This is a genomic window from Pandoraea cepalis, assembly GCF_902459665.1.
GTDB classification, from domain to species: Bacteria; Pseudomonadota; Gammaproteobacteria; order Burkholderiales; family Burkholderiaceae; genus Pandoraea; species Pandoraea cepalis.
The window spans coordinates 56883-151552 of the sequence record NZ_CABPSL010000014.1; the positions used below are offsets into that span (position 1 = coordinate 56883).

A 94670-nucleotide genomic window follows, 5' to 3' on the forward strand; every position below is an offset into this window, starting at 1 on the left:
GGCGGGTCTTGATACGGCGCGATCGTCAGTGTCACAGTTAGCCATGGACAGGAAGAGGTAACGCAAGCCCAGAACGATGACGCCATCGTTCGCCGCAAGTCAATTTTTGCTCGCATCACGTTCGCTTCAGACGAACGGATGCCGCCAACGTTCAGGAGACAACCGTATGAACGCAACCTCCGTCAACGCTGGGGCCCGGCTCGACCGGCTTCCCCTGGCGAGGTTTCACTGGAAGATTCTCGGACTCATCAGTGGTGGCGCGCTACTCGACGCCTTCGATGTCTACCTCGCCGCGGGCGTGCTCGCGGCACTGGTCAAGAGCGGCTTCTCGACGCTGCAGCTCAACGCGGCCTTCATCTCGGCCACCTTCTTCGGCATGCTGATCGGCTCTGCGCTGGCCGGCTACGTCGGCGATCGCTTCGGTCGACGCTATTCCTACCAGATCAACCTCGCCGTATTCGGCATCGCGTCGCTGTTCGCATGCTTCGCGCCGAACATGGCCACGCTGATCGTGCTGCGATTCGTCATGGGCCTGGGCCTCGGTGCGGAGCTTGTCGTGGCCGCCGGCACGCTGTGCGAGTTCGTGCCGCCGGCCTACCGAGGACGCTGGATCTCATTGATGGGGCTCATCATCAACTCGGGTCTGCTGATCGCCACGAGTGTCGGGTACATCGTGATCCCGAACCTCGGCTGGCGCTGGATGTTCGCCATCGCAGGCGCGGGGGCGCTCGCCATCTGGATCATGCGCAAGCGCATGCCGGAATCGCCGCGCTGGCTCGAATCGGTGGGGCGCACCCAGGAAGCGGAAGCCACGCTCGCCGAGATCGAGGGCCAGGTGAAGCGTCAGTTCGGCGCGCTGCCGCCGGTGCCGCCCGCGCAGCCGGTGATGGCGCGCAACGTGCCCCTGTCGGTGCTGTTCACGAAGCCCGTGATCGGCCGCACGCTCACCGCCGCGCTCACTTGTGTCGCGATCAATGTGGCCGTGTATGGCTTCGTGGCCTGGCTGCCGACCTTCTTCGTCAAGCAGGGTCTGACGGTGGTGCAGTCGCTCGGATTCACCACGCTGATGGCCTTTGGCGCCCCGGGCGGTGCGTTGGTCGGTTACCTGCTGGGCGATCGCCTTGGACGTCAGCGCGGCCTCGTGCTGTTCTCGGCGGCCACGATCGTGCTCGGCTTCCTGTATCCGCAAATGCGTGATGCGGTGTCGATCTCGGTGGTCGGTTTCTGCCTGGTCACGTCGATCTATACGGTCGTCACGCTCGGTCTGTATGGCTATATCCCCGAGTTGTTCCCGACGGCGTTCCGGTTGCGTGGCACAGGCTTTGCCGGTGTGTGTGGCCGTGCGGCGTCGATGAGCACGCCGTATCTGGCTGTCGCGCTGTTCCAGCACTTCGGCATCTCCGGTGTACTGGCGATGGTGAGCGGTGTGCTGGGGCTGCTGATCGTCGCGCTGCTGGTGCTGCGCGTGGAGACCAATCAACAGTCGCTCGAAGATATCAGCGTGCCCAACGACGTCGGTCTCGGTGGCACCGCGACAACCCGCGCCATGCACGTAGAGCACTAGCCCCAACACCTTGCATCCGTTCAGGAAGGAGACAGCATGACTTCAGAAGTGAACCACACGCCCCAGGGGATCTCGGCGACGCTGGCCTCGTTCGCTCTGGGCCTTTCGCTCGACGCCGTGCCGACAGTTGTGCGCGAACGCGCCAAGCACTTGCTGCTCGATGCGATCGGCCTGGCCTATGCGTCGCAGCCGGCCGACTTCACCCGGGTCGCGCTCGAAGGTCTTTCGGCCCTGAGCGCCGGAGACAAACCGGGCGCGACGGTGATCGGCCGTGGCCATCGCCTCAACACACGCGACGCGATGGTCATGAACGGCGTGCTCGTGCACGGCCTCGACTTCGACGACACGCATTCGCGCGGCGTGATCCATGCCACCGCGAGCGTGTTGCCGTGCGTGTTCGGCGTGTCGGAACTGCGCGGTGTCGATGGCGCCCAGACGCTGGCGGCTTACATCGCCGGCATGGAAGCGGCCACGCGCATCGGCTCGGTGGCGAAGGGCGGCTTCCACCAGGTGGGGTTCCATCCGACCGGTGTCGTGGGGATCTTCGGTTGCACGCTGGCGGCCGCACGCCTGTTGGGCCTGACCGCACAGCAGACTGCGATGGCGCAGGGCATTGCGCTGTCGATGGCCAGCGGCAGCCTCGAATTCCTGCAAGACGGCGCCTGGACCAAACGCTTGCATCCGGGCTGGGCCGCCCAGTCGGCGTTCACCGCGGCGACCATGGCGGCGCATGGCTACATCGGGGCATCCGCACCGTATGAAGGGCGTTTCGGCCTGTTTTCGAGCTACCTCGGCGAACAGCGCGGCAATGCCGATCTGGCGCTCGCGACGGAAGGCCTGGGCGAGCAATGGCAGATCGAGGAAGTGGCGATCAAGCCGGTGCCGGCCTGTCATTTCACGCATGCGTTCGCCGATGCCGGCACGGCGTTGCACAAGGTCTGGCAGCAACGAGGCGCGAAGATCAGTGAACTGGGCGATCAGGTCGAGCGCATTCGCGTGAAGGTTCCCGAGGCGGTCGTCAAAACAGTGTGCGAGCCGGTGGCCAACAAGCGCCGTCCGGCGAACAGCTACGACGCGCAGTTCAGCGTACCTTATGTGGTATCGAGTGCCTTGATCAAAGGCCACTTCACGCTCGACGAGCTCGAACCGGCGGCGCTGCGCAATGACGCGGTACTCGCGCTGGCGGCGAAGGTCGAGTACGAGATCGACCCGGCCAGCACTTTCCCGCGCCACTATACGGGGGAAGTCGTGTTGGAACTGCGCGACGGCAGCACGCTCGCGCATCGCGAGGCGATCAATCGCGGCAGCGCGGATCGTCCGCTCAGCAATGCGGAAATCGTAGAGAAGTACGTCGCCAATGCAGCGCGTGTACTGCCGCAGGCACGCGTTGACAAGGTACGCGAGACCGTGCTCGCTCTAGACCGCCTGCCGGCGGGCGCCCTGCAAGCCGTGCTCGGCGAGGCGGTCTAGGCCGCGAGTGAATGTCTGGAGATAGTGAGATGACGCAAGTGGAAAACAACACCGCAGGGCAAGGCGAGGACGATACCCTGATCCTCGACATGTTGGATCGCTTCCTCAAGGTAGAGGTCAAGCCCTACGTGCATGCCCTGGAGAAAGCCGACGAGTATCCGGCCGAGATCGTCGAGCAGATGAAGGAGATGGGGCTGTTCGGTTGCCTGATCGCGCCCGAGTATGGCGGGTTGGGGCTCTCGACCCGCACCTATGCGCGCATGATCGAGCGCATGTCGGCGGTGTGGATGTCGCTCAGCGGCATCGTCAATTCGCATCTGATCATGGCGATGACGGTGCAGCGCAACGGCACACCGGACCAGAAGGCCGCGTTCCTGCCGCGCTTCGCGACCGGCGAGTTGCGCGGCGGTATCGGCCTGACCGAGCCGGATTGTGGCACCGATCTGCAGGCGATCCGCACGACCGCCACGCGCGACGGCGATCATTACGTGGTCAATGGCGCGAAGACCTGGATTACCAACAGTTTGTACGGCAATTGCCTGGTGCTGCTGGTCAAGACCGATACGACGGCACAGCCGCGACATCGCGGCATGAGCCTGCTCATTGCGGAGAAGGGACCCGGCTTCGAAGTGAGCCGCAAGCTGGAAAAGCTCGGTTACAAGGGCATCGATACTTGCGAACTCAATTTCGACAACTACCGCGTGCCGGTCGATCGCCTGATCGGCGGCGAGGAAGGGCGTGGCCTGAAGCAGATCCTGAGCGGGCTGGAACTGGGGCGCATCAACGTCGCGGCGCGCGGTCTCGGCATCGCGGTGGCGGCGCTCGACGCGTCGGTCGCGTACAGTCAGCAACGCAAGACCTTCGGCAAGCCGATCTGCGAGCATCAGGCGATCCAGCTCAAGCTCGGCGAGATGGCGACACGCGTGCATGCCTCGCGGTTGCTCGTCGATGCGGCGGCGCAGGCGTATGACCGCGGCGAACGGTGCGACATGGAAGCGGGCATGGCGAAGTACTTCGCCACCGAGGCCGGCGTCGAGAACAGCACCGAGGCGATGCGCATCCACGGCGCCTATGGCTATTCGAAGGAATTCGACATCGAGCGTCTGTATCGCGATGCGCCGCTGCTCGTGATCGGCGAGGGGACCAACGAGCTGCAACGCATCATCATCGCGAAGCAACTGATCGAGAGGAATCCGGTATGAGCCTGCCACTGTCCGGACTGCGGGTGATCGCAGTCGAGCAATACGGTGCCGGTCCGTTCGCCACGCAGCATCTGGCCGATCTCGGCGCCGACATCATCAAGATCGAGAACGCGAAGGACGGCGGCGACGTCGGCCGCGCGGTCGGCCCGCACTTCTTCGGCGAGGGCGACAGCCACTTCTACGAAGCGTTCAATCGCAACAAGCGCAGCATGGCGCTCGACCTCAAGAGCGCGGAAGGCCGGGAGATCCTGCTCAAGCTGGTCGAGTCCGCGGACGCCGTGTTCGACAATCTGCGCGGCGACCTCCCCGTCAAGCTCGGCCTCGACTATGCGTCGCTGGCGCGCGCGAACCCCGCGCTGGTATGCGTGCACTTGTCGGCTTACGGCCGCACCGGTTCGCGCAAGGCGTGGCCCGGCTACGACTACCTGATGCAGGCCGAAGCCGGCTATCTGTCGCTCACCGGCGAGCCGGACGGTCCGCCCGCGCGCTTCGGCCTGTCGATCATCGACTTGATGACCGGCACGACCGCCTCGATGGCGTTGCTCGCCGGGGTGCTCGAAGCACGCAAGACGGGCACGGGGCGCGACCTCGATGTCAGTCTGTTCGACGTGGCGCTGCATAACCTGGCCTATGTGGCGACGTGGTACCTGAACGGCGGACACATGACGCGGCGCGAACCGCGTTCGAGCCATCCGTCGCTCACGCCCAGCGAGTTGTACCGTACGCGCGACGGTTGGATTTTCCTGATGTGCAACAAGGAGAAGTTCTGGGGCGTGCTGGCGCAGGAGATCGGCAAGCCGGAATGGATCACCGACCCCGAGCTTTGCAACTATGCGGCGCGCCTGAAGCATCGCAACCGCGTGCGCCGCGAACTCGACGACGTGTTGATGACCGAGGACACGGCGACGTGGATGCAGCGCTTCGCGGGCAAGGTGCCGGCGGCGCCGGTGCACGATGTTGCGCAGGCGCTCGACAATCCGTTCGTGGCCGAGCAGGCGCGCGTGATGGACTTCGAGCACCCGGAACATGGCCCGATCAAGGGCGTGGCGTCGCCGGTGCGCATCGACACGCCGCTGCCGACACGCGCGGCGCCGCGAATGGGCGAGCATACGGACGAGGTACTGCGCGAAGCCGGGTTCGGCGACGACGCGATTGCTTGGCTGCGCGAACAAGCTGTGGTGCAATGACACCATTACTCCTCACCGGCAACGCCGACCACGCGCATGACCCCATTGCTTAACCAGCAGCCACGCTATCTTCAGCTCGCGCAGACGCTGATCCACGAGATCCGCGATGGTCGATACGCGGTCGGTGACTTCCTGCCGACCGAATTCGATCTGTGCGAGCAGTTCGGTGCCAGCCGCTTCACGGTGCGCGAGGCGGTCAAGCGCCTGGTGCAGATGGGGCTGGTGGATCGCCAGCCCGGTGTCGGCACGCGCGTGTTGGCGCGCGAGGCGGTCAGCGGCTACCAGCAGGTGATGCGCCAACTGGGCGACTTGCAGCAATACACGGCCGACACCGAGCTGGAGATCCTCGCGCGCGATCTGGTCGAAGTCGACGAGACACTGGCGCCGGTGCTGCGCGCCGGTAATGGTGAATCGTGGCTGCATTTATCGGCGCTGCGGCGCAGTGGCGGCGAGCCGGACCCCATTTGTGTCAGCGACATCTATATCCATCCGGCGTTTCGTGCGCTGGAGGGGATCGCGGACAGTTCGCACGTGCCGATCTACACGCTGATCGAAGAGCAGTTCGGCGAAAAGATCGCGGCGGTGCAGCAGGAGATTCGGGCCACGCTTATCACGCCGGCGCAGGCGCGCTGGCTCAACGTGAAGCCGAAGTCGGCGGCCTTGTGGATTTGCCGGCGGTATCTGAATCGCCGCGAGGAAATCGTCGAGGCGGCGATCAGCATTCACCCGGCCGACCGCTTCAGTTATTCGGAAACATTTCAACGCGACTGGCGCGCCGCCTCCTGACACCCCGTCAATGCGTCGGGAAGGGCGCCCGCGCAAAGGGGCACCCATGAACGCTGTATCCACGTATCTGTTCGTTCCCGGCGACCGTCCGGATCGCTTCGACAAGGCGCTCGCCACCGACGCGGCGCGCGTGATCCTCGATCTCGAGGACGCCGTTTCTCCCGACCACAAACAGACGGCGCGCGACGCGCTGTTTCAATGGCTGGCGCAACACGGTGAAGACGCGCGCGTATTGGTGCGCATCAATGGCGTGCATACGCCCTGGCACGCCGACGATCTGCGATTGGCCGAAATGCCGGGCGTCGCGGGGATCATGTTGCCAAAGACGGAGCGGGCCGACGAGATGCAGTCGTTGCGCGCCCGCTTGCGCGAGGCGCAGACGCTTTACGCGCTGATCGAGACGGTCGACGCGGTGGTACGTTTGCGCGAAATTGCGGGGGCGCCGGGGGTGACGCGACTGGCATTCGGTACGGTCGACTTCTGTGCGGACGCCGGCATCGGCGACGACGGTGCCGCGCTCGATGCGATTCGCACGCAGTTCGTGATCGAGTCACGCTATGCGCGGTTGCCGGCGCCCATCGATGGGGTGAGCGTCGCCATCGGCGACGACGACGCGTTGCGTGCCGATGTGCGCCATTCACGCGCGTTTGGATTCGGGGCAAAGCTTTGTATCCACCCAAAGCAAGTCGGGATCGTGCGCGCCGGTTTCCTGCCGACGCAACAGGAAGCCGAGTGGGCGACGCGGGTGCTCGATGCGGTCGCCGCAGGAGGCGCAGGCGCGATCGCCGTGGACGGCAAGCTCGTTGACCGGCCGGTAGTGGAACGTGCCAAGGCGATCGTGGCGCAACTGGTTTAGGGGCCGCGCCAAAGGCGCCCGTTGGCCCCAGGTTCAATGGCTCTCCGAAAACATCGTCATCCGCTTCAGAATCCACGTCAGCAACGTTTCCGCCGCCGGGGAAAGCGGACGACGAGACTTCACCAGCACCCGCGCCTTCGCTGCTTCGAAGAGGGGATGTGCAATGGGCAGTGCCACGAGTTCGCCGGCATCGATTTCGCGGTACACCGAGAAGGCGCCGATCAGCGTCGCGCCTTCTCCGCGAGTCACGAAGTGGCGTAATACCTGAAGCGAGTTTGTGGTCAGCGTTCGGCGGATGTCGACGTTTTCCGTGTAAGCCAGCATCTCGACAACCTGTCCAAGCCCGAATGCGGGCGGCATCAACGCCAACGGATATTGCAGCATTTCCTCGACGGTGACGGTACCGCCTCGCAGTGCGAGCGGATGCCGGGTATTGACGAGCAGCACGATCGGCTGCGACGACGTTGCGCGGAATTCAATCTCCGGGTGGGCGGGCGGGTTATAGGCCAGACCGATGTGCGCGCGGCTCTGCGCCACCTCCTCCAGCACGTTGTTGACCGGCAGGACATCGACGATCACGTCGAGTCCGGGGAACTGCATGCAGAAGTCGTTGAGCACCTCTTCCATCAGGCCGTCGATGTAACCCTCGCTGATCGCGAGCCGGACATTGCCCCGCTTCAAACCGCGCAGCGCTTCAAGCCGATCTTCGAACTGCTCCTGTTGCGACTGACATCCCCGCCAATATTCGAGGAGGTGCATGGCCGCTTCGGTCGGCCGGACACCCCGCGCACGCCGCTCGAAAAGCGGTGCGCCAATCTCGTCCTCGAGCAGCCGGATTTGCCGAGTGATCACCGACGCCGCCGTATTGAGGCTGTCGGCTGCCGCGCGGATCGAGCCGTGCGTAAGCACTTCGTGAAAATACCGCAAACGCCGTTGATTCAGTTCACGCACCGTGTCCGTCCTCGGTTAAGTGTTGCCAAATGAGCAACGATAACCGACTTAGGTTGCTCTTGCTCTTCGGTTTTTGGCTGTTAATGATGAATTCATCCTAAGCACACCGGAGAACGCTCTTGTCCGCTATTCCTTCCACGCCTCTCACTGAACGGCACGCGGCGCTTTATCGCAAGCTGAACTGGCGGCTGCTTCCGTTTCTGCTGCTTTGCTACACGTTCGCGTACCTCGACCGGGTAAATATTGGTTTCGCGAAGCTTCAGATGCAAAGCGATCTTGGCTTCTCCGATGCCGTGTACGGTCTCGGCGCGGGTATTTTCTTCCTCGGCTATGTGTTGTTCGAAGTCCCCAGCAATCTCCTCTTGCCGAAGGTGGGCGCGCGCAAGACCATCAGCCGGATCATGGTGTTGTGGGGGGTGACTTCGGCGTCGATGGTGTTCGTGCGTTCGGAGCCGATGTTCTACACGATGCGGTTTCTGCTCGGCGTCTTCGAGGCGGGATTCGCACCCGGCATGATTTTCTACTTGACCTATTGGTACGGTCGCGCGCGCATGGCGCAGGTCATGGCGATTGTCATGCTGGCAGGTCCGATCGGTGGCATGTTTGGCGGCCCCCTGTCGACGTGGATCATGACGGCGTTCTCCGGCGCGCACGGCCTTGACGGCTGGCAGTGGATGTTCTTGATCGAGGGATTGCCGTGCGTGGTGTTCGGCGTGCTCGCGCTGTTTGTGCTCGACGACCGGCCAGCCGACGCACGTTGGCTGAGCGCCGACGAGAAGCGCCTGCTCGCCTCGGAACTCGATGCCCGGGGTGGCTCACATCATTCGTTCGCGCAGGTCGCCAAGGATCCGCGGGTCTATTGGCTCGCGTTGCCATACTTCTGCTTTATCTGCGGAATCTACGCGGTGAGCTTCTGGCTGCCGTCGATCATCAAGGCGGCCGGCGTGCGAGACACCCTGCAGATCGGCTTTTACTCGGCGATACCTTACGTCGCGGCGGCCGTCGCGATGCTGCTCGTCGGCCGCAGTTCCGACCGGCGCGGCGAGCGTCGCTATCACAGCGCAGTGCCCGCACTCATCGGTTCGGTGACGCTGGCGCTCGCCACGCTCTTCAGCAGCGATCTCGCGCTCTCGCTGACCTGCATGACGATTGCGACCGCCATGATGTGGGTCGCCTATACCGTGTTCTGGGCGATGCCGTCCGAATACCTCAAGGGCGACGCCGCATCGGGCGGCATTGCGCTCATCAACACCATCGGGCTGATGGGCGGTTTCCTGAGCCCGACGATCATCGGCTGGGCGCAGGGTGCGACCGGCAGTCTGCACGCCGGGCTGTACGTGATGGTCGCGCTGCTGGCCATCGGCGCCATCGTATTGATCGCGATGCGTCCGGCACGCACCGCTTGACGTCTGTGATGCCTGTGACGCCCGATCCCGCCCCCACAATCTCACCAGAGGTCTGATTTTGTCCCGTACCCCTCCGACCATTTTGATCGCCGGTTTCCAACACGAAACCAATACCTTTGCGCCGTCGAAAGCCGCTTACGAGAACTTCGAGCGTGGCGAAGGCTTTCCATCGATGTCGCGCGGCAGCGACGTACTCGCGCTGCGCGACGTCAACATTCCCGCCGGCGGCTTCATTCGAGCGGCGGAGGCTGCCGGATACGCGCTCTCGCCGGTCATCTGGGCAGGCGCGAGTCCGTCGGCGCACGTGACGCGCGACGCATTCGAGCGAATCGCGGGCGAGATCGTGGAGGCGGCGCGCACGCAGCGGTTCGATGCGGTGTATCTCGATCTGCATGGGGCGATGGTTGCCGAACATGTCGACGATGGGGAAGGCGAGCTGCTGGCGCGCGTACGCGAGGTCGTCGGCCCGAGCGTGCCCATCGTCGCGTCGCTCGACCTGCACGCGAACGTCACCGAACGAATGTTGCGCAGCGCGAATGCGCTCGTCGCGTATCGCACGTATCCGCACGTGGATATGGCCGAGACGGGGGCGCGTGCCGCCGATCTGCTTGCACGGTTGATATCGGGGGAAGGGCTGCATCGCGCGTCGCGGCGATTGCCCTTTCTCATTCCGATCAATGGCATGTGTACGCTGCTCGAACCATCGCGCGGGATGTACCAGCGCGTCGGCGAGGCGGAAGTGGGCGATGTCGTATCGGCATCGTTCGCACCCGGGTTTCCGGCAGCGGATTTTCCTGAATGCGGTCCGGTGATCTGGGCGTACGGACACGCGGCCGACGCCACGAATGCTGCCGTCGACGCGCTTTACCGGCGCATGATCGACGAGGAGTCTGCGTGGCGCGTCACGTTCCTGTCCCCCGATGCCGCGGTGCAAGAAGCGATGCGATTATCCGAAGGGGCGAGTCGTCCGGTCGTCATTGCCGATACGCAGGACAATCCAGGGGCGGGTGGCGATGCCAACACGATGGAGATGCTGCGAGCGCTTGTTCGTCATGGGGCTAAACGTGCTGCGATCGGCCTGATATACGATCCGGAGGCTGCGGCGTTAGCGCATCGCGCGGGCATAGGCGCGCAGATCGAGACGTCGTTGGGCGGGCAGTCGGGCGTGCCTGGCGATCAACCGTTCGTCGGCAAGTTCGAAGTCACGTTCCTCTCCGAGGGTCGGTGCCGCTATGACGGCCCCATGATGAACGGCATGCAAGCCGAACTTGGCCCGGTCGCGTGCTTGCGCATCGACGACGTGTTGATTGCGATCAGTTCCAGCAAGGCGCAGATGCTGGACCGCAATCTGTATCGCGTGGCGGGAATCCAGCCAGAGGAGATGCGCATTCTCGTGAACAAGAGCTCGGTGCATTTTCGCGCGGACTTCGAGCCAATCGCCGAGGCGGTGTTGGTGGCGAAGGCGCCGGGCCCCATGACCGCCGATCCCGCCGATCTGCCCTGGACGCGTCTCGCGCCCGGCATGCGCACCCGGCCCGGCGGTGAGCCTTTTGGCGGGTAGCGTCGGTGCTACACATCAAATTCCAGGACGGCTGGGCGGAAGGCACCATGCACGACACCGTCGTTAGGCTGGCCTGACGGAGAAATAGGCGAGAGGCATAGGGAAGGGCGATAGTCGCCCGTCCCGGACCACCGCTCGCTCTATGGCATCCGCGGCGACGCTTGCGGCGCCCGGTGCACCCGCCTTGGGTCTTCCGTGGCGTCGCCGCGTCGGATCATCTCGTCAATCTCAGCCCGCAATTGCTTGACGAGGACATCCACCGCCGCAAAGCATTTCCCGACGGAGGGCGCCACTTGTCGGTGCGCGACGATTCTGCGCCTGTCGCGATAGCGTATCCACGCGATGTACCCGTGATGCTCAAGCTCGAGCGCAGCCTCGATGTGGACGGACCGATAGGTTTCGATGGTTCTCAGGTTCATGCCCCCTCCTGGTAAATGCCGGGAAGATCTACGCGGCTTCGAGCTGGTGAATTTGCGTTCCCGCGTGAAGTCCCGCAATCAAGTCGCTCTCCGTAATCATTCCGATGACACGATTGCCGTCATCAACCACTGGAATATGGTGGTGCCCAGTCGTGGAGAACGTGGGCAGTAGGTCGAGAATGGAATCTGAGCCCTTTGTGGTACACACCTTGGTTGTCATCACCGAGCCGACCGATCGGGGGTTGTCCTTCCCGGGGAGAAGCCAACCGAGCGCGTTGCCAATGCTTTGCGGTCCGGCCGCACGTCCAAGCTCGCGATGGATGTCATACCGCGTCACGATGCCGACGATCCGATGATCGGTGTCGCGCACCGGAAGCGCCTTGATGGCGCGACGCTCCAGCAACTTGAGCGCCACCGAACAATCCGTCTCCTTGAGCACTGTCAATGGCGACTTCGTCATGATGTCCTGGCACGTCAGGCCGTGAAATGTTCGGCGGCAGGCGGCGAGTTGGGTTTCTCGCAGGAGCGCCTCCAGGTCGTCGATGTCCACGTCGATGAATTCATTTCGACGCGCCAGCACGGCTTCCAGGTCTTTACGCGTGAATCCGCCGCCGGCTTCCATCGAAGCATCCGCCGATTCCGTCGCCTTGACCTTCACCACGCGATGTGGATAGCGGTGCCCCGTGAGCGAGTGATAAATGATGGCGAGCGACACCAGCACCGTCGACTGCAGGGCAACGGGGGCAATGGCGAAGGCATAGCCCATTCCATGGATGCCGGCCCCGCCGAACACGGCGGTCAGTGCCACGGCACCGGCGGGCGGATGCACGCAACGCGCTGCAAACATCGCCAGAATGGCCACGGAAACGGCGATCGCGCCGGCAATCGGCACATTCGTAATGACGATGCCGCATGTGACGCCGACAACGGCGGCGATGACGTTGCCGCCAATCACCGACCACGGTTGAGCGAGCGGGCTGGCGGGTACGGCAAAGAGAAGCACCGAGGAAGCCCCCATCGGGGCGATCAGCAGCGGAAAGCGACTGGAGAATCCGGGGAATAGATGGATGGTCAGCCCGGCAATCGTCAGCGCTGCTGCTGCGCCCAGGCCAGAGCGCAGGCGTTCCCGTGCACTGAGGCCCGTGGCGTTCGGCAGAAACGCGCCTAACCATGCTTGCATCTGCTTTTGAGTCAACATACCCTTTCGAATTGTTATGGTGTGAAGGAAAAAGCGCCTCGCCGCACGAGTGACTTTGATCGGCTGGCCGTCCATGATTCTGCATCTGCGCGTCAATAGAGTCCAAGACGTGGTTGCAATGGTCCCGATAAGTTCAAGTTATGGAGAACCGCACCGTGGTCCCGCGTCAAATACGGTATTTGCTCGCTGTTGCAGAGCACAAGAACTTCACGCGCGCTGCGGACGCGTTGGGCGTTTCCCAGCCCGGGTTGTCGCAGCAAATCAAGCAGCTCGAGGACTACCTCGGCACGACGTTGTTTGACAGAACCGGACGGTCGATCCGACTCACCGATGCTGGCGAGACATACGTTGCGCATGCGCGCAAGGCGCTGTTCGAGCTTGAAGCCGGATGGCGGGCATTGCAGGAGGTTGAGGATCTGTCGCGTGGGGTACTTCGCGTGGCGTGTACGCCTTCATTTACCGAATCGCTGATGCCGAAATGGGTGCACTCGTTTCACGAGCACTATCCGAACGTCCACGTGTATATGTCGGAGATGTCGCTCGACGCCATCGAAGGCGCGTTGTGCGCGGACGAAAGCGACATCGGCGTTGGATTCACCGATGTTCGAACCGAAGGCATCCAGGTGACGCCCCTGTTCGAGGAGCGGGCAACGCTTGTCGTCAGCTCGACGCATCCACTGCGCTGCGCAGGGGTTGCCATCACATCGGCGCAATTGGCGAGCCTGCCGCTTGTGATGCTCGTCGAAGGTTTCGCCGCTAGAACGTATGCGGATGCGTATTTCCGAGCGCACAAAATCGCGCCCAACATCGCCATCGAGGCCAACTCCATCAGTGCGGTACTGAGAATTGTCCAGCTTGGGGGGATGGCCACCGTATTGCCCCAGGTCAGCGGGGATGTGCCGACAGGACTCTCGCATCTCGATCTGCCGGAGCCCATCACGAGCCGTACCGTGGCCATTCTGGAGCGGCAGCGGGTCCACCGAACCGCCGCCGCAAAGGCCTTTGCGAACATCGTGATGTCGTCGACGCGTCAGCTTGGGCTTGCGTCGTCCTTCATCGACGACGACCTTCGTCGGCCCGACGGGACTGTCGTCAGAACACCCCGGGAATGACGCGGTAACGCACATTCGCCTGATAGGCCCGATATTCCGGGTCGTGGGACAAGAGCCGTTCTTCCCGAAGCAGACGACCAATCTGAAGGGCGTACAAGCCGGCATAGACGAGCAGGTTGCGCCAACCGAAGTTCGTCGACAGAAAGCCTATGTCCGTGATGAAGTAGCCGAGATAGATCGGATGCCGGACAAGACGATAGGCGCCGCGGGTCACGATGCCCCGGTTTGCTGGCAAGATGCCGAACGACCGGCGCAACGACGCCTTGGCGAACAGTTGCCACAGAATGCCGGCACAACACAGGGTTGCGCCCACCGGCTCCGGAATAAGCCGGATGCCCGGCGCCAGCTCGATAGCCAGGAAGTAGAACGTGCCGCCGACCGACAGCGCAATGCTCACCGGTCGCCAGTCGCGCTTCTCGGGAATGCGGGAAAACAGCGACAGACCGACGGTCAACGACGACGCAAGCGCAAGCAGCAGCACCGTCAGACGGGCGGGGTCCAGGCGCCATTGCAGGATGGCCGAATACGCAAAGATGCTTAGCAGCAGCGCGGAGCCCACGCGCACCGATATCTCCACCGCCATTTCACGCCACTGAGGTCGAGACTGCATGCCCGGTTCGTCATGGGACAACGCACCGTCCAGGGGCAGATCCACGTAGTTTTTGCTTTCCATGATCCAGGTCCTTGATGCTGGTCACGTCGGCACCTCGCGTGCCGGTCGTTTTTGCTCTGTCCCCCGCGCCGCAAACAACGCCGGGTGTTGCCGTCAAGCGATGCCGGTGTAGCTCCGGCGCAGGCGTCATCGTGGCAATGCCATGCCGGCGCTAATTGATCGAACCGGAAAGCGAAGGCAGCAACACCCGGTAGATCTGAAGGAACGCCGGGCCAAGCAGCACCAGCAGCAATGTCGGGAAGATGAAGAAGATCAGCGGGAACAGTAGTTTCAGCGCGATTTTCGCCGCGCGCTCCTCGGCCCGTAGCCGCCGCTTCATTCGCAAGGTCTCCGACAACACCCGCAACGACGCCCCGATGCTGGTCCCGAAGCGCTCGGCCTGAATCAGCATCGACACGAACGTATCGATATCCTCGACGCCCGTTCGCAGGCTCAGATTGCGCAAGGCACGCTCCTTTGAATAGCCCGACCGGAGTTCGAGCAACATCAAGTCGAATTCGCGCGCGAGCACCGCGCTGCGAACGTGGATTTCCTTCGCGACACGGGCCAGCGCCGCATCCAGGCTCAATCCCGCTTCGACACACACGGTCAACAGATCGAGTGCGTCCGGAAAATCCTCGAAAATCACACGTTGGCGCCAGGCGATTCGGCGCGTCAGAATGCCGTTCGGCAAATAGTAGCCGATCGCACCGAGCAACAACAGAACGCTTAGGAGCAGCGTGCGGTTGATCGTCGTGTAGTGCGTGCTCGCAATGTAGTAGCCGATCAACGGCAGCACCAGCGCCAGCAATGTCTTGGCCGCAAAGTAGAGCGCGGGCGCCGACGCATCGCGCCAGCCGGCGTTCATGAACTGCACCCGCAGGACGGAACTCTCCCACCCCTCTTTGGGCAACGAGAGTTTCGAGATCGGTTGCGACCATTCGGCGAGGCGCTCAATCCATTCGCGTGTGCCGGTTGGCTCGCCGGGCGCGTCCGCTGGCGTGCCGGCGCCGAGGGCCCCCACGCGAGCACGCGTTTTCGTTTTCTGGGGCCAGAACCAGATCGCTGCGACCAGCGCAATGCTGAACGAGATCACGAAGACGCCGACCAGCAGGACCATTTGGCCTTGATTGAGTTGTGGCATGACAGTTCCCCCGCCGTCGCCGTTCACACGCGGATGCGAATAATCATGCGCATCCACACCATTCCCAACGCCATCAGCACCAGCGCCACCACGGCCAGCTTGATGCCGGCGGGGTCGTGCCAGAGAATTTCAAGAAACGCCGGGTTGACCACCATGATGATGCCGGCGGCGCCGAACGGCAGCACCTCCAGAATATTGGCGGACAGACGTCCTTCGGCCGACAGCACCTTGACCTTTTCATACAGCTTGAGCCGCTCTCGCGTGAGCTCGGCGATGTTGCCCATGATCTCGGCGAGATTGCCGCCGCTCTCGCGCTGAATCATCACCGCAATGATGAAGTAGCGCAGATCGGCGACAGGCACGCGAGTCGCGAGGTTCAGCAGGGCGTCGTTGAGGCTGACGCCGTAGTTGATTTCGTCGAACATGATGTGGAACTCGCCGCCGATAGGGGCCGCCATCTCATCGCCGACCATCTCGATCGCCCCCGTGAACGCATGTCCCGCGCGCAATGCGCGGGCGATCATATCGGCAGCTTCCGGCAACTGGCGTTCGAGTTGCGCAAGTCGACGTCTGCGACGACGCATCACATACAGGACCGGCAAGCATGCCGCCAGCGGCCCCGCGATGAGCGCCAGGCGCCACGGCAGCGGCAATATCAGCACCAGGATCACTGCCCCGGCGCCCAGTAGCAGCATGAACGTCAGCAGGCGGCTCACCGACCACGAAAGCCCCGACTGTAGGATGAACAGATCGAGACTGTGGACCCGCGGCATGCGCATCAGAAGCTGTTCCAGTCTCGGCGAATCGCTCAGCATCCGCGTCTTCAGGATCGACGTGTGCTCCCGGTCGACATGGCCACCGGCCGAGAGCGAGCGAATGCGCGACTCGATCCGTTTGGCGGCCGCGCTGTGCTGGTTGCTCCACCACTGATAGACGGCTTCGATGGCCAGTACCACGGCCGCGAAGAGCAGAATCGCGAAAATGTAGAAGTACGGACTCATCGTTTCCTCCCACTGCGGGACGCCTGTCGGGCGCGGGTATCGTCACACTTCCAACCGGCGCGACGGATCGTAGATGGCATCCGGCAAAGCGACGCCGAATGCCTGAAGGCGCTCGGAGAACTTCGGACGTACACCGCTGGCGACGAAATGACCTTTCACCTCACCATTGCCACCGACCCCCGTCCGCTTGAACGTGAAAATCTCCTGCATGGAGATGATGTCGCCCTCCATCCCCGTGATTTCCTGCAGGCTGACCAGCCGACGACGTCCATCTGTGAGGCGTGCCGTCTGCACGATCACAGTGATGGCCGAAGCGATCTGCTGACGCATCGCCTTGGGCGGTAGTTGCAGGCCCGACATGCTGATCATGTTTTCCATTCGGGTCAGGGCATCGCGCGGGGTATTCGCGTGGATCGTGGCGAGCGACCCCTCGTGACCGGTATTCATGGCATTGAGCATGTCGAGCGCTTCCGCTCCGCGCACTTCGCCAAGGATGATGCGATCAGGGCGCATCCGCAACGCGTTGCGGACCAGCGTGCGCTGCGTGATTTCGCCCTTGCCCTCGATGTTCGGCGGACGCGTTTCGAGCCGCAGCACATGCAACTGGTGCAACTGCAGTTCGGCGGCATCTTCGATGGTCACGATGCGTTCGTTGTCCGGGATGAAGCTCGAGAGGATATTGAGCAACGTTGTCTTGCCGCTGCCCGTGCCGCCTGAGATCAGCATGTTGACCTTGGCGTGCGTCAGCGCGGACAGTACTTCGGCCATCGGCTCCGTGAGTGTGCCGAGACGGACGAGGTCGGTCATCTGCAACGCGGTGGTGCCGAAGCGGCGAATCGACAACAGCGGACCGTCAATCGCCGACGGGGGAATGATGGCGTTGATACGCGAGCCATCCGGCAGGCGGGCGTCGACCATCGGACTCGATTCGTCAATGCGGCGCCCCACGCGCGAAACGATCTTCTCGATGATCTTCATCAGGTGCGCGTCGTCGTAGAACGTCACGGCCGTCGATTCGAGCTTGCCGAAGCGCTCGACATACGTGCGTTTGTGCGTGTTGACGAGAATGTCGGAGATGGTCGGATCGCGCAACAGGGCTTCGAGCGGCCCCAGGCCGAACATCTCGTCGTAGATGTCGCCGGCGAGCTGCCGGCGTTCCGCGTCATTGACGAGCACGTTCTGCTCGCTCACCACACGATCGATCAACTGCACGAGTTCGTGTTTGACTTGCGTGTCCGACAGGCGTGCGAGCTTTTCCAGCTCGACGCGTGCCAGCACCATCTCGTGCATCTTGCGCTTGAGCTCACCGTAATGCGGCCCGATGCCGGAGGCGACCTGGAGCGGTGCAGCCATACGCTCCGACGACGTGGCCGGACTCAGCAAAGACGGGGCGTCGAGGATTGGCGACATGATGATCTCCCAGAGGCAAAGTTGCGACGATCAAACGAGGGTGGGCCGCCCGGCCGACGCCTTGCGGAAGAGCTTGCCGATGAACGAACCGCCATTCGCCGGCGCGATGCCTGCGCTCGCGTGGGCGCCCGCCATGGTCGATGCCAGACCGCCCAGTGCCCGGGTCAGGGCACTGCGCTTGAACAACTTGAGCACCGGCACGCCCTGACTGGTGGCGGCGGCAGCGACGGCGCCATCGTCGGGCAACACCACCAGTGCCGGCTTGCCGATGACCTTCGCCACCTCCTTGGCCGCGACGGCATCGTGCCGTCCGGCCCGATTGAGCACGTAGTGGACCGTGTCCATGGCGACGCCCTGACGGCGCAGCAAGTCGAACAGCCGACGACTCGCCCGCAGGAATGGCATGTTCGCCCGCAGGACCACGTAGATGTGATCGCTACGTTGCAATGCATAGAGGGTGAGTGGGTTGAGGATCTGGCCGATGTCGAACACCACAAGGTCGTAACGGCTTGCGGCTGCGGCGAGAATGCGCTTCAGGCAAGCTTCCGTCACACCGAGCGCGGCGACCGGATCGCCCGCGCCGGCCAGGACATCGAAGCCGTCATCGACGTGCGTCACGCACCCTTCGAGGAACGAGGCGTCGATGCGATCGGCTTGCGCGCAAACGTCCGGCAGGGTTGTCGGCGGCGTCTTGTCGCTTATCAGGAACGCCGCGTCGCCGAACTCCTGGGCGAGATCAATCAGCAGCACGCGGCTGCCGGTCTGCACCGAAAACTGATAGGACGCATTGCTCGCCACGAAGCTGGTGCCGGCTCCGCCCTTGCACGACATGAACGAGACGGCGCGCATCGGGTGCGGCGCATCGTGCCCGTGCTGCATCGACGCCCGGGCGAGGGCGTCGGTCAGCGCGTGTTGATCGACCGGCCAGGGCAGCACGTCGCGGGCGCCGGCGCGCATCGCCGAAATCAGCAAGGCGGGTGACGACTCGGCCGACACGAGGATGCAGATCAGTTTCGGCAACTGCTGGCAGAGCATCTGAATGTCGTGCAGTTCACCCTGTTGCATGCCTGGCAAATCGATCACCGCGACATCATGCTCGCCCAGCCGTGCAGCCGACGTGAGCAACTGGGCCGGTGTGGCGAGCAGCGTCGAGCAATCGTACTCGGGGCGGTCGCGCGCGAGGCGGGCGATCAACGCCAAACGGTCCGATGCTTGCGAAACGAGCAATACTTTCAGCATGATGGCCTCGTCTGTCTTTTTGCGATGTTCAACTGCACACGTTCCCACCGGACGCGCTGGTCAGGCTTTCGCGTGGCAACGTCGTAGTGAATGGGGGCAACGTGACCGAAATCGGGACAAAGGGAATAAAGGTGTTGACGGTTAGCCCTGTGTAGCTGACCGTGACGAGCGAGCAACTGCTCGTGTCGCAACCCGACGGCGTGTACGCCACCTGGATATTGGCCGTGGCGAGTTGTGGCATGAGACTGATCATCTTGCTCTGCACCGCGCTCGCGCCCACATCGCAGACGACCGCTACGCGTGCCCCCAATCGCGCCGCTTCCGCAGCGGTATTCCAATAGAAGAGAATGCGCGCGAACTCCATCAAGCCGATCAGCAAGGTAATGAACAAGGCCGACACAATGGCGAATTCGACGGCGGCCGCACCGCGCTGGGGGTCGCGCCGACAGGATAGGCGAGGGGGCTTCATAGCACTTGCCTCATGACGGTCTTGATATCGCCGAACGTCAGACCGGAGAAGTTCAGGATCGCCTGGATCGGCGAGTACTGATATCCCGAAATTTTGACCGACACCAGATTGATGGTGCCGACCGACGTGCCCGCGTTGCTGTTGTTGGTGGCGTCATACACCATGTAATTGGCGTAGGTCAGGTCCTGGCAGCTTGGCGCGGTGGTGCTGCTGCGATCGCAGACGACGACGTTCGATGTCGTCAGATTGCCGATCAGCGGCGTTCCGGTGCAGCCGGTATTGCCATACACGGCCAGGCATTTGGCCCCTGCGAGGGGGTAGTTCGGGTCTATCGGTGAGAATTCGGACAGATAGCGCGTGGCGTTGCGAACCGATTTCGTCAAGGTGTCGTACTGGTAGATGGCGTGTCCCATCTCGACCATCCCGCCGAATAGCCCGAGCAGCACGGGCAGCACGAGACCGAACTCAACCGCGACCACACCGCGCTGATTTCCGTGACGATGACGCAGGGGTGTCATGGTCGCCTCCTATTGCACGAGAACCGGCACCAGCGGCCCGACCGCGCCGACCGCCCCAGGCGTGCCTTGCGTCGCGCACGGGCTGCCGACATCGCCCGCTTTGCCGCGGTACTCGAGATGGACCGAGTCGATGTTGCCGCCCTGTTGCATCGGATCGAGCATCAGCACGCAGGCCCAGCCTGTGAGCGTGAATATGGCACCGCCGCTGCCGGTCCCAGGGTTCGAGCAGTCGACCATCGGCGCTATCGGCAACCGCCGATCCGCGCCCGCCTGATAGACCGACTTCGCCGCGGCGGTTCCTTTGGTCTTCAGCCCGGTGGCCGTATCGCCCTGATACGCCGCGTTGTTTTTGCGCTGTGTCACGAAATCGCTGTAGGCGTTCGCCTGCGCGCTCCACGTCTTGGCGTCATAGGCGAAGCCTGTGAAGTCCGTGGTGGACGTGCCATCGTTGGGCGGTGTCCCGCCCTGGTAGATGCCGAAGCGCGTGTTGTAGGCGGTATCGAGCGACGCCTTGTTGCCCGCGGTGCCGACCGTGGTGCCCACCACGGGCAGGTTGCATTGCCCCGACCCCGTGAGTTCGCCCGAGAGCGACGGCGTGCCGCTGTTACCGCTGCCGGTCAGGTTCGCCCAGCCGAAATCGCCGCCCGCATAAGTCCCGGTGGAGCTGTCGCCCTTGCCCACCAGCCATTGGCCGATGCTGTAGCTGATTGCCGGCGAGAATTTCGACGGATCGCAAACGAAGACGGGGATCGCACATGTCGTCTGCGCCGAGGTCGTGGTGGCCACGGCGCGTGCCGACACAGAACCGGGGCCGATGCTGACACCCGGCAGCACGTTGAGCACCTCGATGAGCCAGTTGGCGATGCCGCTCATCGAGGTGGTGCATTGCACGTACTTGATACTGGCCAACGATCCGGTCACGCTGCCCTTGTCGACATAGGCGCCGGTCGCCGTCGTGCTGTACGTCACGCTGCTATCTACCGTCATGGTCACGGGGGTCGACTGGAACAGGGCGGTATTGATATGCCCGGCGGCGATGCCGGCGGCTTCGGACACTGACAGCGGGGTTGCGCCGGTCAGGTCTCGCGCGGCCGACAGCGCGCACGCATCGGCGCTGTTTTGCAGTTCGCTGCGTGTGACATAGAGCTTGCCGAGATCAAGCGCGAGACCGGCGAAACCGATCAGGACCGCCAGCATCAGCCCCACGACAATCGCGATGGCGCCGCCTTCGCGTCGCGGCATCCGACCTCGGGCACGGCGTCGAGTAGGGAGGTTTCGCATGATGAGCAGGCCTCGCTTGAGCGTCAGGGTGATGGAGTGGTGCGCGACGGTCGCGCCTGTCGCGCCCGCCGCACACGCAGCGTTATGAGTGCGTGAGGAACGTGTTACGGACGCGCTACTGACCGGTATCCCCGGACGGCGCCGACATGGGCGAGCCGCCGCTGCTTACTCCGATGACGAACGGGCTGGCCGTTGGCGTTGGCGAGCGCAGCGACTTGTCGTAGTTCTTCATCGCGGCCACGGCGGCACGACCGTCTGTGCCGCGCGCGTCGTCATCCGTCGGCGGCCCGGGATGAATGATCTGGGCGTGCATGACATTTCTCACCGACTCGCCCATATGCGCATCCCAGATCGGCGATGAACTCATGCAGCCGGCAAGCGTGAGGCAAACCGCAGTGCTCGCGCCAATGGCGGCGCAGCGCAACATCATCGTGGTGACTGTTTTCATGATGGTTCCCCAGGATCACGGGTCTCAATGGGTATAAAGCTGGCGCATCGGATCGATCGACGCGGTGTGTTGGGGCGTGCCGACCTCGGGCGCGACGCTCACGTCACCGCGCACGGCGTTCGGCGCCGGCTTGGCCGGGACACTCGATAACGAAGCATCGCGCGCCGCGTTCACCGACGGACTGGCGCCATCGGCGGGCCGGGTGACGGGCGTCGGTTGCAAGCTCGACGGCGGCACGCCTGGTTGCGGCGGCGGTGCGGCGGGCGTGTCTTGTGCCGGGGATTGCGCCGGGGCAGGGGCCTGGACGGGCGCCACTTTGCGACGTCCTTCCATATTGCCGGTGGCGTAGACGTCGATGGCGCTGGGCGTGGTAAAGCTGTCCGTCGGCAATGGCGGGGTTGACGCCGTGCGCAGAGGCTTCACGAGATGCGGCGTGATGATGAACACCAGTTCGGTCAGGTCGTTCTGGAACGACGTGCTGCGCATCAGCGCGCCGAGCACGGGGACTTCGCCGAGACCCGGGAACGCTTTGAGCGCACCGCTCACGTTGTTCTGCAGCAGGCCGCCGATGGCGAACGTCTCGCCGTCGCGCATCTGCACGGTCGTGGATGCGCGGCGTGTCGTGATCAGCGGCAGGATGTTCACGCCGCTGACATTGGTGGACGTGAGCGTCACGCCCGTCGGCGACAGCTCGGAGACTTCCGGTGCCACCTTCAGGTTGATGCGGTCGCCGTCAAGCACGGTCGGCAGGAACCGCAGGGCCACACCGAACTCTTCTTGCTGAAGCGTGATCGTGGTGGTGCCGTTGGAGCTGCTCTGCGGCACCGGGATGAAAATTTTCCCACCGGACAGGAAGCTGGCTTCTTGTCCAGACAGGGTCACCAGATTCGGTTCCGCGAGAATCTTCACGAGGTTGTCGGTCTTCTGGGCATCCAGTTGCATATTGAGCGGCAGCCGGTTCGATTTTGACGCCGACAGGAGGGTCCCCGCGCCCGACAGCAGGCTGCTCACGATCCCGCCGGTCCAACTCCCGAAGCCGCCCTGCAGGTTCAGTGCCGACCCCATCTGGTTGATGAGGGTTTTGGAGACCTCCGCGACCTTCACCTCGAGCATGACCTGTTGCGGCGCGTCGACCGACAGCATGTTCAGCACGTTGCCTTCGGTTTTGCCGCGCTTGGCGTACGCCTTCGCGATCTCGACCACCTGCTGGGCGGACGCGGCGCTCGAGACGCGTCCCGCCAACACCAGGTCACCCCCCGCGCTCGTCACACGGACGTTTCGTTCGTCGGGCATCAACTGTGCGATCGACGATTGCAAGCCGCCGGCATCGCTGTTGACGGCGACATTGATCACATCGCAGCCGCCGCTGCGTCCCTGCACGATCATGTTGGTCGTGCCGACCGCGAGACCGAGCAGGTACATGGTCTTGGGCGCCACCATCGCGGCCTGTACCACCGTCGGATCGCCGAGCGTGCGGTTGCGCACCGGCTCGTCGAGCTGAAGTATCGTCGACTTCCCGATCGGTACGGTGACGTCGCGTGTGCTCCGCAGATTTCCCGTGCAGTTGGGGCCGCGCACGTTCACGGCCGGTTGCACCGGCGCCGTCGGCGCCATGCTGATCGTCATCTGCACCGGCCCGCCGGCGGCGACCGGTTTGCCGGGCGAGGATGTCCCGTTGGCAATCACACCGTACTCCGCAGCAGTCTGCGCCCCGGCGTGCGACATCGCGGCGAGCGCGCAACAAGCGACCGCGGCGATGGCCATGCGGCGAGCCTGACAGGTTTTGCGAATGTTTTTCATGATGTTCCCCGGGGTAGCGCGCCTTGGCGCGCAGTTCGGCATTGCCGTGTGACTCGTGACAGCGTTGACAGGCCTGTTGTAATTAGAAGCACTCCACGCCGCCGTGCGCGCCCGACAGCACACCCACGCAGTCGCCCGCGCGGGCCGGCGCGGGCCGCGAAGGCTTGCGTATCACCGCGGCACGCACGGGCTCACGGGCAGCGACTGGCGGTGCCGCCACCGGTTCGTTCAGCAGCGTCATCTTGGTCGCGCCTGTGGTCGCCAATGCCGCGCCGTCGACCTGGTTGCGCAGTACCAGCGACAACGTGCCGACACTGCGCGCGAGGTCGAGCTTTTCGGCCTGCTCGGGCGTGACTTCGAGCGTTACGGCGTTGACGACCTTCGGCGCGGTATCGTCGCGGCTGACTTGCTGTGCCACGGCGAGCACCAGGATCTTCTCCAGCACGATCTTGGAAATGCTCTGATCGGTCGGCCCTTTGCGCTCGGTCTCGCTGGTGTTGACGATGACGTCGACGTAGTTGCCGGGCAACGCGAAGCCGGCCACGCCGACCACGTCGTTGACTCTCACCGTGATGGCTCGCTTGCCCTCGCCGATGACCGCCGACAGACCGCCCTTGGTCCCCAGCGGGGCGAGCTTCGATTCGAGAATCGGCTCGCCGCGCTGCATGCCGACGCGCGCGACTCGGCCATCGAGCAGCTTCGGATCGTGGAACGCCCCTTGTGGAATGCTGTCGGCGGGCCAGTTGGTCATCTTGATGAGTTCGGTGTTGAGGGGCTGGCCGAGGCTGACGTCGCCGGCGGCTACGGCAACGGAGGTCACCGAAGCCGCGGACTGACGCGACAGCCATTGGGCGGCAAATACCACCGAGGCCAACCCGGCCACGATGGCGATCAGCAACATCGATAACGCCTTCGGGTTTTTCATGATCGTTGCTCCTCAGTGATGATCGAACGGTGTGGCGAAAGGGGCGTCGCCAAGTGAGCGCATGCCATCGTCCTGCCAGCTTCGACGTCCCCGGTGATTCATGTCGAAGTAACGGCGCCATGCATCGTCGAGCAGGTCCGCGGTGACCGTCATCGCGCTTTCCATATAGCGACACTCAGCTTCGACCTGCAGCAGCAAGTCGCGCGGGTAGCAGGCCATCAGCGGCGTGGCGGACATGCCATGGAGCTTTTGCGTCAGGTAGTCGAAGGCATCCTCCCCCGCGACGAGCCCAAGGCGCCGGCATTCGGCATCGAAGATGCGGCGGTAGGCGTCGGGCTCCATCGCGCCCACGTAAAGCTTGCAGCCCAGCCTGCGCAGGAACGGTTCGTCGCAAAGCTCCCACGGATTGAGGTTCGACGAAAACACGGGCCATACGTCGAACGGCACGATGAAGCGACGTCCGGTGTGGAGCGTATGGACATCGATGTTGCGATCCAGTGGCACGATCCAGCGATTGGCGAGTGCCTGGGGCGGCGCCATCTGCCGGCCGAAGTCATCGATGATGTAGATGCCGCCATTCGCCTTCATGTGCGGGGGCGCCTGATAGAAGCCGGTGGAGGCGTCGTAGCAGACCTCCAGCATGTCGAGCGTCAGCTCGCCGCCCGAGATCACGAGCGGGCGCTCGCACCAGAGCCAGCGGCGGTCCCGCAGGTGCGGCTGACCGGCGATAGTCGCGTCGGCCACCGGAACATGCACGAGCGGATCGAACACCTGGATGACCTCGCCCGACACCGAGATGGCGAAGGGGATCGGCGCCGCGCCTTGAAGCAGCGTGCCCAGGCGCTCGGCCAGATAGGTCTTGCCGCTGCCTGCCGGACCGAACAGCATCAGGGGGCGTCCGGCGTTGAGCGACGACGCGATTTCATCGAGCAAGCGAGCATCCAGCGTTGTGCCCTTGAAAGCTTGTTTGACGAACGTGCGCTTGACCTGCAATTTGCGCACCGAGTGGGCCTTGACGGACGTTACATAGGCGTCGAGCGTCACCGGTGCCGGGCCGACATAGCTGCACAGGTTCATCGCTTCGCGTGCTCGCGCATGGCCGGCATCGGTCAGCCGAACGTGAACGTCCGCGTCCAGGGCGCCCCGATGGGTGATTTCCATCAGGTGTTCGCGCACGGTGAAGGCGATCAGCTCGTCGAGCACGCTCAGCGGTAGCTTGAGACCGTCCATCAGCGCCAGCAGCGTTGTCTTGCCGCTGACGAAGCAGGATTTGCTGACGAGATCAACGAGAAACGACATGTCGAGTCCCGTATCCGCCACCGACCGGAGCGCGGGCGCGGCGTTGGCGCCTGCCTCGTGGCCGTTCGCAAAATGCGATGGCGTCAATGGCGACATGCCGTCGTTGCCTTGCGGCGTCGTCGAATCGGTTACGCTGTGTTGATCCATGATGCGTACCCCGTGACTGTTTCCGTGGAGTTCAGGCCTGTGCGAACAGGACGCCAATCGTGCCCAGCGCGATCGCCAGTCCGTAAGGAATGGCGCCGACCGATGCGGCAGCCCTCCCTGGAGCCGGCGCGTCGTACCTGCGCGGCCCCCATTGGCCGACGATGGCGCGGGTATTTCTGAACAGTTGCACGGCGTTTCCGTGCAAGAGCGACAAACCGATGCTCCAGACGCCGCCGAGCACGAAGGTGGCGATCGCTACATCGAAGGCCTGATGTGCACCGATCCATGCGCCGACGGCCATCATCAGCTTCACATCGCCGGCGGCCATGCCGCGCAGCAGATAGAACGGCAGGAACATCGCCAATCCAGTCAGCCAGCCAAGCGCCCAAGCGGCGCTCCCGTCAAGCCAACCGTGGGCCCAAATCTGCATCGCCAGCGCGGCGAGCCATGCGCTCCCGACCAGGCGATTGGGAATGCGTCGGGATTGCCAGTCGCAGGCGGCGGCCACGACGACCAGCGTCACCGCGCCGAATGCGCTCACGTTCGGTGCCATGAAAGGGCTGTCGAGCATGATCGTTACCTCGCCTATCGTTCGGAATCCGCGGCTCGCACTTGCGAGGGGAAATATTGCGGGTGACCGGGGGGAAGCGGGGTTCGCTCCTTGAGGTCACCCGCCTTGATATCGGCTCGCTCACGCATTCGCCGACTTCAGCGCGGAACCGATCGTGCTGAATGTCGAATTGAGCTGACTGCCGACGACTCCGACCGAAACGAGGATCACGACGGCGATCAACGCGGCGATGAGTCCGTACTCCACGGCGGTGACGCCGCTTTCGTCCTGGATGAAACGTTGGCAAAACTTGACGATGGTTTTCATGACAATCTCCTTGCACTTGAGGTGGCGGGATATCCTTCGTTGGCACGACGGATTGGGAATGAAGGGCTGCGGGATGCGTTAGGGCAGCCCTTCGAAAGCAGTGACGTGACGGCACGACCCCGAACACGGGCGACACCGTGACGTGCTAGACGAGAGGTAGCAGGGACGTGGCGCGTAGCGCGGCAAGGCATCACATGCCGCCGCACGTTGCAAGGCAGGCTCGCCGAAGGCGCAGGGCTTGCGTGCCCGTACGGAAGCCCTCGGCGATCTGCTGACAAGCATGGATCGGGTCCACACATTTTCTAATCCCCCTAACGGGCGACCGCATGGCTTGACGACTTCGCCTGCGGCTATTCGCCGGCGCCGCCTCATCCTGCGAGATCCTCATCTCGCTCGGACCGGAGGGGCCTGCCGCGTACGGCTACGATCCTCAACCGGTCCGCCCCGTGATTGAGCGGCACGCCAGGGACTGAGCAAGAGACAGGCCAGCACCCCCCGGGAGGCTGATTCGGCGTGCTTCTCACGGGGGCGTTGCCTCAGCGCAGGGCTGCCAACCTAGGAATGTTTCGCGAAAAATGTTTCAGAACTGAAACATGCAAGCGCAAACCCTGCCGTTTCCACGCCTTATTCGCTAAATCGATGAAACGTGGTTTTTAGCTTTTTTCTAGTGGAAACCCTTTGTTCTCTTCCGGAAAGTAAGGGGGACTACGGGTCGGGAAATCAGCTAAATACATTCACCGATATCTGTATTGAATAAGGGGTATCACTGACAAAAAATGATCCCATTGATCCCATGAATTTTTTTCTTGAAATAACCATGAAATCCAACAGGCAAGCCAATCTTCACGGGATTGAACGTGTGACGATGATCTGGATTAGACACTGGTATTCGTTATTTGTTAGAGGTTGCTGGGAATCCTTAGCCAACCTAAAAGATGGGGTATAGAAAGCTGCAGGAAAATGAAGCAAATTTGAAACGCGCAGTCGTCAATTGACCTAAGCAGAAGATTATTTGGGAGAAACACTGACTTGATATTTGTTTGGGAAGCAGCAAACAATGGTTTTCATAAAGCGCACGACATCCCGAGCCGTCAGCAACGACACTCGCCACGCGCTGCACCGTGGCGATGCACAGTCAAATGAAAAACGAAGCGGCATCGGTTTCACGCAAACGTAGCGTTGAAGTGATCTTTCGGGGATTCAGCATGAAGGCCAGACGCCGGACGGACGTCCATCGTGCGCGCACGGTCATGCGGACCGGCATCGGGTCGTCCGCACGCGGCAGCGGCGCCGCGCCGCCGCATTGGCTCGATGTGCGGCGCTTGAGGCTATACCCTCTCACTGCCCTGATTTGCTACGTCATCCTGGTAATGGGATGGATCGTCCGTCGATCCATCCTTCATCAACCCGATGTACCGCCGCTCGCCCTCGACTTCCTGCCGTTCTGGAGTGCTTCCTATCTGGGGCTTCACGGGCACGCGCTGGACGCCTATGACGTCATCAAGTTGACGCGGATCGAGACCGTCGTCGAACCGTACATGCGCGACCTGAACGGGATATTGCCGTGGTTGTATCCACCCACCATGCTGCTGTTGGTGCTGCCGCTTGCGTGGTTGCCGTACTGGATGGCGTATGGGGTGTTTGCGATTGCCGCGTTGCTGCTGTTCATTCGTGTCGTGCGTAAGATCGCGCCATGGCCACAGGCGATTTGGCCGATCCTTGGGTTCCCCGGCATTGCGTTGGTCCTCGTCGCCGGGCAAGCCGCCTGCCTCACCGCCGGACTCGCCGGGCTTTCGCTCTGGCTCTTGCGTCGGCACGCCGGGTGGGCTGGGGTTTGTGCGGGCTTGCTGTTCGTGAAGCCGCATCTCGCCATTCTTTTTCCGTTGGCCTTTCTTTGCTGCCACGCCTGGCGCGCGCTCGCGGCATGCCTTGCAACCGTCGTGGCAACCTGGCTGCTCAGCCTCGTGGCGTTCGGTCCGGACACCCTGCTGGCGTTCCTGCACGGTGTACAGGCGGCACAAGGGACGGTTGCCGAGGGGCAAGCGCATCTCTTCAGGATGCCGACCGTTTTCATCATGGTCCGCATGATGCATGCGCCGATATGGGTCGCGTATGCCTTGCATGCCGTGTCGGCGCTAGCGGCGGTCGCGGTCGTCGCGAATGCCTGGCGCAAGCCGTGCGCCTATCCCTTGCGCGCCGCCGCGCTCGTTACCGCCAGCCTGCTGATCAGCCCTTATCTCTATGACTACGACATGGTGTGGCTGGGGCTGGTGATCGCGTGGCTATGTGTTCACGGCGTGACGCGTGGCTGGCAGGTCGGCGAACGCGAGTGGCTGGTGGTGCTCTGGCTTGCGCCGTTGCTGGGCCTCGTCGTGGTGGATTTTGTCGGCTTCCAGTTCCTGCCGTTCGTCACCTTGACGACCCTCGTCGGCATCCACCTCAAGATCCGTTCCGGAGCACAGGCAGTCCTTACACCACCGATCGGCGGGGTGGCGTCATGAACTGGCTTCGGATCAATGTCTGCGTTGCCTTGGCCGCCGCCATCGGATTGGCCGTGCTGCGGATCGGTATCGTCCCGGGTAGCCTCGTCCTGCCGGCAATGGCCTGCGTGACGCTTGCCGGCGTGTGGCTTGTCTACACGCGTTATCGCCCGGACGAACGGATTCGCACCGCGTGTTCCCAGGTCATCCTCCTGATCGTCTTCAGTCATGTCGCGGCACTGCTCAGCTATGTCGTGGTCGCGACCGATGCGCCGCTTGTCGATGTCACCCTCGTGAAAATGGATGCCTGGCTGCATTTCGACTGGCCGGCCTGGCACGCGTTTGTGCGTGCCCATCGACCGCTGTCACTGGCGCTCGCGCTCGCCTACGCCAGCGGCATGCTGCAGATCGCTTTCGTGGTGGTGTTCCTCTCGCTGACCGGGCGGTTGGTCGAGGTGCGCGTGTTCTCGACGGCCATGGTGTTGTCTTGTCTGGTGACGATCGCCGTCTCGGGCATCGTGCCGGCGGCCGGCGCTTTCGTGCATTTCGGTGGAGACCCGGCGAAGCTCGCCGATCTGACTCATTTCGACGCGCTTCGACAGCATCGACTCGCGGTCGTCGATCTCGGGCAACTTCAGGGACTGATCTCGATACCGTCCTATCACGCGGTGCTGTCGGTCCTGCTCATCCACGCTGCCCGTGGATCCCGGCGGCTCGCTCGGGTGTTCCTGCCCTTGAACCTGCTGGTGATTGTGTCTGCCATCAGCGAGGGTGGTCACTATCTGGTCGATATTCTCGCCGGCATCGGCGTCGCTGTGCTCTCCATCCTCGTCGCGCGTCGTCTCCTTGGCGTCGTGCCGGAGACCACGATGGCGACGCGTCATGTCATCGTGCGCTCAAGCGGCGCCGTGCCGCCCATCGGCCCTTCGGAACAGGGAGCCCCTCATGTCCAAATCCACGGATAAAAAGCGGATATCGCTCGTCGTGCCGTGCTTCAACGAGAGCGAAGCCATCGACCCGTTCTTCCGAGGCATATTGCCGATTATGGAGGGCATGACATCGATCGCTTTCGAGATTGTTTTCGTCAACGACGGCAGCCACGACGACACGCTGGAGCGACTTCTAGCCTATCGTAGACGCGACGCTCGCATACGCGTCATCGACCTGACGAGAAACTTCGGCAAGGAAGCCGCGCTCACTGCGGGTATTAGCGAAGCGACCGGCGATGCGGTCATCCCGATCGACGTCGACCTGCAGGACCCGCCGGAGTTGATGGTGCGGATGGTGACGTTGTGGCAGGAGGGCGCCGACGTGGTCCTCGCCAAACGTGCGAACCGCGCTTGCGACCCTTACCTCAAACGGGTCACGGCGGGCATGTACTACCGTGTCCACAACTGGCTTTCCGATGTGAAGTTGCCGGAGAACGTTGGCGACTACCGTTTGATGGACCGCCGTGTGGTGAACGCGCTCAAACGTTTGCCCGAGCGACGCCGATTCATGAAGGGATTGTTTGCGTGGGTCGGATATCGCACTGCCGTCATCGAGTACGAACGCCTGCCTCGCAGCGCGGGTCAATCGAAGTTTTCGGGATGGCGCTTGTGGAACTTCGCGCTTGAGGGCATCACGAGCTTCAGCACGTGGCCGCTGCGAAGCTGGACCTACGCGGGGCTTTCCATTGCACTCATCGCCTTTTTGTATGGATCGTTCATCATTGTTCGCACCTTCATCCTCGGTATCGATGTGCCGGGCTATGCGTCGTTACTGAGCGTGCTCCTGTTCATGGGGGGCATCCAACTGATCGGCATCGGTGTCGTGGGCGAATACGTGGGCCGAATTTACGACGAATCCAAAGGGCGGCCGGTGTACCTGGTGCGGCACCGGTATCAGGGCAGCGGCAAGGTGAGCCAGCTTCCCACGCAGGCGCTGCCGCGCGCTCGCCAAGCCACGACACGCCTGCGTGAACATCGGTCGCACACGGTCGCCGCGAGGCATTGGGGCACGCACTGAGCGTTTAGCGATACGTCCAGTGGCGATGCATTAGGTACGTGACGGGTGGCACTGTCGCTACGACCGTGGCAATGCCGAGCCATGCGGCGCCTCCCATTGTCGCGACGGCGTGCGCAATCGCCGTGGTCATGCTTAGCCCGACCAGTGACACCAACGCGAAGCGGACGGCGTTGGCGTGATCGATACGCGAGGAGAAGCTCCACAAGGTGTTGAGCAAATAGGAGCAGATCGTTGCGATGCAAAACGCGGCGGCGTTCGCGAACGTTGGTCCGACCGGTGTCGTCGCCAGCAACGTCGCCGCCGTTGCCACGTGCACGCCGGTCGATGCCATGCCCGACATCCCGAAACGAACGAAACGCCCCTGCATCACCGGGGTCATGCGCTAGGGCTTCGCGCGGAGCACCGCCAGCAGCGACACGCCGAACGGCAGGTCGATGAAGGGCAGGATCCAGCGCTCGGCACTGAAGATCCGATACAGCGAGGTGTTGAGCCACGGTGCCGGGACGGTGGTGCCGGAGGCGATTGGGGCGTGAAGGAGCCGATCTTTCATGCGCGCGACGACCGCCAGGGGGAACAGGGCGGTGTTGAAGTAGGTCACGCGCTCGATGGCGAGCCCGGCGGATTCAACGGTCTTTCTCAACGTCTGCCGGCTGTAGCGCCGATGATGGTGCAGCATCACGTCATGCTGGCTCCACATCCATGCGTTCGCGGGCACGGAAACCAGGACGGCGCCGCCTGGCGCGAGGCGATCGCGGACGCATTGCAGCGAAGCGACATCGGGCCCGATGTGTTCCAGGCAGTCGAACAGGCAGACCAGATCGAAGCGGGCGCCCCCGAAGGGCATGTCGTCGGGGCAGTGCCCTTGCCGAATGTCGAAGCGTCCACCGGTCTTTCGACGGGCGATGGCACATGCCTCGGTGTCCATCTCGACAGCATGGACACGCCCGTGGGCGGCAAGCATGTCGAGGTTGCCGCCGGTGCCCGAACCGATTTCCAGAATCGCGGCATTCGCAGGCAAGGACAAGCGACGGATGACATTGCCGAGAATGCTTCTGCGGCCTTGAAACCACCAGTGATGGTCTTCGGTGCCGGCCATATCGAGATAGGCTTCAGGCGACATGGCGCTTTCCCCCGTATGAACGACTGCGTCGCATGTTCGACGCGAGTATGCGATCAGTATAGGCAGGGGAGGCGGGCGAAGCCAGACGTTATCGGGTAATCCTGAGTCCGATGTCCGACGGCCCGACGGCCCCATGCACACCTGTTGATCCCGCACACACCTTTTGTTTCGACTCGGGCCGAGGCGAACGTCCATCCGCCTCGGCGGAAGCTTGCGGAAGACAAGGCCCGAATATCGGCATGGGTTAGATGGGCTCTCGCGAGCGGACGCCTGGGTCGTACGGTACCGGTGACGCCCCGTCTTTTCCTACGACGAAGGACATCAGGTCTTCCCCAATGACGAAGCGGCCGCTGTAGCCTTGACTGATGCGGTCGCGAAGTTCGTCCATCGACGCACGGGGAATGCCGTGCCGGCTATAGAGCGAAATATGCGCCAGCACCGCTAGCTTGGGCTGTGCTTCGGAGAAGATGCGAGCGACGTTTGTCGGGTTGGCAAGATAGCTGTAGAAGTGATTCGCGTAGTCCATGTCGCGCGCTTCGAGGGCTTTGCTTGCGATCGCGACGCTTTGCACCATCAGGTCGGCGCCCTTGGCATTGGCGACCAGATTCTCGGAGTAGGTGCAGTCGTCGGTAATCACTACCGTGCGTCCCATGTACGTTACCCGATAGCCGTAGTCGGGCTTCGTGACGCCATGTTCTATGAGGAATGCGGAGACCTTGACGCCGTCTCGATCGTAGACAACACCGGGTTTGACGACGTAGGCGTGGATGTCGATGGCGCCGGGGTTCGTCTCCTTCGCAAGCAGTCGCAAGCGATTGTTGTCCTTCAGCATCAGTTTCAGGCCGGCCGCGACGTTTTCGATACCTTCGGGGCCGTACATGACCAAAGGTGTGGTGCGACGCCCGTCGTCCGTTGGAAGCGGCGCGGAGGCATAGAGATCGGCCAGCCCGGTGACGTGGTCGGAGTTCATCAGACTGACAAAGACGGCGTCAATGTCCCGGATGGGCACGTTGCGTTGATGCAGGCGAGTTGCCACGCCTCGACCGGCATCAAACAGCAGTTTTTGATTGCCCGCCTCGACGAGCATACTGATGCCGAACCGGTTGATATTGAGAATGGGCGTCCCGGTGCCGAGCAGTGTCACCCTGATTTCCTGGGCATGCAGGGGCGACATCATGAGCATGGCGAATGCCAGTGTTGCGACTGACTCGGAAAGGCGTTTTATCAGCGTCATTGTTCGACTCCTTCAAAGGGAGTTGTCAATCTACGTGACGCCTTCGCGGCAAAAACGTACTAAATTATTATTGCCCAATAACTCTCCGTTAAACGGCCGTGGAATGATCAACGTTCGGCATCTGAATACCCGCCTGCGCATCAGGCATATGGAATTTCTTGTCGCGCTCGAGCGTGAGGGAAGCCTGCACAAAGCGGCGGCAAGTCTGGGCATGTCACAGCCTGGCGCGAGCAAGATGCTTCAGGAGCTGGAGACGCTGTTCGATACCGTGATTTTCCGTCGCGAGGCCAGTGGGCTTACGGCGACGCAGGAGGGGCAGCTCATCGTCGATCGTGCGCGCGTCGTGCTGGGCGAGATAGTGCAGATGAAGTCTGATGTCGATGCCGCGCGAAATGGTGTGTATGGGCGCGTGCGTGTCGGCGTCGCCGCGGCAGCGGTCTCTGTCTTGCTCAGTGAGGCGATTCGGGCGCTGGATGAGATTGCGCCGCGCACCATCGTCGAGATTCAGGAAGGGTCACTGCCGTGGCTCGTCGATGCCCTGCTTGCCGGCACGCTGGATTGCGTCCTCTGCCGACTTTCCGATAGCACCGACAACGAGAAGCTGGCTCGTGAGGCGCTCTGTGAAGAGGGGGTGTCGGTGGTTGCGAGACCGCAGCATCCGCTGTTCAACGGTATCCCGGTGAGTGTGGCCAACCTGGCGGCTGCGCGATGGATCCTCCCGACGCGTGGTGCACCGTTGCGGGACAGGGTCGATGCGTTCTTCGTCGCCCGCGGATTAAAGCCGCCTGCACCGACCGTGGAATCCGTCTCGGTGGTCGCTAACCTTTCGCTATTGAGGAGCGACGATTTCCTGGCCTTTCTGCCTGCGCCGATTGCCCAGGATTACGCGTCGACAGCGATGCTGGTCGTCCTTCCGACACAAGTGGATATTGCATTGCCGCCCATTGGCTTGATCACTCGCGCGACAGACGTTCGCTCGCCGCAGACCGATGTGTTTCTTGAAACGATAAGACGCGTCGCGACTGTGTCTCATTGATGGAGGGCGAATGCCCTCGAATTTGGGGGCGTCAGCGCTGTTTTGGTGGAGCACCGCCCTCAAATGTCAGCAACCACTATCGGGGGAATCAAGGAAATCTGGTGGGGGCGGTCAGATTCGGACTCACGGAAGGGGGGGCGACCTAGGGGGCGGCATTGTCCGGCGACTTTCGTTGGATGTCGTACTTCCTGGCTTAGGGATTGGCATTCAGTGCGGCCTGCAGGTCGTCCGGCACGACTGAGTTACGCGGATTCGGGAATGCCCGATGCTTCGAAAATCCAGCGTGTATTCGTCGGAAGAAAGAGGGCGGTCTTCTTAACTGAGCGTCCAATTAATTGGCTTCATTTCGGTTCGCGATGGTGCGGACGGTGTCTCGGATGGCCCGAGGTCTATACGAAGCCGGTCGCGATCGCTGCGTCCTGAGGCATCGGATCGGTGGCATCGGCGGTTGTGGCGTCGCGACGGTTACGCGGCTGAGATCAGCAGCTTTCCAAGAATCCTGCCGCCATGCTTTGCCTGAGCGGCCGTCAATGCCGAATACCCCACGATGACGCCGGCGTCGAGTTCGGCGCTTCGGCAAAAACTGCTGACCGTCTGCAACGACACGCCGGCCATGCGAGCCTTCGCGACATACGATGCTTCGTCCATTTGTGGCGGCAGCCACAGGACGAAATGAAATCCGGCCTGCTCACCCGATACCGTGTAATGCTCGTTGCCGTGTTGCGCCAATTGCGCGAGCACCATGTCCCGCCGATGGCGGTATGCCTGACGGCTGGCGCGCAGGTGCTTCGCAAAATCGCCGCGTCCGATGAAGCGGGCCACCGCGAGCTGAGACGCCATGCCGACGGAGCGTCCGGTTACGCGCCATACGGTCGCCAGTGCCGGCCGAAGTTCCGCCGGCACAACCATGAAGCCGATGCGCAAGCCAGAGAAAAGCGTCTTGTTGAACGAACCGCAATAGATCACGCGGTCGTATGCATCAAGCGACTTCAACGCAGGAAGCGGGGCGGCCTGATAACTGAACTCGCCGTCGTAGTCGTCTTCGATGATCCACGCCCGATCGCGCTGTGCCCAGTCGAGCAGTTCGAGCCGACGGGAGACTGACATCGTGACCCCGAGCGGCGATTGATGCGCGGGCGTCACGTACGCCGCGCACGCATCGGAATGCTGGTTCAGCGTAGCGGTCTCGATTCCCTCCCGATCGACCGGCACGTCGATTACGGTCGCGCCTGCCATCGTGAAAATTTGCCATGCCGATGCGTACCCTGGATCTTCCATCAGTACCGAGCTGCGAGGCCCGAGCACGGTTCGCGCGATGAGATCGATTGAGTGCCGGATACCGGTCGTGATGAAGATGTCGTCGGCTCCGCAAGGAATGCCACGGTATTCCCGCAAATACCCGGCAATTTCGTCGCGCAAGCACTCGACGCCTTGCAATGGCGTTGAACAGAGCTCGCTTGCCGTGGCGGAAAGCAGGCTCATCCCGATGTACTTCTTCCATTGCTGCATCGACAACAGGTCGGGATCTGCAAGCCGCGCTATGAACGGGACGCCCAGGCGGACCGCCTGTTTCGGGGCGGCCTCGTCCGTCGTTTCTGCCTGCTCCTGGACCTCGCTGGGGCGGCGGGGCGCGTTCTCTCGCGACTGCGTGGCCGCGCGCAGATAGCTGTCCGGAACCACTGCGGACACCCGCGAGCCGGATCCTTGTGTTCGCGCGATGTAACCCTCGGAGCACAACCGGTCGTAGGCTGCTTCGGCCGTTCCTCGCGCCACGCCCCACCGAGCGGCAAGGGTCCGGCTGGACGGCAAAGGACTCTCGCCGGGCAGCAGGCGTTTCAGGATTGCGTCGCGAATCGCGTCGGCAATGCATTCCTGCTTCGACTGCGGGCTTCCCGAGGACAGTCCCGGGGGGCGCGGCAGATCAAGTGGAATCGCGGTTTTGCCTCGCGCCATAGTGGTCTAGTCAGCATTCGATTTAATGGCCCTTCAGCTTATATCACTTTGCCCATAAATTCTTGCCAACGACATTCATTGCGTCCGGAGGAAAGTTGTCCATAAGCAAGAACACAGAGAGATTCACGCTCGCCGTGATCGGCGGCGGGGCGGCAAGCGTCGCGTTTCTTCATCACCTGAGCAATCTGATAACACCGTCAGTTGCGGAGCGAATTCAGGTAAAGGTATTTGAACCGCGGTCGCAGATTGGTCCCGGGCTAGCCTACCAGCCTGACGTCGATACGGCCTTGCTGAATCGCGCGATTGAGACGATGTCAGTATCGGCTGCCGATTTTTCGACGTTCACGTCGTGGGTTCGATGGAAGTCCCACCATGAACCCGAATTGCGCGATCTCGTCCGACGAGACCTGTCGTCAACCTACGTTTCCCGATCGCTGTTCGGTCGCTACCTGCAAGACTTTTTTAACGAGACATTGTCTACCGCGCGCCGAAAGGGGCTGTCGGTTGACGTCGTGCATCGGGAGATTCGCGCCATCTCGCGAAACTCCCGTTATCGCTTGACTGCCGACGATGAGACCTATGACGCCGACAGTGTCCTCATCGCGGTTGGCAATACAGGGCCACGCGATTATTACGGTCTTTCCGGGCACGAGCGATATATTCATCGTCCATATCCCATCGCATCAGCGCTTACGAAGCTTGCGCATGCGAGGCGGATCGCAGTCATCGGTGCGAGTCTCACGGCGGTCGACATTGCGGTCAGCTTGTACAGAATGAACAGTCAAGCCGAGATTCACATGGTGTCGAATACCGGTGTGCTTCCGCTTGTGAAAGGTAAGCAGGCGATGCCGCAGCCGCCGCGTCACCTGACGGCTGAGCGGCTGCATGCGCTTACGTCGGAGGGACATCGCAAGATCAGTCTGCGCCAACTCGGACGTTTGATTCGCGCGGAATTCAAGGCTGCCGGTGCGGACTGGCGAGAGTTGTTTGTTGACCACGACGATGCAATTGCGCTGTTGCTCGACGAGATTGCGGAGGCGGACCGCGAACGCGCGTGGCAGACGATTCTCGTTGCTACCAACGATCTGATTGAATTCGCGTGGAATGCGTTGGACCCTGAAAGCCAGGCCTGCGCGCTAAAGCGTTTTGCCCGCCATTGGCTTGCGTGCCGAGCGCCGATGCCCGTGGAGAATGCGCGTGTGATTGCGACGATGCTCGCGCACGGCCGTCTGAAACTTATGAAGACGCCAATCGCATTCGAACGAGCGCATCCGCACCGGATTTCTTCGACGGTCTCTGGTCACTACGATTACGTCGTCAACGCGACGGGCGCTGCCAAGGACGTTCAGGCGCCGGGCGATTCGTCCCTGATCTGGCAGATGCTTCAGGACGGGCTGGCCTGCCGTGACTGGCGGGGGGGAGTCCGTGTCGACTTCGAAACGGGCGCGCTGCTCGACAGCGATGGCGAGCCGGACTATCAGCTCCGCGCTCTCGGCCATATCACGTCCGGGACATATTTTTTCGTCAGCTCGCTTGAGATGGTCGCCAAGCGCGCTCGCCGAATCGCAGCCGACATCGCCTCCGCGTTCGCGGAAGAGGACGTCACGCTGCGACCCATCACCCAGCCGTTCGAATTTGCCGGAGACCAAGTCCCCATATGAAGACTCAATCGTTGTCCCAGTGGGGCTGGTTGCTCTTGCTGATGCTCGTCGTCTGTCTTCCGCGCGTCACGATCGATGCATACCTGCCGTCGCTGCCCGTGATGGCGGACGCGTTGCATGGCACCGACGCCCAGCTCCAGCTTACGCTGACCCTGTACATGGTCGGCTATGCGCTTTCAATGCTGGTGTCGGGGCCATTGTCCGATCGGTACGGCCGGCGTCCGGTCCTCATCGGCGGCCTGTGCATCTACGTGGCCGCGAGTGTCGCCTGTGCGTTGGCGACGAGCATTCCGACAATCCTCTGCGCGCGCATCTTTCAGGCACTGGGCGGTTGCAGTGGCACGGTGATCGGGCGAGTCATCGTGCGCGAGCGCTTTCCGACGGCAATGCAGGCCACAATGCTCAGCCGCATCTCGGCTGGCATGGCGCTGTCACCGGTGATCGCGCCGCTGGCCGGCAGTGTCGTCGCCGAATGGCTTGGGTGGCGCGGCGTGTTCGCTGGGATTGCGGCCGGAGGGATCGTTGCGACGGCGATGGTGTTGCGTCATTTGCCCGAGACGCGTGAGAGAGCGGCGCGGCCGGAGCCGGGCGCGGGCCTGCTGCGGACGTATGGAAGACTGCTCAGGGAGCGCCGCTTTCTGCGTTATTCGCTGGCGATCAGTTTCGTCTATTGCACCTATTTTCCGTTCATCGCAGAGTCGTCGACGCTGTTCCAACGGCAAATGGGGGTGTCCGGACCGGTCTATGCGGGAATCTTCGGTGTGACCGTGCTTGGATATTTGATCGGATCGAGCATATTCAGGCGCTCCAGCGGCCGATGGAAAGCCGATCGCGTTATCGCGTGGGCGGCGTGCGTGAATCTGGCCGGGGCCGTCGCGTTATGGGGGGGCGGCGCGGTCGCCCCCGCATCCGCCGCGGCAATCGTTGTACCGATGTTCTTCGTGATGATTGCCGTCGGGATCGCAATTCCAGCCTGCCAGTTCGCAGTGATGCAGCCGTATACGAAGATCGCCGGCACGGCGTCCGGGCTCTTCTTCTTCATCCAGATGGCGGTCGCGGCCGCGTGCGGCGGCGTACTTGCGTGGACGTCGGACGGCACCGCCCGTCCGATGGTCGCGGTGACCGTTTGCTCGAGCGTCGCTTTTCTGAGCGTGATGGTTGGCCTGCGAGAGCGTAGCGCGGCCGCGGCCAGCGTCGAAGCTGGCCGACACGCGACGGGGAACCAACGCGCAGCGGAGCGATGAGGGCTTGCCATTGCGTGTCGGAAAGCCGGGCCGGTCGACTTAGCCGCCACATCAAGGGCGGGAGTTGCTTCGCGCGGGCAGGTGTTTTGGCGAAGCATCACGGGGGACGGATGATGGTCGGCACGTGGCGGTCTGACTCGGGCGGGTGGGGCCGTCGGTGCGTCTCATCGGTGTCCCGCACTACCGCTTGCCGGCACGGCACTCGCTACCACTACGTTTTCCAGCGGCGATCAACGTCGACCTAGTTGACCATGGACCTGCGCGATGCAACCCGCGCGGTAACCGCTAGAATTACGGTTTTAGCCCCGAATACGTCCATGTCTTTTGCCTCGCTTGGCCTGATCGATCCGTTGCTGCGTAACGTGCAGGATCTCAATTACCAGACGCCTACACCGGTGCAGGCCAAGGCGATTCCTGCCGTGCTCAGTGGCAAGGACGTCATGGCGGAGGCACAGACCGGCACTGGCAAAACGGCGGGCTTTGCGCTGCCGCTGTTGCAACGATTGGTGCAGAACGGCCCGGCAGTGTCGAGCAACCGTGCGCGCGTTCTTGTTCTGGTGCCCACGCGTGAATTGGCTGAACAATTGCTGCAAAGCTTTATCGCGTACGGCAAAGGCCTCGATCTGCGATTTCTGGCTGCCTACGGTGGAGTGAGTCTCAACCCGCAGATGATGAAGTTGCGCAAAGGCGTGGATGTGCTCGTCGCCACGCCGGGTCGTTTGCTGGATCTCAATCGCCAGAATGCAGTGCAGTTTGATCAAGTGCAAACGCTCGTGCTGGATGAAGCCGACCGCATGCTGGATCTGGGCTTTGCGCGCGAACTCAATGCCGTCTTTGCTGCCTTGCCCGCTCAGCGCCAGACCCTGCTCTTCTCCGCCACGTTTACCGATGACATCCGCGCCATGGCGGCGAGCGTTCTGCGCGGTCCGATCAATATCAGCGTCAGCCCGCCCAACGCCACGGCCAGCAAGATCAAGCAGTGGGTGGTGACGGTGGATAAAAAGAACAAGCCGGACCTGTTCATGCACCTTGTGGCCGAGAACCACTGGGATCACGCGCTGGTGTTCGTCAAAACCCGCAATGGCGTCGATTACCTGGCGGCCATGCTGGATGAAGCGGGCTATGCGGTCGACACCATCCACGGAGACAAACCCCAACCCGCGCGCTTGCGTGCGCTGGAGCGCTTCAAGACGGGCGAAGTCCAGATGCTGGTCGCGACCGATGTGGCTGCGCGCGGACTGGATATCGACGATTTGCCGCTGGTGATCAATGTCGATCTGCCGATCGTTGCGCAAGACTACGTGCATCGTATCGGCCGTACCGGCCGCGCGGGCGCCAGCGGCGTGGCGGTGTCCCTCGTATGCGCCGATGAAGCGCCGCAACTGGCCGCGATTGAAGCACTGATCCGGCAAACCCTGCGCCGTGAAGAAGCGCCGGGTTTTGAAGCCGAACACCGTGTGCCGCAAACCAGCGCGACGGGCCAGATCATCAAGAAACCTAAAAAGCCCAAGAAGCCCAAAGTGCCGTTGGCTGCGCCGGTTACGGTGCAGGCGCTCAGCAAAAAGCCGCGCACCAAACCCGCCGGCAAACCCGCTACGGGTTCGCGCAAACCCACCGGAAAACTCGCGGGTGGTCGCGGCAAACGCCGGTCCTGATTTCTACCGTATCGGAGCACCGCCAACAGGGACACGACCGCTACCGTGAAAAGGCAGCGAGGGCGGGTATGGGTCCCTGCGGACGGATCAATATGCAGCCCGCACGCAAGACATCGAGCGGGGCGCGTTGTCCTGCATTCACGAACTGGCCCGACGCAAGCAACGACGTCCGTCGCTACCTCAGGCCGGTTCGCCATCGTCAGATCTTCGAAAGCGACGCTGGCGACTGCGTGGTGACGGCCTCACTCCCCAAGGCTCGCCCATGCTTTGCGCCCGCGAGCAGAATCCCCAACGCGGCCAGCACTGCCGGTATCGCGAGAATCATGAACAGTCCGGCATTGCTCCAACCCGCCGCGAGCAGCATGGCGCCACCGAGCGATCCCGCCACCGCCCCGATGCGGCCGATGCCGAGCGCCCACGCCACGCCGGTCGCGCGATTGGATGTCGGGTAATAGGCGGATGCAATCACGTTCGCGCAGACCTGCGAACCGCTCACGCAGAATCCTGTCACGAAGATGCCCAGCGCCAGCCATACCGCATCGCCGGCAATCGCCAGCGACGCTAGCGCGAACGCACCCACGATATAGGCTGCGGCGACCACTTTGTAAGGATGGAACCGGTCGATCAGCACGCCCAGCACAATCGCACCCAGCACGCCGCCACCTTGCAACAGTCCGGCAAACATCGACGCCTGCTTGAGCGTCAGGCCGCTGCGCTCTGCCAGGATCGGCAGCCAATTGATGAGCAGGTACAGCAACAGCAAACTCATGAAGAATGCGAGCCAGAGCAGCAGCGTGCCGCGCCGGTAGTCGCGATGGAACAGTTGCACCACGGGCGACGACGGGGGGCGATCGTCGGCAGCGGTGTACTGCTGACCGGCCACAACCCGATGCGGCGCGACGCGCGCCAGAATCGAGATGATCTGCGTCTGCGTGCCGCCTCGGATCGCCAAAAAGCGCACCGACTCCGGCAGCGTGAACCACAGCACCGGCACTAGCGCCAGCGGCAGCAGGCCGCCAACGGCGAGCAAGCCGCGCCAGCCGATCCCCGCCACGAGGTACGCCGTCACTACGCCGCCGAGCGCCGAGCCGAGCGAGAAGCCGCAGAACATCAGCGTGAGCAGAGTGCCGCGACGCCGCTCGGGACTGAACTCCGACGTCAGCGTGATCGCGTTGGGCATGGCACCGCCCAATCCTAGGCCGGTCAGGAAGCGAAGCGCGATCAGCCATTCGACGTTCGGCGCAAACGCCGCCCCTACGCTTGCCGCACCGAACCCCGCGACAGACAAGATCAAGACACGGCGGCGTCCGATACGGTCCGCCATCGGCCCGCTACAGAACGCGCCCACCATCAGTCCCAGCAGTCCGGCGCTGAACAGGGGGCCGAGCGAGACCATCGACAACTGCCATTCGGCGCGAATGTGGGGGGCGATAAAGCCGATGATCGCGATGTCGAACCCGTCCAGCGCCACGATCAGGAAGCACAGCGCGCTGATCATGATCTGGAAGCGCGACACTGGGATCGCGTTGATGAAGTCCCGTACGTCCACTGACGTGTGCCGGGTGTCTTGCTTGTCCATGAAAGTGTCTCCTGTCTCGATGCGGCGATACGATGTCGCCCTTTATGTGGATGTGCTGAATGAGGCTGGCAGCTATGCGGCGCGCCCGTGCACCGGGACGGCGGCATTGGTCTCTACTTGTGCGATGAACGCAGGATCTCGCCGACGAAGGTCTTCGTGACTGACGCGTCCCGTGCGCAGCATGTAGTCGTATGCAAAGCTCACGGGATCGAGGTGCATGCGCTGGCCAACGGACTCGTACCAGTCGAGGCTCCGTCTGGCGGCGTCCTGAAAGCGATCAGAGGCACCGCGACGGCTTTGCTCGAACGATGCGAACGCCGCTTGCACGTCATCCCGATGCGCCGACAGCGCTTCGAACAAGGCGATGGCATCCTGCATGGCCATGCGCGTGCCCGAGCCAAGCGAGAAGTGCACACTGCGCAGGGCATCGCCAAGCAGAACCACGTTGCCGTGCGACCAGCGCGCATTGCTGACCACCCGTGCCTGAAACCAGTTCGACCGGTTGGTCAGCAACGAATGACCTTGCAGGTCGTCGGCAAAGATCTGCTCGCAGAACGCGCGGCTCTCGTCCTCGGCGGCGGTGTCGAGGCCGCAGCGCTGCCATGTCTCGGGATCGACCTCCACGAGGAACGTTGAGCGATCGGGACTGTATTGATATGCGTGCGCCATGAACACGCCGTGCGGCGTCTGACGGAAGATCAACGACACTGGGTGGAAAAGCTGCGACGTGCCGTACCACGCGAACTTGTTGCGTCGTTCGTCGAAGCTCGGCATGAAGTGTTCGGCCAGATGGGTGCGCACGTCACTGTTCACGCCGTCGGCGGCGATGATCACGTCGGCGTCGGGTAGTTGGACCGGATCGGTGACGTGGCTTTGATAGCGAACATCGACACCTGCTTGCGCGCAGGCTTGCTGTAGTACGCGCAGCATATCGATGCGGGACGTGCGCGAAAAGTGATTGTTGCTCAGGCGCACCGGCACGCTTTGATGCACGATCTCCATGTAATCGCAGCGGGTATGGTGCGCGGTGAACTTGCGGAAGAATGCCTCGTCCGCCTCTTTCAGGAACGCAAGTGCAATGTCCGAGAAGACAACCCCCCAGCCATAAGTGGCATTGGCGGCGTTGCGCTCGTGCACGACGATCTCGTCGTGCGGATGACGCTGTTTCATCAACAGCGAGAAGTACAGGCCGGCAGGCCCGCCACCGATGACGGCGATTCTCATGATGGGCTCCTTGATTTTTGGCTGGCGAAGATGGCGGGGCGTCAGGCTATACGTGTCAGCGGTCGTGCGCTCGGCACGGCCAGCAGGGCACCGGCGTTGGGCACCTCAGGGGCCAGACCGAGGTGATCGAGCATCTGGCGCACCGTACTCACGGCGGTCGACGTCACGGGAAGGCCGAGCCGGTCCTGCGCGATCTGGATCGCAGGCAGCGACGGCATCTGCACGCAGGCGGACAGCACCACGACGTCTGCATTGGCCGTATTGAGCCGCTTGACGTCGTTGAGCAACTGCATGGGGTCGCGGCGTCCGACCTCAAGGTTGTCGGGAATTTCGAACGACAGAGCGTCGAGCACCTCGATGCCCTCGTGCTCGATATACTCGACCACAGCTTGCGTGAGCGGCTTCATGTACGGCGCCATCAGCGCGATCTTGCGCGCGCCCAGCGTCTTCAACCCGGCGACGAGTGCACCGGCCGACGTCATGATGGCGGCTGTGCAGTGGTTCTCGCGGCTGACGCGGCGCAGGTCCTCCTCAACCTGGCGGTGGTAGCCCGGCCCCATCGCCATGATGGCCACGAGGCAAGCGGTACTCATGACATCCACACGCGCGTCGGCGAGTTCGGCGGCACAGCGCAGGCCCTCGGCGTTCATCGCCGCAAGTTCCTCCTTCACCACGCGATGCATGCGCATGCGGCTCGAATGGAAGGTGAAGCGCTCGGGCAGGACCTGTTCACGCGCGCGCAGCATGGCGGGAATCTCGGTCTCCATCGTGGTGTTGGAACTGGGCACGATCTGACCAATGCGAAATGGGGTAGGCGTCATAGGGTGATGTCTCCGGCGAGTGAGGGGGCTGCGGCGTGTTCGTTGCGGGCTCGGTATTGTTCGAGCGCCGCGCGCAGCACCGACGGCATCTCGATCGACTCGCGCGCGCCGCGCTGGATGCAGATCGGCGTGAGTCGTGCAATGAAGGCGATGTCGTTGTCGGCTTTGCGCGCCGTCATCAACAAGGTGAAGGTTCGGTTGCGGACTTCGGCGACTTCCACGGTGACGTCGAACGCGTCGTCCGGCCAGAGCGAGCGGTGGAAGTCGAATGTCAGCGCGCGGGTGGGGGTGCCGAATCCGTGTCGGTTCTTGACGGCCTGTGGTGTGCCGCCAAAGAGCGATCCATAGAACAAATCGGCGATGGAGATGACATAGTCGGAAAAGGTGGCCGTGTAGACGACGCCGGCCGGGTCGCACTCGCCCCATCGCACCTGACGGCGCACTACGAAGGGCTGCTCGCTCACCACGTATTCGGTGCTGATCATGCGCCCGCCTTTGCCGTCTGGGCGGTGATGGTGCGCGCGGTTTCGGTGGCAAGGCGTTCGGCGATGGCCGCCCGCAGCGATGCCTTGTCGACCTTGCCGACGCGGGTCACGGGAAACTCGTCGACCGTCTCGATACGCTCCGGGCACTTGAACTTCGCCAGCCCCTGGCCGATGAGAAACGCGGCGAGTTCGGTGACGGAAGGCGCGACATGTCCGGGGCGCAGGATGAGATAGACACAACCCCGCTCGCCGTAAATCGAATCGGGCATGGCGACCAGCTTGGCGTCGGCAACGGCCGGATGATGGCTGACAAACGCTTCGACCTCTTCGCAGCCGATCTTCTCGCCACCGCGATTGATGTTGTCGCGCAGACGCCCTTCGAAGGCGAAGCAGCGCACGCCGTCGATGACCTTTTCCGTGACCATGTCGCCGGTGCGCACGAAACCGTCCGGCGTGAGCGTCTGAGCCGTTGCGTCGTGCGCCTTGTAGTAGCCGCGCAGGCTCGACGGCCCACGAAAGCAGAGTTCGCCTGCGGTACCTGCTTCGGCGGGCGTATCCGTGCCCGGAAACAGCACACGAATATCGTCGTCGTCGCACCCGGATAGCCCTTGCGTGTGGTGACGCAACGTCGCTGGCAGATGCGCGCCGGCCCCCATGAGCAGGCCTTCGGTCGTGCCGTAGAGGTTGAAGCACGGTACGCCGAGGTGGGCTTCAAGCGAGTCGGCGCGGCTCATCGTGCCGAAGAGTTGCAGCGACGAAAGATCGTGTCTGCCAACATCCTTGTACGCGATCATTTGCGGTGCGACTGGCCCGATGGAGAGGCCATGCGTGACGCGGTGCATCTCGATCAGTGTGAGCATGCGGGCGATGTCGACACGAGGCATCAGCACAGTCGTCATGCCGGTTGCCACGGTGGACGCAAGCACGTAGAGCTGGCCGGCATTGTGCAGCAATGGCAGCGACCAGATCATGCGGCTGTGTTCGGACATGCCGATATGGCGCATCCATGTCAGCGAGTGACCGATGTACTCCGCATGAAAGCGTGGGATGATCTTCGGCACACCGGTCGTGCCGCCCGAGAGTTGGAAGCTCAGCACATCCTCGCTGCCGATGCGGAGGTTGCCCAGCACGTCGCGCGCGCGCTCGAGTGGCATCGCGTCGATAAGACGTTCGATGGCGTGATGGCCGGTGCCGGCACGATCATCCTGCTTCCCGCGCGCCACCAGCAGGTGCTCCAGCGACGCGTGCCGCGCCATCATTTGACGGGCAAACCCGACGAGATCGAACGCGGAGAAATCCGCTTGCACGAAGTAGCCGCGCGCCTCGGACTGTGAAACCAGTTGGCCGATTTCCACTTCACGGTATTGCGGCACCGCACACACGGGAACGACGCCCGCCTTGTAGGCCCCCATCAGTGCGACGACGGTGTCGACGTTGGTGCCCATTTGGAAGACCGCTCGGTCGCCCGGGCGCAGGCCCAGTTCGATGAGCGCCGCGCCAAGCCGTTCGCTGCGCGAGTCGAGCTCGACGAAGGTCAGCGTGGCCTCATCACTGAGGTAGGCCGAGCGTGCCGGGACACGCGCGGCGGTCGCCCGCAACGCGTCGCCGAGGGTGGTGTCGACCCAGGCGTTCGACGCGAAATAGCGCTGTGCCAGGTCCGGCGGACAGTACGTCACGCCGTCGATACGGTGATAAATACCGCTCATAGTGTCTCCTGCACGTTCCGGTGGCGACGTTATGCGCGCGGGGCGATCCGCACGATGTCGCGTTCATAGCTTTCGATTCGGCCGTCGAGGCCGCCCGTGAACAATCCGTACCAGACGGCGGGCTTCAGGCCCAGTGCGCGACGCTCGAAAGCAATCGGCACATCGCTGGAAATCACGGTGTAGTCGCCGCGGGCTTCGACCCGGCACGACGGCAACTGCCGTGCGGCTTCGGTCAGCGGCGCAAATTCGGGCACATTAAGGACGAAGATTTGCAGCGGTTGGCGGGGCTGTGGCGTTTGAGTCCTCATGACTGACGCTCCCCATGCAGACGTTGACCGAGGCGCTGAGCCTTGCGTTGCCAAACGGTGTCGATGCAGGTGAAGGGGGCGCCTCCTGCGAGGGCTTCATCTTCGATTTCCATGGCGGACTCGAGCGTGGCCGACGCGTCGCGCGCATCGATGCCTTCCAGCGCGCGCAGCTTGCGGGTGATCTCGATGAAGTAGCCGTTCGGGTCGCGAAAGTAAATCGACTCGATCACCTCGTGCGCCGTCTCGGTCGAGACTTCCACGCCACGCGCTTCCAGCCGGGTCTTCCAGGCCCGCAATGCCTCCGGGCTGTCGACCCGCCATGCGGTGTGCGTGGCGTCGAATACGTGGTCGTCGGGCAACGGTGCCCGGCCAGGACGATTGGCGAGGAATGCCGGTTCCGCACTGCCCAGGTAGTAGAAGAAGGCGATCGTGCTGCCGTGGCCGCTATCGAAGAAGAAGTGCAGGAAGTCGGGGTGCGTTGCCGGCCCCCAGCCGCGAGCGGAAATCGTGTGAATCAGCGGCAGGCCGAGAATGTCGCGATAGAACTCGACCGTTTGCCGCAGTCGCCAGGTCGGCCGCGCCGTGTGATCCACGCCGTGCAGACGCAAGGCGAGATCGGCTGCGGGGATGTCGTTCAACTTCATGTCGGGTCTCCCGAAGTTCGGTAGTGCATTGGGGGGGGTAGGGGCCGCGCGTGTCATTGCGGGAAGGTCTCGCGCAGCCAGTCCTGCAGCAGGCGACCGGCGATGTAGCGTCCGGCTTCTTCGCCATCGGCCAGCGCGCGGCCGTGGTGGTCGCCGCGTACACGCCGGTGCGACTTCCGCGTCGAGCCGAGACTGGCGTAGATGTCGGCGATGACGCTGGGAAAGCAGGCCTGATCGCCCGTGTACTCGATGAGCAGCGTAGGCTGCACGATGGCCGATGCGGTTTTCGACAGCAATGCGTTCGAGGACAACCCGGACCATGTGGAGAGCCACGCCTCGGGAGAGCAGACGCGGCCGAAACCGACCGAACCGTAGTTCGAGGTGAACGGATCGCTGCCCCAGAGTGAGCCGAAACGCCGGTCGGACGGGTCCAGCGTCAGATCGAAGCAGCGCAGGTCGGCGTCGGTTCGCCAGATCGTCATCACGGGCGTGTGCGCGGCTATGCGGCGCAGGCGTGCGTCGGTCCGATCCGAGTCGTGTTTGAGGCGCTCGCGTGCGCCTTGACGCGTCGCGATGAGATCGCGCGCCATGGCGTCGAGACGCGCCACACGAGCGGTTTGCGCGACGCGGTAGCGCGCTACGAAGTCGGCGTTGTAACGTGTCGCGGTGGCGACCCCCGACTGCCGCGGCGAGAACCCGTTGGCCGGGTCGAACGGGTCGAGCGTCGGGTCGACGAATAGCGCATCCTGCTCGTTGGTCACCGACGGATCGATGCAGGTTTGCAGCAGGGCACCTTGTCCAGGGTGGGGGGCGACGAAAACCACACCGTCGATGGCCGGCATGTCGAGCGAAGCCAGTTTCGTCGGACGTCCGCCTGGTGTGCGCTCGATTCGCGCGTCCGGCGCCAGCCCGGATTGCTGCGCGTAGAGGGCGTAGAGGCCACTTCCGCCCGAGTTGCCGAGCAGGATGATGCGTTTGAACCCCGCCTCGCGCAGGAATCGCATGCCGGCGGCGACGTCGTAGAGCGCGAACTCATGTTCCAGCCGTATGTCGTTGCCGACGGATCGCGGGGCCTGTGTCCATGCGGCATAGCCGGCATTCACGATATCCGGGATCAGGTAATGACATGCCATGAACTCACGCGGATGCATGATGCAGACAACAGTATCGGGCGAACCTTCGGTATAGAGGGCGCCGCTCGTTGCCGCGCCGTCTGCCGTGCGAAGGACGACATTACGCGTCGTCGCGCCCAATGGCAGATCTCGCGGATTCCAGTCCGTGTTGAGAAATCCCGCCGTCGCGCCGTGACCGACGTTACGACCTTGCAGTTGTTGACTCATCTCCTCACCTCCTTTTTACATATTAGTCCAGTTTTTTACGAATGAGTAAACATTCGTGTTGGAATTTGACGGAGATGTAAAAAAGTCTGGGGCGAAATGCTTGCGGGGCTTTGCGCTGCAAGGGAATTTGGTTATCGTTGGGGTTTTCTGACGCCTGCGTCAAAAGAGGAACTGAAGGTCGTCATGAGCAAAGCACAGACAAAGAGCGACGCGTTGCGGGAGAGCATTCTGGAGGTCGCAACGCGGCTGTTTATCGAGCGGGGTTTCGACGGGACGAGCTTCAACGACATTGCGGATGTCGTGGGCGTGAGTCGTCCGGCGCTGTACTACTACTTCAAGAGCAAGGAAGCGATTCTCGAAGTGTTGACCACGGTGGTCACGCGCGCGGCGGGGGAGTTGGCCTCCGAGGCGTTACCGGAGGATTTGCGGCAACCGGCCGCGATGTTGCGGCATCTAGTGTTGCGGCATGCTCATCTGATCCTCACGCATCCGTTGCAATTTCGTGTGGTGGAGCGCAATGAGGACAACTTGCCGCTCAAGCAAAGGAAGCTCGCCGAGCAATCGCGGCGCGCGGTGCTTGAACAGTTCCGGCAGGCGATTGAGTTGGGTATCGAACGCGGTCAGTTTCGTATGATGGACGCCAAGGTCGCCGCGTTCTCGATCATCGGCATGTGCAACTGGACAGCCTGGTGGTTCACGCCGTCCGGTCCGCGCAAGGTTGACGAGATCGCGGAGCAGATTGCCGACATGGCGCTGCGCTCGGTCGAGCAAGATGCGGGGCGGCAGCTCAGCGAGCAAAGTGTGGCGGGAGTGTTGAAGCTATTGCGTGACGATATTGATTTGCTCGAGCGACATGTCAAGCCGTAAGTGAAGGGGACTACCAACGAGCTATGTGACTCGATTCTGATGACCCGCAACGAAGTCGAACTTCATTGGCAGGAAAAAAAGGCGCGACAGGACTTTTGATCGTTTCCCAATTCAGCTCGTCCGTCGCGACGCGGCGCCGAGCGCATCGGGCGGGGTCGTCGAGGCGTGGATGCAATGGGACATCGATCAGTGGATGCTCGAATCCATCGCCTTTCAAGTGCGTCGCCCTGTGTAATGGCTCATGGCCGGTGGCGCACACACGGGAAAGGCCGAGATCGGCTGTGGATTCAACCGGTCATTCGCAAGCGGCTCCATATGGCCTTGCGAGCGTCCGCTTAACGCGAAGGAACGGTCCTGTTTTCATCGTACATATTGGACTATGTTCCCCGCCGCCTCTCGAGCGCTACGCATTACACCAATGAGCGTGGCCGACGCAGCCCCGCACCACTCGCCGTAGCCGACCAACCACAAGCGTTCCTCGTTTCGGGCGTGCGTCCCATCTGTCCTTGGTAATCCGTCGCTGTCGCAGATCTGCAGCGGGTCAAGATGTCTGAGTGCGGGGCGGAACCCTGTGCACCAGATCACGACATCGACGCGGGAGTGCGTGCCGTTGCTCCACACGACGCCGTCTGCATCGAAGTGGTTGAACGGACGCATTGAGTGCAGAACGCCTCGCGCACGCGCGTCGCGTACAGGCGGAACCATGACGATGTCGCCCAAACCGCCCACCGGCGCCGTCATCGTGTGCCCATCGCGAAGCGCCTGCCATTTGGCTGTCGCGCGTTCGAACAAGACTCGGCCATCCACGTCATCTGGAAGAAAAGCGGGCTCCTGCAACGTCACCCACATAGCGTTGCAGACTGTCGATACCTCCGCCAGGATTTGCGCACCCGAGTTGCCGCCGCCCACCACCAGCACGTTTTGTCCGCGCAGATCGTCCGGGTTGCGATACTGCGCCGAATGCATCTGGCGACCTCGAAAGATCTCGCGTCCAGCGTAGTCTGGGAAATAGGGTGCGCTCCACGTACCGGTCGCGCTCACCACTGCCTTAGCCCGCCATTCCCCACGATCAGTGGTGACCAGCAAGCCATTCTGGACACGTGAAACGGATTCGACATGAACGGGGCGTCGCACCGGGAAGTGATAACGATCCTCGTATCTCGCCAGATAGTCGATGACCTCGTTGCGCGTCGGGTACGTGTCTTGTGATACGGGCATCGGCCAGCCTGGCAGCGAACTCCATTGCGCCGGCGAAAACAGATGCAGCGAGTCCCAGGTATGTCGCCAGGCGCCTCCGGGGGCGCTCTGGTCATCCAGCACGATATGGTCGAGTCCCGCACGGCGCAGGAAGTAGGAGGTGGCAAGCCCGGCCTGGCCACCTCCGATGACTACGGCGTTAATGTCTGTAGGCATGCGTTTTCGTTCCATCTCCTGATTCGAATTTCAGCGGTGTCGCAGCCTATTGCGCTTCAGGGCGGTGGTCGGCGCACTACGTGGCCGCCCGCGACGTGATCACATGCTTGAGGCCGGCTGCCCCGACCGGTGCCTCGGCAAGCCACGGAATCAATGCGGTGCGCTGCGCCAGATTGTCCGCCACGCGGCGCACGAACGGCACCTCGCAAGTCCCTCGCTGACATAGCATCGGATCGGTCGTGCCGCTCGCCAGCAACGACTGGTTGATGACCCACGCATACGGCGAAATCCCGGCGCGCGCGAGGTCGGCGCGCAGGCGCTCCGCTTCGTGAACCGGCGTCGCTTCCGGCAACGTGACGATGAGGATTCGGCTGTAGTCCGGGTCGCGCAGGCGCGGCAGCAACTGACGGACCGACTCCGGCATGTCACCCTGTGTACGCATCACTTCGCGGTGATAGGCCTCGGCAGCATCGAGCAGCAGGATGGTGTGCCCGGTGGGCGCGGTGTCCAGAACCACAAAGCCGGATTTGCCTTGATCGACGGTACGCGCGAAGGCCCTGAAGATGGCGATCTCTTCGGTGCAGGGCGAGCGCAGATCTTCTTCGAGCATCGCCCGGCCGCCCGCGTCGAGATGCGATGCCGCTTTGCCCAGCACTTCCTCGGTGTACTGCTGCACTTCGCGCGCCGGGTCGATGCGGGTGACGCTCAGCCGAGGCACGACGCCATCGACGGTGGCGGCTACATGCGAGGCCGGGTCGGTGGTTGAGAGGATGACGTCGTGTCCACGGCCCGCCAGCGCGACAGCGATAGCCGCTGCTACGGTAGTCTTGCCCACGCCGCCTTTTCCCATCGTCATGATTACGCCGTGGCCCGTGGTTGCCAGCTCGTCGACGAGTTTCCCCAAGCCCGGCGGCAAGGCGGTTTCGGGCATCCGGCGCTCGGTCGGCATGCGCACGCGCTCGGGATGCGCCATGTCGCGCAGTGCGTCCAGGCCGACCGTGCCGCGCGGCAGAAACGGAGTGCGCGTCTGCGGCAAGCCAGCCAGTTCTCGCGGCATGTCGGCCAGCGCCTGCTGCGCACGCTGCGCCATGGCGGTCGCGATGGCGTCGTCACGCTGGTCCGTGGCAAAGAGCCCATTGATGGCCAGCACCTGGTTGTGAATGCCGAGTTCGGCCAGTTCGTGCCGCGTGCGATTCGCTTCGCGCAACGCCGCGACTTCCGGGCGACTCACCAGAACGACGGTGGTCTGCGCTGCGTTCGAGAGGCGTTCGACAGTCGCCGCGTACAGCGCCTTCTGTTTCTCTAGCCCGGCCAGTGGCCCGAGGCACGAGGCGCCCCCAGTCGACGACGAGATAAACTCGTTCCATGCCGACGGCAACGTCAACAAACGCAGCGTGTGGCCCGTCGGGGCGGTATCGAAAATCACGTGATCGAAATCGACCGTTGCCGCCGGATCGCCGAGAAGTTTGGAGAATTCGTCGAAGGCCGCTATCTCGACCGTGCAGGCCCCGGAAAACTGTTCCTCCATGTTGCGGATCGCCGCGGCAGGCAAGACGTCGCGATACGGCCCGACCATGCGTTCCCGGTAGGCCTGCGCGGCGGCTTCGGGATCGATATTCAACGCGAACAGGCCCGCGGCGCCGGGCACTGCCGTCGGCAACTGACTCAGGCCGACGCCAAGTACCTCGTCGAGATTGGAGGCCGGATCCGTGCTGACGATGAGCACCCGCTTGCCGGCATCCGCTAGGGCGAGCCCCGTGGCACAGGAAAGCGATGTCTTGCCGACGCCGCCTTTTCCGGTGAAGAACAGATATCGGGTCTGCGTTTCAGGAAGGGACATGAGCGCCCCCCTAGCAGCAGCCTGAACCCGGCGTGCAGCAGTTGCCGGCCTTGATGTGCGGCTTTTCCGCCGCAGTCAGCGCAATGCCGAGTTTCTGCGCGAGTTGCTGGCGGGACGGATACATGCCCGTCGATACGATGTGGCCGTCGATCACGAGGATCGGCAGCCGTTCCATACCGGCTTCCATTTCCTTGACCACCGCCGCGTTGGCGGCGAACGCTTGCGGCGCCTGGCCGAGGTTGTAGCGGGCCACGGTGACGCCGTGCGCGTCGACCCACTTCAGGTCAGCAGCGAATTGCGCCAGCACGGGGTCCACGTCCACACCGCAAACGCCTGTCGAGCAACACATGGCGGGATCAAACACTTCGAGTTTCTTCATGGCAGGCACCTTGGAGCCATCGGGATTCAGCGGTTTCCACAAGCACGGGTGCGTCTGCGGGCAGAGATGAGTGAATTCGGGCAGAGCGCGGATCGCTTCGGGAATGTGGTTTCGCTCGATGCGAATGAACCCGCGCCGTGCAAAGAATGTGTGGGCGGATTCGTCGTTCGGAATAAGATACAGCGCGCGCAGCGATCGCGTTTGCGCTAGCGCAATAGAAGCGTCGATAAGGCGACTACCGAGACCGGACGCGCGTAGCCGCGGGTGAACAGCGACCGAACGCAGCAGGGCTGCCATGCCGGCCTGTTCCAGTCCCGCCACCCCGACAATCCCGGCGTCGCGCACGGCGACGTGGAAGCCGTCGAGGCTTTGCGTCGTGAGGTCGCTGGCGGGTAGCCCGCAGGTGTCCAGCAACGCGCGGATGGCATCGAAGTCGGTGGCGGCTGCCGGGCGAATTTCGTCATCACGTGTGCTCATGCCGATGCTCCTCTACGGTCGTTGCCGGGACATCACGGACATGTCTGTCGGAGGGTGATGCATCGCGCCCGGATCGTGTCCAGCTATCGCATCGTGCCCATAATCGCACAACTGGGGCGTCGAACCCGTCGTGCCGCGCGGCGACGACGCGCACCTTCCGCAGCGAATTTGCCCCAGCGCTTCCTGCAATAGCCCCGGGCGTCGGCGCTCGGGTTCGACAGGGCATCCAGCGCAAACGGGTTGATACGACCGCTTGGCGCGCTGCCGGCGCTATACGTGTCTTGACATACGTCAAGAAGGCCACGACTGCCTCTGCCATCATAGAAGGCCGTCAACGCGGAAGCAGAACCGCACGGGTGCCCAGGGATCCGGACAAGCCTGTAATGTCATCTGAACCTGAAGAAAGGCGGGACGGTCCTTAACACCCTCGTACCGGGACTGCATTGGCCGGCATCATCTTCCGTATTACCTGATTCCGCGTCATTCCTTTGAGGAGCAAGGTCATGAGCAACGTTGAAGTGGTCCTATGCAGCCCTGTGCGTACGGCGATCGGCACCTACGCCGGGACACTCAAGGACGTGCCAGCGCCGACGCTTGGCGCTGCCGTTATCCGCGAAAGCCTCGGGCGCGCTGGATTGGCCGCCGACAAGGTCCATTCGCTGGTCATGGGCAATGTGATTCAGGCCGGCGTAAAAATGAATCCGGCGCGGCAGGCGGGCATCGGCGGGGGATTGCCGGTCGACGTTCCGGCGCTTACGGTCAACCGCGTCTGTGGGTCGGGAGCGCAGGCCATCGTCAGTGCGGCCACCGAAATCTGGGCCGGCATGATCGAGTGCGCGATCGCAGGTGGCATGGAAAACATGGATCGCAGCCCCTATCTGCTACCGCAAGGGCGCTGGGGTGCTCGAATGGGCGACGTGACGTTGTTCGACAGCATGCTGCTCGACGGGCTCAATGACGCCTTCAGCGGTCAGCATTCAGGCTGGCACACTGAGGATCTCGTAGCAAAGTGTGGCATCTCTCGTGAAGATCAGGACCGTTGGGCGCTGCGATCTCAACAGCGCTTCGCACAGGCTCAGGCAGCTGGACGCTTCGATGCTGAAATCGTGCCGTTGGAGGTGCCAGGTCGCAAAGGCCCAACGGTGTTCGACCGCGACGAGCACAATCGGCCGGATACCAGCGCCGAATCGCTTGCCAGGCTCAAGCCGGCCTTTCGCAAGGACGGGACGATTACCGCAGGCAACGCGCCCGGCCTGAACAGCGGCGCGGCTGCGATGGTCGTCGCCGAGCGGGGCTGGGCCGAACGCAATGGCCTGACACCAATGGCCCGGCTGGTCAGTTATGGCGTGGGAGCGGTGGAGCCGGGTTTCTTCGGCCTGGGCCCGATCCCTGCGGTGCGACAGGCTATTGCGCGCGCCGGCTGGTCTATATCGGACGTGGATCGCGTAGAAATCAACGAGGCGTTCGCGGCCATCGCACTGGCGTGTCTGCGCGAGCTGGGCTTTGCGGAAGACGTTGTCAATGTAGAGGGTGGCGCGATTGCTCATGGACATCCGATCGGTGCGAGCGGCGCTGTGCTGACTACGCGACTGTTACATCAGATGCAGCGTGGCGGCGGTCGGCGCGGGATCGTGACGCTTTGCATTGGCGGAGGACAGGGCATCGCGCTGGCACTCGAACTGCTGTGAACGCTCGTAGCGGTTGCGCGCGCAAGCCATGATTCGTTGAAGCGGTGCCGACCTTAGACATGAAAGCACCAGATCAACTGCTCCAGCCACTACATCGTTCTTCGTAGAGGTGACGTGGCGATCGTCAGCAATGTGTCCGCGCGGACGTCTCCTTATAGGCTCGAAGCTGTCGTCGGCTCTGCTACTTGTAGAAGGACTGGTTTGGGTCGAAAGCCGACATCAATTGCACCTAAGCGCCTTCGTCACCGCCTTGTCCAAACGACGTCTCACACGGCGTAACTTCCTCCTTTTGCGGAGCAACCCCGAAAAAAGTTGCGGAGCACTGTCTGAAAACGCCAGTGGCTACTACCGGGAAAACCAAGGAAAAATTGGCGGAGGCGGTGAGATTCGAACTCACGGAAGGGTTACCCCTTCGCTGGTTTTCAAGACCAGTCCATTAAACCACTCTGGCACGCCTCCGAGGCGTTGCGCACGACCGGGTGTCGTGGCAGGGGAGGTCGTCTGGTGCGACGACTTGGGATGCGTGCGGTCCGGGAGAATCGGCGTCGGTACCCCGGCGCAGACCGGTACCGCACGGCAGCCGGCATTATACCCGCTCATCCCGCCGTGTGAAGCCTTCATTCCACCCAAATCGCCTCACACCCCGCCCAAACGCTCACGCTTCCCCCGTCCCCCTCTTGTTTTGTGCCCGTCCGGCATGCATCATGCTTGAAGACGTACGGTGAACGCCCCTCGCGTTACCGTGCGAGGCCTGACATGACCCGGAGACACTCATGGATGCCGACACCTCCCGCGACTCCGCCCAAGAGACGTCAAATGACGCCAGCGGCGAGCGCGCGACCGACACCCCGACGGCCAACGCCTTCACCTGGCAGATTCCGATCCTGTTCAACATCGGTGTCGACGTTTGCGACAAGTGGGCCGATGGCACCAACCGGCTCGCCCTCATCCACGAAAGCGCCGACGGCTCGCACGTGCGACTCACGTTCGATGTCCTGAAACAACTCTCGAATCAGCTCGCCAACGAATGGCGCGCCCACGGCGTCAAGGCCGGCGACCGCGTCGGCATCTTCCTGCCGCAATCGCCCGCCACCCTCGTTGCCCACGTCGCCGCATACAAGCTCGGCGCCATCGCCGTCCCGCTCTTCACCCTCTTTGGCCCCGAGGCGCTCGCCTATCGTCTGCAAAACTCCGGCGCCGCCGTGCTGGTCACCGACCTCGCAAGCGTCGCGAAGATCGACGACATTCGCGCCGAATTGCCCGACCTGCGCCTCGTATATGTCGTCCACGACGATCTCCCCGAAGCCCATCATCACGTCGCCGACGACCAGGACTGGGGCGTCGCCGAAGATGGCCTGCTCGCGCTCTGGCCCGCCATTGCATCGCGCGACACCCATTTCGAACCCGTCCAAACCCGCGCCGATGCCCCCGCGCTGATCATCTACACCTCCGGCACCACCGGCAAACCCAAAGGCGCACTGCATGCGCACCGGGTGCTGCTCGGCCACCTGCCCGGCGTGGAGACGTCGCACAACGGCTTTCCGCAAGACGGCGACCTGATCTGGACCCCCGCCGACTGGGCCTGGATCGGCGGACTGCTGGACGTTCTGCTCCCCGCGCTGCATCACGGCGTGCCCGTGCTCTCGCGACGCTTCGAGAAGTTCGATCCGGTCGCCGCGTTCGATCTGATGGCCCGCCACGGCGTGCGCAATACCTTCCTGCCGCCCACCGCGCTCAAGATGCTGCGCACCGTCCCGTCGCCGCGCGAACACTGGCCGCTGCAACTTCGTTCCGTCGCCAGCGGTGGCGAGTCACTCGGCCCCGAACTGCTGGCCTGGGGGCGCGAGCACCTCGGTGTCGATATCAATGAGTTCTACGGGCAGACGGAGTGCAATATGGTCGTCTCGTCATGCGCGGCTGAATTTCCGGCGCTGCCCGGCGCTATCGGACGCGCCGTTCGCGGGCATGACGTGACCATCGTCGACGACGAGGGCACCCCGCTGCCGGTGGGCGCCGTCGGCAATATCGCGATTGCAAGACCCAACCCGGTCATGTTCCTCGGCTACTGGCATAACCCGGAAGCCACGATGGACAAGTATCGCGGCGACTTCCTGCTCACAGGGGACTCGGGATTCGTCGATGCGCAGGGCTACATCACGTTCACCGGGCGCTCGGACGATGTGATCACCAGCGCCGGATACCGTATCGGCCCCGGGCCCATCGAAGACTGCTTGATCCGACATCCGTCCGTGCAGTTCGCCGCTGTCATCGGTGAGCCGGATGAACTCCGCACGGAAATCGTCAAGGCCTTCGTCGTGCTGCGCGAGGGGTATGAGCCGTCCGCCGCACTGGCCAAGGAAATTCAGGATTTCGTGAAGCACCGTCTGGCAGCCCACGAGTACCCGCGCAAGGTGGTGTTCCTGCCGGAATTGCCAATGACCGTTACTGGCAAGATCATCCGCAAGGCGCTGCGCGAGATGGGCACCGTGCTGGGGTAACGCAGCGGTGCCAGGCCGTCACTTCGTGTCGCGCTCGAGGAACATTCCCTGAAGGTCGTTCAGGAAGCGCTGCCCCAGCTCGGTTGGGGCGATGCGCAGCGGGTCGTCGACGAGCAAGCCCTTCTCGACACCGGCCGCCAGCGCCTTGGCAAGCCGTGCCATCGGCAACCCGGTGCGATCGGCGAACAGCTCGCTCTTCACGCCTTCGGTCAGCCGCAAGGCGTTGAGCATGAACTCGAACGGCAAATCACGCACGTCGACCTCGTTTTCCTCCTGCACCGCGTTGCCAGCCGCAGCCGCGTCCATGAAGCGCTGCGGATGCTTGTGGCGGATCTGTCTCAGCACCCGGTGCGGGAACGAGATCTTGCTGTGCGCGCCGGCGCCGATGCCAAGATAGTCGCCAAACTCCCAATAATTGAGGTTGTGCTTGGCGCGTCGGTGCGGCTGCGCATAGGCCGACACCTCGTAGTGTCCATACCCGGCCAGCGCGGTGCGCTCGGCAATCCAGTCCTGCATGTCGGCGGCCGTGTCGTCGTCGGGCACGGTGGGCGGGTATTTGTGGAACTGTGTGTTCGGCTCCAGCGTGAGGTGATACAGCGACAAGTGCGGCGGCGCGAACGACAACGCCGTCTCCACATCCTGCTGGCACTGCGCCAAGGTCTGATTCGGCAACGCGAACATCAGATCGAGGTTGAAGTTGTCGAAATTCGCCTGGGCGATCTCGATGGCATGACGCGCTTCGTCGCCATCGTGAATGCGTCCGAGCGCCTTCAGATGCTCGCTATTGAAACTCTGAATGCCGATCGACAAACGATTGATGCCGCTTGCGCGGAAGCTGCGGAACTTGTCCGCCTCGAACGTGCCGGGGTTCGCTTCCATGGTGATTTCGGCATCGGCGTCGAGCGGCAGCAGCGCGCGCAGATCCGAGAGCAGGTGGTCCAGACCGGCAGCCGACAACAGGCTCGGCGTGCCGCCCCCGATGAACACTGTGTGCACGGGACGACCCCACACCAGCGGCAACGCCTGCTCCAGATCCTGACGCAATGCATCGAGATAAGCTTGCTCGGGGAACGCTTGCGCGCCCCCGTCGCCACGCCACTCATGCGAGTTGAAGTCGCAATACGGACACTTGCGCACGCACCACGGAAAGTGCACGTACAACGACATCGGCGGCAGCGCCGGCAGACTGATCTTGCCGGGTCGCAGGAAGTTCTGCACGGGCAACTCGGATTGACTCATGCCGTTCACGCCTCCCGGCCCAGCTTTTCCAACAACACGCGCAGCGCGCGCGCCCGATGGCTGTGCGCATTCTTCACAGCGGGATCGAGTTCGGCCGCCGTCTGATTCAACGCGCGGATGAGAAAGTGCGGATCGTAGCCGAAGCCATGCGCGCCGCGCGGCGTGTCGATAATTTCGCCATCCCAGCGGCCTTCGGCAATGATCGGCTGCGGATCTTCGGCGTGACGCACCAGCACGAGCGCGGCGAAGTAGTACGCGTCGCGATAACCGGGGGTGTCGGCGTGCGGCGCGAGTTGCTCGATCAAGTGGCGATTGTTCGCGGCATCCGACTTCTCGCGCCCGGCGCGTGCCGCGTAGCGCGCGGAATACACGCCCGGCGCGCCGCCGAGGATCGGCACGCACAGACCGGAGTCGTCCGCCAGCGCCGGCAGCCCCGTCGCGGCCGACGCATGACGCGCCTTCGCCAGCGCATTCTCGACGAAGGTCACATGGGGCTCGTCGGCTTCGGACACGCCGAGCATCCCCTGCGGTACCAGCTCGATGCCGAGCGGCGCGAACAATGACGCGAACTCGCGCAACTTGCCCGGGTTGTTCGACGCCAGCACGATCTTCTGCATGCCCATCCTCAGACTCCGAGCGCGCGCTTCTGGGCGTCGATCAACTGACGAATGCCGGCGTCCGCCAGATCGAGCAGCACGTTGCTTTGCGCACGGGTGAACGGCGCGCCTTCGGCCGTACCCTGAATTTCCACGAAGCCGCCCTCGCTCGTCATGATGACGTTCATGTCGGTGTCGCACGCGGAATCTTCGACGTAGTTCAGATCGAGCACCGGAGCGCCCTGATACAGCCCGACCGAGACGGCGGCGACGTGCGCGCGAATGGGCGACGTTTCGAGTTTGCCGTCGGCGAGGAGTTTCGAGACCGCGTCGTGGGCAGCGACGAAAGCGCCGGTGATCGAGGCGCACCGCGTGCCGCCGTCGGCCTGGATGACGTCGCAATCGATCTGGATGGTGCGCGGGCCGAAGGCCTCGAGGTCGAACACGGCGCGCAGCGAGCGGCCGATCAGGCGCTGGATCTCCTGCGTGCGTCCGCTCTGCTTGCCGCGCGCGGCCTCACGATCGCCGCGGGTGTGCGTGGCGCGCGGCAACATGCCGTACTCGGCCGTGAGCCAACCCTGGCCGGAGTCGCGCAGGAAGCCCGGGACTTTCTCTTCCACGCTGGCGGTGCAGATGACCTTGGTGTCGCCGCATTCGATCAGCACCGAACCTTCGGCGTAGCGGGTGTATTGGCGTGTGATGCGCACGGGGCGCAATGCGTCGTGCGCACGGCCGTCCGGGCGGGGAATTTGCGTCATGAGTGAGTGTCCTGCAAGGTGAATGGGTGCGGCAATACCCGAATGGTATCGCTAAACGCCGCAAGCTTGGCGGCGCGGCCCGGTAGCGCGGGCCGATTCGGGAACGCAGTGCAGGAAAGTGCGATAATCGCGTTTCATCCATGCATGCGAATCCGGTTGCTGCATTGCCTCGCGACAATACTGCCGCGCGGCTGTGGTTCCGGTTACCCCGATGAAAGACAATAATATTTTCAGTATGACCGGCTACGCCAGCGTCACGCGCGACATTGCGCATGCCGATGGTGCCGCAGGCGCGAGCGTGTCGGTCGAATTACGTACGGTCAACTCGCGTTTCCTCGATCTGGCATTCCGTATGCCCGAAGAAGCGCGCGCCTGCGAACCGGTACTGCGCGAAGCGCTCACCGGCAAGCTCTCGCGCGGCAAAGTCGACATCCGTATCAACGTGCAGCGCCCCGAGAACGGCACGAACGGTGCCCTCAATCTCGATGCCGTCAAACAGCTCGCCGATCTTGAACGGCAAGTGCTCACGTGCTTCCCGGATGCCGAGCGCATGCGCACCGGTGAGATCCTGCGCTGGCCGGGCGTGCTCGGCGAAGAGTCGGTCACGGCCGACGCGCTGCGCGATGCCGTGATCGACGCCGGACGTGCCGCCATTGGCGACCTCGTCGACGTGCGCAAGCGCGAAGGCGCTCAGCTCAAGGCAAGCCTCATCGAGCGCATCGAGTTCATGGAGAAGATCCTCGTGGGCCTGCAGCCGATGGTGCCGGAGCTGATCGCACGTCATCAACAGAAGATCGTCGATCGTCTTCTGGAAGCGCTGGGTCTTGTGGTGCCGGAAGGTTCCGCCGCGCCGAGCAAGGACGAAATCGCCGAGCGCATTCGTCAGGAAGTCACGATTTACGGCGTGCGCATCGACGTCGCGGAAGAACTTACCCGACTCGACGCCCACCTGAAGGAAACCCGCCATATCCTCGACAAGGGGGGCTTGGTAGGCAAACGGCTGGACTTCATGATGCAGGAGCTCAATCGCGAAGCGAACACGCTCGGCTCAAAGGCCGCCTCGAAGGAACTCGCCGATGCCTCGATGGCGCTCAAGCTATACATCGAGCAGATGCGCGAGCAAGTGCAGAACCTGGAGTAAGCCGCATGTCCGCGTCATCGCCAATCCCGCAAGCTACCCTGCACGCCGAGTATCCCGGCAATCTGTTCATGGTGGTCGCCCCCTCGGGGGCGGGCAAGTCCACGCTCGTCAACGCGCTGCTCGCGCAGGATGCCGACATTTGCCTGTCGATCTCCAGCACCACGCGCGCGCCGCGTCCGAACGAGGAAGAGGGCGTGCATTACCACTTCATTTCGGTCGAGCAGTTCCTGGCAAGCCGGAAGGCCGGCGAGTTCCTGGAAAGCGCCGAAGTGCACGGCAACTATTACGGCACGTCGCGCGTATGGATCGAGGACCAGATGCGTGAAGGTCGTGACGTGTTGCTGGAAATCGACTGGCAAGGCGCACAGCAGGTGCGCAAGCGCTTTTCGAACGCGGTCGGGATCTTCATCCTGCCGCCGTCCATCGCGGCGCTCGAGGAGCGCCTGAAGAAGCGTGGGACGGACGAGCCCAACGTCATTGCGCGTCGTCTGTTGGCGGCCGGCGGCGAAATCGCCCACGCGCCCGAAGCGGATTTCATCATCATCAACGACGAATTCCAGCGCGCGCTCGATCAACTGCAATCGGTGTTCACCGCCGTGCGTCTGCGCTTCGCGTCGCAGTATGCGCGGCACCGAACCTTGTTCACCGACCTGGACATTCACGCACCGAACGATCCCTCGTAACACCCTCGCATTCGCCGAGCGCGCTGGCGTTTTTCGCGAGCGTGCCGCGGCTGCGATAGAATACGCCTCATATCAAGAAGGAAACTCCTTATGGCCCGAATTACCGTTGAAGATTGCCTGAAACGTATCCCCAATCGCTTTGAGCTGGCGCTCGCCGCGACGTACCGCGCGCGCCAGTTGGCGCAAGGTCACACGCCGAAGCTCGAGAACAACAAAGACAAGCCGACCGTTGTCGCGCTGCGCGAAATCGCGGCGGGTCAGGTGGGTGTCGAGATGCTCAAGAAAGTGCCGCTCTGATCGGGAGACAGCACTGATGCGATGTGACGTTCCGGGCCGCTCGACGATGCAGGTACACGTATGAGTCATGCAAAATCACCGGCCGCGTCCATCGCTGCGGATGAACCCAAAGCGGGGGAGCCGAAGCCCGAGCGTAAAAAGAAAAAGGGCGAAAGCGCCACGCGGCAGTACATTGACGCGCTGCTCGAGCAGTCGTATCGGCACCTCTTCGGTCCGACGGCGACGCCAGAGCAGCCGCGCAAGCATGAGGTCGTCTCGATCGCCCGTCTGAAGGGCATGCTTGGGGAGTACCTCAAGGAGAGCGACCTCGCGCAAATCAAGGAAGCTTTCCAGTTCAGCGACGAAGCCCACCTGGGCCAGTATCGCCAGAGCGGACAACCCTACATTACCCATCCCGTCGCCGTTGCCGAGATCTGTGCCGAGTGGAAGCTCGACGCGCAGTCGATCATGGCCGCCTTGTTGCACGACGTGATGGAAGACCAGGGCGTGACCAAGGCCGAACTCGCCGAGCGATTCGGCCCGAAGGTCGCGGAACTGGTCGATGGTCTGTCGAAACTCGACAAGATGGAGTTCAGCAGCCGCGAAGAGGCGCAAGCCGAGAGTTTCCGCAAGATGCTGCTGGCGATGGCGCGCGACGTTCGTGTCATTCTCGTCAAGCTTGCGGACCGGCTGCACAACATGCGCACGCTGGGCGTCACGTCGACGGAGAAGCAGCGCCGTGTGGCGCGCGAGACGCTCGATATCTACGCGCCCATCGCGCACCGCCTGGGCCTGAACAATACTTACCGCGAGCTGCAGGATCTGAGCTTCGCGAATTACCATCCGCGTCGCTACGCCGTGCTCGACAAGGCCGTGAAGGCCGCGCGCGGCAACCGGCGCGAAGTGGTCGGCAAGATTCTCGACGCCGTCGAGAAGGCGCTCACGGAAGGTGAGGTAAGTGCCGACGTTTTCGGTCGCGAGAAGACGCTCTTCAGCATCTACAACAAGATGCAGGAGAAGCAATTGTCGTTCTCGCAGGTGCTCGACGTGTACGGCTTCCGCGTCGTCGTCGAGTCCAATGCGCAGTGCTACCTCGCGCTCGGCGTATTGCACGCGCTCTACAAGCCGGTGCCGGGCAAGTTCAAGGACTACATTGCGATCCCGAAGGTCAACGGCTATCAGTCGCTGCATACGACGCTCGTCGGCCCCTTCGGCACCCCGATCGAATTTCAGATTCGTACGCGCCGCATGCATGAAATTGCGGAAGCGGGCGTAGCCGCTCACTGGCTATACAAGAATGGCGGCGCGGATATGAACGATGTGCAGAAGCACGCGCATCGTTGGCTGCAATCGCTGCTCGACATCCAGAGCGAGACCGGCGATTCGACCGAATTCCTCGAACACGTCAAGATCGACCTGTTCCCCGACGCCGTCTACGTCTTCACGCCGAAGGCGCGCATCATGGCGCTGCCGCGCGGTGCCACGGCGCTCGACTTCGCGTATTCGGTCCACAGCGACCTGGGCAATCAGTGTGTCGCCGTCAAGATCAACAACGAACTGCTGCCGCTGCGCACCGAACTGAAGAACGGCGACATCGTGGAAGTCATCACGGCACCGTATTCGAAGCCGAACCCCGTCTGGCTTGGGTTCGTGCGCACCGGCAAGGCGCGCTCGGCGATTCGCCATTACCTCAAGACGATGCGCTTCGCCGAGTCGGTGCAACTGGGCGAACGGCTGGTGGAGCAAGCGCTCAAGGGCTACGGCCTGACAATGAGCGAAATTTCGCCGGAGACCTGGGACAAGCTCGCGCAGTGGACGGGCAACAAGGATCAAGAGGATATCTTCGCGGACATTGGTCTGGGCCGTCGGGTCGCGGCGGTCATGGCCAAGCGCCTCGCGGTGCTCTCGTCGGGCAAGGAAAGCGAGAACGACACCGACAGCCCGGACGATCCGGACTCCCCGCGTAACGGCGACGAGACGGTCGGGCCGCCGGTGCTCATTACCGGCACGGAAGGCATGTCGGTGCAGTTCTCGGCGTGCTGCCGCCCGATTCCCGGCGACGCGATCATGGGGTATATCGGCATCGGGCTGGGTATGGCGATCCACACGACCGATTGCCCGGTCGCGCGTCGCATTCACCGCAAGGACCGAACCCGCTGGATCGATGTGGCGTGGTCCCCGCAGCCGGGGCGGCTGTTCGACGTGGGCATCAAGGTGCTCGTGCGTCACAATCGCGGCGTGTTTTCGCGAGTGGCGGCCGACATTACCGCCTCGGACGCGAACATCGTGCACATTGGCATGGATGAAGTGGTGCCGGACGAATCGGCAACGCTGCGCTTCCTCATTCAGGTGAGCGACCGCGTGCATCTGGCCAACGTCATGCGCCGCATCCGCGTGAATCCGGATGTGATGCGCGTGGCGCGCGAGCGACCGAGCGAGCGCCATCAGGAAGAGCTGCACGCCAATCACGCCATGCGCATCACGCGCGAACGCGGCGACTACTGACGCGCGGGCCGGTGCCCCCGTCGAACGGGCGCGCGCCGGCACACACGGCCTGGATGGCCTGATTCGCTAGCCGTCCGACGGCGGGTAGTGCACGTCCAGGATCTCGATCTGTTCGAGCCCGGCCGGCGTGCGCAGCGGCACGGTGTCGCCCACTTTCGCTTTGGTGATCGCGCGGGCCATCGGCGAAATCCAGCTCACATATCCCCGGTCGAGATCGACTTCGTCGATGCCGACGATCCTGATCGTGTGCTCGTCGCCCTTGCCGTCGGCATAGGTCACTTGGGCCCCGAAAAACACCTGATCGACGTTCTCCTGACGCCGCGTATCGACCACCTCGGCGTTATCGAGGCGCCGCGTAAGAAAGCGGATACGCCGATCGATCTCGCGCAAGCGCCGCTTGCCGTAGATGTAATCGCCGTTCTCCGAGCGGTCGCCGTTTGACGCCGCCCACGACACGATCTTCACCACCTCGGGGCGTTGATTGTCGATGAGGTCGAGCAATTCGTTCTTCAGGCGTTGATAGCCCGTCGGCGTGATGTAGTTCTTGGTGCCCGCGGGAATGTCCGGGGTGCCGGCGTCGAGATCGTCATCGTCGTCGCCACTGTCTTCCTTGACAAAGGCTTTGTTCATAAGTCGGTGCACGCGCTGCGCGCGTGTGGGGAGCGTTTCGGGATCCCTGCATTATAGGAGCGATGCGCATCGTCCATGGGCGCAGGCGCGAAAAGCCGCTCGGCAATCATGCACAGGTGTCATGGAGCGAGCCGGCAATGTCCTCTACAATCGGTTCACATTCGCCCCATTGCCCATCCGAACGCAGGAGAGCTGCACCATGACCGATTCCACCAGCCCCTTCCTCGCCGTGCTCAAGCCGCACCTGAGCGACATCGGCGCCTTTACGGTGCAGCGCAGTCTGCCCAGTCTGCCGTTCAAGACGGTCGGGCCGTTCATTTTCTTCGACCACATGGGGCCGGCCACGCTGTCGCCGGGCCAGGGCATGGACGTTCGTCCGCACCCGCACATTGGGCTGGCGACGGTCACGTATCTGTTCGACGGCGAGATCTGGCATCGCGACAGTCTTGGCAGCGATCAGCGTATCACCCCGGGCGCGGTGAACTGGATGACGGCGGGGCGCGGCATCGTTCATTCCGAACGCACGCCGCACGATGTGCGCGAGCGCGGCGGCGACGTTCACGGGATTCAGACGTGGGTGGCCCTGCCTCAGGCCGACGAGGAAACCGAGCCGTCGTTTGCGCATCACGAGGCGTCGTCGCTGCCGGACATCTTCCTGCCCGGCGTGCATATGCGCCTGATTCTCGGCCAGGCGTTTGGCCAGACGGCGCCGGTGAAGGTGTTTTCGCCGATCTTTTATCTGGCTGTCGATATGGCGCCGTGCTCGGCGTTTGTGCTGCCGCCCGAGTATGCGGAGCGCGCCGTGTACACCGTGCAGGGCGAGGTGACGGTGAACGACGAGGTGCTGCCCGAACATCGTATGGGCGTGCTCGCCCAGGGCGCGGATATGCGTATTGTGGCAGGCGACCAACCGGCGCGGTTGATGCTGCTCGGCGGCGCGCCGCTCGACGGCGATCGGTTCATCTTCTGGAACTTTGTATCGTCGAGTCGCGAGCGCATCGAACAGGCCAAGGCCGCCTGGACGGCCCAGCAGATGGGCACGGTGCCCGGCGAGACGGAGTGGATTCCGCTGCCGGAGCGAAAGCCGTCGGCTAACTAAGCTTCGTTGGCGCGTCTCGACGCCGGTTGCCGAAACGTTCGGCCGCCGGCGTTTTTATTCGGGGACATGGGCGCTGGTGGGCAATGCCGCACGGCCCACCTCACGCGCTCAGCACGATGACCGAGCACCGGCGGTCTTCCAGCAGACGGTGCGAGACGGCGCCGAAGTTGAGGCGGTCGCCGAAGCGGGGTTGCACGCCGAGCACCAGCAGATTGTGTTTGCCGTGATGGATCTGGTGCAGCACGGCTTCGTCGACCTTGCCGCCGGCGAGCAGACGGGTGCGAAGCTTCACACCGTTACGCCTGGCCAGCGCATGCAGGTTCTCCATCATGGCGGCTTCGGCGGCGTCAGGCTTCAGTACGCGCGGGCGCCAGCGCCGATGCAGCATGCCGGGCGCCACCCGCGCGGACACGTGGAGCGCCGTGACGGGCGCGTTCGCCGCGCGCGCCAGCGTGATCGCGAGTTCGGCCGCGTGCCGCGAGTAGTCGGTGCCCGATACGGGCACGAGGATGTTGAGCGGCGCATCGGGCTTGCGCGCATGTTCGCCGTGGGCCAGCACGATGCCGATCGCGCCATCGAACGCCTTGGTGAGCGGTAGCACGCCCGTGGGCAAGGGCAGCGGCGGGACGTCGGAGTCCGTCTCCTCGCCCGGGGCGTCGAATCCGGCGATCACGAAGCCGTAGCCCTTGGCGATTTCGTCGGAAATGCGATTGGCTTCGTGGCTGCGGTCGGGTTGCAATGCTTCCTGCTCGCGCGCCGCGTCCGACGGATCGCTCGCCACAAAATCGCCTGTCTCGGTCGCGTTGCTCACGCGCTTGTCGTCGTGCGCTTCACCCACCGGTTCAGGTTTCGGGGCGCCATGTTCGTTCGACGCGTCTGCCGATGGCACCTTGCCGGCGCTCTCCTTGACAGGCCCATGCGGCAAATCCGGCGTCTTCTGCGGCGCCTTGCCCGTGCGCTCGCGCAGCACCAGACGCGCCGCCTCGCGCGCCTTGTCGGCGCCTGAATCGTCTTCGACCCCCGGTGTGCCGGGGGCGCGTGGCGCCGCCAGTGTGGCGGCCGCGAGCGCGATATCGTAGGCGTCGCGCCCGTCGCTTTCGCCGTCGGCCGCATGGGTGCGTGTGTCCTGGCCGGCTGGCTTGTCCGAGGCTTCAGAGGGCTCGCGGGTGTCACGCGCCGCCGCGCCGTCGTTCGTCTTGGTGGGCGATGGGGCGAGTACGGTCGTCAGTGTGCCGCGCACGCCGGCCGTCAGCCCGGCGATCCATGCGGCGAAGCGTCCGTTGGCGCTGCCGTCCACGGCGGCCAGAATCCGTTCGACGTTCGGCAGGAAGTCCTTCTCCTCGGCCGCCTCTTTCTCGAGCCGCGCCTTCTCTTGCGCCGAGAGCGGAATGCGCACGAGTGCCCGTCGCAGCACAGGCGGCATGATGAGTGTGGTGATCAGCGCCATGACGACGACCATGGTGAACAGGTCCTGGCTGAGCACGCCCAGCGAAAGCCCGATGCTCGCCACGATGATCTCGGTGGAACCGCGCGCATTCATGCCGGTCGCGAGTGCCAGCGCTTCGGCCGACGACATGCCGCCCAGGCGCGCGCCAGCGAAGCCGCCGGTGAATTTGCCCACGCTCGCGATCAGGATCAATCCGGCGACCAGACCGAGCATGCGCCAGTCGAGCAGGATCGTCAGATCCACCGACAGGCCCGCAACCCCGAAGAACACCGGCGCGAAGAGCGCAACGATCAACCCGCGCAGCTGTGCCTCGATCTGCTCGGTGAGAATCGGCGACTGCCCGATCATGACGCCCGCCATGAACGCGCCCAGGGCGGTATGCACACCGAGCTTGTCGGTGGCGAGCGCCAGCACGAAGGTGATCACGAGAATCGCGCTGAGTGCGGGCATCTCGGCGGTGAAGCGATCGTTGGTCCAGCGAATGGCGACGGCCACGGCACGTTTGCCCACGGTGAAGCACAGCACGATGAACAGCAACGTGCCCCCCAGGCTGATCGACAGATGGCCGAGATCGATCGAGCCGCTCGCCCCCAGGCCGGCGATGGCAGCGATGATGATCCAGCCGGTGGTGTCGTCGAGAATGGCGGCCGCCAGGATGATCTGGCCGATGTTGCGGCGCAGATAGTCGACTTCGCGAATGACCGTCGCCACGACTTTGACGGACGAGATCGACAGCGCGGTGCCGAGGAAGAGGGAGGTGACCAGCCGGGCCTCGGGATGCGGCAGGAGATCGTCGGGTAGATGCCAGCCAAGCGCAAAGCCGCAGGCGAAGGGGACCACCATGCCGCCGGCCGACGCGAAGATGGCCATTCGCTTCATGCGGCGAACGAGGCCCAGATCGGTTTCCAGCCCGGTGGACAGCAGCAGTAGCAGTACGCCCAGTTCGGCGACCGCGTCGAGCATCCTTTTCTGCGCTTCGGTATCGGGAAAGACGGCGTGCTGCCAGGCGGGCATCAGGGCGCCGAAGACGGACGGGCCGAGCAGCACGCCGGCCAGCAACTGCCCCATGACCGCCGGCTGGCGCAGGCGCTGCATGACCTCGCCCAGCAATCTGCCGACAAGGACCAAGAGGAGTAGTTGGGTGAAGAAAATTGCCGTGCCATGGCCTGCGTGCATGTGCCTCCCTGCAAGTCGTGCGACCGGTGGGACGACGCACGGCCGGGTCGGGAACCCGGCGCGCGCGTGCGCGTCCGTACCGATTTGCCCAGTTTTGCGATTACCATGCTTACCATGCGTCAAGCGGGCGGCTGCATTCGATGAGTGACGGCCACCGTCCACGCAATTTACCATGCTCGATAGGACCTATGATCGATACCCATCTCGCCAGTTTCGATGCCGACGTGCTGGCCGTCTCGCATCAAGTGCCGGTGCTCGCCGATTTTTGGGCGCCGTGGTGCGGCCCGTGCAACGTGCTCGGACCGTTGCTGGAAAAGCTGGAAGCCGAAGCGCAGGGTCGCATTCGTCTCGTGAAGATCAACGCCGATGAGAACGCGCAGCTTTGCGCGGAGTATGGCGTGCGCAGCCTGCCGACGGTGGTCGCCTTCGTCGACGGCGAGCCGGTCGACCAGTTCGTAGGCGCCTTGCCCGAGGGGCAGTTGCGCGCGTTCATCGATCGGATCGTGCCGAATCCGGCGGAGATGGCGCGCCGCGTGGCGCGCGAGGCGTTGACGGCAGGTAAGCCCGAGGTCGCGCGCGACGCGTTGCAAGCCGCGCTGGCGCTGGATCCCGCGCATGACGAAGTGCGTCTCGATCTGGTCGACGTGTTGCTCGGCATGGGCGAGGTCGACGGCGCGCGCGCGGAGCTGACGCTGCTCTCGCCGCGCACGGCGGCCAGTGGCGACGCTCGCATCGCCGCGCTGAACACGCGCATTGCCGCCGCCGAGCAGGCGAGTCATCTGCCGCCCGCGCAGGCGCTGCTTGCGCGCGTGCAAGCGGATCCTGACAATTTGCAGGCGCGGCTCGATCTTGCCAACCGCTATCTGGCGGATCGCACCTACGAACCGGCATTGCAGGCGTTGCTGGACATCGTGCAGCGCGACCGCGCGTTTGGCGACGACGCCGCACGCAAGTCGATGCTGGCCATCTTCGATGCGCTCTCGGAGACGGACCCGGCCACGGTCGCCGCGTGGCGCCGCAAGCTGAGCGCAGCGCTCAATTGAGTCTACTTTGTTGACATTTTTTCCTCACGCTGATGACTGCTCCCGCTCTGATCACTTTCGCACCCGCCCAGGCGGGTGAAGCCATCTTCGACCACCCCACGCAAGCGCGTCGCCTCGAAGGCAATCCGCAACGGGTGACGCGACCGTTCTACACGGACGCGCTGGGCGAGTTCGATTGCGGCGAATGGACGTGCGAACCCGGCGCGTGGCGCATTGCCTTTGGTCCGCATCGTCAGGAATATTTTTCGGTGATCGAAGGACGTATTCGCATCAGCGACCTCGATGGCAACGCGTCGGAGTTCGGGCCGGGGGACGCCTGTGTGATTCCGGCGGGCTTCGAGGGCGTGTTCGAGGTTGTCGAACCGGTGCGCAAACACTTCGTGATGTTCGAGCGCAAGGCGCAATCATGACGCGCCTCATTTTTTTCTGCGGTCACGCCGGGGCGGGCAAGACGACGCTGGCGAAGCGCCTGATCGGCCCGCTGATTGCGCGCAGTGGGGAAGCGTTTTGTCTGCTCGATAAAGACACGCTTTATGGTGCTTACAGTGCTTCGGTGATGGGCGCGTTGACGGGCAATCCGAATGACCGCGACAGTCCAGTGTATTTGCAGACGTTGCGCGACCCCGAGTACGCGGGACTGCTGGACACGGCGCGCGAGAATCTTCGTCTCGGGGTGAACGTGCTGGTGGTCGGACCGTTCTCGCGCGAGTTGCGCGAAGGGCGGTTGTTCGATCGCGCGTGGCTGGGTGTCGATGACGACGTGGGCGTGCATGTGGTCTGGGTCGAGCTCGGCGAGGCCGATGCGAAGGCGCGCATCGTGAGCCGAGGCAATCCGAACGACGCTTATAAGCTGGCGCATTGGGACGATTACCGGCTGCGCCGGTTCTCGCCGTCCGCCGAGGCGTTCCCGCAGCTGGCGCGCTACGACAATACCGCGCCGACGGCGGAAGACGACGAGCGTCTGCTGCAAACGTTGCTGGTGCAGACTCGCTGATATTCGAAATACGTTCCTAGGGAATTGTCCGAAAAGGGATTCCCGCGAGGAAGATCGGGGCAGGGCGTTGCTAAGGTACGGACACTTTTCGCCCTGTCCCCGCCTCGATCATGTTCCTGCCACCTTGCTGGTTGTCATCGTCTGCGGCCCGTGTCGCAGGTTGTCTACGCGCATGCTTGCGTCGTGTGTTGACGGCTTCGGCCGGGTTGGCGGTCGTTATCGTCGCTAACGTCGTTATCCCGATTGTGGCGCATGCAGGCGCGCCGCCTGTGCCCGGACTGCCACGGGTGAATATGGCGGCGATCCCGTGGTCGTTGGCGGAGTCGGCGGCGGCCTATGGCGACGACGCTTCGGCGTTCGCCGCGATGTCAGATGCCTCTCCGACGATGGCACGCATTCGCGAACGCGGACGCATCGTGCTGGGCTATCGGCAAACGGCGGTTCCATTTTCTTATGTGGATGCGCAGGATCAGCCAATGGGGCTGGCGTGGGCGCTGTGCCAACGCGTTGTGCAAGCGTTGCAACGCGAGATGGCGATGCCCGACCTGCGCATTACCCCCGTGCGCGTGATCGAGCAGATGCGCGGACCGCTGATCAAGGGGGATGCCATCGACATCGATTGCGCGCCGTCGACCGTCACGGCCACGCGCGAGCGACAGGTGGCCTTCAGTCTGCCGTATTACGCCGCGAATGTCCGCCTCATGGTTCGGCAGGGCGCCGGGATTCGTTCGATCGACGATATGCGAGGATTGCGGCTGGCCGTGGTGCAAGGCACGACCGCCGAGCGGCTGGTGCGCGCCCGGCACGCGCGGGCAGGCTTTCAGCTCTTGATGGCGCGCGACTACGACGACGCGTTTCGTATGCTGCGCGAGCATCGCGCCCAAGCGCTCGCGCTCGACGACGTGCTGCTCGAAGGCCTACGCGCCACCAGCAAGTCGCCTGACGCTTTCCGTATCGTCGGACCACCGCTGGCGACTCAGCCCGAGCACTACGCCCTCGTGCTGCCCAAGGACGATCCGGCGTTCAAGACGCGTGTCGATGCCGCACTCGCCGAGATATTCCGCACCGGAGATATGCGCCAGCTCCAACGCGAGTCGTTCCAGACCGCCGTGCCGCCTTTCGGGCATGTCCTTCAGGTGGTGCCGTCGGCCGAGGTGCTCGCGATCTGGGAAGCCGGGGCGCGCTTCCGGGCAACCGCTGATGGCAACACTAACGCGACGGAGAACGACACCTCCGCTGCGTCTTCCTCGCCACGCGGTTGACTTGTCTCGGGAACCCTCTCGCGCCCCCCCTCCCTCCAGACGCGATATCGCGCCTCCTCGACGGACCGAGGCCCCTTTCCGCCTCTCAGACATAAACCCAACTCGCTGCAGAAAGGGGCCCCGGTCCGTCTCTTCCGTTCCCGTCACCCGCCATAAGCTAATGACAAACGCTTCTTTGCTCCCGATCGCCCATTTCTGTAAATTGCTATCGTGCTGTTAACTTGATAGGAATTTGCTGTGAGTCGTCTCAAGAACGCTAATTGGAAGCGCGCCGCCAAGCGCGTCGTCATCGGTCTCGCCGTGTGGTCTTCCACCCAAGCCGGTATATCGATGGCCGTCGCCGCCCCTTCCAAGCCCGACCCCACCGTCGTCCCCCTGCCCACCGTGCACGGCGACTTGACCGGTACCCTCAAGAAAATCCGCGACACCGGCATCATTACGCTCGGCTACCGCGAAGCCGCCATTCCCTTCGCCTACGTCAATGACAAGGGCAAGCCGGTCGGCTACACGATGGACCTCTGCTACGCCGTCGTCGACGCCGTGAAGACCGCCCTCGATTTGCCGAACCTGCGCGTGCGTGAAATGTCCATCACGCCGCAGAACCGCATTCCCCTGGTCAAGAACGGGACCGTCGACCTGGACTGCGCACCGAATACCATCACGCCGGAACGCGCCGAACAAGTCGGCTTCAGCAACCCGTACTACGTCTCGGAAGTGCGGCTGCTCGTGAACAAGAAGGACAACATTCGCGGTCTGGACGACCTCAAGGGGCAGAATCTGGTCGCGTCCGCCGGCTCGACCGGCGAGCGCCTAGCCCGCACGCAGGCCGACAAAGGCGGATTCCGAGTGATCCCCGCTCGCGATCACGGCGAGTCGATGATGACGCTGGAAACCGGCCGCGCCAAGGCCTTCGCCCTGGACGACGTGCTGCTCGCCGGTCTGCGCGCCACCGCGCGCGAGCCAGGCGACTTTGTCATTGTCGGTGCACCGCTGGAAACGGAACTCAACGCGTTGATGCTCCGCCGCGACGATCCGCAATTCAAACGCTTTGTCGATACGACGCTCGCCCACGTGTTCAGCTCAGGCGACATTCGCCGCATTCAACGCAAGTGGTTCCAGCAACCGATCCCGCCACGCAACGTCAATCTGAACCTGGAACCTAGCAAGGAAGTGGTTGAGGTCTGGCACAAAGGATCGCAAGTGAGCGAATGATGCGCGTCTAGGGCGCTGCCGGTGGGATGACCCGCCGCGTCCGCGCTTACGACGGGTCTGAAGCCCGCCCATAGTGATATGGGCGGGCTCATTTTGTTTACGCGTTGTTTACACCCCGTTTATCCCTTTTATCTCCGTCTTTACGCGTCGATCCGTATCGTTCAAGGCACGGCTGGCATGCGCATGCAAGGGCGCGTCGCGTCCGTGGCGTGCCAGCCGCCACACGATAGGGAGTTGTCATGGACTGGCTATATCTCGGCGTGATCGCGGTGTTCCTCGCCTCGACCGTCGGCTTTGTCGCGTTCTGCGCGTCGGTAGGAGGGCAGCAATGACCGCCATGTATTGGCTGAGCGGCGGACTCACGATCGCGCTGCTCGCTTATCTCGTCTACGCGCTCTTTAAGCCGGAGGATCTGGCATGACGCTCAACGCCTGGATTCAGCTCGGCGTTTTCCTCGTCGTGCTGCTGGTGCTGGCACGCCCGCTCGGCCGCTTCATGGCCGACGTGCTCGCCGGCGAATCTCGCGTGAACCGCTGGTTCGCGCCCCTGGAACGCGCGCTCTACCGCCTGTGCGGCATCGATCCCGAAAAGGAAATGCACTGGCGCGCGTACGCGATCGCGCTCGTCGGCTTCAACGCGCTCGGCGCCTTGGCGGTCTACGCCCTGCAACGCTGGCAAGTCTGGCTGCCGTTCAATCCGCAAGGGTTGGGGGCCGTTACCCCGGACTCGTCGATGAATACGGCCGTGAGCTTTGTGTCCAATACCAACTGGCAAGGCTACAGCGGTGAGTCGACCATGAGCTATCTCACGCAGATGCTCGGTCTGGCGGTGCAAAACTTCATGTCGGCCGCCACCGGCATTGCCGTGGTGGTCGCACTCATTCGCGGCTTTGCCCGTCACACGGCACAGACGATCGGCAACTTCTGGGTCGATATGACCCGCATTACGCTCTACATTCTGGTGCCGCTTTCGGTCTTGCTGGCAGCGGCTTTCATGAGTCAGGGCGTGATTCAGAACTTCAGCGCTTATCAGGATGTCACCACGCTGCAAGCCACGCATTACGACAATCCGGTGCTTGGCCCGGACGGTCAGCCGAAGCTCGACACCGCCGGCAAGCCGGTGACAACGCCTGCCGTGACGCAGACGCAAACCCTGCCGATGGGCCCGGTCGCCTCGCAGGAAGCGATCAAGATGCTCGGCACGAACGGTGGCGGCTTCTTCAATGCGAATTCGGCGCACCCGTTCGAAAACCCGACGCCGCTGTCGAACTTCCTTCAGATTCTGGCGATCTTCCTGATCCCGGCGGCGCTGTGTCATATGTTCGGACGCATGGTAGGCGATCGTCGCCAGGGCCTCGCGCTGCTCGCCGCAATGACGATTGCGTTCTCGATTGCCGCCGTGGCCACGGTGTCGGCCGAGCAGGCCGGCAATCCGGTGCTGACGACGCTCGGTGTCGATCAGCAGGCGAGCGCCACGCAGGCGGGCGGCAACATGGAAGGCAAGGAAACGCGCTTCGGTATCGCGGCCTCGGGCATTTTCGCCACGGTGACGACGGCGGCGTCGTGCGGCGCGGTCAACGCGATGCACGATTCGCTCACGCCGCTGGGCGGGCTGGTGCCGATGCTGCTGATGCAGTTGGGCGAGGTGATCTTCGGTGGGGTGGGCTCGGGCCTGTACGGCATGCTCGTCTTCGCGATGCTCGCGGTGTTCGTGGCCGGGCTGATGATCGGCCGCACCCCGGAGTACCTCGGCAAGAAGATCGAGGCGTTCGAGATGAAGATGGTCGCCGTGGCCGTGCTCATGACGCCGCTGCTGGTGCTGCTCGGCACGGCGCTTGCGGTGCTGGTGCCGGCAGGGCAGGCGGGCGTGGCGAATCCGGCGACGCACGGCTTCTCGGAAATTCTCTACGCCTATAGTTCGGCCGCGAACAATAACGGCAGCGCATTTGCCGGGCTGTCGGCCAACACGCCGTTCTACAACAGCACGCTGGCGATCGCGATGTGGTTCGGCCGCTTCTGGGTGATTGTGCCGGTGTTGGCGATTGCCGGTGCCCTCGCCCGCAAGAAGCGCATCGCCGCGACCTCGGGCACGTTGCCTACGCATGGTCCGCTGTTCGTCGTGCTGCTGCTCGGTACGGTGCTATTGGTGGGCGCGCTGACGTATATGCCCGCGCTCGCACTCGGTCCGGTTGCCGAACATCTGACGATGATCGGCGCGCATTGATTATTGAAATGAGGCATTCGAGGCACTCATGAATCAACCCTCAGGAAATACCGTCACCCGGCCGGCGGGCAAAGGGCACACGTCGACGTCACTGTCGATGTTCGACCCCGCGATCGTCAAGCCGGCCATTGTCGACTCGTTCCGCAAGCTGCATCCGCTCACGCAAGCCCGAAACCCGGTGATGTTCGTGGTGTACGTGGGCAGCCTGCTCACGACGGTGCTGTTCGGCATGGCCGTGGCGGGCCACGCCGAGGCGAGCGCGCCGTTCATCCTCGCCATTACGCTGTGGCTGTGGTTCACGGTCTTGTTCGCGAATTTTGCCGAAGCCCTGGCGGAAGGCCGCAGCAAGGCGCAGGCCGCCTCGTTGCGCCAGGCCAAGAAGAACGTGCCGGCCAAGCAATTGCGCTCGGCCCGGCGCGACGCGGAGTGTCTGGTTATCGATAGTGCCAGTCTGCGTCGCGGGGATTTCGTGCTGGTCGAGGCGGGCGATGTGGTCCCGGCCGACGGCGAAGTGGTGGAAGGCGTGGCGTCGGTCGACGAATCGGCGATCACAGGCGAATCCGCGCCCGTGATTCGTGAGTCGGGCGGCGATTTTTCGGCCGTCACCGGTGGCACGCGCGTGCTCTCGGACTGGCTGGTCATGCGCGTGACGGTCAACCCGGGCGAGGCATTCCTCGACCGCATGATCGCCATGGTGGAAGGCGCGAAGCGGCAGAAGACGCCGAATGAAATCGCGCTCACGATCCTGCTCGTCGCGCTTACGCTGGTGCTGCTGCTCGCCACGGCGACGCTGCTGCCGTATTCGATCTACAGCGTGTTCGTCACGCAAGCGGGGCATCCGGTCACGATTACCGTACTCGTCGCGCTGCTGGTGTGTCTGATTCCGACGACGATCGGCGGGCTGCTCTCGGCCATCGGCGTGGCCGGCATGAGCCGCATGATGCAAGCGAATGTGATCGCCACGTCGGGGCGCGCCGTGGAAGCCGCGGGCGACGTGGATGTGCTGCTGCTCGACAAGACCGGCACGATTACGCTGGGCAACCGTCAGGCATCGCAATTCGTGCCGGCCCCGGGCGTGGACGAGCGCACGCTGGCCGACGCCGCGCAACTCGCCTCGCTGGCCGACGAGACGCCCGAAGGGCGCAGCATCGCTGTGCTCGCCAAGCAGCGTTTCAATCTCCGTGAGCGCGAAATGGGCGGTCTGCACGCGCTGTTCATCCCGTTCTCGGCGCAAACGCGCATGAGCGGGGTGGACCTTGCGGACAAGCAGATCCGCAAGGGCGCAGCAGACGCGCTCAAGCGCTACGTGGAATCGGCCGGCGGCGTATGGCCGGTGGCGCTGGCCAGCGCGGTCGACGAGATTGCGCGTCGCGGCAGCACGCCCCTGGTGGTGGCCGAGCAAGACACACTCGGGACCCGCGCGCTGGGCGTGATCGAGCTGAAGGACGTGGTCAAGGGCGGCATCAAGGAGCGCTTCGCCGAACTTCGCCAGATGGGCATCACGACGCTGATGGTGACGGGCGACAACCGTTTGACGGCGGCAGCCATTGCGGCCGAAGCCGGGGTCGACGACTTCCTCGCCGAAGCCACGCCGGAAGCGAAGCTCGCGACGATTCGCAAGTACCAGGCCGAAGGCAAGCTGGTGGCGATGACGGGCGACGGCACGAACGACGCCCCGGCGCTTGCCCAGGCGGACGTGGCGGTGGCGATGAACTCGGGCACGCAAGCCGCGAAGGAAGCGGGCAACATGGTCGACCTGGATTCGAATCCGACCAAGCTGATCGAGATCGTCGAGATCGGCAAGCAGATGCTGATGACGCGCGGCAGCCTCACCACGTTCTCGATTGCGAACGACGTGGCGAAGTACTTCGCGATTATTCCGGCGGCGTTTGCCACGACGTATCCGCAACTCGATGCGCTCAACGTGATGCGCCTGGCGAGCCCGTCGTCGGCGATTCTGTCGGCCGTGATTTTCAACGCGCTGATCATCGTGGTGCTGATTCCGCTGGCGCTCAAGGGCGTGAAGTATCGCCCGGTCGGGGCCGCGACGCTGCTGCGCCGCAATCTTCTGATTTACGGTCTGGGCGGGATCCTGGTGCCGTTCGTCGGCATCAAGGTCATCGACATGTTCATTGCCGCGATGGGCTGGGCCTGATCGCGCGGCGCCCGAACGCAATGGCCGATGGGTCCTGCGTTCGGGCCACATTGCTGAAACTTCAAGGAATCGATGTCATGAAATCCCTTTTGCGTCCGATGCTCAGTTTGTTCGTCGTGCTGTCGGTCATTACAGGGCTGGTGTATCCGCTGGTCGTGACCGGCATCGGCCGCGCGGCATTTTCTCGCGAAGCCGCCGGCAGCCTCATCTACAAAGACGGCAAGGCGGTCGGCTCGTCGCTGATCGGCCAGAATTTCGATGAACCGAAGTACTTCTGGGGACGTCTGTCGGCCACCGCGCCGATGCCCAATAACGGCGTGTCCTCGGGTGGCTCGAACTTCGGCCCGCTCAACCCCGCCCTCGCCGACGCCGTAAAGGCACGCATCGCCGCGTTGCGCGCGGCGGATCCGAGCGCAACCCTGCCGGTGCCGGGCGATCTGGTCACGGCCTCGGCCAGCGGTCTCGATCCGGCCATCAGCCCGGCGGCCGCCGAGTATCAGGTCACGCGCGTGGCGAAGGCGCGTGGCCTCGCCCCCGACGCCGTGCGCGCGCTGGTTGCGCGATACACGCAAGGCCGTCAGTGGGGCATATTCGGAGAGCCCCGGGTGAATGTTCTGGCGCTGAACCTCGCGTTGGACGCCCTGACGCACGGCAGCGTCTGAAATGGGTATCCACCGGGCGAGGCAGACCGGAGAATGGCTGGTCTTGCCTCGCCGCCTGCGGTAGATTGGCGGCACGCCCGGCGCGTATCGCCTTTTGACGTCATCGGGCAACCGATGCATCGACGCGAGCCTCGCCTGATGGCGAGGCGCTCGCTTTTCTGATGGATGAATTCGATGGCTGGCATGGAACGCCCTGATCCCGATGAACTGCTCGGCAAGCTGCAGCGCGAGGAAGCCCGCGAGCAGCGTGGCCGGCTGAAGATTTTCTTCGGCGCGTCCGCCGGGGTGGGCAAGACGTTCGCGATGTTACAGGCGGCGCGCAAGCTCAGCGAGGAGGGTACCGACGTGGTGGTCGGTGTGCTGGAGACGCATGGCCGCGACGAAACGGCGCGCTTGCTGGCGGGGCTGGAAGTCCTGCCGCAGAAGTCGGTCGACTACCGCGGCCGCGTGCTGCGCGAATTCGATCTCGACGGCATGCTGGCGCGCAAACCGGCCGTGGCGCTGATCGACGAACTCGCCCATGCAAACGTGCCGGGCATGCGTCACCTGAAGCGCTGGCAGGACGTGCAGGAATTGCTCGCCGCCGGCATCGACGTGTACACCACGCTCAATGTGCAGCATCTGGAGCGACTCAATGACGTGGTCGGACAAATCACCGGCATTCGTGTGTGGGAGACGGTGCCCGATCGCATCTTCGATCTGGCCGACGAAGTGAAGTTGGTCGACCTGCCGCCGGACGAACTGCTCGAGCGCATGCGCGAGGGCAAGGTGTATATGGCCGCGCAGGCCGAGCGCGCGGTGCGCAACTTCTTCCGCAAGGGCAATCTGATCGCGTTGCGCGAATTGGCGCTGCGTCGCACGGCCGATCGCGTCGATGCACAAATGCGCGAGTACCGCGCCGATCAATCGATCAGCCAGGTGTGGCAAGCCCGTGAGCGGCTGCTCGTCGCTATTGGCCCGGGCCCGGAGGGCGTGGCGCTTGCCCGCGCGGCCGCGCGGCTCGCCGCGAGCCTGCGCGCCGATTGGCTGGCCGTACATGTCGAGACGCCCGCCATCCTGCGGCAATCGCCGGTGCGTCGAGAAAGTACCTACGCAACGCTCAAACTCGCTCAGGAATTGGGCGCCGAAACGCTCACGCTCGATGGCGCGGACGCGGCGACCACGCTGCTCGCCTACGCCCAGATGCGCAACGTCTCGAGATTGGTGGTGGGCGCGAGCGGCGCACGGCGCGGGTGGACTGCCCGCACGCCGCTGCACGAGCAACTTTTGCGTCGCGCACGCGGCGTGGACGTCGTGTTGATCGGACCGGCGGCAGGGGACGCCGTGGCCGACAAGCGCGTGGTGCGCGGCGACTGGCGCGGCTGGTTCGAAACGGCCCCGGAGCTGGGGCTCGTGGGCGGGCCCTGGCGTGCCTATGCATGGGCCGTCGGTATCTGCGGCGCCGTGTCGCTTGTCGCGGCGGAACTCACGTCGTTCCTCGATCTGGCCAATATCGCCATGTTGTACCTGCTCGGCGTGATCGTGGCGGCCATGCGGCTTGGGCGTGGTCCAGGGGTGCTCGCGTCGTTTCTGTCGGTGCTGGCGTTCGACTTCTTTTTCGTGCCACCGAAGATGTCGCTGTCGGTGTCCGACACCCAGTACCTGCTGACGTTCGCCGTCATGCTCACCGTCGCCCTGGTCATCAGCCATCTGACAACCAGCCTGCGGTTCCAGGCGCGGCTGGCCACGTGGCGCGAGCGTCGCACGGGCGCGGTGTACGCCATGGCGCGCGAACTGGCGGCGGCGCTCACTACGCCACAGATCGTGGAAATCGGGTCGCGCCACGTGCGCGAAGTGTTCCAGGCGCGCGTGGCGCTGCTGCTGCCCGACAGCCAGGGCAGTGTGCGCCAGCCGGTCGAGAACGCGCAGTCGGACACCATGCCGGCGCACATCGATACCGATGTCGCCCAGTGGGTGTATGACCGTCAGCAAGCGGCGGGGCGGGGGACCAACACGTTGCCCGCGTCGGACGCTTACTATCTCCCGCTTCGCGCGCCGATGCGCACGCGGGGTGTGCTGGTGGTCGCCCCGGCGCCGGAGGGCGGCGGCGCCATCGACACGCCGGATCAGCAGCGTTTGCTCGATACGTTTGCCGCGCAGATCGCGCTCGCGCTCGAGCGTGTTCATTACGTCGAGATCGCGCAGGATGCACTGGTGACGATGGAGTCCGAGCGACTACGCAACTCCCTGCTCTCGGCGATTTCGCACGATCTGCGAACACCATTGACGTCCATCGTGGGTTTCGCCAGCATGCTGAGCCGCAATGCCCAGACGCCCGGGCCGTTGCGCACCGAACTCGTCGAGGCCATTCACGAGGAGGCGCAGCGCATGACGGGGCTCGTGACCAATCTGCTCGACATGGCGAAGTTGCAAGCGGGCGGCGTGCAGCTCAACCGTCAGTGGCAGATGCTCGAGGAAGTGGTGGGTACGTCGTTGCGCGCCTGCCGTCGATCGCTCGCCGGGCATGAGGTGAGCACGCGGCTGCCCGCCGACCTGCCGTTGCTGCGCTTCGATGCCGTGCTGATGGAGCGGTTGTTCACCAACCTGCTGGAGAATGCCGCGAAGTATTCGCCCGTGGGCTCGCATATCGACATCGCCGCATGCGTGCAGGGCGACGAGGTCGAAGTGAGCGTCAGCGATGACGGGCCAGGTCTGCCCCCGGGCATGGAAGGGCGTATCTTCGAGAAGTTCATGCGCGGGGAAAAGGAGTCCGCCAAGCCAGGCATCGGACTCGGACTAGCGATCTGTCGCGCCATCGTGGAAGCGCACGGCGGTAGAATTCACGCCACCAACGGACCCGACGGTCGTGGCGCGCGCTTCATCTTCACGTTGCCGATCGAAACGCCGCCGATGGCGCCGGAGAGTCTGGAGGGCCCGGAAGACGTCCATGCGGATTTGCCCGCCGACCCGCTGCAGACATCCCGTACCCCCGACGCCAACGCGACCCAACAACATGAGTGAACCGACCATCACCGTCGTGGTGATTGAAGACGAACGACAGATCCGCCGGTTTTTGCGCACCTCGCTTGAGGCCGAAGGCATGGTCGTGCACGAGGCGGAAACGGGGCGGCAGGGCATGGTCGAGGCCGCTACGCGCAAGCCGGATCTGCTCATCGTCGATCTGGGACTGCCGGATATCGACGGCGTGGAGGTCATTCGCGAAGTGCGAAGCTGGACCGATATGCCGATCATCGTGCTGTCCGCTCGCAACGAGGAGGCAGAGAAGGTCGTGGCGCTCGATGTCGGTGCGGACGACTACCTCACCAAACCGTTCGGGGTGTCGGAACTGCTCGCGCGGATACGGGCGCAATTGCGACGTCATCATCGTGGCGGCAATTCGGAAACGCTCGACGAAGCGTTCTCGTTCGGCGACATCCACATCGATCTGGCGAGACGCAAGGTCACGCGCGCGGGAGACCCGGTGCATCTGACACCGATCGAGTACCGGCTGCTGATCACGCTGGTGCGTCATGCGGGGCGCGTGTTGACACACCGCCAATTGCTCAAGGAGGTGTGGGGGCCGTCGCACGTCGAGAGCCATCACTACCTGCGCATCTACATGGGACACCTGCGGCAGAAACTGGAGGTCGATCCGGCACAGCCGCAACACATTCTCACGGAGACGGGGGTCGGCTACCGGCTCGAGATCGACGCCATCGGCTGAGTGCTTGCGGAGCATGCCGCAAGGGCGAGTTCGCGTAGCGGTGCGATCCCGGAGGCCTGGGCATCGGTGCAAGGGGTGACCGCGGCGCGCGAGCTTTGCTAAAATCGTGCGGTTCCCTGAGCGATGTCCGGCGATCGCCCTGGCGGTGAGATGCCAAGTTGCAGCTTCGCGACGTTGGCGTTCTGCCATGTCATTCGACATCCAAAGGAACCCCGTGACGGGACGACCCGTTACGAGGATCGCTTGTCTTCCGGGGACGACCCCGATTTCTCTATCGGAGTCAGTCATGGCCTGGATGCTATTGGTTATTGCCGGTTTGCTGGAAGTGGCGTGGGCCGTCGGCCTCAAGTACACGCAGGGTTTTTCGCGTCTCTGGCCGTCGGTGTTCACGATTGGCGCAATGATCGGCAGTGTCTGGCTGCTCGCATTGGCCGTGCGTTCGCTGCCATTGGGCACGGCATACGCGATCTGGACCGGTATAGGCGCCGTCGGTGCGTTCGTGCTGGGCATTATGCTGTTCGGCGAGTCGGCCTCCGCCGCCCGGATTGCCAGCGTGACGCTGATTCTGGCGGGCCTGGTCGGGTTGAAGTTGACCGCAGCCTGAAGGGCGCCTGCCGTTTGCGCCGGCCACGCCAAATCCTCAATGTCCGGCACCGGTGGTACGTTGCCCCAGCGCGCGGCATAATGACGCGGTAGCGGTCGAGTGACCGTTCGGTGGCTGTTCCGCGAGGGTCGTTCGCCGACTGTACGCCACCGATGCGTCACTTGTGACGTCAGTCCGGCGGGTAGGGGCGGTTCGCATCCTGCCCGGTGGCCGTTGCCGCGTCGGCAGTACACGACGCGTGATCATGCGACGCCGTCATGTCGGCGGCAGTGAGGTCGCCATGCTTGAATCGATTGCACTGGGTGCGGGGCTGTCTTGGGGCAGTGGCCTGCGGTTGTACCTGACGGTGTTCTGCGCGGGAATGGCTGCGCGTCTGGGCTGGTTGCATCTGCCGCCCTCGCTGGTGGTGCTGACGTCGACGTGGGTGATTGCCGCGGCCGGCGTGCTGGCGGCCATCGAGTTCTTCGCCGATAAAATTCCCTTTGTCGACAGTGCCTGGGACGCCGTCCACACGTTCATCCGCATTCCGGCCGGCATCGTGCTCGGCGCGGCGGCGCTGGGACAAATGGATCCGACCGTCACGGTGCTGGCGGGGCTGGCGGGCGGTGCGTTGGCAGGCACGGCCCATCTGGCAAAAGCGGGTAGCCGGGCGCTGATCAACACGTCGCCGGAACCTTTCTCCAATGTCGCGGCCTCAGCCGGCGAAGATGTGTCGACGGTGGGCGGACTGGCGCTGGCGTTTTTCCTTCCCGCCGTTTTTCTCGTGATGTTATTGATCTTCGTCGTGCTGGCGTGGTGGTGGCTGCCCCGCGTGTGGCGAGGTTGGCGCTCATTGCTGGCGCGGGTCAAAGGATTGAAAAACGATGGGGTTCACTGACGTTGCCCGCCAGGCATGGCGGATGTTCCTGCGCGATTGGCGCGCAGGCGAGTTGCATCTGCTTCTCGTGGCGTTGTTGCTGGCGGTCGGTGCACTCTCCAGCGTGGGGTTTCTCTCGGATCGGATGCAGGGCGGGCTTGAACGCGACGCCCGTCAGATGCTCGCCGCCGACCTCGTCGTGCGCAGCGACGCCCCCCTGTCGCCGGCATTTGCGCGTCAGGCGCAGGCCGATGGGCTGGCCACCGCCGTCGTCGCCAACTTTCCCAGCATGGCCAGCGTCCCGAACGAACACGGGCAAGTCGGCGCGAGCCGTCTATCGTCGCTCAAGGCCGTGAGCGACGGCTATCCATTGCGCGGGCGAGTGCGCACCGCCCCCGATGCCGGCGCCGATACGCCGGATGCACCCGCCGCGGCCATCCCCGCGCCAGGCACGGTGTGGGTCGACGCCGCGTTGCTCGATGCCCTGCACGTCAAGCCCGGCGAGTCCATTCGCGTGGGCAACCGCACGTTGCGCATCGCCGCCGTCATCACGCGAGAAATGGATCGCGGTTTCGGCTTCGGATCGCTGGCCCCACGCGTCATGATGCGCTTCGACGAATTGCCGTCGACGGGGCTGGTGCAGTTCGGCAGCCGGATCACCTACCGGCTGCTGGTGGCGGGCACGGACGCGCAGGTCGCCAGATTCGCCGCGTGGGCGCGGCCGGCCGCCGAACAGGCGCGCGGCGTGCATCTCGAATCGCTGGAGGAAGGACAGCCGCAGGTGCGCCAGACGCTCGATCGCGCCGAGCGTTTTCTCTCGCTGGTGGCCTTGCTCGCCGCCGTGCTGGCGGCGGTGGCGGTGGGCATCGCGTCGCGTCGGTACAGCGAGCGCCATCTCGATGCCTGCGCCGTCATGCGTTGCCTGGGCTTGTCGCGCCGCGCGTTGCGCGGGATGGTGACGCTTGAATTCATCGGGCTTGGCCTAATCGGTGGCGTATTGGGCATCGCGCTCGGCTACGCGGCGCATTGGGTGCTGCTCGCCCAGTTGGGAGACGTGATCCCGGCGGGGTTGCCGGCGCCGACGTGGCGACCGGCGGTCGTCGGTCTGGCGAGTGCGCTGGTCATGCTGCTCGGTTTCGCGTTGCCGCCGTTGCTGCCGCTCTCCGAAGTCGCGCCCCTGCATGTGTTGCGTCGCGATGTCGTGGGTGGGGCGCGCAGGCAAGGGTGGCGGGCGTATGGCGCGAGTGCGCTGGCCTTCGGCGCGCTGTTGCTGTTCGCGGCGCGAGACCTGCGTCTCGGGGCGATGGTGGCGGGCGGCTTCGCGGCGGGCGCGGTGGTGTTCGGCGTGCTCGCCTGGCTCGCCATCTGCGGGCTGGCCGCCTGGGCCAGGCGTCGCGGTGCGATGGGCGGCATCGGATGGCGCTACGCCGTGGCGGGATTGCGTCGCCGCGGGCTCGGCAGTGCGTTGCAGGTGGTGGCGCTCGGGCTCGGGTTGATGGCGCTGTTGCTGCTTGCCGTCACGCGTAACGACCTGGTCGCGGGCTGGCGTCAGTCGAGCCCGCCCGACGCGCCGAACCGCTTCGTCATCGATATTCAGCCGGGGCAGGACGCGCCGGTGTTGGCTCAGTTGCGCGCGGCGGGACTGCCAAACGTGCAGCTCTCGCCAATGATTCGTGCGCGTTTGACGGCCATCAACGGCAAGCCGGTGACGGGCGATAGCTACACGGAAGTGCGGGCGCGGCGACTTGCGGAGCGTGAGTTCAACCTGTCGTACACGGCGGTGCTGCCCGACGGCAATCGCGTGACGGCCGGACAGTGGTACGGCGATGCCTCGACACCCCAGGTCTCGATGGAAGAGGGCATCGCAAAGACGCTCGGGCTGGCCCTTGGCGACACGCTGCGCTTTGAAGTCGCGGGCCAGCACATCGACGCGCCGATCACGAGTCTTCGCAAGCTGGACTGGGGATCGATGCGCGTGAATTTCTTCGTGGTGATGCCGCCCGCCGCGCTGCGTGATTTTCCGATGACGTGGATCACGTCGTTCCATCTCGCGCCAAAGCAACAGGGCGTGGCCGATGCTCTGGTTCGCCAGTTCCCCAATGTGACGGTGATCGACACGGGCGCCTTGCTCGCGCAGATCCAGCAAATCCTGTCGCAAGTCATCGATGCCGTGCAAGCGCTCTTTGTCTTTACGCTCGCGGCGGGTGTGCTGGTGCTGTATGCGGCGCTTGCGGGCACGCGAGACGAGCGCATGCGCGAGAGCGGTATCTTGCGCGCGTTGGGGGCGTCGTCGCGGCAGCTTCGCGATGTGCATCTGGCGGAACTGGTGACCGTGGGCGCGTTGGCCGGGTTGCTGGCCGCGTTGGGCGCCGGCGCGCTCGGATGGGCGCTCGCACGCTACGTCTTCGAGTTCGCGCTGCACTTCAATCCATGGCTGCCCGCGCTGGGCGTCGGGGCGGGCGTGCTGTGCGCGCTGATCGGCGGATGGAGCGGTCTGCGGGCAGTCCTGCGTCAATCGGCGCTGCGCACGTTGCGCGAGGCCTGACGCCCGTCAGGGGAGGTGCGGCATCGTGCCGCTCGCGCACGCGTGGCAGACGCGATGGGCCTGGGGCACAATAGCGGGCATGACGACCGAAAACACTCCGCAAACTCCGCAGACGGACGACGACGCGCAGGACGCTGCCGCGCAACCGACGGCCTTTACCCTGCTTGGCGGCGAGGATCGCGTGCGCGAACTCGTCGACCGCTTCTACGACCTGATGGACCTCGAGTCCGAGTTCGCGGGCATTCGTAGCCTGCACCCAGAGTCGCTTGGCGATTCGCGCGACAAGCTCTTCTGGTTCCTGTGCGGATGGCTGGGCGGGCCGAATCACTACATCGAACGGTTCGGCCATCCGATGTTGCGCGCCCGCCATCTGCCGTTCCCGATTGCCACGAGCGAGCGCGACCAATGGTTGCGCTGCATGGCGTGGGCCATGCAGGACATTGGCGTCGAAGCATCGCTACAGGAACGGCTGATGCAGGCGTTCCATGGCACGGCGGATTGGATGCGCAATCGGGCGGGTTGAGGCAACCGGCAACCGGTAGCACCTCGGCAGGCACCCTTTGCCCTCGTCGCGGCGACAGGGGCGATTGGGATGTGTCAGACGTTCGTGGCTCGATCGGGCAGGGCGGCACGGGCGTGCGACGACGGCGGGTCCGGATCGGGCGCGCCAGCGCGTTGCGTTGCCTGTCCAAATTCGGATGTGTCCGATCGGTATCGGCCTTCCTGTCCGAACGGGCTCTCATAATTCAACTGATGCTCGACGAGATCCAGCGATCGACGCGCCTCCATCGCCGTCATCCACTCGATCAGCCCTTCGGTGGCGATGCCCCCGAACGCACGATAAGCGGCAGCCGAAAACCCCATGCAGGATTGCAGCGAGTCGATGTCGAGCGTGTCGCCGGGCGGCGCTTCCGACGGGGCCGCAGACGGCGTTGGCCCGACACGGTTCGATAACTCGGCCATGGCGTGATGCTCACCGGCGATTCTGCCGGCCTGATTGAAGAACACCATCATCGAGGCGCCCAGCAAGGTCGTCTGGTATTTGGCCCCATACCGCTCGAGGTGTTTCGACCCCAGAAGGGCACCCGCCGAGGTCAGCCAGGCGGTGTTCTTGATGTCGGCCGTCGTCGTCGAGGGCGTGCAGTACTTGCCAATGGCGACCGTCAAATCCATCAGGCTGGACAGCGTCGCCAGGGACGCCGTTGCGAGCGTCACGTTGTGGGCGGTCGCCAAGGCACTGTCGTCGTAGATCTCCTTGATGTTGTTCAGGCTGGCCACGCTTAACGACGCCAGGCTGAGTCCGAAATTTCCCACGTGTTGCATCAAGGCGGTAAAGCGGCCAACGGTGGACGGCGACGGCCGTAGTCGATGCGGCGAGTGTGCGTCGTCTTGCATCGCGCCGAGGGCGATTCGCACTTCGCCCGCAAGCGATGCTTCGTTCGCCGCAGTGGCCGACGCGTTGACGGGGGCAGTCTGGGAGACGTAGTGGGGCGTGGGCAGGGCGTCAAGTCTGGGCATGAATAGGCTCCGAGGGATGGGGTCAGGGGGCGTCGATCAGACGCGTCAGCTTGTCGTGTAGATCAGAGGGGCGGCCGGTGCGACGCACCATGTCGAGCGCATCGCTTGCCATCTCGCGGGCGGTCTCGACATCGCCATTGCGCTGCATGCACACGGCGGCGAAATACAAGGGCTCGGGGTCGCCATAGTCCCGCGCAACCGCGATCATCAAGGGGGCGACGGCGTGTCGATAATCGCCGAGCTGACAAAGCACGTAGCCGAATGCCTTGTGGGCATCCGTGCGTTCCGGGTAGGCGAGGCAGAGGTCGGCAAAGGCGCGTGCGGCACCGACGAAGTCGTTGGCCGCGCAGAGGGCATACGCATGAGAGAAGGCTTGCGACGCGATCGGCGAATCGATCGACGATGTGGCCGGTGATGCGGTCGGCGACACGTTGGGTGAAACCGCGTCAGAGGCGCAACGCTGGGCGCCGTCGGTTCGTGGGGGGAAATGCGTTTGGCCGTTTGGCACCGTGCGGCTGGCCCGGACGTGGGTTTCACCGGCGGCGTGGGGGGCTGAATTTCGCTGCATGGAACGTCGTTCCTCCTAAGGGTTACGGCATGGATCCGGCTGCGGCACGCGCGCGCCTGCGGCGCGGCGGGGGGCGTGTACGCCCCGTTTGGTCCTGTCGGTGCGCGCGTGGCCGCGTTTCATCCTGGACTGCGCAGGCGCAGCCCATTGCGATGACGCTTACGGGCGCGAACCGACGTCAGGTGTGACGGTGTCCAGCGCATCGTGAAAGGCCTCGTTCGACAGATCGGAGACGACCGAATGCAAATCCGATTCGGCATCGAAGAACTCGTCGTCGACGCCGGTCGCGAGTGACTGGATGTCCGCGTTGTCGCCCGGGATGGCCGGTGGCACCGGGATGGACGAGATGGACGCGAGCGCCGAGTCGTCCCGAGACAGTCTCGGGACGACGGTCACCCCCTCAAGTTCGTAGTCGAGCTGCGGGCGGGGGGCCATGTGCACGTAGTCGCGTTCGCCGTCCAGCACGACGTAGTTCACGGTGGTCTCGGCCGCCGTGACCCTGTCCACGGACGCGCGCCGCTCACGGCCAGCGATGATCGTGCCGAGCACGCGGTTTTGTAGGAAATCGGTTGCGGTCGCCACCCCGTCGGCGATGGCCGAACTCGCATCGTCAACGGCGGCGTCTTTCAGCCATGACGGCACCGGGATGCCCAGCGTCTCGAGCAACGGTGCGGCGCCATTGTGAACGGCGCCAAACACCAGCGGACCGTTGGTGATCGCCAAATTGACCACCCCGCCGTACTCCCGCAGCAGGTCGATGCCGGTCCACTGGCCGATGGTCTGGAAGAAGTTGGTGTCGCGAATCTCCGCGCCCGGGATGTCGTCAGGGCCGTGCCAGAACTTGCTGGCTGCGAGCATCAGGCTCGCGATTTCCGTGGATGCCGCGAGCACATGGAGGGGGATGTCGACGTATCCCTTCCAGTCGTCGTCCATCGTGGCGATCGCGAAGCCCAGTGCGGTGCTCTTTGCGATGGCGTTGACGACGTGTCCGATGAGGGCCGCGTTGCGCGCGCCGCGATGCGTTTGAATGGCGCTTTGAAACTGCTCCCAGCACCCTGCCATCAGGTCCTTCGGCGGCTCCGGCATCGCAATGTGTACTTGCGGGTTCGCGCCGACATTGCTGGCGTTCGAGAGGGACTGGAGGGGCGTCGGCAGAGGGGAAGACGAGGGCATACCTATCGTCATGGGGGGCTCCCGGGAATGAATTGGCGTTAAATCGTGGCGAGAAAACGTTCGGCGCGCGCACCGATGTCGGCATGCGCCGCGTTCTGCCGAGAGGTCTCGAGCGCCTGTATGGCGAGATCGCGAGCGAGCGCGCCATCGCCCAACTTCGCCAGGCAATGCGCGCAAATCAGTATCGGTTCGGGGTCGTCGGGTGTGAAAAGTGCCGCCGAGGTGAGCGGCACCAGCGCGAGCGCATAGTCTTCGCGCCCGAAATGCGCGTAGCCGATCAGCTTGTTCACGCTGACGTCCAGCGGAAGTTCCTTGAGCAGGGGATAGAGCACATGCAGTGCCCTTTCGTAATCGGCGGCGAGGTACGCGTCGCGTGCTTGCTGGTAGCGCTGGGGCGCGGTGTCGCCAGCGTCGGGCGGCAGACGCCCGGCGACATCGTGGCGGGGCAGCGAGGGGGGAGGGTGCGTGACATGCATGAGAGGATGGGGGCCGGTTGACAACGTTTCGGATTTTTCCAGGCGCCATGGGTGGGGCGCCTGGGCGGATCCTACGGTTGACGCGGTATCCGTCTCTTTCGATTCGAGGACAAAGCTGTCGTCCGATCGCTCGGTGGGCGCGCATTGGGAAAAGCATGGCGTCCCGTACGCCGCGTATGCCCAATTCGACGGTGTTGGGCCGATGCCGCGAAACCTTCGCCCGGCGGGCAGTGTCGGCGTCTCGCTGTTTCGGCGGAGACCTTGCCGCAAGTGGCGTACCGACCGTACTGGCGTTGCGGCGCCGGATTGTCCCTTGTCACTCAGGCCCGGTTCGCGCGACCATGGCGGATCACCTATGGAGACGCCCCAATGACCACCGAAGCCCTTTTTCGGCAGGACGCCTATCTGCGCCAGTGCGAGGCGCGCATCACGCATATCGACGAGACCGGCATCAGGCTCGATCGCACCGTCTTCTATCCGCTGGGCGGGGACAAGCGGGCGATGCCGGTGAGTTGGTGCTGGTGGACGGCACTCGCCTCGCCATTGCCGACACGCGCAAGTCAAAACACGAGGGCGCGACGCCCGACGATGCGGTCCATGTGCCCGGCGAGGGCCAGCACGATGTGCTGGCGCGACTCTCGGTCGGCGATATCGTGCAGGCGGAGATCGACTGGGCGCGACGCTTTCGTCACATGCGCTTTCACACGGCGTCGCATCTGATGTGTGCGGTGTTGCCGCATCCGGTGGATGGGTGCAGCATCACCACGGAGTACGCTCGGCTCGATTTCGTGACGAACGAGCCGATCGAGCGAGAGACCGTTGAAGCCGGGTTGGCGGCGCTCGTGGCGGCTGCACGGCCGGTGGCTATCGACAGCATCAGCGACGACGAGATGGCGGCGCGTCCCGAACTGGTGCGCACCATGAGCGTGAAGCCGCCGGTGGGCCTGGGACGCGTGCGTCTGGTGCGTATCGAGGGTATCGATTTGCAGCCGTGCGGTGGCACGCACGTGGCCAATACGGCGGAAATCGGCGCGCTGCGCGTGGCCAAGATCGAGAAGAAGACGTCACGCACGCGCCGCGTGGTATTGGCCTTTGCGTGAGTCTGGCATCATGCGAGCCATCCTTCTCACGCGCGCTCACCTTTCAGGATGATCGATGACGACACCCGCTGGAGCACGCTCTTCGCAAGTACCCCCGTGGCAAACGGTGCTCGATTTCTGGTTCGGCCGTCCGGACGCTCCCGAGTACGGGATGGCGCGGCCCGAATGGTTCCGGAAGTCGGACGCGTACGACGCGTCTATCCGTACCCACTTCGGCGTGTTGCACGCGCAGGCGCTCGGCGGAGAACTCGATGACTGGGCGCAGACGCCGCTCGGGGCGTGCGCGCTGATCGTGGTGCTCGACCAGTTCTCGCGCAATCTCTTTCGGGGGCACGCGAAGGCCTTTGCGGGCGACGCACGGGCGTTGGCCGTGGCGCGGCGCCTGGTCGAGGCGGGCGACGATCAGCGCCTGCCGACACCACAGCATCGTGTTTTCGTCTATCTGCCGTTCGAACACGACGAATCGCTGGAGAGCCAGCACCTTTCGCTGGCCCTGTACGAACCCTTGGCGAAGGCGTTCGGGCTGGTCGATAACCTCGATTACGCGCGCAAGCATGCGATCGTCATCGAGCGTTTTGGGCGATACCCCCACCGCAACCAGGCCTTGGGACGGACATCGACGCCAGAGGAAATCGCATTTCTGAAGACGCCGGGATCGTCGTTCTGACGACGGAAATGACGTGGCGCTTAGTCCCGGGGGGCGTCAGACGCACTCACCGTTGTCCCGGCGCGGCACCGTTGGTGCCAACGGATCGCGCAGAAGCCGATCACGTAGGCGAGCGCTCCGCCGGCCGCCGCACAGGCGGCGAGGCCAGTCGCGAGATGCAGCGTCGCCGTGCCGAAATCGAGGTTCGTCAACTGAGTCCACAAGCTCTCTCTCGCCTGTGTCGCGGCGGCCACCGTCGCTTCGATCTCGGTCTGCGGTGGCCACTCGAACATCCAGCGGCCCAGACGGTGCGCGCCCCAATAGACAAAGGGCGCCGTCAGCGGATTGGTCACCAGCGTGCCGACCGCCGCGAGGAATAGATTTCCGCGTAACAGCGCTGCGGCGAGTATCGCCACGAGCATCTGGCCGACGGGGATCAGAATCCCGAAGAAAACACCACATGCCAGCCCGATGGCCACACCTCGCGGCGTGGCTTGCCACAAGGCGCGGCGCAGCAGCAAGCCGGCGTGTGGGCGCAGCCAGCGTGAACGCAGCAGTCGCATCGGGCGAAGCATCTTTAACATCATAGGCAGGTTGCACGTCGAGGAAAGCGTTGACCCAGGCGGGCATGGGGCAGGCGCGCACACGATGATCCGCATGCAACGGATGTCTGAGTCCCGGGGGCGGCAGGAGTTCAATCACGCCGCGGGCGACGGCGTGCCGAGCGATCGCGGTCCCGTGTCTGGCACGAAGAACGGGCGACGGGTGAGGGGGAGGGCTGAAGCGCTAGGGGAACCGACACTGCGCAGCCGATGGACTGCGCAGCGATGACGCGGCTGCGCTCAGATCTGTGAACGCTGGTGGGACCAGCGATCGATTTGCGACGGCGTGAAGTGCCGCAGGGTATCGAGCAACGCTTCGGGCGACGCACTGATCTGCAACTGGTCCAACTGCGGCCCCTTGAGGAACTGCTCCGTCACCATCGATTTGAGGAACACAATCAACGGATCGTAATACTGATCGACGTTGAGCAGACCGATCGGTTTCGCGTGATAGCCGATCTGCAGCCACGTAAAGACTTCGAACAGTTCTTCGCACGTGCCGATGCCGCCGGGCATGGCAATGAAAGCCTCCGACAGATCGGCCATCATCTGCTTGCGCTGATGCATGTTCTCGACAACATGCAATTGCGTCAGCCCGGTGTGACCGACTTCCCGTTCCATCAGGGCTTTCGGGATGATGCCGATGACTTCGCCGCCGTGCGCCAGCGCGGCGTCGGCAATGATGCCCATCAGCCCGACCTTGCCGCCGCCATACACGAGACGAATGCCCGCTTGCGCCATGCGTCGGCCCAGGTCACGCGCCGCTTCGGCGTAGGCAGGACGTACCCCCGGGGCGGCACCGCAGTAAATACAGATCGATTTGACTTCCGACGCCATGCCTTAATGCGCCCCCTTAGCCGACGATTCTCGCGCCATCCTGTCGTACATCTCGCGCGAGCTGCCTTTCAGATACGGGGCCATTTGCGAGAGGATGTGATGGCTCGACTGATGCAACCCGGCACCGATCTCCGCCGGGTCGTTGTACTTGCGCGGATTCATCACGAACTGGTAGGACAACCAATAGGTGGAGATCACCACCATGTTGGTCGTGACCACCTCGATCTGCTCGGGCGTGATTTCCATTTCGCCCTCGGCCACGAGCAGGTCGCACATTTCGCGCGTGGAGCGGCCCCACGTATCTGAGGACACAAGGACTCTCTTAAAATAACGGATAGTCTTGTGTCTATCAGTAAGCCT

85 protein-coding genes, 1 tRNA gene and 1 pseudogene (1 of these 87 only partly in view) are annotated in these 94670 nt (G+C 63.7%); 42 read left to right on the forward strand and 45 right to left on the reverse strand.

What is annotated here, in order from left to right:
- The 7 genes from PCE31106_RS16725 to PCE31106_RS16755 all read left to right on the forward strand — a co-directional run.
- Positions 1-61, forward strand: the end of a protein-coding gene (locus tag PCE31106_RS16725; protein WP_150564052.1) for an amidase. It extends 1451 nt beyond the left edge of the window; the window shows 61 of its 1512 coding nt (coding positions 1452-1512); the start codon falls outside the window, past its left edge; its stop codon occupies positions 59-61.
- Positions 62-166: 105 nt separating this feature from the next.
- Positions 167-1564: an MFS transporter gene (locus PCE31106_RS16730; protein ID WP_150564053.1), complete on the forward strand. Its 1398-nt coding sequence runs from the start codon at positions 167-169 to the stop codon at positions 1562-1564.
- Positions 1565-1600: 36 nt separating this feature from the next.
- Positions 1601-3034, forward strand: a complete 1434-nt coding sequence (locus PCE31106_RS16735; protein WP_150564054.1) for an MmgE/PrpD family protein — start codon at positions 1601-1603, stop codon at positions 3032-3034.
- Between the two features lie 29 nt (positions 3035-3063).
- Complete coding sequence (locus PCE31106_RS16740; protein ID WP_150564055.1) at positions 3064-4236, forward strand: acyl-CoA dehydrogenase family protein; 1173 nt, start codon at positions 3064-3066, stop codon at positions 4234-4236.
- Complete coding sequence (locus tag PCE31106_RS16745) at positions 4233-5423, forward strand: CaiB/BaiF CoA transferase family protein (RefSeq protein WP_017233439.1); 1191 nt, start codon at positions 4233-4235, stop codon at positions 5421-5423. Before PCE31106_RS16740 ends, PCE31106_RS16745 begins: the two co-directional genes overlap by 4 nt.
- A gap of 36 nt (positions 5424-5459) precedes the next feature.
- Entirely contained in the window at positions 5460-6209 is a 750-nt protein-coding gene (locus PCE31106_RS16750) for a GntR family transcriptional regulator (RefSeq protein WP_017233440.1), read from the forward strand.
- 46 nt (positions 6210-6255) lie between these two features.
- Positions 6256-7065, forward strand: coding sequence for an HpcH/HpaI aldolase/citrate lyase family protein (locus tag PCE31106_RS16755; RefSeq protein WP_150564056.1), 810 nt, complete (start codon positions 6256-6258; stop codon positions 7063-7065).
- Positions 7066-7098: 33 nt separating this feature from the next.
- Here the strand turns inward: PCE31106_RS16755 and PCE31106_RS16760 are convergent, their stop codons facing one another.
- Positions 7099-8016, reverse strand: coding sequence for a LysR family transcriptional regulator (locus PCE31106_RS16760; RefSeq protein ID WP_150564057.1), 918 nt, complete (start codon positions 8014-8016; stop codon positions 7099-7101).
- A gap of 119 nt (positions 8017-8135) precedes the next feature.
- On the opposite strand from PCE31106_RS16760, the gene PCE31106_RS16765 reads away from it, so the two are divergent.
- The gene (locus PCE31106_RS16765) at positions 8136-9422 is read left to right on the forward strand and encodes an MFS transporter (RefSeq protein ID WP_150564058.1); all 1287 of its coding nucleotides are present in this window, start codon (positions 8136-8138) and stop codon (positions 9420-9422) included.
- A 58-nt stretch (positions 9423-9480) separates the two neighbouring features.
- A complete protein-coding gene (locus tag PCE31106_RS16770) occupies positions 9481-10983 on the forward strand; it encodes a M81 family metallopeptidase (RefSeq protein ID WP_254441116.1) in 1503 nt (500 codons plus the stop codon).
- A gap of 140 nt (positions 10984-11123) precedes the next feature.
- On the opposite strand, the gene PCE31106_RS16775 is transcribed toward PCE31106_RS16770, so the two are convergent.
- Complete coding sequence (locus PCE31106_RS16775) at positions 11124-11402, reverse strand: hypothetical protein (protein WP_017233445.1); 279 nt, start codon at positions 11400-11402, stop codon at positions 11124-11126.
- 28 nt (positions 11403-11430) lie between these two features.
- Positions 11431-12600, reverse strand: coding sequence for an HPP family protein (locus tag PCE31106_RS16780; RefSeq protein WP_150564109.1), 1170 nt, complete (start codon positions 12598-12600; stop codon positions 11431-11433).
- A gap of 155 nt (positions 12601-12755) precedes the next feature.
- Between PCE31106_RS16780 and cynR the strand changes: the two genes are divergently transcribed.
- Positions 12756-13712 carry a transcriptional regulator CynR gene (gene cynR, locus PCE31106_RS16785; RefSeq protein ID WP_083902273.1) on the forward strand — a complete coding sequence of 319 codons (957 nt, stop codon included), beginning with the start codon at positions 12756-12758 and terminating at the stop codon, positions 13710-13712.
- Here cynR and PCE31106_RS16790 read toward each other — a convergent pair.
- The 14 genes from PCE31106_RS16790 to PCE31106_RS16855 all read right to left on the reverse strand — a co-directional run bounded on the left by PCE31106_RS16790 (position 13693) and on the right by PCE31106_RS16855 (position 26922).
- Complete coding sequence (locus PCE31106_RS16790; protein ID WP_254441134.1) at positions 13693-14322, reverse strand: methyltransferase family protein; 630 nt, start codon at positions 14320-14322, stop codon at positions 13693-13695. The two genes, cynR and PCE31106_RS16790, sit on opposite strands and share 20 nt — an antisense overlap.
- A gap of 214 nt (positions 14323-14536) precedes the next feature.
- A complete protein-coding gene (locus PCE31106_RS16795) occupies positions 14537-15508 on the reverse strand; it encodes a type II secretion system F family protein (protein ID WP_150564059.1) in 972 nt (323 codons plus the stop codon).
- Positions 15509-15531: 23 nt separating this feature from the next.
- On the reverse strand, positions 15532-16509 hold the full coding sequence (locus PCE31106_RS16800; protein ID WP_150564060.1) for a type II secretion system F family protein: 978 nt from the start codon (positions 16507-16509) through the stop codon (positions 15532-15534).
- Between the two features lie 42 nt (positions 16510-16551).
- Positions 16552-17862 carry a TadA family conjugal transfer-associated ATPase gene (locus tag PCE31106_RS16805; RefSeq protein ID WP_254441136.1) on the reverse strand — a complete coding sequence of 437 codons (1311 nt, stop codon included), beginning with the start codon at positions 17860-17862 and terminating at the stop codon, positions 16552-16554.
- 87 nt (positions 17863-17949) lie between these two features.
- Positions 17950-19158, reverse strand: a complete 1209-nt coding sequence (locus PCE31106_RS16810; RefSeq protein WP_150564062.1) for a CpaE/TadZ family protein — start codon at positions 19156-19158, stop codon at positions 17950-17952.
- Between the two features lie 28 nt (positions 19159-19186).
- Positions 19187-19627, reverse strand: a complete 441-nt coding sequence (locus tag PCE31106_RS16815; RefSeq protein ID WP_150564063.1) for a TadE/TadG family type IV pilus assembly protein — start codon at positions 19625-19627, stop codon at positions 19187-19189.
- Positions 19624-20145: a TadE/TadG family type IV pilus assembly protein gene (locus PCE31106_RS16820; RefSeq protein ID WP_130026360.1), complete on the reverse strand. Its 522-nt coding sequence runs from the start codon at positions 20143-20145 to the stop codon at positions 19624-19626. Before PCE31106_RS16820 ends, PCE31106_RS16815 begins: the two co-directional genes overlap by 4 nt.
- Before the next feature lie 9 nt (positions 20146-20154).
- Positions 20155-21387 (reverse strand): pilus assembly protein TadG-related protein, encoded by a 1233-nt coding sequence (locus PCE31106_RS16825; protein ID WP_150564064.1) that lies wholly within the window; start codon positions 21385-21387, stop codon positions 20155-20157.
- A gap of 154 nt (positions 21388-21541) precedes the next feature.
- Positions 21542-21874 (reverse strand): hypothetical protein, encoded by a 333-nt coding sequence (locus PCE31106_RS16830; protein WP_017233456.1) that lies wholly within the window; start codon positions 21872-21874, stop codon positions 21542-21544.
- 24 nt (positions 21875-21898) lie between these two features.
- On the reverse strand, positions 21899-23674 hold the full coding sequence (locus PCE31106_RS16835; RefSeq protein WP_150564065.1) for a type II and III secretion system protein family protein: 1776 nt from the start codon (positions 23672-23674) through the stop codon (positions 21899-21901).
- Between the two features lie 82 nt (positions 23675-23756).
- On the reverse strand, positions 23757-24599 hold the full coding sequence (gene cpaB / locus PCE31106_RS16840; protein ID WP_017233458.1) for a Flp pilus assembly protein CpaB: 843 nt from the start codon (positions 24597-24599) through the stop codon (positions 23757-23759).
- A 12-nt stretch (positions 24600-24611) separates the two neighbouring features.
- Complete coding sequence (locus PCE31106_RS16845) at positions 24612-26045, reverse strand: DUF8689 domain-containing protein (RefSeq protein ID WP_150564066.1); 1434 nt, start codon at positions 26043-26045, stop codon at positions 24612-24614.
- Between the two features lie 31 nt (positions 26046-26076).
- Positions 26077-26616, reverse strand: coding sequence for an A24 family peptidase (locus PCE31106_RS16850; RefSeq protein ID WP_150564067.1), 540 nt, complete (start codon positions 26614-26616; stop codon positions 26077-26079).
- A 120-nt stretch (positions 26617-26736) separates the two neighbouring features.
- On the reverse strand, positions 26737-26922 hold the full coding sequence (locus PCE31106_RS16855; protein ID WP_150564068.1) for a Flp family type IVb pilin: 186 nt from the start codon (positions 26920-26922) through the stop codon (positions 26737-26739).
- A 1205-nt stretch (positions 26923-28127) separates the two neighbouring features.
- Between PCE31106_RS16855 and PCE31106_RS16860 the strand changes: the two genes are divergently transcribed.
- Genes PCE31106_RS16860 through PCE31106_RS16870 form a run of 3 tightly spaced genes read left to right on the forward strand, consistent with a single transcriptional unit; the run spans position 28128 to position 31409 of the window.
- On the forward strand, positions 28128-29423 hold the full coding sequence (locus tag PCE31106_RS16860) for a glycosyltransferase family 87 protein (RefSeq protein ID WP_254441118.1): 1296 nt from the start codon (positions 28128-28130) through the stop codon (positions 29421-29423).
- Positions 29420-30367: a phosphatase PAP2 family protein gene (locus tag PCE31106_RS16865; RefSeq protein WP_150564070.1), complete on the forward strand. Its 948-nt coding sequence runs from the start codon at positions 29420-29422 to the stop codon at positions 30365-30367. The genes PCE31106_RS16860 and PCE31106_RS16865 overlap by 4 nt, the downstream gene beginning before the upstream one ends.
- On the forward strand, positions 30348-31409 hold the full coding sequence (locus tag PCE31106_RS16870) for a glycosyltransferase family 2 protein (protein ID WP_150564071.1): 1062 nt from the start codon (positions 30348-30350) through the stop codon (positions 31407-31409). Before PCE31106_RS16865 ends, PCE31106_RS16870 begins: the two co-directional genes overlap by 20 nt.
- A 4-nt stretch (positions 31410-31413) precedes the next feature.
- On the opposite strand, the gene PCE31106_RS16875 is transcribed toward PCE31106_RS16870, so the two are convergent.
- The 3 genes from PCE31106_RS16875 to PCE31106_RS16885 all read right to left on the reverse strand — a co-directional run bounded on the left by PCE31106_RS16875 (position 31414) and on the right by PCE31106_RS16885 (position 33712).
- Positions 31414-31788: a GtrA family protein gene (locus PCE31106_RS16875; protein ID WP_150564072.1), complete on the reverse strand. Its 375-nt coding sequence runs from the start codon at positions 31786-31788 to the stop codon at positions 31414-31416.
- Between the two features lie 3 nt (positions 31789-31791).
- Positions 31792-32529 carry a class I SAM-dependent methyltransferase gene (locus PCE31106_RS16880; protein WP_150564073.1) on the reverse strand — a complete coding sequence of 246 codons (738 nt, stop codon included), beginning with the start codon at positions 32527-32529 and terminating at the stop codon, positions 31792-31794.
- Between the two features lie 244 nt (positions 32530-32773).
- Positions 32774-33712 carry an MBL fold metallo-hydrolase gene (locus tag PCE31106_RS16885; protein ID WP_174975245.1) on the reverse strand — a complete coding sequence of 313 codons (939 nt, stop codon included), beginning with the start codon at positions 33710-33712 and terminating at the stop codon, positions 32774-32776.
- Here PCE31106_RS16885 and PCE31106_RS16890 point away from each other — a divergent pair.
- Positions 33705-34799: a LysR family transcriptional regulator gene (locus tag PCE31106_RS16890; protein ID WP_174975247.1), complete on the forward strand. Its 1095-nt coding sequence runs from the start codon at positions 33705-33707 to the stop codon at positions 34797-34799. The two genes, PCE31106_RS16885 and PCE31106_RS16890, sit on opposite strands and share 8 nt — an antisense overlap.
- 465 nt (positions 34800-35264) lie before the next feature.
- Here the strand turns inward: PCE31106_RS16890 and pdxR are convergent, their stop codons facing one another.
- A complete protein-coding gene (pdxR, locus tag PCE31106_RS16895; RefSeq protein WP_150564075.1) occupies positions 35265-36752 on the reverse strand; it encodes a MocR-like pyridoxine biosynthesis transcription factor PdxR in 1488 nt (495 codons plus the stop codon).
- 95 nt (positions 36753-36847) lie between these two features.
- Between pdxR and PCE31106_RS16900 the strand changes: the two genes are divergently transcribed.
- The 3 genes from PCE31106_RS16900 (at position 36848) to PCE31106_RS16910 (ending at position 41312) form a co-directional block, all read left to right on the forward strand.
- Entirely contained in the window at positions 36848-38413 is a 1566-nt protein-coding gene (locus PCE31106_RS16900; protein ID WP_254441120.1) for an FAD/NAD(P)-binding protein, read from the forward strand.
- Positions 38410-39657 (forward strand): multidrug effflux MFS transporter, encoded by a 1248-nt coding sequence (locus tag PCE31106_RS16905; protein WP_150564076.1) that lies wholly within the window; start codon positions 38410-38412, stop codon positions 39655-39657. The genes PCE31106_RS16900 and PCE31106_RS16905 overlap by 4 nt, the downstream gene beginning before the upstream one ends.
- Before the next feature lie 317 nt (positions 39658-39974).
- Entirely contained in the window at positions 39975-41312 is a 1338-nt protein-coding gene (locus tag PCE31106_RS16910; RefSeq protein WP_150564112.1) for a DEAD/DEAH box helicase, read from the forward strand.
- A gap of 199 nt (positions 41313-41511) precedes the next feature.
- Here PCE31106_RS16910 and PCE31106_RS16915 read toward each other — a convergent pair whose 3' ends face one another.
- The 8 genes from PCE31106_RS16915 to PCE31106_RS16945 all read right to left on the reverse strand — a co-directional run bounded on the left by PCE31106_RS16915 (position 41512) and on the right by PCE31106_RS16945 (position 49419).
- Positions 41512-42891, reverse strand: coding sequence for an MFS transporter (locus PCE31106_RS16915; protein ID WP_150564077.1), 1380 nt, complete (start codon positions 42889-42891; stop codon positions 41512-41514).
- A gap of 72 nt (positions 42892-42963) precedes the next feature.
- Positions 42964-44115 (reverse strand): FAD-dependent monooxygenase, encoded by a 1152-nt coding sequence (locus PCE31106_RS16920; protein ID WP_150564078.1) that lies wholly within the window; start codon positions 44113-44115, stop codon positions 42964-42966.
- A gap of 41 nt (positions 44116-44156) precedes the next feature.
- The gene (locus PCE31106_RS16925; RefSeq protein ID WP_150564079.1) at positions 44157-44936 is read right to left on the reverse strand and encodes a maleate cis-trans isomerase family protein; all 780 of its coding nucleotides are present in this window, start codon (positions 44934-44936) and stop codon (positions 44157-44159) included.
- Positions 44933-45421 (reverse strand): acyl-CoA thioesterase, encoded by a 489-nt coding sequence (locus PCE31106_RS16930; protein WP_150564080.1) that lies wholly within the window; start codon positions 45419-45421, stop codon positions 44933-44935. The genes PCE31106_RS16925 and PCE31106_RS16930 overlap by 4 nt, the downstream gene beginning before the upstream one ends.
- Positions 45418-47127, reverse strand: coding sequence for an AMP-binding protein (locus tag PCE31106_RS16935; RefSeq protein ID WP_150564081.1), 1710 nt, complete (start codon positions 47125-47127; stop codon positions 45418-45420). Before PCE31106_RS16935 ends, PCE31106_RS16930 begins: the two co-directional genes overlap by 4 nt.
- Before the next feature lie 29 nt (positions 47128-47156).
- Positions 47157-47435, reverse strand: a complete 279-nt coding sequence (locus PCE31106_RS24335; RefSeq protein ID WP_232424593.1) for a hypothetical protein — start codon at positions 47433-47435, stop codon at positions 47157-47159.
- The gene (locus PCE31106_RS16940) at positions 47432-48079 is read right to left on the reverse strand and encodes a VOC family protein (protein WP_254441123.1); all 648 of its coding nucleotides are present in this window, start codon (positions 48077-48079) and stop codon (positions 47432-47434) included. Before PCE31106_RS16940 ends, PCE31106_RS24335 begins: the two co-directional genes overlap by 4 nt.
- Before the next feature lie 53 nt (positions 48080-48132).
- The gene (locus PCE31106_RS16945; protein ID WP_150564082.1) at positions 48133-49419 is read right to left on the reverse strand and encodes an alpha/beta fold hydrolase; all 1287 of its coding nucleotides are present in this window, start codon (positions 49417-49419) and stop codon (positions 48133-48135) included.
- Positions 49420-49515: 96 nt separating this feature from the next.
- On the opposite strand from PCE31106_RS16945, the gene PCE31106_RS16950 reads away from it, so the two are divergent.
- Positions 49516-50286, forward strand: a complete 771-nt coding sequence (locus PCE31106_RS16950) for a TetR/AcrR family transcriptional regulator (RefSeq protein WP_254441125.1) — start codon at positions 49516-49518, stop codon at positions 50284-50286.
- A 360-nt stretch (positions 50287-50646) separates the two neighbouring features.
- Here PCE31106_RS16950 and PCE31106_RS16955 read toward each other — a convergent pair whose 3' ends face one another.
- From PCE31106_RS16955 to arsD, 3 genes are all read right to left on the reverse strand, one after another.
- The gene (locus PCE31106_RS16955) at positions 50647-51699 is read right to left on the reverse strand and encodes an ArsO family NAD(P)H-dependent flavin-containing monooxygenase (protein ID WP_150564114.1); all 1053 of its coding nucleotides are present in this window, start codon (positions 51697-51699) and stop codon (positions 50647-50649) included.
- A gap of 76 nt (positions 51700-51775) precedes the next feature.
- Positions 51776-53539 carry an arsenical pump-driving ATPase gene (gene arsA / locus PCE31106_RS16960; RefSeq protein ID WP_150564083.1) on the reverse strand — a complete coding sequence of 588 codons (1764 nt, stop codon included), beginning with the start codon at positions 53537-53539 and terminating at the stop codon, positions 51776-51778.
- 10 nt (positions 53540-53549) lie between these two features.
- Positions 53550-54395, reverse strand: a complete 846-nt coding sequence (arsD, locus tag PCE31106_RS24570) for an arsenite efflux transporter metallochaperone ArsD (RefSeq protein WP_150564084.1) — start codon at positions 54393-54395, stop codon at positions 53550-53552.
- A 503-nt stretch (positions 54396-54898) separates the two neighbouring features.
- Between arsD and PCE31106_RS16970 the strand changes: the two genes are divergently transcribed.
- Positions 54899-56083 carry a thiolase family protein gene (locus PCE31106_RS16970; protein ID WP_150564085.1) on the forward strand — a complete coding sequence of 395 codons (1185 nt, stop codon included), beginning with the start codon at positions 54899-54901 and terminating at the stop codon, positions 56081-56083.
- Positions 56084-56452: 369 nt separating this feature from the next.
- On the opposite strand, the gene PCE31106_RS16975 is transcribed toward PCE31106_RS16970, so the two are convergent.
- A tRNA-Ser gene (locus PCE31106_RS16975) sits at positions 56453-56542 on the reverse strand.
- A 314-nt stretch (positions 56543-56856) separates the two neighbouring features.
- On the opposite strand from PCE31106_RS16975, the gene PCE31106_RS16980 reads away from it, so the two are divergent.
- Entirely contained in the window at positions 56857-58581 is a 1725-nt protein-coding gene (locus PCE31106_RS16980) for an acyl-CoA synthetase (RefSeq protein WP_150550245.1), read from the forward strand.
- 18 nt (positions 58582-58599) lie between these two features.
- On the opposite strand, the gene hemW is transcribed toward PCE31106_RS16980, so the two are convergent.
- Genes hemW through rph form a run of 3 tightly spaced genes read right to left on the reverse strand, consistent with a single transcriptional unit; the run spans position 58600 to position 61174 of the window.
- A complete protein-coding gene (gene hemW, locus PCE31106_RS16985) occupies positions 58600-59820 on the reverse strand; it encodes a radical SAM family heme chaperone HemW (protein ID WP_150564086.1) in 1221 nt (406 codons plus the stop codon).
- Positions 59821-59825: 5 nt separating this feature from the next.
- The gene (gene rdgB, locus PCE31106_RS16990; protein WP_150564087.1) at positions 59826-60443 is read right to left on the reverse strand and encodes an RdgB/HAM1 family non-canonical purine NTP pyrophosphatase; all 618 of its coding nucleotides are present in this window, start codon (positions 60441-60443) and stop codon (positions 59826-59828) included.
- Positions 60444-60445: 2 nt separating this feature from the next.
- A complete protein-coding gene (rph, locus tag PCE31106_RS16995) occupies positions 60446-61174 on the reverse strand; it encodes a ribonuclease PH (protein ID WP_017233496.1) in 729 nt (242 codons plus the stop codon).
- 211 nt (positions 61175-61385) lie between these two features.
- Here rph and PCE31106_RS17000 point away from each other — a divergent pair, with 211 nt between their 5' ends.
- From PCE31106_RS17000 to PCE31106_RS17015, 4 genes are all read left to right on the forward strand, one after another.
- Positions 61386-62315: a YicC/YloC family endoribonuclease gene (locus PCE31106_RS17000; protein WP_039830184.1), complete on the forward strand. Its 930-nt coding sequence runs from the start codon at positions 61386-61388 to the stop codon at positions 62313-62315.
- A 5-nt stretch (positions 62316-62320) separates the two neighbouring features.
- Positions 62321-62998, forward strand: a complete 678-nt coding sequence (gene gmk / locus PCE31106_RS17005) for a guanylate kinase (protein WP_017233498.1) — start codon at positions 62321-62323, stop codon at positions 62996-62998.
- A gap of 90 nt (positions 62999-63088) precedes the next feature.
- Entirely contained in the window at positions 63089-63295 is a 207-nt protein-coding gene (gene rpoZ / locus PCE31106_RS17010) for a DNA-directed RNA polymerase subunit omega (protein ID WP_017233499.1), read from the forward strand.
- Positions 63296-63355: 60 nt separating this feature from the next.
- The gene (locus PCE31106_RS17015) at positions 63356-65779 is read left to right on the forward strand and encodes a RelA/SpoT family protein (RefSeq protein ID WP_017233500.1); all 2424 of its coding nucleotides are present in this window, start codon (positions 63356-63358) and stop codon (positions 65777-65779) included.
- Between the two features lie 66 nt (positions 65780-65845).
- On the opposite strand, the gene greB is transcribed toward PCE31106_RS17015, so the two are convergent.
- Positions 65846-66409 (reverse strand): transcription elongation factor GreB, encoded by a 564-nt coding sequence (gene greB, locus PCE31106_RS17020; RefSeq protein ID WP_017233501.1) that lies wholly within the window; start codon positions 66407-66409, stop codon positions 65846-65848.
- A gap of 199 nt (positions 66410-66608) precedes the next feature.
- Between greB and PCE31106_RS17025 the strand changes: the two genes are divergently transcribed.
- Positions 66609-67508 (forward strand): pirin family protein, encoded by a 900-nt coding sequence (locus tag PCE31106_RS17025; RefSeq protein WP_150564088.1) that lies wholly within the window; start codon positions 66609-66611, stop codon positions 67506-67508.
- 100 nt (positions 67509-67608) lie between these two features.
- Here PCE31106_RS17025 and PCE31106_RS17030 read toward each other — a convergent pair whose 3' ends face one another.
- Positions 67609-70305, reverse strand: coding sequence for a cation:proton antiporter domain-containing protein (locus tag PCE31106_RS17030; RefSeq protein WP_367649270.1), 2697 nt, complete (start codon positions 70303-70305; stop codon positions 67609-67611).
- Between the two features lie 17 nt (positions 70306-70322).
- On the opposite strand from PCE31106_RS17030, the gene trxA reads away from it, so the two are divergent.
- From trxA to PCE31106_RS17105, 15 genes are all read left to right on the forward strand, one after another.
- Positions 70323-71174: a thioredoxin gene (gene trxA / locus PCE31106_RS17035; RefSeq protein WP_150564115.1), complete on the forward strand. Its 852-nt coding sequence runs from the start codon at positions 70323-70325 to the stop codon at positions 71172-71174.
- Positions 71175-71206: 32 nt separating this feature from the next.
- Positions 71207-71584 (forward strand): cupin domain-containing protein, encoded by a 378-nt coding sequence (locus tag PCE31106_RS17040; RefSeq protein ID WP_150564090.1) that lies wholly within the window; start codon positions 71207-71209, stop codon positions 71582-71584.
- Positions 71581-72168, forward strand: a complete 588-nt coding sequence (locus tag PCE31106_RS17045) for a P-loop nucleotide/nucleoside kinase family protein (protein ID WP_150564091.1) — start codon at positions 71581-71583, stop codon at positions 72166-72168. Before PCE31106_RS17040 ends, PCE31106_RS17045 begins: the two co-directional genes overlap by 4 nt.
- A 269-nt stretch (positions 72169-72437) precedes the next feature.
- Positions 72438-73430, forward strand: coding sequence for an amino acid ABC transporter substrate-binding protein (locus PCE31106_RS17050; protein WP_174975248.1), 993 nt, complete (start codon positions 72438-72440; stop codon positions 73428-73430).
- A 237-nt stretch (positions 73431-73667) separates the two neighbouring features.
- Positions 73668-74642: an amino acid ABC transporter substrate-binding protein gene (locus tag PCE31106_RS17055; RefSeq protein ID WP_254441129.1), complete on the forward strand. Its 975-nt coding sequence runs from the start codon at positions 73668-73670 to the stop codon at positions 74640-74642.
- Between the two features lie 328 nt (positions 74643-74970).
- Complete coding sequence (kdpF, locus tag PCE31106_RS17060) at positions 74971-75063, forward strand: K(+)-transporting ATPase subunit F (protein ID WP_017231679.1); 93 nt, start codon at positions 74971-74973, stop codon at positions 75061-75063.
- Positions 75060-76865 carry a potassium-transporting ATPase subunit KdpA gene (gene kdpA / locus PCE31106_RS17065; RefSeq protein WP_150564093.1) on the forward strand — a complete coding sequence of 602 codons (1806 nt, stop codon included), beginning with the start codon at positions 75060-75062 and terminating at the stop codon, positions 76863-76865. Before kdpF ends, kdpA begins: the two co-directional genes overlap by 4 nt.
- Positions 76866-76893: 28 nt before the next feature.
- Positions 76894-79020, forward strand: coding sequence for a potassium-transporting ATPase subunit KdpB (kdpB, locus tag PCE31106_RS17070; RefSeq protein WP_150564094.1), 2127 nt, complete (start codon positions 76894-76896; stop codon positions 79018-79020).
- Positions 79021-79097: 77 nt separating this feature from the next.
- Positions 79098-79682, forward strand: coding sequence for a potassium-transporting ATPase subunit KdpC (kdpC, locus tag PCE31106_RS17075; RefSeq protein ID WP_150564095.1), 585 nt, complete (start codon positions 79098-79100; stop codon positions 79680-79682).
- Between the two features lie 183 nt (positions 79683-79865).
- Positions 79866-82682 carry a DUF4118 domain-containing protein gene (locus PCE31106_RS17080; protein WP_150564096.1) on the forward strand — a complete coding sequence of 939 codons (2817 nt, stop codon included), beginning with the start codon at positions 79866-79868 and terminating at the stop codon, positions 82680-82682.
- A complete protein-coding gene (gene kdpE, locus PCE31106_RS17085) occupies positions 82675-83385 on the forward strand; it encodes a two-component system response regulator KdpE (RefSeq protein ID WP_130026306.1) in 711 nt (236 codons plus the stop codon). The genes PCE31106_RS17080 and kdpE overlap by 8 nt, the downstream gene beginning before the upstream one ends.
- A 286-nt stretch (positions 83386-83671) precedes the next feature.
- Entirely contained in the window at positions 83672-83989 is a 318-nt protein-coding gene (gene sugE, locus PCE31106_RS17090) for a quaternary ammonium compound efflux SMR transporter SugE (protein ID WP_017231395.1), read from the forward strand.
- Between the two features lie 280 nt (positions 83990-84269).
- Positions 84270-84866, forward strand: coding sequence for a DUF4126 domain-containing protein (locus PCE31106_RS17095; RefSeq protein WP_150564117.1), 597 nt, complete (start codon positions 84270-84272; stop codon positions 84864-84866).
- The gene (locus PCE31106_RS17100) at positions 84853-87390 is read left to right on the forward strand and encodes an ABC transporter permease (protein ID WP_254441130.1); all 2538 of its coding nucleotides are present in this window, start codon (positions 84853-84855) and stop codon (positions 87388-87390) included. The genes PCE31106_RS17095 and PCE31106_RS17100 overlap by 14 nt, the downstream gene beginning before the upstream one ends.
- A gap of 79 nt (positions 87391-87469) precedes the next feature.
- Positions 87470-87913, forward strand: a complete 444-nt coding sequence (locus PCE31106_RS17105; protein ID WP_017233267.1) for a group II truncated hemoglobin — start codon at positions 87470-87472, stop codon at positions 87911-87913.
- A gap of 74 nt (positions 87914-87987) precedes the next feature.
- On the opposite strand, the gene PCE31106_RS17110 is transcribed toward PCE31106_RS17105, so the two are convergent.
- From PCE31106_RS17110 to PCE31106_RS17125, 4 genes are all read right to left on the reverse strand, one after another.
- Entirely contained in the window at positions 87988-88908 is a 921-nt protein-coding gene (locus PCE31106_RS17110; RefSeq protein WP_150564097.1) for a hypothetical protein, read from the reverse strand.
- Between the two features lie 22 nt (positions 88909-88930).
- Positions 88931-89338 (reverse strand): hypothetical protein, encoded by a 408-nt coding sequence (locus tag PCE31106_RS17115; RefSeq protein WP_017233269.1) that lies wholly within the window; start codon positions 89336-89338, stop codon positions 88931-88933.
- A gap of 297 nt (positions 89339-89635) precedes the next feature.
- Complete coding sequence (locus tag PCE31106_RS17120; protein ID WP_150564098.1) at positions 89636-90661, reverse strand: hypothetical protein; 1026 nt, start codon at positions 90659-90661, stop codon at positions 89636-89638.
- Positions 90662-90687: 26 nt separating this feature from the next.
- On the reverse strand, positions 90688-91125 hold the full coding sequence (locus PCE31106_RS17125; protein WP_017233271.1) for a tetratricopeptide repeat protein: 438 nt from the start codon (positions 91123-91125) through the stop codon (positions 90688-90690).
- Between the two features lie 369 nt (positions 91126-91494).
- Between PCE31106_RS17125 and PCE31106_RS17130 the strand changes: the two are divergent.
- Together PCE31106_RS17130 and PCE31106_RS17135 are read left to right on the forward strand one after the other, a co-directional pair.
- Positions 91495-92225: pseudogene (locus PCE31106_RS17130) on the forward strand (alanyl-tRNA editing protein).
- A gap of 55 nt (positions 92226-92280) precedes the next feature.
- Complete coding sequence (locus tag PCE31106_RS17135; protein WP_150564099.1) at positions 92281-92892, forward strand: DUF924 family protein; 612 nt, start codon at positions 92281-92283, stop codon at positions 92890-92892.
- Positions 92893-92912: 20 nt separating this feature from the next.
- Here PCE31106_RS17135 and PCE31106_RS17140 read toward each other — a convergent pair whose 3' ends face one another.
- From PCE31106_RS17140 to PCE31106_RS17150, 3 genes are all read right to left on the reverse strand, one after another.
- Positions 92913-93446, reverse strand: coding sequence for a DUF2062 domain-containing protein (locus PCE31106_RS17140; RefSeq protein WP_174975250.1), 534 nt, complete (start codon positions 93444-93446; stop codon positions 92913-92915).
- A gap of 267 nt (positions 93447-93713) precedes the next feature.
- On the reverse strand, positions 93714-94310 hold the full coding sequence (locus PCE31106_RS17145; RefSeq protein WP_017233275.1) for an LOG family protein: 597 nt from the start codon (positions 94308-94310) through the stop codon (positions 93714-93716).
- A 3-nt stretch (positions 94311-94313) separates the two neighbouring features.
- Positions 94314-94622, reverse strand: coding sequence for a TetR/AcrR family transcriptional regulator (locus PCE31106_RS17150; RefSeq protein WP_254441131.1), 309 nt, complete (start codon positions 94620-94622; stop codon positions 94314-94316).
- Positions 94623-94670 lie beyond the last annotated feature (48 nt).

Excerpts from the sequence above, each read along its gene's own strand:
- kdpB (WP_150564094.1), top strand. The coding sequence starts at position 76,894 with ATGAATCAACCCTCAGGAAATACCGTCACCCGGCCGGCGGGCAAAGGG.
- greB (WP_017233501.1), bottom strand. The coding sequence starts at position 66,409 with ATGAACAAAGCCTTTGTCAAGGAAGACAGTGGCGACGACGATGACGAT.
- PCE31106_RS16735 (WP_150564054.1), top strand. The coding sequence starts at position 1,601 with ATGACTTCAGAAGTGAACCACACGCCCCAGGGGATCTCGGCGACGCTG.
- PCE31106_RS16795 (WP_150564059.1), bottom strand. The coding sequence starts at position 15,508 with ATGCCACAACTCAATCAAGGCCAAATGGTCCTGCTGGTCGGCGTCTTC.
- PCE31106_RS16880 (WP_150564073.1), bottom strand. The coding sequence starts at position 32,529 with ATGTCGCCTGAAGCCTATCTCGATATGGCCGGCACCGAAGACCATCAC.
- rpoZ (WP_017233499.1), top strand. The coding sequence starts at position 63,089 with ATGGCCCGAATTACCGTTGAAGATTGCCTGAAACGTATCCCCAATCGC.
- PCE31106_RS16950 (WP_254441125.1), top strand. The coding sequence starts at position 49,516 with ATGCTTGCGGGGCTTTGCGCTGCAAGGGAATTTGGTTATCGTTGGGGT.
- PCE31106_RS16755 (WP_150564056.1), top strand. The coding sequence starts at position 6,256 with ATGAACGCTGTATCCACGTATCTGTTCGTTCCCGGCGACCGTCCGGAT.
- PCE31106_RS16800 (WP_150564060.1), bottom strand. The coding sequence starts at position 16,509 with ATGAGTCCGTACTTCTACATTTTCGCGATTCTGCTCTTCGCGGCCGTG.
- kdpF (WP_017231679.1), top strand. The coding sequence starts at position 74,971 with ATGACCGCCATGTATTGGCTGAGCGGCGGACTCACGATCGCGCTGCTC.
- PCE31106_RS16790 (WP_254441134.1), bottom strand. The coding sequence starts at position 14,322 with ATGCAGTCTCGACCTCAGTGGCGTGAAATGGCGGTGGAGATATCGGTG.
- PCE31106_RS17100 (WP_254441130.1), top strand. The coding sequence starts at position 84,853 with ATGGGGTTCACTGACGTTGCCCGCCAGGCATGGCGGATGTTCCTGCGC.
- PCE31106_RS17030 (WP_367649270.1), bottom strand. The coding sequence starts at position 70,305 with ATGGTAAATTGCGTGGACGGTGGCCGTCACTCATCGAATGCAGCCGCC.
- PCE31106_RS16890 (WP_174975247.1), top strand. The coding sequence starts at position 33,705 with ATGAGCATGGCGAATGCCAGTGTTGCGACTGACTCGGAAAGGCGTTTT.
- PCE31106_RS16740 (WP_150564055.1), top strand. The coding sequence starts at position 3,064 with ATGACGCAAGTGGAAAACAACACCGCAGGGCAAGGCGAGGACGATACC.
- PCE31106_RS16815 (WP_150564063.1), bottom strand. The coding sequence starts at position 19,627 with ATGAAGCCCCCTCGCCTATCCTGTCGGCGCGACCCCCAGCGCGGTGCG.
- PCE31106_RS16915 (WP_150564077.1), bottom strand. The coding sequence starts at position 42,891 with ATGGACAAGCAAGACACCCGGCACACGTCAGTGGACGTACGGGACTTC.
- PCE31106_RS16830 (WP_017233456.1), bottom strand. The coding sequence starts at position 21,874 with ATGAAAACAGTCACCACGATGATGTTGCGCTGCGCCGCCATTGGCGCG.
- PCE31106_RS16875 (WP_150564072.1), bottom strand. The coding sequence starts at position 31,788 with ATGACCCCGGTGATGCAGGGGCGTTTCGTTCGTTTCGGGATGTCGGGC.
- PCE31106_RS16980 (WP_150550245.1), top strand. The coding sequence starts at position 56,857 with ATGGATGCCGACACCTCCCGCGACTCCGCCCAAGAGACGTCAAATGAC.
- cpaB (WP_017233458.1), bottom strand. The coding sequence starts at position 24,599 with ATGAAAAACCCGAAGGCGTTATCGATGTTGCTGATCGCCATCGTGGCC.
- PCE31106_RS16940 (WP_254441123.1), bottom strand. The coding sequence starts at position 48,079 with ATGAAGTTGAACGACATCCCCGCAGCCGATCTCGCCTTGCGTCTGCAC.
- PCE31106_RS16730 (WP_150564053.1), top strand. The coding sequence starts at position 167 with ATGAACGCAACCTCCGTCAACGCTGGGGCCCGGCTCGACCGGCTTCCC.
- rph (WP_017233496.1), bottom strand. The coding sequence starts at position 61,174 with ATGACGCAAATTCCCCGCCCGGACGGCCGTGCGCACGACGCATTGCGC.
- PCE31106_RS16955 (WP_150564114.1), bottom strand. The coding sequence starts at position 51,699 with ATGCCTACAGACATTAACGCCGTAGTCATCGGAGGTGGCCAGGCCGGG.
- PCE31106_RS16925 (WP_150564079.1), bottom strand. The coding sequence starts at position 44,936 with ATGACGCCTACCCCATTTCGCATTGGTCAGATCGTGCCCAGTTCCAAC.
- PCE31106_RS16920 (WP_150564078.1), bottom strand. The coding sequence starts at position 44,115 with ATGAGAATCGCCGTCATCGGTGGCGGGCCTGCCGGCCTGTACTTCTCG.
- PCE31106_RS17080 (WP_150564096.1), top strand. The coding sequence starts at position 79,866 with ATGGAACGCCCTGATCCCGATGAACTGCTCGGCAAGCTGCAGCGCGAG.
- PCE31106_RS16820 (WP_130026360.1), bottom strand. The coding sequence starts at position 20,145 with ATGACACCCCTGCGTCATCGTCACGGAAATCAGCGCGGTGTGGTCGCG.
- PCE31106_RS17145 (WP_017233275.1), bottom strand. The coding sequence starts at position 94,310 with ATGGCGTCGGAAGTCAAATCGATCTGTATTTACTGCGGTGCCGCCCCG.
- PCE31106_RS17025 (WP_150564088.1), top strand. The coding sequence starts at position 66,609 with ATGACCGATTCCACCAGCCCCTTCCTCGCCGTGCTCAAGCCGCACCTG.
- arsD (WP_150564084.1), bottom strand. The coding sequence starts at position 54,395 with ATGAGCACACGTGATGACGAAATTCGCCCGGCAGCCGCCACCGACTTC.
- PCE31106_RS17045 (WP_150564091.1), top strand. The coding sequence starts at position 71,581 with ATGACGCGCCTCATTTTTTTCTGCGGTCACGCCGGGGCGGGCAAGACG.
- arsA (WP_150564083.1), bottom strand. The coding sequence starts at position 53,539 with ATGTCCCTTCCTGAAACGCAGACCCGATATCTGTTCTTCACCGGAAAA.
- kdpC (WP_150564095.1), top strand. The coding sequence starts at position 79,098 with ATGAAATCCCTTTTGCGTCCGATGCTCAGTTTGTTCGTCGTGCTGTCG.
- PCE31106_RS16870 (WP_150564071.1), top strand. The coding sequence starts at position 30,348 with ATGTCCAAATCCACGGATAAAAAGCGGATATCGCTCGTCGTGCCGTGC.
- PCE31106_RS17125 (WP_017233271.1), bottom strand. The coding sequence starts at position 91,125 with ATGCATGTCACGCACCCTCCCCCCTCGCTGCCCCGCCACGATGTCGCC.
- PCE31106_RS16885 (WP_174975245.1), bottom strand. The coding sequence starts at position 33,712 with ATGCTCATGATGTCGCCCCTGCATGCCCAGGAAATCAGGGTGACACTG.
- PCE31106_RS16945 (WP_150564082.1), bottom strand. The coding sequence starts at position 49,419 with ATGAGTCAACAACTGCAAGGTCGTAACGTCGGTCACGGCGCGACGGCG.
- PCE31106_RS16930 (WP_150564080.1), bottom strand. The coding sequence starts at position 45,421 with ATGATCAGCACCGAATACGTGGTGAGCGAGCAGCCCTTCGTAGTGCGC.
- PCE31106_RS16805 (WP_254441136.1), bottom strand. The coding sequence starts at position 17,862 with ATGGCTGCACCGCTCCAGGTCGCCTCCGGCATCGGGCCGCATTACGGT.
- PCE31106_RS17040 (WP_150564090.1), top strand. The coding sequence starts at position 71,207 with ATGACTGCTCCCGCTCTGATCACTTTCGCACCCGCCCAGGCGGGTGAA.
- PCE31106_RS17000 (WP_039830184.1), top strand. The coding sequence starts at position 61,386 with ATGAAAGACAATAATATTTTCAGTATGACCGGCTACGCCAGCGTCACG.
- PCE31106_RS16850 (WP_150564067.1), bottom strand. The coding sequence starts at position 26,616 with ATGCTCGACAGCCCTTTCATGGCACCGAACGTGAGCGCATTCGGCGCG.
- kdpA (WP_150564093.1), top strand. The coding sequence starts at position 75,060 with ATGACGCTCAACGCCTGGATTCAGCTCGGCGTTTTCCTCGTCGTGCTG.
- PCE31106_RS16905 (WP_150564076.1), top strand. The coding sequence starts at position 38,410 with ATGAAGACTCAATCGTTGTCCCAGTGGGGCTGGTTGCTCTTGCTGATG.
- PCE31106_RS16745 (WP_017233439.1), top strand. The coding sequence starts at position 4,233 with ATGAGCCTGCCACTGTCCGGACTGCGGGTGATCGCAGTCGAGCAATAC.
- PCE31106_RS17015 (WP_017233500.1), top strand. The coding sequence starts at position 63,356 with ATGAGTCATGCAAAATCACCGGCCGCGTCCATCGCTGCGGATGAACCC.
- kdpE (WP_130026306.1), top strand. The coding sequence starts at position 82,675 with ATGAGTGAACCGACCATCACCGTCGTGGTGATTGAAGACGAACGACAG.
- PCE31106_RS16825 (WP_150564064.1), bottom strand. The coding sequence starts at position 21,387 with ATGCCGCGACGCGAAGGCGGCGCCATCGCGATTGTCGTGGGGCTGATG.
- PCE31106_RS16855 (WP_150564068.1), bottom strand. The coding sequence starts at position 26,922 with ATGAAAACCATCGTCAAGTTTTGCCAACGTTTCATCCAGGACGAAAGC.
- PCE31106_RS17095 (WP_150564117.1), top strand. The coding sequence starts at position 84,270 with ATGCTTGAATCGATTGCACTGGGTGCGGGGCTGTCTTGGGGCAGTGGC.
- PCE31106_RS16935 (WP_150564081.1), bottom strand. The coding sequence starts at position 47,127 with ATGAGCGGTATTTATCACCGTATCGACGGCGTGACGTACTGTCCGCCG.
- PCE31106_RS16835 (WP_150564065.1), bottom strand. The coding sequence starts at position 23,674 with ATGAAAAACATTCGCAAAACCTGTCAGGCTCGCCGCATGGCCATCGCC.
- gmk (WP_017233498.1), top strand. The coding sequence starts at position 62,321 with ATGTCCGCGTCATCGCCAATCCCGCAAGCTACCCTGCACGCCGAGTAT.
- PCE31106_RS17135 (WP_150564099.1), top strand. The coding sequence starts at position 92,281 with ATGACGACACCCGCTGGAGCACGCTCTTCGCAAGTACCCCCGTGGCAA.
- PCE31106_RS17105 (WP_017233267.1), top strand. The coding sequence starts at position 87,470 with ATGACGACCGAAAACACTCCGCAAACTCCGCAGACGGACGACGACGCG.
- PCE31106_RS16910 (WP_150564112.1), top strand. The coding sequence starts at position 39,975 with ATGTCTTTTGCCTCGCTTGGCCTGATCGATCCGTTGCTGCGTAACGTG.
- PCE31106_RS24335 (WP_232424593.1), bottom strand. The coding sequence starts at position 47,435 with ATGAGGACTCAAACGCCACAGCCCCGCCAACCGCTGCAAATCTTCGTC.
- sugE (WP_017231395.1), top strand. The coding sequence starts at position 83,672 with ATGGCCTGGATGCTATTGGTTATTGCCGGTTTGCTGGAAGTGGCGTGG.
- hemW (WP_150564086.1), bottom strand. The coding sequence starts at position 59,820 with ATGAGTCAATCCGAGTTGCCCGTGCAGAACTTCCTGCGACCCGGCAAG.
- PCE31106_RS17120 (WP_150564098.1), bottom strand. The coding sequence starts at position 90,661 with ATGACGATAGGTATGCCCTCGTCTTCCCCTCTGCCGACGCCCCTCCAG.
- pdxR (WP_150564075.1), bottom strand. The coding sequence starts at position 36,752 with ATGGCGCGAGGCAAAACCGCGATTCCACTTGATCTGCCGCGCCCCCCG.
- PCE31106_RS16750 (WP_017233440.1), top strand. The coding sequence starts at position 5,460 with ATGACCCCATTGCTTAACCAGCAGCCACGCTATCTTCAGCTCGCGCAG.
- PCE31106_RS17110 (WP_150564097.1), bottom strand. The coding sequence starts at position 88,908 with ATGCCCAGACTTGACGCCCTGCCCACGCCCCACTACGTCTCCCAGACT.
- PCE31106_RS16865 (WP_150564070.1), top strand. The coding sequence starts at position 29,420 with ATGAACTGGCTTCGGATCAATGTCTGCGTTGCCTTGGCCGCCGCCATC.
- PCE31106_RS16860 (WP_254441118.1), top strand. The coding sequence starts at position 28,128 with ATGAAGGCCAGACGCCGGACGGACGTCCATCGTGCGCGCACGGTCATG.
- PCE31106_RS16970 (WP_150564085.1), top strand. The coding sequence starts at position 54,899 with ATGAGCAACGTTGAAGTGGTCCTATGCAGCCCTGTGCGTACGGCGATC.
- PCE31106_RS16775 (WP_017233445.1), bottom strand. The coding sequence starts at position 11,402 with ATGAACCTGAGAACCATCGAAACCTATCGGTCCGTCCACATCGAGGCT.
- PCE31106_RS16780 (WP_150564109.1), bottom strand. The coding sequence starts at position 12,600 with ATGTTGACTCAAAAGCAGATGCAAGCATGGTTAGGCGCGTTTCTGCCG.
- PCE31106_RS17140 (WP_174975250.1), bottom strand. The coding sequence starts at position 93,446 with ATGCTTCGCCCGATGCGACTGCTGCGTTCACGCTGGCTGCGCCCACAC.
- PCE31106_RS16845 (WP_150564066.1), bottom strand. The coding sequence starts at position 26,045 with ATGGATCAACACAGCGTAACCGATTCGACGACGCCGCAAGGCAACGAC.
- PCE31106_RS16810 (WP_150564062.1), bottom strand. The coding sequence starts at position 19,158 with ATGCTGAAAGTATTGCTCGTTTCGCAAGCATCGGACCGTTTGGCGTTG.
- rdgB (WP_150564087.1), bottom strand. The coding sequence starts at position 60,443 with ATGGGCATGCAGAAGATCGTGCTGGCGTCGAACAACCCGGGCAAGTTG.